The 109,272-nt window shown below is 66.4% G+C and carries 114 protein-coding genes, 1 tRNA gene and 3 riboswitches (2 of these 118 cut by a window edge); of the genes, 55 read left to right on the top strand and 60 right to left on the bottom strand.

All coding sequences use genetic code 11. The features are described 5' to 3' along the window. From ACYQML_RS14660 to ACYQML_RS14640, 5 genes are all read right to left on the bottom strand, one after another. Window positions 1-720 carry the 5' portion of an ABC transporter ATP-binding protein gene (locus ACYQML_RS14660; RefSeq protein WP_311275483.1) on the bottom strand. Its footprint begins 75 nt before the window's first position, so 720 of the gene's 795 nt are visible here — the first part of the coding sequence; it begins with the start codon at window positions 718-720; its stop codon lies off the left edge, out of view. Between the two features lie 76 nt (window positions 721-796). Further along, window positions 797-1,663 (bottom strand): nitrate ABC transporter permease, encoded by an 867-nt coding sequence (gene ntrB, locus ACYQML_RS14655; RefSeq protein WP_056427657.1) that lies wholly within the window; start codon window positions 1,661-1,663, stop codon window positions 797-799. Then, window positions 1,663-2,952 carry a CmpA/NrtA family ABC transporter substrate-binding protein gene (locus ACYQML_RS14650; protein WP_056427653.1) on the bottom strand — a complete coding sequence of 430 codons (1,290 nt, stop codon included), beginning with the start codon at window positions 2,950-2,952 and terminating at the stop codon, window positions 1,663-1,665. Before ACYQML_RS14650 ends, ntrB begins: the two co-directional genes overlap by 1 nt. A 321-nt stretch (window positions 2,953-3,273) precedes the next feature. After that, on the bottom strand, window positions 3,274-4,290 hold the full coding sequence (locus ACYQML_RS14645; protein WP_461233197.1) for a CmpA/NrtA family ABC transporter substrate-binding protein: 1,017 nt from the start codon (window positions 4,288-4,290) through the stop codon (window positions 3,274-3,276). Further along, window positions 4,287-4,874: an ANTAR domain-containing response regulator gene (locus tag ACYQML_RS14640; RefSeq protein ID WP_018044090.1), complete on the bottom strand. Its 588-nt coding sequence runs from the start codon at window positions 4,872-4,874 to the stop codon at window positions 4,287-4,289. The genes ACYQML_RS14645 and ACYQML_RS14640 overlap by 4 nt, the downstream gene beginning before the upstream one ends. Window positions 4,875-5,172: 298 nt before the next feature. Between ACYQML_RS14640 and ACYQML_RS14635 the strand changes: the two genes are divergently transcribed. From ACYQML_RS14635 to ACYQML_RS14600, 8 genes are all read left to right on the top strand, one after another. Beyond that, on the top strand, window positions 5,173-5,769 hold the full coding sequence (locus ACYQML_RS14635) for a hypothetical protein (protein ID WP_461233196.1): 597 nt from the start codon (window positions 5,173-5,175) through the stop codon (window positions 5,767-5,769). Window positions 5,770-5,929: 160 nt separating this feature from the next. After that, complete coding sequence (locus ACYQML_RS14630; RefSeq protein WP_461233195.1) at window positions 5,930-7,888, top strand: glycoside hydrolase family 15 protein; 1,959 nt, start codon at window positions 5,930-5,932, stop codon at window positions 7,886-7,888. Window positions 7,889-7,924: 36 nt separating this feature from the next. Continuing rightward, on the top strand, window positions 7,925-10,000 hold the full coding sequence (gene tkt / locus ACYQML_RS14625; RefSeq protein ID WP_461233194.1) for a transketolase: 2,076 nt from the start codon (window positions 7,925-7,927) through the stop codon (window positions 9,998-10,000). Window positions 10,001-10,229: 229 nt separating this feature from the next. After that, entirely contained in the window at window positions 10,230-13,082 is a 2,853-nt protein-coding gene (locus ACYQML_RS14620) for a bifunctional transaldolase/phosoglucose isomerase (RefSeq protein ID WP_461233193.1), read from the top strand. A gap of 142 nt (window positions 13,083-13,224) precedes the next feature. Continuing rightward, a complete protein-coding gene (gene gnd / locus ACYQML_RS14615; protein ID WP_461233192.1) occupies window positions 13,225-14,199 on the top strand; it encodes a phosphogluconate dehydrogenase (NAD(+)-dependent, decarboxylating) in 975 nt (324 codons plus the stop codon). Between the two features lie 69 nt (window positions 14,200-14,268). After that, complete coding sequence (gene pgl / locus ACYQML_RS14610) at window positions 14,269-15,000, top strand: 6-phosphogluconolactonase (RefSeq protein ID WP_461233191.1); 732 nt, start codon at window positions 14,269-14,271, stop codon at window positions 14,998-15,000. A gap of 94 nt (window positions 15,001-15,094) precedes the next feature. Then, window positions 15,095-15,319 carry an antitoxin MazE family protein gene (locus ACYQML_RS14605; protein WP_056427629.1) on the top strand — a complete coding sequence of 75 codons (225 nt, stop codon included), beginning with the start codon at window positions 15,095-15,097 and terminating at the stop codon, window positions 15,317-15,319. After that, window positions 15,316-15,639: a type II toxin-antitoxin system PemK/MazF family toxin gene (locus ACYQML_RS14600; RefSeq protein WP_461233190.1), complete on the top strand. Its 324-nt coding sequence runs from the start codon at window positions 15,316-15,318 to the stop codon at window positions 15,637-15,639. Before ACYQML_RS14605 ends, ACYQML_RS14600 begins: the two co-directional genes overlap by 4 nt. Window positions 15,640-15,699: 60 nt before the next feature. Here the strand turns inward: ACYQML_RS14600 and speG are convergent, their stop codons facing one another. From speG to apaG, 3 genes are all read right to left on the bottom strand, one after another. Then, on the bottom strand, window positions 15,700-16,284 hold the full coding sequence (gene speG / locus ACYQML_RS14595) for a spermidine N1-acetyltransferase (RefSeq protein ID WP_207413469.1): 585 nt from the start codon (window positions 16,282-16,284) through the stop codon (window positions 15,700-15,702). Next, complete coding sequence (gene argE / locus ACYQML_RS14590) at window positions 16,281-17,456, bottom strand: acetylornithine deacetylase (RefSeq protein WP_461233189.1); 1,176 nt, start codon at window positions 17,454-17,456, stop codon at window positions 16,281-16,283. Before argE ends, speG begins: the two co-directional genes overlap by 4 nt. A 108-nt stretch (window positions 17,457-17,564) precedes the next feature. Beyond that, complete coding sequence (apaG, locus tag ACYQML_RS14585) at window positions 17,565-17,957, bottom strand: Co2+/Mg2+ efflux protein ApaG (protein WP_018044100.1); 393 nt, start codon at window positions 17,955-17,957, stop codon at window positions 17,565-17,567. A 131-nt stretch (window positions 17,958-18,088) separates the two neighbouring features. Here apaG and ACYQML_RS14580 point away from each other — a divergent pair, with 131 nt between their 5' ends. Both ACYQML_RS14580 and ACYQML_RS14575 read left to right on the top strand, forming a co-directional pair. Next, the gene (locus ACYQML_RS14580) at window positions 18,089-18,502 is read left to right on the top strand and encodes a hypothetical protein (protein WP_461233188.1); all 414 of its coding nucleotides are present in this window, start codon (window positions 18,089-18,091) and stop codon (window positions 18,500-18,502) included. A 103-nt stretch (window positions 18,503-18,605) separates the two neighbouring features. Next, complete coding sequence (locus tag ACYQML_RS14575; protein WP_461233187.1) at window positions 18,606-19,751, top strand: 2'-deoxycytidine 5'-triphosphate deaminase; 1,146 nt, start codon at window positions 18,606-18,608, stop codon at window positions 19,749-19,751. Window positions 19,752-19,850: 99 nt separating this feature from the next. On the opposite strand, the gene ACYQML_RS14570 is transcribed toward ACYQML_RS14575, so the two are convergent. The 4 genes from ACYQML_RS14570 to ACYQML_RS14555 form a co-directional block, all read right to left on the bottom strand. Next, window positions 19,851-20,960 (bottom strand): hypothetical protein, encoded by a 1,110-nt coding sequence (locus ACYQML_RS14570; RefSeq protein WP_461233186.1) that lies wholly within the window; start codon window positions 20,958-20,960, stop codon window positions 19,851-19,853. Window positions 20,961-21,237: 277 nt separating this feature from the next. Then, a complete protein-coding gene (locus ACYQML_RS14565; RefSeq protein ID WP_207413463.1) occupies window positions 21,238-22,242 on the bottom strand; it encodes an Hsp33 family molecular chaperone in 1,005 nt (334 codons plus the stop codon). Window positions 22,243-22,571: 329 nt separating this feature from the next. Continuing rightward, on the bottom strand, window positions 22,572-23,516 hold the full coding sequence (gene argF / locus ACYQML_RS14560; protein ID WP_056427610.1) for an ornithine carbamoyltransferase: 945 nt from the start codon (window positions 23,514-23,516) through the stop codon (window positions 22,572-22,574). Between the two features lie 58 nt (window positions 23,517-23,574). Further along, window positions 23,575-24,768, bottom strand: coding sequence for an acetylornithine transaminase (locus tag ACYQML_RS14555; protein ID WP_207413459.1), 1,194 nt, complete (start codon window positions 24,766-24,768; stop codon window positions 23,575-23,577). A 408-nt stretch (window positions 24,769-25,176) separates the two neighbouring features. On the opposite strand from ACYQML_RS14555, the gene ACYQML_RS14550 reads away from it, so the two are divergent. From ACYQML_RS14550 to ACYQML_RS14530, 5 genes are all read left to right on the top strand, one after another. After that, window positions 25,177-25,650: a RidA family protein gene (locus tag ACYQML_RS14550; protein ID WP_056427607.1), complete on the top strand. Its 474-nt coding sequence runs from the start codon at window positions 25,177-25,179 to the stop codon at window positions 25,648-25,650. Next, a complete protein-coding gene (locus ACYQML_RS14545) occupies window positions 25,647-26,405 on the top strand; it encodes a glycerophosphodiester phosphodiesterase family protein (protein ID WP_461233185.1) in 759 nt (252 codons plus the stop codon). The genes ACYQML_RS14550 and ACYQML_RS14545 overlap by 4 nt, the downstream gene beginning before the upstream one ends. Window positions 26,406-26,515: 110 nt before the next feature. Then, on the top strand, window positions 26,516-27,775 hold the full coding sequence (locus ACYQML_RS14540; protein ID WP_461233184.1) for a GNAT family N-acetyltransferase: 1,260 nt from the start codon (window positions 26,516-26,518) through the stop codon (window positions 27,773-27,775). After that, on the top strand, window positions 27,772-28,932 hold the full coding sequence (locus ACYQML_RS14535) for a M20 aminoacylase family protein (protein WP_461233183.1): 1,161 nt from the start codon (window positions 27,772-27,774) through the stop codon (window positions 28,930-28,932). The genes ACYQML_RS14540 and ACYQML_RS14535 overlap by 4 nt, the downstream gene beginning before the upstream one ends. After that, window positions 28,929-29,417, top strand: a complete 489-nt coding sequence (locus tag ACYQML_RS14530) for a glutathione peroxidase (protein ID WP_461233182.1) — start codon at window positions 28,929-28,931, stop codon at window positions 29,415-29,417. The genes ACYQML_RS14535 and ACYQML_RS14530 overlap by 4 nt, the downstream gene beginning before the upstream one ends. 3 nt (window positions 29,418-29,420) lie before the next feature. Here ACYQML_RS14530 and ACYQML_RS14525 read toward each other — a convergent pair whose 3' ends face one another. Beyond that, a complete protein-coding gene (locus tag ACYQML_RS14525) occupies window positions 29,421-30,365 on the bottom strand; it encodes a cation diffusion facilitator family transporter (RefSeq protein WP_461233181.1) in 945 nt (314 codons plus the stop codon). Window positions 30,366-30,478: 113 nt separating this feature from the next. Between ACYQML_RS14525 and ACYQML_RS14520 the strand changes: the two genes are divergently transcribed. Beyond that, window positions 30,479-30,925: an HIT family protein gene (locus ACYQML_RS14520; protein ID WP_056427585.1), complete on the top strand. Its 447-nt coding sequence runs from the start codon at window positions 30,479-30,481 to the stop codon at window positions 30,923-30,925. 4 nt (window positions 30,926-30,929) lie between these two features. Here the strand turns inward: ACYQML_RS14520 and ACYQML_RS14515 are convergent, their stop codons facing one another. From ACYQML_RS14515 to ACYQML_RS14505, 3 genes are all read right to left on the bottom strand, one after another. Beyond that, window positions 30,930-31,325: a PilZ domain-containing protein gene (locus ACYQML_RS14515; RefSeq protein ID WP_461233180.1), complete on the bottom strand. Its 396-nt coding sequence runs from the start codon at window positions 31,323-31,325 to the stop codon at window positions 30,930-30,932. Window positions 31,326-31,417: 92 nt separating this feature from the next. Then, a complete protein-coding gene (locus ACYQML_RS14510; protein ID WP_207413444.1) occupies window positions 31,418-31,645 on the bottom strand; it encodes a hypothetical protein in 228 nt (75 codons plus the stop codon). Between the two features lie 66 nt (window positions 31,646-31,711). Beyond that, window positions 31,712-33,769 (bottom strand): NAD(+) synthase, encoded by a 2,058-nt coding sequence (locus ACYQML_RS14505; RefSeq protein ID WP_461233179.1) that lies wholly within the window; start codon window positions 33,767-33,769, stop codon window positions 31,712-31,714. A 286-nt stretch (window positions 33,770-34,055) separates the two neighbouring features. Between ACYQML_RS14505 and ACYQML_RS14500 the strand changes: the two genes are divergently transcribed. Beyond that, on the top strand, window positions 34,056-37,490 hold the full coding sequence (locus ACYQML_RS14500) for a DNA translocase FtsK (RefSeq protein ID WP_461233178.1): 3,435 nt from the start codon (window positions 34,056-34,058) through the stop codon (window positions 37,488-37,490). A gap of 243 nt (window positions 37,491-37,733) precedes the next feature. Beyond that, window positions 37,734-38,645 (top strand): LolA family protein, encoded by a 912-nt coding sequence (locus ACYQML_RS14495; RefSeq protein ID WP_461233177.1) that lies wholly within the window; start codon window positions 37,734-37,736, stop codon window positions 38,643-38,645. Window positions 38,646-38,792: 147 nt separating this feature from the next. Here the strand turns inward: ACYQML_RS14495 and ACYQML_RS14490 are convergent, their stop codons facing one another. Beyond that, the gene (locus ACYQML_RS14490) at window positions 38,793-39,530 is read right to left on the bottom strand and encodes a lysophospholipid acyltransferase family protein (protein WP_056427735.1); all 738 of its coding nucleotides are present in this window, start codon (window positions 39,528-39,530) and stop codon (window positions 38,793-38,795) included. A gap of 139 nt (window positions 39,531-39,669) precedes the next feature. Between ACYQML_RS14490 and ACYQML_RS14485 the strand changes: the two genes are divergently transcribed. Together ACYQML_RS14485 and ACYQML_RS14480 are read left to right on the top strand one after the other, a co-directional pair. After that, window positions 39,670-40,479, top strand: coding sequence for an exodeoxyribonuclease III (locus ACYQML_RS14485; RefSeq protein ID WP_461233176.1), 810 nt, complete (start codon window positions 39,670-39,672; stop codon window positions 40,477-40,479). Window positions 40,480-40,785: 306 nt separating this feature from the next. Further along, window positions 40,786-40,897: riboswitch (SAM-I-IV-variant riboswitch) on the top strand. 50 nt (window positions 40,898-40,947) lie between these two features. Then, the gene (locus tag ACYQML_RS14480; protein WP_461233175.1) at window positions 40,948-41,997 is read left to right on the top strand and encodes a threonine aldolase family protein; all 1,050 of its coding nucleotides are present in this window, start codon (window positions 40,948-40,950) and stop codon (window positions 41,995-41,997) included. Between the two features lie 48 nt (window positions 41,998-42,045). On the opposite strand, the gene ACYQML_RS14475 is transcribed toward ACYQML_RS14480, so the two are convergent. Further along, complete coding sequence (locus ACYQML_RS14475) at window positions 42,046-42,345, bottom strand: hypothetical protein (protein ID WP_207414199.1); 300 nt, start codon at window positions 42,343-42,345, stop codon at window positions 42,046-42,048. A gap of 437 nt (window positions 42,346-42,782) precedes the next feature. Here ACYQML_RS14475 and rpsO point away from each other — a divergent pair, with 437 nt between their 5' ends. The 3 genes from rpsO to ACYQML_RS14460 all read left to right on the top strand — a co-directional run bounded on the left by rpsO (window position 42,783) and on the right by ACYQML_RS14460 (window position 45,826). Further along, window positions 42,783-43,052, top strand: coding sequence for a 30S ribosomal protein S15 (gene rpsO, locus ACYQML_RS14470; RefSeq protein WP_018044126.1), 270 nt, complete (start codon window positions 42,783-42,785; stop codon window positions 43,050-43,052). Between the two features lie 214 nt (window positions 43,053-43,266). Continuing rightward, a complete protein-coding gene (pnp, locus tag ACYQML_RS14465; RefSeq protein ID WP_018044127.1) occupies window positions 43,267-45,438 on the top strand; it encodes a polyribonucleotide nucleotidyltransferase in 2,172 nt (723 codons plus the stop codon). Between the two features lie 166 nt (window positions 45,439-45,604). Continuing rightward, window positions 45,605-45,826: a YgaP family membrane protein gene (locus ACYQML_RS14460; RefSeq protein WP_207414197.1), complete on the top strand. Its 222-nt coding sequence runs from the start codon at window positions 45,605-45,607 to the stop codon at window positions 45,824-45,826. A gap of 99 nt (window positions 45,827-45,925) precedes the next feature. Here the strand turns inward: ACYQML_RS14460 and ACYQML_RS14455 are convergent, their stop codons facing one another. After that, window positions 45,926-46,189, bottom strand: coding sequence for a GlsB/YeaQ/YmgE family stress response membrane protein (locus ACYQML_RS14455; protein WP_018044131.1), 264 nt, complete (start codon window positions 46,187-46,189; stop codon window positions 45,926-45,928). Window positions 46,190-46,408: 219 nt separating this feature from the next. Here ACYQML_RS14455 and ACYQML_RS14450 point away from each other — a divergent pair, with 219 nt between their 5' ends. The 5 genes from ACYQML_RS14450 to ACYQML_RS14430 all read left to right on the top strand — a co-directional run bounded on the left by ACYQML_RS14450 (window position 46,409) and on the right by ACYQML_RS14430 (window position 50,989). Next, entirely contained in the window at window positions 46,409-46,771 is a 363-nt protein-coding gene (locus ACYQML_RS14450; protein ID WP_207414194.1) for a RidA family protein, read from the top strand. Between the two features lie 34 nt (window positions 46,772-46,805). Next, window positions 46,806-47,939, top strand: a complete 1,134-nt coding sequence (locus tag ACYQML_RS14445; RefSeq protein ID WP_461233174.1) for a polyamine ABC transporter substrate-binding protein — start codon at window positions 46,806-46,808, stop codon at window positions 47,937-47,939. 228 nt (window positions 47,940-48,167) lie between these two features. Beyond that, complete coding sequence (locus ACYQML_RS14440) at window positions 48,168-48,437, top strand: dsDNA nuclease domain-containing protein (RefSeq protein ID WP_461233173.1); 270 nt, start codon at window positions 48,168-48,170, stop codon at window positions 48,435-48,437. A gap of 42 nt (window positions 48,438-48,479) precedes the next feature. Next, window positions 48,480-49,229 carry a hypothetical protein gene (locus ACYQML_RS14435; RefSeq protein WP_461233172.1) on the top strand — a complete coding sequence of 250 codons (750 nt, stop codon included), beginning with the start codon at window positions 48,480-48,482 and terminating at the stop codon, window positions 49,227-49,229. Window positions 49,230-49,279: 50 nt separating this feature from the next. Then, window positions 49,280-50,989 (top strand): hypothetical protein, encoded by a 1,710-nt coding sequence (locus ACYQML_RS14430; RefSeq protein ID WP_461233171.1) that lies wholly within the window; start codon window positions 49,280-49,282, stop codon window positions 50,987-50,989. Between the two features lie 812 nt (window positions 50,990-51,801). On the opposite strand, the gene ACYQML_RS14425 is transcribed toward ACYQML_RS14430, so the two are convergent. Further along, window positions 51,802-52,206 carry a DUF3597 domain-containing protein gene (locus tag ACYQML_RS14425; RefSeq protein ID WP_461233170.1) on the bottom strand — a complete coding sequence of 135 codons (405 nt, stop codon included), beginning with the start codon at window positions 52,204-52,206 and terminating at the stop codon, window positions 51,802-51,804. A gap of 285 nt (window positions 52,207-52,491) precedes the next feature. Here ACYQML_RS14425 and ACYQML_RS14420 point away from each other — a divergent pair, with 285 nt between their 5' ends. The 5 genes from ACYQML_RS14420 (at window position 52,492) to ACYQML_RS14400 (ending at window position 55,626) form a co-directional block, all read left to right on the top strand. Further along, window positions 52,492-53,520 (top strand): ABC transporter substrate-binding protein, encoded by a 1,029-nt coding sequence (locus ACYQML_RS14420; protein ID WP_419952865.1) that lies wholly within the window; start codon window positions 52,492-52,494, stop codon window positions 53,518-53,520. A gap of 4 nt (window positions 53,521-53,524) precedes the next feature. Beyond that, window positions 53,525-54,277 carry an ABC transporter permease gene (locus ACYQML_RS14415; RefSeq protein WP_056427537.1) on the top strand — a complete coding sequence of 251 codons (753 nt, stop codon included), beginning with the start codon at window positions 53,525-53,527 and terminating at the stop codon, window positions 54,275-54,277. Then, complete coding sequence (locus tag ACYQML_RS14410) at window positions 54,274-55,032, top strand: ABC transporter ATP-binding protein (RefSeq protein ID WP_461235732.1); 759 nt, start codon at window positions 54,274-54,276, stop codon at window positions 55,030-55,032. Before ACYQML_RS14415 ends, ACYQML_RS14410 begins: the two co-directional genes overlap by 4 nt. Window positions 55,033-55,197: 165 nt before the next feature. Beyond that, complete coding sequence (locus tag ACYQML_RS14405) at window positions 55,198-55,407, top strand: hypothetical protein (protein ID WP_056427534.1); 210 nt, start codon at window positions 55,198-55,200, stop codon at window positions 55,405-55,407. A 3-nt stretch (window positions 55,408-55,410) separates the two neighbouring features. After that, a complete protein-coding gene (locus ACYQML_RS14400; RefSeq protein WP_461233169.1) occupies window positions 55,411-55,626 on the top strand; it encodes an alkylphosphonate utilization protein in 216 nt (71 codons plus the stop codon). Between the two features lie 3 nt (window positions 55,627-55,629). Here ACYQML_RS14400 and ACYQML_RS14395 read toward each other — a convergent pair whose 3' ends face one another. Then, complete coding sequence (locus ACYQML_RS14395) at window positions 55,630-55,887, bottom strand: hypothetical protein (protein ID WP_056427528.1); 258 nt, start codon at window positions 55,885-55,887, stop codon at window positions 55,630-55,632. Between the two features lie 292 nt (window positions 55,888-56,179). Between ACYQML_RS14395 and ACYQML_RS14390 the strand changes: the two genes are divergently transcribed. The 3 genes from ACYQML_RS14390 (at window position 56,180) to ACYQML_RS14380 (ending at window position 59,022) form a co-directional block, all read left to right on the top strand. Beyond that, window positions 56,180-57,994, top strand: coding sequence for an adenine deaminase (locus ACYQML_RS14390; RefSeq protein WP_461233168.1), 1,815 nt, complete (start codon window positions 56,180-56,182; stop codon window positions 57,992-57,994). Between the two features lie 208 nt (window positions 57,995-58,202). Continuing rightward, window positions 58,203-58,385 carry a hypothetical protein gene (locus ACYQML_RS14385; protein ID WP_461233167.1) on the top strand — a complete coding sequence of 61 codons (183 nt, stop codon included), beginning with the start codon at window positions 58,203-58,205 and terminating at the stop codon, window positions 58,383-58,385. 343 nt (window positions 58,386-58,728) lie between these two features. Beyond that, a complete protein-coding gene (locus ACYQML_RS14380; RefSeq protein ID WP_461233166.1) occupies window positions 58,729-59,022 on the top strand; it encodes a hypothetical protein in 294 nt (97 codons plus the stop codon). 104 nt (window positions 59,023-59,126) lie between these two features. Here ACYQML_RS14380 and ACYQML_RS14375 read toward each other — a convergent pair whose 3' ends face one another. The 4 genes from ACYQML_RS14375 to ACYQML_RS14360 form a co-directional block, all read right to left on the bottom strand. Continuing rightward, window positions 59,127-59,261 (bottom strand): hypothetical protein, encoded by a 135-nt coding sequence (locus ACYQML_RS14375; protein WP_280136553.1) that lies wholly within the window; start codon window positions 59,259-59,261, stop codon window positions 59,127-59,129. Window positions 59,262-59,468: 207 nt separating this feature from the next. Continuing rightward, window positions 59,469-59,543: transfer RNA gene (locus tag ACYQML_RS14370), tRNA-Gly, on the bottom strand. A 129-nt stretch (window positions 59,544-59,672) separates the two neighbouring features. Continuing rightward, on the bottom strand, window positions 59,673-60,152 hold the full coding sequence (locus ACYQML_RS14365) for an NUDIX domain-containing protein (protein WP_056427519.1): 480 nt from the start codon (window positions 60,150-60,152) through the stop codon (window positions 59,673-59,675). Then, window positions 60,149-60,847, bottom strand: coding sequence for a fumarylacetoacetate hydrolase family protein (locus tag ACYQML_RS14360; protein ID WP_056427516.1), 699 nt, complete (start codon window positions 60,845-60,847; stop codon window positions 60,149-60,151). The genes ACYQML_RS14365 and ACYQML_RS14360 overlap by 4 nt, the downstream gene beginning before the upstream one ends. A 167-nt stretch (window positions 60,848-61,014) precedes the next feature. Here ACYQML_RS14360 and ACYQML_RS14355 point away from each other — a divergent pair, with 167 nt between their 5' ends. The 3 genes from ACYQML_RS14355 (at window position 61,015) to ACYQML_RS14345 (ending at window position 64,436) form a co-directional block, all read left to right on the top strand. After that, the gene (locus ACYQML_RS14355; protein ID WP_461233165.1) at window positions 61,015-62,460 is read left to right on the top strand and encodes an FAD-binding oxidoreductase; all 1,446 of its coding nucleotides are present in this window, start codon (window positions 61,015-61,017) and stop codon (window positions 62,458-62,460) included. 314 nt (window positions 62,461-62,774) lie between these two features. Then, window positions 62,775-63,068: a DUF2218 domain-containing protein gene (locus ACYQML_RS14350; protein ID WP_419952872.1), complete on the top strand. Its 294-nt coding sequence runs from the start codon at window positions 62,775-62,777 to the stop codon at window positions 63,066-63,068. Window positions 63,069-63,170: 102 nt separating this feature from the next. After that, window positions 63,171-64,436, top strand: a complete 1,266-nt coding sequence (locus ACYQML_RS14345) for an aminopeptidase (protein WP_056427507.1) — start codon at window positions 63,171-63,173, stop codon at window positions 64,434-64,436. A 29-nt stretch (window positions 64,437-64,465) separates the two neighbouring features. On the opposite strand, the gene ACYQML_RS14340 is transcribed toward ACYQML_RS14345, so the two are convergent. The 9 genes from ACYQML_RS14340 to ACYQML_RS14300 form a co-directional block, all read right to left on the bottom strand. After that, a complete protein-coding gene (locus tag ACYQML_RS14340; protein WP_461233164.1) occupies window positions 64,466-65,053 on the bottom strand; it encodes a DUF1223 domain-containing protein in 588 nt (195 codons plus the stop codon). A gap of 180 nt (window positions 65,054-65,233) precedes the next feature. After that, on the bottom strand, window positions 65,234-66,238 hold the full coding sequence (locus ACYQML_RS14335; RefSeq protein ID WP_461233163.1) for a lipid A biosynthesis lauroyl acyltransferase: 1,005 nt from the start codon (window positions 66,236-66,238) through the stop codon (window positions 65,234-65,236). A gap of 96 nt (window positions 66,239-66,334) precedes the next feature. Next, complete coding sequence (locus ACYQML_RS14330; protein WP_461233162.1) at window positions 66,335-67,360, bottom strand: zinc-binding dehydrogenase; 1,026 nt, start codon at window positions 67,358-67,360, stop codon at window positions 66,335-66,337. 208 nt (window positions 67,361-67,568) lie between these two features. Beyond that, window positions 67,569-67,844, bottom strand: coding sequence for an SH3 domain-containing protein (locus ACYQML_RS14325; protein WP_056427723.1), 276 nt, complete (start codon window positions 67,842-67,844; stop codon window positions 67,569-67,571). A 13-nt stretch (window positions 67,845-67,857) separates the two neighbouring features. Next, complete coding sequence (locus ACYQML_RS14320; protein WP_056427500.1) at window positions 67,858-68,622, bottom strand: SDR family NAD(P)-dependent oxidoreductase; 765 nt, start codon at window positions 68,620-68,622, stop codon at window positions 67,858-67,860. After that, on the bottom strand, window positions 68,619-69,920 hold the full coding sequence (locus tag ACYQML_RS14315; protein ID WP_056453401.1) for a beta-ketoacyl-ACP synthase: 1,302 nt from the start codon (window positions 69,918-69,920) through the stop codon (window positions 68,619-68,621). Before ACYQML_RS14315 ends, ACYQML_RS14320 begins: the two co-directional genes overlap by 4 nt. Before the next feature lie 129 nt (window positions 69,921-70,049). Continuing rightward, window positions 70,050-71,201 carry a beta-ketoacyl-ACP synthase gene (locus tag ACYQML_RS14310; RefSeq protein ID WP_461233161.1) on the bottom strand — a complete coding sequence of 384 codons (1,152 nt, stop codon included), beginning with the start codon at window positions 71,199-71,201 and terminating at the stop codon, window positions 70,050-70,052. Continuing rightward, complete coding sequence (locus ACYQML_RS14305; RefSeq protein ID WP_056427490.1) at window positions 71,198-71,695, bottom strand: 3-hydroxyacyl-ACP dehydratase FabZ family protein; 498 nt, start codon at window positions 71,693-71,695, stop codon at window positions 71,198-71,200. The genes ACYQML_RS14310 and ACYQML_RS14305 overlap by 4 nt, the downstream gene beginning before the upstream one ends. A 73-nt stretch (window positions 71,696-71,768) precedes the next feature. Further along, on the bottom strand, window positions 71,769-72,071 hold the full coding sequence (locus tag ACYQML_RS14300; protein ID WP_018044158.1) for an acyl carrier protein: 303 nt from the start codon (window positions 72,069-72,071) through the stop codon (window positions 71,769-71,771). A gap of 373 nt (window positions 72,072-72,444) precedes the next feature. On the opposite strand from ACYQML_RS14300, the gene ACYQML_RS14295 reads away from it, so the two are divergent. After that, window positions 72,445-73,566, top strand: coding sequence for an AI-2E family transporter (locus ACYQML_RS14295; protein WP_461233160.1), 1,122 nt, complete (start codon window positions 72,445-72,447; stop codon window positions 73,564-73,566). A gap of 150 nt (window positions 73,567-73,716) precedes the next feature. Here the strand turns inward: ACYQML_RS14295 and acnA are convergent, their stop codons facing one another. Then, the gene (acnA, locus tag ACYQML_RS14290) at window positions 73,717-76,416 is read right to left on the bottom strand and encodes an aconitate hydratase AcnA (protein WP_311275443.1); all 2,700 of its coding nucleotides are present in this window, start codon (window positions 76,414-76,416) and stop codon (window positions 73,717-73,719) included. A gap of 284 nt (window positions 76,417-76,700) precedes the next feature. Between acnA and relB the strand changes: the two genes are divergently transcribed. From relB to ccmB, 3 genes are all read left to right on the top strand, one after another. Further along, the gene (gene relB / locus ACYQML_RS14285; RefSeq protein WP_461233158.1) at window positions 76,701-76,934 is read left to right on the top strand and encodes a type II toxin-antitoxin system RelB family antitoxin; all 234 of its coding nucleotides are present in this window, start codon (window positions 76,701-76,703) and stop codon (window positions 76,932-76,934) included. 424 nt (window positions 76,935-77,358) lie between these two features. Then, window positions 77,359-78,015, top strand: coding sequence for a heme ABC exporter ATP-binding protein CcmA (gene ccmA / locus ACYQML_RS14280; RefSeq protein WP_026175999.1), 657 nt, complete (start codon window positions 77,359-77,361; stop codon window positions 78,013-78,015). 8 nt (window positions 78,016-78,023) lie between these two features. Beyond that, window positions 78,024-78,680, top strand: a complete 657-nt coding sequence (gene ccmB / locus ACYQML_RS14275; RefSeq protein ID WP_043764704.1) for a heme exporter protein CcmB — start codon at window positions 78,024-78,026, stop codon at window positions 78,678-78,680. On the opposite strand, the gene ACYQML_RS14270 is transcribed toward ccmB, so the two are convergent. Continuing rightward, the gene (locus ACYQML_RS14270; protein WP_461233157.1) at window positions 78,681-79,292 is read right to left on the bottom strand and encodes an SOUL family heme-binding protein; all 612 of its coding nucleotides are present in this window, start codon (window positions 79,290-79,292) and stop codon (window positions 78,681-78,683) included. A gap of 9 nt (window positions 79,293-79,301) precedes the next feature. Then, entirely contained in the window at window positions 79,302-79,526 is a 225-nt protein-coding gene (locus tag ACYQML_RS14265) for an AraC family transcriptional regulator (RefSeq protein ID WP_461233156.1), read from the bottom strand. On the opposite strand from ACYQML_RS14265, the gene ACYQML_RS14260 reads away from it, so the two are divergent. Genes ACYQML_RS14260 through ACYQML_RS14250 form a run of 3 tightly spaced genes read left to right on the top strand, consistent with a single transcriptional unit; the run spans window position 79,517 to window position 81,051 of the window. Next, window positions 79,517-80,293 (top strand): heme ABC transporter permease, encoded by a 777-nt coding sequence (locus ACYQML_RS14260; protein WP_056427478.1) that lies wholly within the window; start codon window positions 79,517-79,519, stop codon window positions 80,291-80,293. The genes ACYQML_RS14265 and ACYQML_RS14260 overlap by 10 nt on opposite strands. Window positions 80,294-80,296: 3 nt before the next feature. Further along, the gene (gene ccmD / locus ACYQML_RS14255; RefSeq protein WP_461233155.1) at window positions 80,297-80,452 is read left to right on the top strand and encodes a heme exporter protein CcmD; all 156 of its coding nucleotides are present in this window, start codon (window positions 80,297-80,299) and stop codon (window positions 80,450-80,452) included. Continuing rightward, window positions 80,449-81,051, top strand: coding sequence for a DsbE family thiol:disulfide interchange protein (locus tag ACYQML_RS14250; RefSeq protein ID WP_461233154.1), 603 nt, complete (start codon window positions 80,449-80,451; stop codon window positions 81,049-81,051). Before ccmD ends, ACYQML_RS14250 begins: the two co-directional genes overlap by 4 nt. A gap of 18 nt (window positions 81,052-81,069) precedes the next feature. Here ACYQML_RS14250 and ACYQML_RS14245 read toward each other — a convergent pair whose 3' ends face one another. From ACYQML_RS14245 to ftsY, 3 genes are all read right to left on the bottom strand, one after another. Further along, entirely contained in the window at window positions 81,070-81,687 is a 618-nt protein-coding gene (locus ACYQML_RS14245; RefSeq protein ID WP_461235731.1) for a septation protein A, read from the bottom strand. A 154-nt stretch (window positions 81,688-81,841) separates the two neighbouring features. Next, entirely contained in the window at window positions 81,842-82,159 is a 318-nt protein-coding gene (locus ACYQML_RS14240; protein ID WP_461233153.1) for a helix-turn-helix domain-containing transcriptional regulator, read from the bottom strand. 151 nt (window positions 82,160-82,310) lie between these two features. Next, complete coding sequence (gene ftsY, locus ACYQML_RS14235; RefSeq protein ID WP_419953886.1) at window positions 82,311-83,702, bottom strand: signal recognition particle-docking protein FtsY; 1,392 nt, start codon at window positions 83,700-83,702, stop codon at window positions 82,311-82,313. Between the two features lie 41 nt (window positions 83,703-83,743). Here ftsY and ACYQML_RS14230 point away from each other — a divergent pair, with 41 nt between their 5' ends. Both ACYQML_RS14230 and ACYQML_RS14225 read left to right on the top strand, forming a co-directional pair. Next, the gene (locus ACYQML_RS14230; RefSeq protein WP_461233152.1) at window positions 83,744-84,469 is read left to right on the top strand and encodes an RluA family pseudouridine synthase; all 726 of its coding nucleotides are present in this window, start codon (window positions 83,744-83,746) and stop codon (window positions 84,467-84,469) included. Window positions 84,470-84,911: 442 nt separating this feature from the next. Next, complete coding sequence (locus ACYQML_RS14225; RefSeq protein ID WP_461233151.1) at window positions 84,912-85,115, top strand: hypothetical protein; 204 nt, start codon at window positions 84,912-84,914, stop codon at window positions 85,113-85,115. Between the two features lie 180 nt (window positions 85,116-85,295). Here the strand turns inward: ACYQML_RS14225 and mtaB are convergent, their stop codons facing one another. After that, window positions 85,296-86,543 carry a tRNA (N(6)-L-threonylcarbamoyladenosine(37)-C(2))-methylthiotransferase MtaB gene (mtaB, locus tag ACYQML_RS14220; RefSeq protein WP_461233150.1) on the bottom strand — a complete coding sequence of 416 codons (1,248 nt, stop codon included), beginning with the start codon at window positions 86,541-86,543 and terminating at the stop codon, window positions 85,296-85,298. Continuing rightward, the gene (gene dapF, locus ACYQML_RS14215; RefSeq protein ID WP_461233149.1) at window positions 86,544-87,431 is read right to left on the bottom strand and encodes a diaminopimelate epimerase; all 888 of its coding nucleotides are present in this window, start codon (window positions 87,429-87,431) and stop codon (window positions 86,544-86,546) included. A gap of 243 nt (window positions 87,432-87,674) precedes the next feature. Here dapF and ACYQML_RS14210 point away from each other — a divergent pair, with 243 nt between their 5' ends. Next, the gene (locus ACYQML_RS14210; protein WP_461233148.1) at window positions 87,675-88,379 is read left to right on the top strand and encodes a GyrI-like domain-containing protein; all 705 of its coding nucleotides are present in this window, start codon (window positions 87,675-87,677) and stop codon (window positions 88,377-88,379) included. 12 nt (window positions 88,380-88,391) lie between these two features. Here the strand turns inward: ACYQML_RS14210 and ACYQML_RS14205 are convergent, their stop codons facing one another. The 6 genes from ACYQML_RS14205 to gcvT all read right to left on the bottom strand — a co-directional run bounded on the left by ACYQML_RS14205 (window position 88,392) and on the right by gcvT (window position 96,488). Further along, window positions 88,392-90,056: a cyclic peptide export ABC transporter gene (locus tag ACYQML_RS14205; RefSeq protein ID WP_461233147.1), complete on the bottom strand. Its 1,665-nt coding sequence runs from the start codon at window positions 90,054-90,056 to the stop codon at window positions 88,392-88,394. 172 nt (window positions 90,057-90,228) lie between these two features. Next, on the bottom strand, window positions 90,229-90,741 hold the full coding sequence (locus tag ACYQML_RS14200; protein ID WP_461233146.1) for a methylated-DNA--[protein]-cysteine S-methyltransferase: 513 nt from the start codon (window positions 90,739-90,741) through the stop codon (window positions 90,229-90,231). Between the two features lie 100 nt (window positions 90,742-90,841). After that, complete coding sequence (bla, locus tag ACYQML_RS14195) at window positions 90,842-91,729, bottom strand: class A beta-lactamase (RefSeq protein ID WP_461233145.1); 888 nt, start codon at window positions 91,727-91,729, stop codon at window positions 90,842-90,844. A 188-nt stretch (window positions 91,730-91,917) separates the two neighbouring features. Then, the gene (gene gcvP, locus ACYQML_RS14190; protein WP_461233144.1) at window positions 91,918-94,764 is read right to left on the bottom strand and encodes an aminomethyl-transferring glycine dehydrogenase; all 2,847 of its coding nucleotides are present in this window, start codon (window positions 94,762-94,764) and stop codon (window positions 91,918-91,920) included. Between the two features lie 179 nt (window positions 94,765-94,943). Next, window positions 94,944-95,306: a glycine cleavage system protein GcvH gene (gene gcvH / locus ACYQML_RS14185; protein WP_056159241.1), complete on the bottom strand. Its 363-nt coding sequence runs from the start codon at window positions 95,304-95,306 to the stop codon at window positions 94,944-94,946. Window positions 95,307-95,357: 51 nt separating this feature from the next. After that, window positions 95,358-96,488 (bottom strand): glycine cleavage system aminomethyltransferase GcvT, encoded by a 1,131-nt coding sequence (gcvT, locus tag ACYQML_RS14180; protein WP_461233143.1) that lies wholly within the window; start codon window positions 96,486-96,488, stop codon window positions 95,358-95,360. A gap of 50 nt (window positions 96,489-96,538) precedes the next feature. After that, window positions 96,539-96,640: riboswitch (glycine riboswitch) on the bottom strand. Next, a riboswitch (glycine riboswitch) is annotated at window positions 96,641-96,740 on the bottom strand. It lies immediately after the preceding riboswitch. Window positions 96,741-96,897: 157 nt separating this feature from the next. Here gcvT and ACYQML_RS14175 point away from each other — a divergent pair. Then, the gene (locus tag ACYQML_RS14175; RefSeq protein ID WP_461233142.1) at window positions 96,898-97,659 is read left to right on the top strand and encodes an endonuclease III domain-containing protein; all 762 of its coding nucleotides are present in this window, start codon (window positions 96,898-96,900) and stop codon (window positions 97,657-97,659) included. Window positions 97,660-97,674: 15 nt separating this feature from the next. Here ACYQML_RS14175 and ACYQML_RS14170 read toward each other — a convergent pair whose 3' ends face one another. Further along, a complete protein-coding gene (locus ACYQML_RS14170) occupies window positions 97,675-97,959 on the bottom strand; it encodes a type II toxin-antitoxin system RelE family toxin (protein ID WP_461233141.1) in 285 nt (94 codons plus the stop codon). After that, the gene (locus ACYQML_RS14165) at window positions 97,949-98,206 is read right to left on the bottom strand and encodes a type II toxin-antitoxin system Phd/YefM family antitoxin (RefSeq protein WP_244478043.1); all 258 of its coding nucleotides are present in this window, start codon (window positions 98,204-98,206) and stop codon (window positions 97,949-97,951) included. The genes ACYQML_RS14170 and ACYQML_RS14165 overlap by 11 nt, the downstream gene beginning before the upstream one ends. Window positions 98,207-98,427: 221 nt before the next feature. On the opposite strand from ACYQML_RS14165, the gene trpS reads away from it, so the two are divergent. The 3 genes from trpS to tam are packed head-to-tail and all read left to right on the top strand — an operon-like array spanning window position 98,428 to window position 101,006. Continuing rightward, complete coding sequence (gene trpS, locus ACYQML_RS14160) at window positions 98,428-99,498, top strand: tryptophan--tRNA ligase (RefSeq protein ID WP_461233140.1); 1,071 nt, start codon at window positions 98,428-98,430, stop codon at window positions 99,496-99,498. Then, the gene (locus tag ACYQML_RS14155) at window positions 99,498-100,196 is read left to right on the top strand and encodes a haloacid dehalogenase type II (protein ID WP_461233139.1); all 699 of its coding nucleotides are present in this window, start codon (window positions 99,498-99,500) and stop codon (window positions 100,194-100,196) included. The genes trpS and ACYQML_RS14155 overlap by 1 nt, the downstream gene beginning before the upstream one ends. Window positions 100,197-100,223: 27 nt before the next feature. Then, on the top strand, window positions 100,224-101,006 hold the full coding sequence (gene tam, locus ACYQML_RS14150) for a trans-aconitate 2-methyltransferase (protein ID WP_461233138.1): 783 nt from the start codon (window positions 100,224-100,226) through the stop codon (window positions 101,004-101,006). 149 nt (window positions 101,007-101,155) lie between these two features. On the opposite strand, the gene ACYQML_RS14145 is transcribed toward tam, so the two are convergent. Beyond that, window positions 101,156-101,809 carry a pyridoxamine 5'-phosphate oxidase family protein gene (locus ACYQML_RS14145; protein ID WP_018044186.1) on the bottom strand — a complete coding sequence of 218 codons (654 nt, stop codon included), beginning with the start codon at window positions 101,807-101,809 and terminating at the stop codon, window positions 101,156-101,158. A gap of 201 nt (window positions 101,810-102,010) precedes the next feature. Between ACYQML_RS14145 and ACYQML_RS14140 the strand changes: the two genes are divergently transcribed. After that, window positions 102,011-102,367 (top strand): type II toxin-antitoxin system RelE/ParE family toxin, encoded by a 357-nt coding sequence (locus ACYQML_RS14140; protein ID WP_461224344.1) that lies wholly within the window; start codon window positions 102,011-102,013, stop codon window positions 102,365-102,367. A 54-nt stretch (window positions 102,368-102,421) separates the two neighbouring features. Then, window positions 102,422-102,721 carry a helix-turn-helix domain-containing protein gene (locus ACYQML_RS14135; RefSeq protein ID WP_056427426.1) on the top strand — a complete coding sequence of 100 codons (300 nt, stop codon included), beginning with the start codon at window positions 102,422-102,424 and terminating at the stop codon, window positions 102,719-102,721. Between the two features lie 201 nt (window positions 102,722-102,922). Here the strand turns inward: ACYQML_RS14135 and ilvC are convergent, their stop codons facing one another. The 9 genes from ilvC to ACYQML_RS14090 all read right to left on the bottom strand — a co-directional run. Next, window positions 102,923-103,942 carry a ketol-acid reductoisomerase gene (gene ilvC, locus ACYQML_RS14130; RefSeq protein WP_019904456.1) on the bottom strand — a complete coding sequence of 340 codons (1,020 nt, stop codon included), beginning with the start codon at window positions 103,940-103,942 and terminating at the stop codon, window positions 102,923-102,925. 27 nt (window positions 103,943-103,969) lie between these two features. Continuing rightward, window positions 103,970-104,614, bottom strand: a complete 645-nt coding sequence (locus ACYQML_RS14125) for a TetR/AcrR family transcriptional regulator (RefSeq protein WP_461233137.1) — start codon at window positions 104,612-104,614, stop codon at window positions 103,970-103,972. 93 nt (window positions 104,615-104,707) lie between these two features. Next, window positions 104,708-105,346, bottom strand: coding sequence for a glutathione S-transferase family protein (locus tag ACYQML_RS14120; RefSeq protein WP_056427420.1), 639 nt, complete (start codon window positions 105,344-105,346; stop codon window positions 104,708-104,710). A 7-nt stretch (window positions 105,347-105,353) separates the two neighbouring features. Then, window positions 105,354-105,728, bottom strand: a complete 375-nt coding sequence (locus ACYQML_RS14115; RefSeq protein ID WP_419953904.1) for a type II toxin-antitoxin system PemK/MazF family toxin — start codon at window positions 105,726-105,728, stop codon at window positions 105,354-105,356. Continuing rightward, complete coding sequence (locus ACYQML_RS14110) at window positions 105,709-105,990, bottom strand: AbrB/MazE/SpoVT family DNA-binding domain-containing protein (protein ID WP_207412087.1); 282 nt, start codon at window positions 105,988-105,990, stop codon at window positions 105,709-105,711. Before ACYQML_RS14110 ends, ACYQML_RS14115 begins: the two co-directional genes overlap by 20 nt. Window positions 105,991-106,044: 54 nt before the next feature. Next, complete coding sequence (ilvN, locus tag ACYQML_RS14105) at window positions 106,045-106,587, bottom strand: acetolactate synthase small subunit (RefSeq protein WP_018044192.1); 543 nt, start codon at window positions 106,585-106,587, stop codon at window positions 106,045-106,047. 24 nt (window positions 106,588-106,611) lie between these two features. After that, window positions 106,612-108,387 carry an acetolactate synthase 3 large subunit gene (locus tag ACYQML_RS14100; RefSeq protein WP_461233136.1) on the bottom strand — a complete coding sequence of 592 codons (1,776 nt, stop codon included), beginning with the start codon at window positions 108,385-108,387 and terminating at the stop codon, window positions 106,612-106,614. Between the two features lie 271 nt (window positions 108,388-108,658). Then, on the bottom strand, window positions 108,659-109,066 hold the full coding sequence (locus tag ACYQML_RS14095; protein WP_461233135.1) for a carboxymuconolactone decarboxylase family protein: 408 nt from the start codon (window positions 109,064-109,066) through the stop codon (window positions 108,659-108,661). Next, window positions 109,029-109,272: the 3' portion of a MerR family transcriptional regulator gene (locus ACYQML_RS14090; RefSeq protein ID WP_311276724.1), read on the bottom strand. It continues 215 nt past the right edge of the window; the window shows 244 of its 459 coding nt (coding positions 216-459); the start codon falls outside the window, past its right edge; it ends in the stop codon at window positions 109,029-109,031. The genes ACYQML_RS14095 and ACYQML_RS14090 overlap by 38 nt, the downstream gene beginning before the upstream one ends.

The following is a 109,272-nucleotide window of genomic DNA, read 5'->3' as shown; positions in this document are numbered from 1 at the left end:
CGCGTCCTCCACCAGATCGAGGCGCCGGCGGGGACGCTCGAGATCGACCTTCAGGATCTCGCCGACCGTGGCCGAGGGGCCGTTGGTCATCATCACGATCCGGTCCGAGAGCAGCACCGCCTCGTCGACATCGTGGGTGATCATGATGACGGCGTTCTTGAGCCGCGCATGGATGTCCATGAGCGAGTCCTGGAGGTGGGCGCGGGTGAGCGCGTCCAGCGCCCCGAACGGCTCGTCGAGGAGGAGCACCTTCGGCTCCATGGCCAGCGCCCGGGCGATGCCGACGCGCTGCTTCATGCCGCCCGAGATCTCGTTGGGGCGACGGTCTGCGGCATGGGTCATGTTCACGAGGGCGAGGTTGTGGTCGATCCATTCGGACCGCTCGGCCCGGGTCTTCTTACCCTTCAGCACCTTCTCGACGGCCAAAGCCACGTTCTCGCGCACGGTGAGCCAGGGCAGCAGGGAATGGTTCTGGAACACCACGGCGCGGTCCGGGCCGGGGCTGTTCACCTCCTTCTCTTCCAGGAGGACGCCGCCGGTGGAGGCCTTGAGCAGCCCGGCGACGATGTTGAGCACCGTCGACTTGCCGCAGCCGGAATGGCCGATCAGCGAGACGAACTCGCCCTTGTCGATCTTTACGCTCACGTCGCGCAGCACTTCGTTGGTGCGCCCGGAGCGGGTGAAGCTGATGCCGACATTCTCGATGCTGAGATAGCTCATGGGTCTCGTGTCCCTCTGCGAGAGGCGGTCGGGGCACGGCGCGACGGGAAGACCCCGGCGCGCCGCGCGGAGGCGTTCAGGCGGTGGCGCCGCGGGTGACGAGGGTGCCGATGAAAGCCACGAACCGGTCGAGGAAGAACCCGATCACCCCGACATAGACGAGGGCGACGATGATCTCGGAGATGTGCGACGAGTTCCAGGCGTCCCAGATGAAGAAGCCGATGCCGACGCCGCCGATGAGCATCTCGGCCGCCACGATGGCGAGCCAGGACAGGCCGACGCCGATGCGAAGCCCCGTGAAGATGTAGGGAGCCGCCGAGGGCAGCATGATCTTCACGAAGAATTCGAGCGGGTTGAGGCGCAGCACCGCCGCCACGTTGCGGTAATCCTGCGGGATGTTGCGGATGCCCACCGCCGTATTGATGATGATCGGCCAGATCGAGGTGATGAAGATCACGAAGATGGCCGAGGGCTGGCCGTCGCGGAACGCCGCGAGGGAGAGCGGCAGCCAGGCCAGCGGCGGGATCGTGCGCAGCACCTGGAAGATCGGGTCGAGGCCGCGCATGGCCCAATCCGACTGGCCGATCAGGGTGCCGACCATGATGCCCACGACGGTGGCCAGGGCGAAGCCGAAGGCGACGCGCTGGATGCTGGCATAGATGTGCCAGAACAGGCCCTTGTCGGTGCCGCCATTGTCGTAGAACGGGTGGGCGATGATGTCCCACGCCTCGGTGACGACGCGCGAGGGCGGCGGCAGGCCGGCGGTGGGCCGCGAGCACAGCAGCTCCCAGATCACCAGGAAGGCGATCAGCACCACGATCGGCGGGATCAGGTTGACGGCGATCTGGCGGAACGTCGCCAGGGTCACGAAGGGCTTGCGCGGGGCCTTGGCCGCCGGCTTCGCGGCGGTCCCCGTCACGGCGATGGTGGAGGTGTTGGCCATCACGCGATCCTCTTGATGCCGAGGCTGGACAGGTAGGCGGCGGGATCGGCGGGATCGAAGACCTTGCCGTCGAAGAAGGTCTCCTTGCCGCGCGACGTGGAGCTCGGGATCGCGGTGACGCCCAGCGCCTTCGCGGCGTCGCGCCAGATATCCTCGCGGTTCACCTTGGCGATGAGCGCCTTGGTGTCCGTCTGCGCGTCGAACTTGCCCCAGCGGATGTCCTCGGTGAGGAACCAGAGGTCGTGGCTCTGGTAGGGGTAGGAGGCGTTGTCGGCGAAGAACTTCATGACGTAGGGGCTGTTCTCGACCACGCGGCCGTCGCCGTAATCGATGGTGCCCTTCATGCGGCCGGCGACATCGCCGACGGGGATGTTGATCCACTGGCGCTTGGCGACGATGGCGGCGAACTCATCCCGGTTCTCGGGCTTGTCGCACCACATCTGCGCTTCCAGCACGGCCATGGTCAGAGCCTTGGCGGCGATGGGGTTCTTCTCGACCCAGGAGGCGCGCATGGCGAACGCTTTCTCCGGGTGGTCCTTCCACAATTCGCCGGTGGTCAGCGCGGTATAGCCGAGGCCCTGCTGCACGAGCTGCGCGTTCCACGGCTCGCCGACGCAGAAGCAATCCATCGTGCCGACCTTCATGTTCGCCACCATCTGGGGCGGCGGCACGACGATGGTCTCGATGTCCTTGTCGGGGTCGATCCCGCCAGCGGCGAGCCAGTAGCGGATCCAGAGGTCGTGGGTGCCGCCGGGGAAGGTCATGGCCGCCTTCACCGACTTGCCGGCGGCCTTCTTCTTGTCGATCGCGGCCTTGAACACCTTGGAATCGAGCGCGACCTTGGCGTCCAGATATTCCTTGGCCACCGAGACGCACTGGCCGTTGGTGTTGAGCCGGGCCAGGATCTGCATCGGCACGGGGACGTTGTTCTGCGTCACGCGGCCGGCGCTGATGAGGTAGGGCATCGGCGTCAGGATGTGCGCGCCGTCGATGCCGTTGCCCTCGGAGCCGAGCACGAGGTTGTCGCGGGTGGTGCCCCAGCTCGCCTGTTTCAGCACCTCCACGTCGGGCATGCCGTGCTTGGCGAAGAAGCCCTTTTCCTTGGCGACGAAGAGCGGGCCGGCATCGGTGAGCGCGATGAAGCCGAGCTTGGCGCCCTTCACCTCGGGGCCCGCCCCCTGCGCGAAAGCACCGCCGGGCAGCGCAGTGCGCGCCAGGGCTGCCAGCGACAAGGTCGCGGCGGCGCCCTTCAAGAGGCTGCGGCGGCTGTTCTGAAACCCGTCAGTCATGGAAAACTCGATCCCTCGAAGCTTAAGCAGTCGACCCGAAGACGAAAAAAAACCGCCGCCCAAACGCAACCGAAGGCAGCCGCGAAAGCGCGCCAACGGGTTACTTGGGTCAGCGGCTCTGCCGACATTCGTGCCCGTCGCCGTTGACGAGCGGGATAGGCACAGCAGGTTCCGTGCCAAACGCCGCTCAGCTTGTAACGGCTCTAAGGCCGAAAGCGGTTCGGAGGGCGCGAGGGGGCATACGGCCCGGCTGGGATCGCGGGGCGTGCATTGCACAATCGTGAGGCTTGTCGTGCCGCCAAAAGCGGCGTCCGGCCCCGATCAGCCGCTCAGAGCGGCATCGAACAGGTCCGGGCGGTAGATCGCGCGGGCGGCGGAGCGAAGCTCGCCGGAGGCGACAAGCTGTCCGGCGCGCTCCGCCTCACCGATGAACCAATCCGCATGGGCGGGGTCGGGCCGGTGCGCCCGCTCGCCGAACAGGCTGAAATGCGGGTCCCGCCGCCGGTGCCCGTCGGTATCGACCACCACGTCCCCCGTGAGCGCCCGTTCGAGAATCGGCGCCGGTACATTCAGGTAGCCATCGCGCGAAAGGAGGGAGGCGAGTTCGGCGCTGTTGCCGGGATCGGCGCACCAGCGCCCGGCGCGGTCGAGGGCCCGCACCAGGGGGGCGCAGCGCGACGCCTCGGATTCCGGCATGGCCAGAACCTTTTCCGGGCAATCGGGCAGGAGTTCACTGCCGAGGACCGCGATGCGGCCATACCCCTCCGCCACGGCGACGCTGTTCCAGGGGCTGCCGACGCAGAACCCGTCAATCAGTTCGCGCCGCAGCGCCTCGGCGATCTGCGGCGGCGGGATCACGACGAGGCGCGTCTGCGTGTCGAGGTCGAGGCCGCCGCGCTCGGCGAAGATCCGGAGCTGGTAGGTGTGGCTGGAGAACGGATGTACCGTGCCCAGCGTCAGGGGCCGTCCCTCCCGCTCCCGCCGCATGGCGATGCGCGCGAAAGCGGCGGCCACTGTGTCCACCTCGTCGTCCGCCGCCTCCATGGCCTCCCACAGGGGGCGGGACACCGTGATCGCGTTGCCGTTGAGGTTGAGCGCCATCGGCACGCAAAGCCGGGTCTGCGGCCCGCTCAGCCCGAGCGCGCTGGCGATGGCGAGGGGCGCCAGCATATGCGCGCCATCGAGATGGCCCACCGCCAGCTTGTCGCGCAGGGTCGCCCAGGAGGGCTCGCGCACGAGGTCGAGGGTGAGCCCCTCGGCCCGTGCGAATCCGAGCTCCGCCGCCGCGATCAGGCTCGCGGCATCCACGAGGGGGACGTATCCGAGCGCGAGCCTCATCCGAACAGGTCCGCCGTGGTGACGATGGCGCGGGCGATGTCGGCGATCTTGCTCTTCTCGTTCATGGCCTTGCGCCGCATCAGCTTGTAGGCCTCCTCCTCGCTCAGGGAGCGGGCGGCCATAAGGATGCCCTTGGCGCGCTCCACGATCTTCCGGTCGGCGAGTTCGCCCCGCGCCTCCACCAATTCCCGCTGCAGCCGGGCGAAGGCCTGGAACCGCAGGATGGCGATGTCGAGGATCGACCGGATGCGCTGGGGGTGCAGCCCGTCCACCACATAGGCCGAGATGCCGGCATCCACCGCCGCCTGCATCATCGGGGCGTCCGAGCGGTCGACGAACATCGCCACCGGCCGCTCCACATGGCGGGACAGGCCCGACATCTGTTCGAGGATGTCCCGGCTGGGGCTCTCCAGGTGGATCACCACCACGTCAGGATTGAGGGCGGCCACCTGCGCCGGCAGGTCGGCGGTATCGGGGATGATGACCACATCCGCGATTCCGGCGGCGCGCAGGCCCTCTTCGAGGATCGCGGCGCGGGCCCGGCTCGGATCGATCACGGCGACGGTGAAGGAAGGTTCTGTCATCGGAGCCCAATGGGGGGCGGGACGGCCGGTTCGTGCCGGCGGGAACGGGCAAGAGGCGTACCTAACACAGCGCGCGACCGCACGGATCTACCCGAAAATCGGCATCGCCGAAAAAGTCCGTGGCCAAATCGTCGGCTCAGGTACCTTTCGATACGTTCGGGAAAGGAAATGGCCCAGCTTCCGCCGCAAACGCGGGCGCTTATGGCGATGTCGAAGGTCGGGGTGAGGTGTTCGGATGGTGGAGTGCCGCATATCGCAGCCTGTCGAGAACGCCCTCGCCTCCGAGGCGAGGACCGGTATGGCGCTTCCCCTGCTGCCGACGATCGTCGTCGCGGTGATCGTCTCCGCCGCCTCCTTCCTCTGCCAGACGCCCTCCGCGCCCATTCCCGAGACGCCCGCCAGCACGCGGATCGTCGAGATGGAGAGCCGGACGGCGCAGGCGAGGCCGATCGAGACCGCCGATCTCGGTACGGCCTTCGTCCCGGCCGCTTTCGCCTTCCGTGATCAGTTTCCGCTGCGCGACCTCGTGACCACGACCGCCAGCATCGCGCCGCGTCGCGCGACGTCCCGCACCGCCGCCGTAAAGCCGTCTCAGCGCCGGTCCGATTCCGCGCGGTCCGAAATGGCGAAGACCGAAGCGACGAGACCGGACGCCAATCGGGTCCCGTCGGTCGTCGCCGCGAAGGCCGCCATCTCGCCCGAGCCGTTCCGAGTGGAGGCCAAGGCGGACGAGGAACTCATTCCCCATCTCGCCCTGCCCTTCGCGCCGGCCATCTCCGCGATCACCCGTGCCGGCAGCTTCGTCGGCACCCAGAGCGCGGCGGTGGGCGCCGAGGCCATGGCCCTCGGCAGTGTTGTGACCGGGCTCGTCGACCGCCTGCCGTTGCAGCCCTGATCGCACCGCGCTGCGGGGCACGCGCGGTTTCGGGCCGGTCCGGCCAGTCTTTCAGAGCTTTGCCGCTGGATTCTCCCCCTGTCGGGGACTAGGTGAGCCTTCGTCGACGAGACGGGCGCGACGACCGCATTGCCGCGGGGGCCCGGCGGCAAGGATGGGCATGGCGGGACGGATCGAGGATTACGCGCTGGTCGGCGATGGCCGCACCGCTGCGCTCATCGGGCGCGACGGCAGCATCGACTGGCTCTGCTGGCCCCGTTTCGATTCCGCCGCCTGTTTCGCCTCCCTCCTCGGCACCGAGGAACACGGGTTCTGGAAACTGTCCCCGGTGGATGGCGAGGCCACGGTCACGCGCCGCTACCGCGAAGGCAGCCTCGTCCTCGAGACGCGCTATGTGACCTCCGCGGGCGAGGCCAGGGTGATCGACTACATGCCGGCCAATGACGGGTCGCACATGGTGCGCATCGTCGAAGGCCTCTCCGGCTCGGTCGACATGCGCATGGTCCTGGCGGTGCGCTTCGATTATGGGCTCGCGGTGCCGTGGGTCTCCCATAACGAGCTCGGCGACCTGCGGGCGATTTCCGGCCCCCATAAGGTGGTCCTCCGCACCCGCGCGCCCCTCGACGGCGTCGGCCAGACCACGGTCTCGGACTTCACCGTGGCGAAGGGCGAGAGCCAGTCGTTCTGCCTCAGCTACGGCCTTTCGCACGAGGACGATCCGCCGCCGATCGAGCCGCGCAAGGTGCTGTTCCAGACCGACCGCTACTGGCGCGACTGGTCGAGCCGCTGCGCGTCCGGCACGCCCTGGGACGCGATCCTCAAGCGCTCGCTGCTCACGCTCAAGGCTCTGATCTACACGCCGACGGGCGGGATCGTGGCCGCGCCCACCACCTCCCTGCCCGAGGAGCTCGGCGGCGTACGCAACTGGGATTACCGGTTCTGCTGGCTGCGGGATTCGACCTTCACCCTCATCGCGCTGATGGATGGCGGCTTTCTCGACGAGGCAAGGGCCTGGCGCGACTGGCTGATCCGCGCCGTCGCCGGCAATCCGGAACAGGCCCACATCCTCTACGGCATCGCCGGGGAGCGTCTCCTGCCCGAAATCGAGCTCGACTGGCTTCCCGGCTACGAGGGGTCGAAGCCGGTGCGGATCGGCAATGCCGCGGTCAACCAGTTCCAGCTCGACGTCTACGGCGAGATCTTCGACGCGCTCTACCAGGCCCGCCAGCGTGGCCTGCTCGGCGATGCCGATGGCTGGCGCGTGGGCCTCGCCCTGCTGGAGCATCTGGAGAAGGTTTGGAGCGAGCCCGACGAAGGCATCTGGGAGGTGCGCGGCGGGCGCCGGCACTTCGTCCATTCGAAGGTCATGGCCTGGGTCGCCTTCGACCGGGCCATCCGCTCCTTCGAGATGGGCGACGGGCCGCCCGCCCCCGTGGATCGTTGGCGCGCGATCCGCGACCATATCCACGAGGAGGTCTGCGAGAAGGGGTTCGACAAGGAGCTGAACAGCTTCGTCCAGTATTACGGGGCCAAGACCCTCGATGCGAGCCTGCTCCTCATCGCCCATATGGGCTTCCTGCCCCAGGACGACCCCCGCGTCGTCGGCACGGTGGAGGCCATCGGCAAACACCTGATGCGCGACGGGTTCGTGCTGCGCTACGACACCGAGGATGACAATACCGATGGTCTGCCCGGCGGCGAGGGGGCTTTCCTGCCCTGCAGCTTCTGGTACGCCGACAATCTGATCGGTCTCGACCGCTGCCACGAGGCGCGGGAGTTGATCGAACGCCTCATCGGCGTTTGCAACGATGTCGGGCTCGTGGCCGAGGAATACGACGTGGGAGCCAAGCGCCTTGTCGGCAATTTCCCCCAGGCGTTCAGTCACGTCACGTTGGTGAACACGATTTTGAACTATAGCCGTGCCAGCGGGCCGGCGCGGGAGCGCAGCGAGAAATCTGCCCTCGCCCGGGCCACATCGCCGAACCGGGCGAGTTCTCCCAGCCAGCCGAACTCTCCCAGCCAGGCGAGCTCTCCCAGCCAGGCGAGCTCTCCCAGCCAGGCGAGCTCTCCCAGCCAGGGTGGCGCAAATCTAGAAGGCGCCGCAGCCCAGCACAGCTGATCGCCGCAGCCCCGTAAAGAGTAGGAAGACGAGACCATGAGCGGAGCCGAGACCAAGCCGAAGGGTGAACTGAGCGAGATCGACAAGCTCTCCATCGACACCCTGCGTACCCTGGCGATCGACGCGGTGCAGAAGGCGAATTCCGGCCATGCCGGCGCGCCGATGGCCCTGGCGCCCGTCGCCTACACCCTGTGGAACCGCTACCTGCGCTACGACCCGGCGCATCCGCACTGGCCCAACCGCGACCGGTTCGTGCTCTCGGCGGGCCACGCCTCGATGCTGCTCTATGGGTTGCTGCACCTCGCCGGTGTCGCCCAGACCGATGGCGGCAACGAGCCGGCCATCACCATCGAGGACATCAAGAACTTCCGCCAGCTCGACAGCAAGACGCCGGGGCACCCGGAATACCATTTCACTACCGGCGTCGAGACCACGACCGGGCCGCTCGGCCAGGGTGTGGCGAATTCCGTCGGCATGGCGATGGGCGGCCGCTTCCTTGGCGAGACCCTGAACCGCCCCGACCTGCCGCTGTTCGACTTCAATGTCTACGCGATCTGCTCGGATGGCGACCTGATGGAGGGCGTGGCCGCCGAGGCCGCCTCCATCGCTGGGCATCTGCGCCTGTCGAACCTGTGCTGGATCTACGACAACAACACGATCACCATCGAGGGGCACACCGAACTCGCCTTCTCCGAAGAGGTGGCGACGCGCTTCCTCAGCTATGGCTGGCAGGTCCTGCGGGTGGCCGACGCCAACGACGTCCATGCCATTTCCGCCGCCCTGGAGACCTTCCTCCAATCCAGCGACCGGCCGACGCTCATCGTCGTCAACTCGATCATCGGCTTCGGCGCGCCCAAGAAGCAGAACACCTCGAAAGCCCATTCCGACGCCCTCGGCGAGGAGGAGGTGAAGGGCGCCAAGCGGGCCTATGGCTGGCCCGAGGATTCCCAGTTCCTGGTGCCGGACGGCGTCATCGAGAACTTCCGTAGCGGCATCGGCCAGCGCGGCGCCGAGCTGTTCGCCACTTGGGAGGGCTTCATGGCCGAGGCCAAGGCCTCCGATCCGGCCCTGGCCGAAGAGATCGACGCCCTCCTCACGGGCCGCCTGCCAGAAGGCTGGGACAAGGACATCCCGGTCTTCCCGGCCGACGCCAAGGGCATGGCCACCCGCGAATCCTCCGGCAAGGTGCTCAACGCCATCGCCAAGAACGTGCCCCACCTGCTCGGCGGCTCGGCGGATCTGGCCCCCTCCAACAAGACCAAGCTCGAATTCGAGGGGGCCGGTACGCTCTCGCCCTTCGAGCCGGGTGGACGCAACATCCATTTCGGCGTGCGCGAACACGCCATGGGGTCGATCGTCAACGGCCTCGGCCTCGTCGGCCTCCGGGCCTACGGCGCGACCTTCCTGGTCTTCGCCGATTACATGCGCCCGCCGATCCGCCTCGCTTCGCTGATGGAGCTACCGGTCTTCCACGTCTTCACGCACGATTCGATCGGCGTCGGCGAGGACGGCCCCACCCACCAGCCGGTGGAGCAGCTCCTGACGCTCCGCGCCATCCCCGGCCTCGTCACCCTGCGTCCGGCGGATGCCAACGAGGTGGCGGAAGCCTACCGGGTCATCATGGGGTTGAAGGATCAGCCGGCGGTGCTGGCCTTGAGCCGCCAGCCGCTGCCGACCTTCGACCGGACCAAGTACGGCAGCGCCGCCGGTGTCGCGAAGGGCGGCTACGTGCTGGCCGATTGCGACGGTACGCCGGAGGTCATCCTCATCGGCACGGGCAGCGAGGTGCAGCTCTGCGTCTCGGCCTACGAGGCGCTGACGGCGGAGGGCATCAAGGCCCGCGTGGTCTCGATGCCGTCCTGGGACCTGTTCGAGCGTCAGGACGAAGCCTACCGCAACGCGGTGCTGACGCTGGAGGTGCTGGCCCGCGTCGCCGTCGAGCAGGGCTCGGTGATCGGCTGGGACCGCTATGCGGGCTCCGCCGGCGCGATCGTCGGCATGCATACGTTCGGGTCCTCGGCCCCGATCAAGGATCTGCAGACCAAGTTCGGCTTCACGCCGGAGAAGGTGCTGCAGGCCGCCCGCGACCAGATCGCGCGGCACAAGAAGTAGGTCTCGCGGGTTCCCTGAAGGACGGAACGCACGTCCCCCTCCCCCTTGTGGGGAGAGGTCAGGGGTGGGGATGATTGGGTGACCCGCGGGCCGCGGAGGCCAGCGGAGCCACCCCCACCTCCGGCTCCTCCCCACAAGGGGGAGGAGAGGCGCGCATCCTGACAACGAGTGTTGAACGACGCCGCCTTTCGCGCGCTACTCACGACGACCGACGACGAGGAGTTTTTGCATGAACCCGCTCAAGGCTCTCCTCCCTGAACAGGGCCAGGCCGTGTGGCTGGATTTCGTGGCCCGCGGTTTCATCGCCGATGGACGCCTCAAGAAGCTGGTGGACGAGGACGGCCTGCGGGGCGTGACCTCGAACCCCTCGATCTTCGAGAAGGCGATCGGCGATTCCACGGAATATGACGGCGCGCTGAAGGAGGTCATGGATGCGGGCGATGCCCGCGTCATCGATCTCTACGAGGGCTGTGCCATCGCCGACATCCAGGCGGCGGCCGATGTGCTGCGCCCGGTCTACGAGGAGAGCGACGGCGCCGACGGCTATGTCAGCCTCGAAGTCTCGCCTTATCTCGCCCTCGACACCGAGGAGACCCTCGACGAGGCCCGCCGTCTGCACAAGACCGTGGCCCGCGACAACCTGATGGTGAAGGTGCCCGCCACCCCGGCCGGCATCCCGGCGATCCGGGCCCTCACCGCCGACGGGATCAGCATCAACGTCACGCTGCTGTTCGGCCAGGATTCCTACGAAGAGGTGGCGCGCGCCTTCATCGCCGGCCTGGAAGAGTTCGGCGCCAAGGGCGGCGACGTCTCGAAGGTCGCCAGCGTGGCGAGCTTCTTCATCAGCCGTATCGACGTCACCGTGGACAAGGCCCTCGACGCCAAGATCGCGGAAGCCAACGATCCCGACGAGAAGGCGGAGCTGGAAGCCCTCAAGGGCAAGGTGGCCATCGCCAACGCCAAGCTCGCCTACCAGCGCTACAAGCGCATCTTCGCCGAGCCGAAATGGCAGGCTCTGGCGGCGAAGGGTGCCAAGGCCCAGCGCCTGCTCTGGGCCTCCACCGGCGTCAAGAACAAGGCCTATTCGGACGTGCTCTATGTCGAGGAGCTGATCGGGCCTGACACCGTCAACACCATGCCGCCGGCCACGATGGATGCGTTCCGCGACCACGGCACGGTCAAGCCCGCCATCGAGGAGAATGTCGGTGACGCCGAGGCCGTGATGGCCCGTCTGGCCAAGGCCGGCATCGATATCGGGGCGGTGGCCAAGCAGCTCGTGGAGGAAGGCGTCCAGCTCTTCATCGACGCCGCCGACAAGCTCCTGGGCGCGGTGGCGGGCAAGCGCGCCGATTTCCTCGGCGCCAAGCTCGACGGCCAGACCCTGATCCTCGGCGATGCCATCGGCGCCGAGGCGAAGAAGGCGGTGGAATCCTGGCGCGCCTCGGGCTCGATCCGCCGGCTCTGGGCGCATGACAAGACGGTCTGGTCGAATGCCGACGAGGACCAGTGGCTCGGCTGGCTTCGCATCGTCGAGGACGAACTCGCCCGAGTCTCCGAATACCAGGCCTTCGCCGAGGATGTCCGCCAGACCGGCTTCTCCGACGTCGTCGTCCTCGGCATGGGCGGGTCGAGCCTCGGCCCGGAAGTGCTGGCCGAGACCTATGGCAGCCGTGACGGTTTCCCGACGCTGCGCATCCTCGATTCCACCGATCCCGATCAGGTCCGCGCCGTGGAAAGCGCGGTCAACCTCGAGACGACGCTGTTCATCGTCGCCTCGAAATCCGGCTCCACCCTCGAGCCCAACGTGTTCCGCGATTACTTCCTCGGCCGGATGAAGGCTCTGGTCGGTGAGCGGGCCGGGGCGCATTTCGTGGCCGTCACCGATCCCGGCTCGGCCATGGAGGCGGCGGCCAAGGCCGACAATTTCCGCCGGATCTTCTATGGGGTGAAGCAGATCGGCGGGCGCTATTCGGTGCTCTCCGCCTTCGGACTGGTGCCTGCTGCGGCGTCCGGCATCGACGTGAAGGACTTCCTCGACACGGCGCGGACCATGGTCCGCTCCTGCGGCCCGGCCGTGCCGCCGGCCCAGAACCCCGGTGTCCTTCTGGGCACCGCCATGGCGGCGGCTGCCCTACACGATGGCCGCGACAAGGTGACGTTCATCGCCTCGCCGGGCATCGACACGTTCGGGGCCTGGGCCGAGCAGCTCATCGCCGAATCCACCGGCAAGGACGGCAAGGGCCTCATCCCCGTCGACGGCGAGCCGGTCGGCGTGCCGGCGGTTTATGGCCGCGACCGCTTCTTCGTCTATCTGCGTCTCGACAACCGGGCGGATGCCCAGCAGGACGAGGCCGTGCGCAGCCTGGAGCGCGAGGGCCACCCCGTCGCCCACATCACCATGGTGAACGAGGAGCAGCTGCCGCAGGAATTCTTCCGCTTCGAGATGGCGACCGCCGTCGCGGGCGCATTGCTCGGCATCAACCCGTTCGACCAGCCGGACGTGGAAGCGAGCAAGATCGAGACGAAGAAGCTGTTCGACGCCGCCGAGAAAAGCGGTTCGCTGCCCTCCGAGACGCCGCTCTTCGAAGACGAGACCATCGCCCTCTACGCGGACCCGGCCAATGCCGGAGCGCTGCCGCAGACTGGAGAGGGGTTCGAGGCGGCACTGAAGGCCCATCTCGCGCGGATCAAGGACGGCGACTACGCCGCGCTGCTGGCTTACGTCGCCCGTAACGAGGCGCACCACGCCATCCTGCAGGAGGCGCGCATCGCTCTGCGCGACAAGCGCAAGGTCGCGACCTGCCTCGAATTCGGGCCGCGCTTCCTCCATTCCACGGGACAGGCCTACAAGGGCGGGCCGGATACCGGCGTGTTCCTGCAGATCACCGCCGACCCGTCGGAGGATCTCGCGATCCCCGGCCGGGCGCTGGGCTTCGGCACCGTGGTGGCGGCCCAGGCGCGGGGCGATTTCGCGGTCCTGGCCGAGCGCGGCCGCCGGGCCCTGCGCGTCCACATCAAGGGCGGCGATGTGGACGCCGGGTTGAAGCGCATCGCGGCGGCGATCAAGGCGGCTTTGGCGTGATCTGAGGCCCTCTCCTCCCCCTTGTGGGGAGGAGCCGGAGGTGGGGGTGTTTGGGTGACCCTCTTTCTCCCGAGGCAAGCGGCACGACCCCCACCCCTGACCCCTCCCCACAAGGGGGAGGGGAAAGCAACGGAGATCCCCAATGCAACTCGGCATGATCGGCCTCGGCCGGATGGGCGGCAACATCGTTCGCCGTCTCCTGCGGGACGGGCACACGGCCGTGGTCTTCGATCAGAACCCGGAGGCCGTGGCGGCCCTGGTCGCCGAGGGCGCCACCGGGGCAGCGAGCCTGGAGGAGTTCGTCTCCAAACTCGACGTGCCGCGCGCGGCCTGGGTGATGCTACCGGCGGGCGCGATCACCGAGGCCACGGTGGCGCAGCTCGGCGACCTGATGCAGCCGGACGACGTCATCATCGACGGCGGCAATTCCTTCTACAAGGACGACATCCGGCGGGCGGCCACCCTGAAGCCGAAGGGCATCCACTACGTCGATGTCGGCACGTCGGGCGGCGTCTGGGGCCTGGAGCGCGGCTATTGCATGATGATCGGGGGGAGCAACGACGCCCTCGACAGGCTCGACCCGATCTTCAAGACCCTGGCACCGGGCGTCGGCACCATCCCGAAGACGCCGGGTCGCGAGGGCCGCGACGCCCGCGCCGAGGAAGGCTACATCCATGCCGGGCCGAGCGGCGCCGGGCATTTCGTCAAGATGGTCCATAACGGCATCGAGTACGGGCTGATGCAGGCCTATGCCGAGGGATTCGACATCCTGAAACACGCCAATTCGAAGGATCTGGCCGAGGACCAGCGCTTCGACCTCAATATCGGCGACATCGCCGAAGTGTGGCGGCGCGGCAGCGTGGTCTCGTCCTGGCTCCTCGACCTCACGGCGGGGGCGCTGGCGGGCAACGAGGCCCTGGACGACTTCTCCGGCTTCGTCGCCGATTCCGGCGAGGGGCGCTGGACCCTGAACGCGGCCATCGAGGAATCGGTGCCGGCCAATGTGCTCTCCGCCGCCCTCTATGCCCGCTTCCGCTCCCGCGAGGACGCCTCCTACGCGGACAAGCTGCTGTCGGCCATGCGCAAGGGCTTCGGTGGCCACGTCGAACCGAAATAGCCTGTCGTGCAGGCGATATAGCCTGCCGGACGGGCGATAAAGGACCAGACCAGGAGGACGCGTCGCCGCATGATCCCGCTACCGAACAACGCGGAAATCTTTCCCGATGGCGAGAGCGTCGCCCGCGCGGCGGCGGACCGCCTCGTGACCCTCTGCACCGAGAGCAAGCAGGAGCGCATCGCCATCTGCCTCTCCGGCGGGTCCACGCCGAAGCGGCTCTACACCCTGCTGGGCGGACCCGACTATGTCGGTGCCCTCCCCTGGGACCGGTTGCACTGGTTCTTCGGCGACGACCGGTTCGTGCCCTGGACCGATGAGGCCAGCAACATGCACATGGCCCGCGCGGCGTTCGGGGACGCCCCGATCCCCGAGGGCCATCTCCACGGTATTCCCACCGACGGGACGCTGGACTCGGCGGCCTCCGCCTATGCCGAGACCCTGAAGGGCTTCTACGGCGCCAACGAACTCGACCCGGCGCGCCCGCTCTTCGATCTCGTTCTCCTTGGGATCGGCGAGGACGGGCACACCGCGTCGCTCTTCCCGGGCAAGCCCGCGCTCGCTGAGCGTCAGGCCTGGGTGGCGCCGGTCCCGGAGGCCGGTCTCGCGCCGTTCGTGCCGCGCATCACCCTCACCTTCCCGGCGTTAGCCTCCTCGCGTCAGCTTCTCGTCCTGGTGACGGGGGCCGGCAAGCGCGATCCCCTCGCGCGCATCGCCAAGGGAGAGGATCTGCCCGCGCGCCACATCTCGAGCGTCGGCTCTCTGACCTGGCTGCTCGACCGCGCTGCCGCTGATTTTGGCTGAGACCGACGACCGGCGGTCCGTCACTGTCCTGGCCCCTTGGCATGGTCGCATGCGGAGCCTACGTTACATGTAACGACTCGGGAAAGGACTCGTCATGTCGGCAACTGTCGGTCAGCGTGTCAGCAAGCGTCGTGATGCGCTCCGGGCGGCTGGCCTCCGGCCCATTCAAATCTGGGTGCCCGACACCCGAAGGGCGGGCTTTGCCGAAGAATGCGCGCGACAGGCTCGGGTCGTCGCGGCGACAGATGCGGCCGATCGGGAACTGGATGCCTTCATGGAGGCCGCGCTCGTCGATATGCTCCCTGAGCGCGAGGCATGAAGCGGGGCGATCTCGTCACCATCGCCATGCCCGGCGATTTCGGCAAACCTCGTCCAGCCCTCATCATCCAATCGGACGCGTTCGCTGAGACCGGCACGGTCACGGTCCTGCTGATATCCGGCACGCTGGCCGAGGCTCCCCTGATCCGCACGACCGTCGAGCCGACTGAGGCCAATGGCTTGAAGAAGCGCTCACAGGTCATGGTGGACAAGGCCATGTCGGTGAAGCGTGAGAAGATCGGCACACGGATCGGCTATCTCGATGCCGAGACGATGCTGGCGGTGACGCGGGCGCTGGCCGTGTTTTTCGCCATTGCCTGAGCGCGGATCGCAGCCGAGGCGATCGCACGAGGCCGATAAGAGACCTTCCGGGATCGACGGCTACGACTTCAGCACCGGCTCCGAAATATCGCCGCTGCCGCGTCGGGCGAGGTAGGCGGGCTGGAACAGGCACATCCGTACCGCGTCGCGATACTTGCCGTTGACGAAGAACTCGTCCTTCAGGATGCCTTCGGGCACGAAGCCGCAACGCTCGTAGATGCGGACGGCGCGGGCATTGTCCTTGTCCACGTGCAGGTAGAGCTTGTGGATGTTGAGGACGCTGAAGGCGTAATCCATGGCGATGCGGGTGGCGCGCGGGGCGTAGCCCTGGCCCTGGAAGGCCGGGTGGATCGCGATCTGGAATTCGCAGCGCCGGTGCAGGTGGTTGATCTCCACGAGCTCCACGAGGCCTGCCGGCGCGCCCTCCGAATTGGCGATGATGAAGCGCCGCTCGGTCTGGTTATGGATGTTGCGTTCGTAGAGCTGCGCCAGTTCGGCGAAGGACTCGTAGGCCTCCTCGAACCAGTAGCGCATGATGCTGTCGTTGTTGTTGAGCTGATGCACGAACATCAGGTCTTCGCGCTCCAGCGGGCGGAGCTTCACCGGGCCGTCGGCCGCGATGGTACGGGGAGCGAACTTGCTCATGGAGTTACGACGCATTCCGAGATGAGACGGCGCATGAACGCCTCGCCGGCCTCGAGGGCGGCAAGGGTGATGTACTCGTCCGGCTGGTGGGCCTGGTCGATGGAGCCGGGGCCGCAGACGACGGTGGGTATGCCCGCCTTCTGGAAGCGTCCCGCCTCGGTGGCGTAGGAGACGGAGATGGTGTGGTTGCGACCCGCCACCCGCAAGGCCAACCGCTCGGCCTCCGAGCCCGGCTCGGGGGCGAGGCCCGGCACCGCCACCTCCTCGATGGTCTCGATCCGCCCGTAATCGCCGTAGCGGTTGAGCCGGTCCTTCAGCACCGTCTCGACCTTGGCCGCGAACAGGGCCGGGATCTCGGCCATGTCGAGATCGGGCAGGCCGCGGAACTCCCAGTGGAAGGTGCAGACCTTGGGCAGGATGTTGCGCGCCGTGCCGCCGGAGATCGTGCCCACATGCACGGTGGTGGAGGGCGGGTCGAAGCGTCCCGATACGTCGCCGCGCTCGATCATCGCGTCGGCGATGCGGTTCAATTCGGAGACGAGCTCGGCCGCCGCCATCACCGCATTGGCGCCGAGCATGGGCTTGGCGGAATGCGCCTCGTGGCCGTGGACGGTGGTGAAATAGGTGACGATGCTCTTATGGGCGTCGGCTACGTCGAGATCGGTGGGCTCGCCCACGATCACCGCCCCCGGCCGGGGGAGATCCTTGCCGAACCGGGCGATGGTGTCGGCGACGCCGAGACACGTGGTCTCCTCGTCGTAGGAAAGTAGGATGTGGATCGGCCGCTTGAGGTCGGCGGCGAGCATGTCCGGTACGGCGGAGAGCGCCAGGGCGCAGAAGCCCTTCATGTCCACGGAGCCGCGCCCGTAGGCCCGCCCATCTGCGACCCGCAGGGTGAAAGGATCGGTGGTCCAGGCCTGTCCCGTCACCGGCACCACGTCGGTATGGCCGGACAGGACGATGCCGCCATCCATCTTCGGGCCGATCGTGGCGAAGATCGCCGCCTTGTCACCCGCTTCATTGGGGATGCGCACATGGCTCACGCCCCAGCCGTCGAGATAGGCGCAGACGCTGTCGATGAGCGCGAGATTGGAGCGCGAACTCTCCGTGTCGAAGGCGACGAGGCGCGCCAGCAGGTCGAGCGTGCTCAACCGTTCTCCGCCACCCGACATCGGCCTAAGCAGGTTTCGCAAAAGTTGGCCCCCGGTTTTGTGGCAAAAACCTGCGTCAGGGCAAAAACCGAAGCAGGGTGAAGCGTTGGCCTGCCAACGTGAACCTGCTTAGTGGACGCTGCGGCGGACGTGCGGCGAATCGAGGGAGAAGGCGGGGATCTCGGCCTCGAAGCTCTCACCAGCGGTGGTGGACATGGTGTAGCTGCCGGCCATCAGGCCGTCGGGCGTGGTGAGCGGGCAACCGCTGGTATAGCTGAACGACTCGCCGGGGCCGAGAACGGGCTGCTTGCCGACGACGCCGGCGCCGCGCACCTCCTGGGTCTCGCCGCGCCCATCGACGATGCGCCAGTGGCGCGAACGCAGCTGGACCTGCTCGGAGCCGTTATTCACGATCTCGACGGTGTAGGCGAAGAAATACCGGCTTTCGTCGGGGGAGGATTCCTCCTCGACGAAGCGGGGCTGGACGGTCACGCTGATGCCGCGCGTCTGGGCCTTGTACATCGCCTTCAAAGCCTCCCGTACCGTCGCCCACCCGAAGCGACATAGCCTTTTCGCCGTGGTACGTCCCGGGCGAAATTGCGTCAATCGTGCTGAATGCGGGATAGCCCGCTCCAATCGGAAGGTCGTGTCCCGTGGTCGAGGAGACCCTCTCGCACCGGCCGGCGCCGTCTCCAGGCCGTGCGGTTCTCGCTAGCCTCGCGATCGCGGGTCTCGCCGGTGCCTTCGCCTTCACCATGCCGGAGCGGAACGGCTGGCCGGCCCTGGCCCTGGGCGGCGCGCTCCTGCTCGACGGTCTCGCCCTGCTGGCGGGCGCACTCCTGGCCCGACGCGGCCCCGCGCCCCGAATCGCCGGCTTGCCGTCCGTGGTTCTCGCCTTCGGCCCGGCGGCAGGCCTCGGGGCCGTGCTCTTCGCCGTCGCGCTCCTACTGTGGCCCGCAGGCTTTCCGCCGTTGGCCAGCGCGCTGGCGGGCCTGATCGCCATGGGGGGCATCGCCCGTCTCGTGGTCGCCTGGATAGTGTTACGGATGGATCGCGAGGAGGGTTAACGGCGCCTTCAGCGATTCGTAGGATGATGCGCCGGATTTTAGGCGGCTCTCCCGATCCCCGGCCGGGGATGGAGGCCGCGTGCGGAACGGGCGACGCGAGACCATGCCGGATACGAAGCAGGACACGGCACGACCGGGCCCCTCTCCTTCTGCAAGCCCGCCTTCTATAAGCCCGCGTTCCGGCGGCATCCTGGCCGCGCAGGGCATCCAGGCTTTGCATGCGGCCGGTGCCATTCTCCCCGAAACCCCTTTCGCGGCGGATCAGGTCCAGCCGGCCAGCCTCGACCTGCGCCTGGGGTCTCGCGCTTTCCGGGTCCGCACGAGTTTCCTGCCCGGTAGCCGGCCGGTCTCCGCCTGTATCGAGGCCTTCGCTCTTCACGAGATCGACCTGACGCGGGGTGCGGTGCTGGAGACCGGGTGCGTCTACATCGCCGAATTGCAGGAGACGCTGGCGCTTCCGGCCGATGTGGCGGCCAGCGCCAATCCGAAGAGCTCCACCGGCCGCATCGACGTATTCACCCGCGTCATCACAGACCGGGGCCAGGCTTTCGATCAGGTCGAGGCGGGCTACCGGGGCCGGCTCTATGCCGAAATCTCGCCCCGCACCTTCCCGGTCCGCCTGCGCACCGGCTCACGCCTGTCGCAGATCCGCTTCCGTCGCGGTGAGCCGCGCCTGACCGATGCCGAACTCGCTGCGCTGCATACGGCGACCCCTCTGGTCGCTTCGGCCAACCCGTCCTTCCAGGGTGGCATCGCCGTCTCGGTGGACCTCGCCGGATTCGAAGGGCTGATCGGCTATCGCGCCAAGCGCCATACCGGCCTCGTCGATGTGGATGCGCCGGGCCGGCACGCTATCGCGGAATTCTGGGAGCCTCTTCCCGCCGACGGCTCGGGCGCGCTGATCCTCGATCCCGGCCAATTCTACATCCTTGCCTCGAAGGAGGCCGTGCAGGTGCCGCCGGATTTCGCCGCCGAAATGGTGCCGTTCGATCCGCTGGTGGGTGAATTCCGGGTCCATTACGCCGGCTTCTTCGACCCCGGCTTCGGCTTTGCCGCCGCGGGCGGCGCCGGGGCGCGGGCCGTGCTCGAAGTGCGCTCGCGCGATGTGCCCTTCCTGCTGGAAGACGGCCAGATCGTCGGCCGCCTCGTCTACGAGCGCATGGCCGAGCGGCCCGCCACTCTCTACGGCACGGATGCCGGGTCGAACTATCAGGCCCAGGGACTGAAACTGTCGAAGCACTTCGTCTGAGACGGCCACCGGCCCGAAAGCCGGTCACGAGGAAAGGGGAGGCGTCACGATGTGACCCCTCCCCCTCGCCGTCGTCCTATCGTCGGGGGCGCGTGCGGATCAGTTGCGTCCGCCCGGCATGCCCCCCTCGCTTCTGCCGCCCTCGCCTCTGCCGCGCTCCGCGCCACCGCTCCGGCCGTTCATGCCGGCCGGCTTCATGGCACCGTTGTCGCCGCGCTCGGCCGCGTTGCGGATGCCGCCCTCCTGGCCGCCCGCCTGGCCACCTTCGCGGCCGGCATTGCGCATGCCGCCGCGCTCGGTCTCGTTCCGCTGCATGCCGACCGTACGATCGGCCTCGCCGCCACGATTGCCGTCGCGACGCATGCCGCCTTCGCTACGCACCGTCGCGCGGCCGGACACCCGCTCTTCGCCGCCGCGGTAGCGCTCGGTGGTGCGGCCGCTCACCGAAACGCTGTCACGACCGCTCCGCGCGGTGGTGACGGTGAGACGCCGGTACTCGGGTGAGCCGTAGACGACGCGCTGGCCGCGGATGACCACGTAGCGCCCGCCGGATCGACGCGAACCCGTCTGGTGAATCGTGACGAGGCGCCGATATTCCGGCGAGCCGTAGACGACGCGCTGACCCCGGATCGTCACGAAGCGCCGGCGGCCGTTCTGGACATAACGATCGCCGCCCCGGCGCTCGACGACCACGAGCCGGCGGTATTGCGGCGATCCGTAGACGACCCTCTGCCCGCGAATCGTCACGTATCGCCCGGAACGCTGGCCCCCGTCGAAGCGGCCGCTGACGCGGGTCGTGTTCCGCTCGATGCTGCGGCCCTCACGCATGTCGGCACGATCGCGGCTCATGCGTCCCTCGGACCCGGTCCGCATCGACCGGCCCTCGTCGCGCATGCCCTGACGGTCTCCGCCATCTCGCCCGCCCTGGCGGGTCATGTCCTGGTTCCGTGATTCGCGCCCGGCCGAATCGCGGCTGGAGGATTCCTGTCGCGCCGAGCTCGCGTCGCGGCTTTCCGTTGCGCGCTGCGCCCCGCCCCGTTCGGCATTCGCGGCCCCGCCGCGACCGCCCTGCCCGCTCTCGACGCTTTCGCGCGCGCCGGCGCCTGCCGATCCCGCGCCTGTACCGGTCGATCCCCCGACTGCCGCGCCTTGCGCGAAGACAGATGTCGAGAAGAGTAATGCTGCAAGACCCAGTCCGAATTTCGTCATGGACGTTTCTCCCATAGCTTTCGAGCCATCGAAACGTCGAACGTGGCAAAACCGTTCACTCGGTTTAGCGAGTGATCGAGCGCCTTACGTGGTTTACCCCCTCTGCAACCGATGATTTCACGAGCGCATGATTGAGATCGGCCGGCGAATATTGATGATCCCCGGAATGCGCCCAAGCTTTGCTGTGGCGAAGGTTCGTCCCCGGCTGCCGGGCTGCGCACAGTCCCGGCTTGCCGTCCATGGATGAGATGGGGAGCCACCCCCGTCGGCGGGTGCTTCAGGCGGGATCGTCGATCCCGGCCTCGACCTCGGCCGGGTCGATGTCGTAGCGCCGCGAGCAGAACTCGCAGGTGATGCCGATGCGGCCATCTTCCGCGACCATGTCGCGGCGTTCCTGCGGGGCGAAGGAGCGGATCATGCCGAGGACGCGCTCCGGTGAGCACCGGCAGCGCTCGTGGATGCCCTGCGCCTCGAACACCCGGACGCCGCGCTCGTGGAAGAGCCGGTAAAGCAGCCGCTCGGAGGAAACCTCCGGATCGACCAGCTCGTGGTCCTCCACCGTGTTGACGAGGCTGCGCGCCTCCACCCAGGCATCGTCCTCCCGGACCTCGCCCTCGCCGAGATGGGCATGGCCCTCGGGAATGTCGCCCGGGGGGAGGTCGGCCAACCGCGCGCGGTCGATGGATTGGGGCAGGAACTGAACCAGCAGTCCGCCGGCGCGGTAGCTGTTGGTGCCGTTGGCGAATTGCTCGGCCACGGCGAGGCGAACCTGGGTCGGGATCTGCTCGGATTGCCGGAAATACTGGTGCGCCGCCTCTTCGAGACTCTGCCCTTCGAGCGCGACGACGCCCTGGTAACGGCTGAAATCGTTGCCCTGGTCGATGGTCATCGCGAGATGCCCCTGCCCGATCAGGTCCGCGCTCTTGAGCGGGGTGGTCCCCAGCGCCTTCACCCGCTCCGCGTCGAACCGCGCCGTGGCGCGCAGACGGTCGGGCGCCTCGAAATCGACCACGATCATTTCGACCGGGCCGTCGCTCTTGGTCTGGAACTGGAACCGGCCCTCGAATTTCAGGGACGAGCCCAGAAGTACGGTGAGCGCCGCTGCCTCACCCAGGAGCCGCGCCACAGGGTCGGGATAGCCATGGCGGCGCAGGATGGTGTCGACGCTGGGCCCGAGCCGCACGACGCGGCCGCGCACGTCCAGTGCCTCCACCGAGAACGGCAGGGCGACGTCGTCCGCGCCCTCGATGACGGTCGGGGAAATCTCGTGTCCGGAGGTCATGGCCTCTCCATGTCTCTTGTCCATCCGGTTCGCGGACCGAACGGAATGGCTCGATTCTCGATCCCGCACTCATGCCGAGGCGCCGTAGCAAAGCGAAGGCCTCGAAGGAGGCTTCCGGTTCGCGCAACGAACACGGAAAGCCTCCTTCGAGGCCGCTTAGCGGCACCCCAGGGTGAGGTCGCGCGGGTAATGATGTCGGATATAGGGATGAGCCCACCGTTTCACACGGCTTTCCGCCCTGGGCGGATGCCAGATCCGCCCCCTCACAACCTGGAATGCTCGACCGGGATCGTCGTCCGCGGCTCAGGGCACCGCGTCCGAACCGGGCCTCACGCCCCCAGGCACCACGCCAGGATGCCCTTCTGCGCATGCAGGCGGTTCTCGGCTTCGTCGAACACCACCGAGCGGGGACCGTCCATGATCTCGGCCGTCACTTCCTCGCCGCGATGGGCGGGGAGGCAATGCATGAAGATCGCGTCGTCCTTGGCTGCCGCCATCAGCTTGGCATTCACCTGATAGGGCGAGAGCAGGTTGTGGCGGTAATGCTCGTCGTCGTCGCCCATCGAGACCCAGCAATCGGTGACGACGGCATCGGCGCCGTCCACCGCCTCGAAGGCGTCGGTGGTGACGTTGATGCGCGCGCCCTCCTGCTTCGCCCAGGCGAGCAGGGCGGGAGGCGTCGAGAGTTCGAGGGGAGCGGCGATGTTGAGGGTGAAGTCGAACCGCGCCGCCGCGTGGACCCAGGAGGCCAGCACGTTGTTGGCGTCGCCCGACCAGGCGATGGTGCGCCCCTGGATCGGCCCGCGATGCTCCTCGAAGGTGAGCACGTCGGCCATGATCTGGCAGGGATGCGAGACCTTGGTGAGGGCGTTGATCACCGGGACCTCGGCATATTCGGCCAGTTCCAGCATCAGGTCGTGGTCGAGGATGCGGATCATGATCGCGTCGATGTAGCGCGACAGCACACGGGCGGTATCGCCCACGGTCTCGCCCCGGCCGAGCTGCATCTCGCTGCCCGTCAGCATCAGCGTCTCGCCGCCGAGTTCACGCATGGCGACGTCGAACGAGACCCGGGTGCGGGTCGAGGGCCGGTCGAACACCATCGCCAGCATCTTGCCCGTCAGCGGACGATCGGCCGCGACCTCTCCCTTGCGGCGGCGTGCCTTCATCGCAGCCGCGGAATCCAGCACGGAGCGCAGGGCCTCGCCGGAGAAATCCTTGAGGTCGAGGAAGTGGCGGGGCCCGGTTGCGGCCCCGTTGGTGTGGGAATTCATAGGTCCGTTCTTCGTATCGTGCGTCGGGACATCTCGTGCGGGATGGACGGCCTGTCGGTTACTCGGCGGCGCCGCGCATCTGGACTTGGAGACGACCCGCCGTGGCGTCGATTCGCTTCACCGCCTCGGCCACATCCGCCTCGGAGATGATGAGCGGCGGCAAGAGCCGGACCACATTGTCGCCGGCGGGGATCACCAGCAGGTGTTCGTCGCGCGCGGCCGCCGTGAAGGCGGTGTTGGGCACGTCGAGCTTGAGGCCGAGGATCAGCGCGGTTCCGCGAATCTCGGTGATAACCCCGGGATGGCGGTCCATGACCGAGGCGAGCTGCTGCTTCAGCAGCAGGCCCATGCGCTGGACATGGTCGAGGAAGCCCTCCGCCAGGACCACGTCGAGCACGGCGTTGCCCACGGCCATGGCGAGGGGGTTGCCGCCGAAGGTGGTGCCGTGGCTGCCCGCCGTCATGCCGCGCGCGGCCTCCGACGTGGCGAGGCAGACGCCGAGCGGGAAGCCGCCGCCGATGCCCTTGGCCGCGCTCATGATGTCGGGGGTCACCCCCGACCATTCATGGGCGAACAGCCGGCCGGTGCGGCCGACGCCGGTCTGAACCTCGTCCATGATCAGGAGCAGGCCGTGCTCGTCGCAGAGCGCCCGAAGGTCGCGCAGCATCTCCGGTGGCACCGTGCGGATGCCGCCCTCCCCCTGGATCGGCTCGATCATCAGGGCTGCGGTCTCGGGGCCGATGGCGGCGAGCAGGGCCTCGCGGTCGCCGAAGGGCACCTGGTCGAACCCGTCCACCTTCGGGCCGAACCCGTCGATGTATTTCTGCTGGCCGCCGGCCGCGATGGTCGCCAGCGTCCGTCCGTGGAACGCGCCCTCGAAGGTGACGATGCGGAACCGCTCGGGATGGCCGCCGGCCGCATGGTACTTGCGCGCCATCTTGATGGCGGCCTCGTTGGCCTCGGCACCGGAATTGGCGAAGAAGGCCACGTCGGCGAAGGTCGCGTCCACCAGCCGCCGGCCGAGGCGTTCGCCCCCGGGAATCTCGAACAGGTTCGAGGTGTGCCACAGCTTCTGCGCCTGGGTGGTCAGCGCCTCCACGAGATGCGGATGGGCATGGCCGAGGGCGTTGACCGCGATGCCGGCGCCGAAATCGAGATATCGCTTGCCGTCATGCGCTACGAGCCAAGCACCCTCTCCACGCTCGAAAGCGATCGGAGCCCGGGCATAGGTCGGCAGAAGAGCGGATGTCACGATCCCGACTTCCCGTTCGTCAAAGCGGGCACGCGAGGAGCGCCACCGCACCAAATGAAAGTGCCGCCTCGAATCCGGGCGGCACGGCTGCGATTACTAGAGAATTGCCCCGTTATGTCAATGATGTGGGGTGTTCACAGGACCGACACGCCTTGTGGTTAGGCTGTAGCGACGGGCGCCGGTAACGGCGCGTTCGATCAGGTCCGGTCCATGTTCGGGGCGCTTGGCCCGGTGCTCGAGCTTGGCACTTGCGAGCTTGGCACTTGGCTGCCCCTTTGGTCGACCACTCGGCCGGACGCCGGCGGGTTGCGCGAGATGGCGCGATCATGCTCAGTCCCGCCGCATGCATTCGGGAACGCCCGTCGCCTTCACGGCGATATCCCGGCCAGCTTTGAGGAAAGACGACGGATGAGCACGGTCAAGGAACGCCTGGAAACCCTCGGTCTGGTCCTGCCCAAGGCGGCCTCCCCCGTTGCGAACTACGTGCCGTTCATCCGCACCGGCAACCTCGTCATCATTTCCGGCCAGATCTGCTTCGGCGCAGACGGAAAGCTCGCCGATGCCCACAAGGGCAAGCTCGGCGGCGAGGTCTCGCCCGAACAGGGCATCGCAGCGGCCCGGCTTTGCGGCCTGAACGTGCTGGCGCAGCTGCAAGCCGCCATCGGCGATCTCGACCACGGCGTCGTTCAGTGCCTCAGGCTCGGCGGCTTCATCAACGCCGTTCCGACCTTCGCGGGCCTTGCCGGCATCATGAACGGAGCCTCCGACCTGATGGTGGAGATCCTCGGTGATCGCGGCCGGCACACCCGCGCGACCGTGGGCGTCGCCGAACTCCCCCTCGACGCCGCCGTCGAGGTCGAGGCGATGTTCGAGGTGAAATGACGGTGGGGTCGAACGCCCCTGCCTGGCTCACGGCCAGGCCGATTGCCCATCGGGGGTTGCACGACCGCGCGGCGGGCATCCCCGAGAACACCCTGGCGGCGGCGCGGGCCGCCATCGCCGGCGGCTACGCGATCGAGTGCGACGTGCAGATCAGCGCCGATGGCGAGGCCATGGTGTTCCACGACGAGGCGCTCGGGCGCCTCACCGGCGCCGTCGCCCTCGTGGCCGAGACGCGGGCGGACGCCCTCCAGTCCTTGGCGGTTGCCGGCTCCTCCGAGACGATCCCTACCCTGCCCGACACCCTCGCGGCCATCGCCGGCCGGGTGCCCCTCGTGGTCGAGGTGAAGTCGCGCTTTACCGGCGACCTTCGCCTGGTCGAGCGCGTGGCGTCCATCGTCGTGGAGTATGACGGGCCGGTGGCGGTGAAGTCCTTCGATCCCGCCCTAATTGAAGCCTTCGCCGGCCTCGCGCCTCGGATCCCCCGCGGGATCGTGGGCGAGACCAGCCAGGACGACCCGGCCTATGCGCTGATGACGGAGAGCCTGCGGCATTCGCTCGCCAATCTGCTCCATCTCGAGGCGAGCCGCCCCGATTTCCTGTCCTGGCGGGTGGACGACCTGCCCTGCGCCGCCACCTTCCTGAGCCGCCATCTCGGCCGGATGCCAGTGATGACCTGGACGGTGCGCAACCCCGACCAGCGCCAGCGCGCGCACGAGCATGCCGACCAGATGGTGTTCGAGGGGTTCAGGCCGTAATCATCCGGGACGGCGAGGGATCGTCGTCGGCCCGCTGAAACCGCGGGCCTGCGACGGCCGTGCTCGTCACTCGCGCTTGTCCCCTCGCCCGGCAGGGTTAGATTGCGGTGATGGAAAAGACCGGACCGGCATCAGAGGATGCGCTGGACCCTGCGCCGATGCTGCAGGTCCGCGCCATCACGGGCCTCGCCCAGATCCCCGCTGCGCAATGGGATGCCTGCGCCACGTCGCCCGAGACCCTGTCGGCGGGCGACGAGACCCACAATCCGTTCGTCTCCCATGCCTTCCTGTCGGCACTGGAAGATTCCGGCTGCGTCTCGCGCAAGACCGGCTGGCTGCCGCTCCATGTGGCGGTGGAGCGTGAGGGGGAACTCGTCGGGGTCGCACCGTGCTATCTGAAATCCCACAGCCAGGGCGAGTACGTGTTCGACCATGGCTGGGCCGATGCCTATGAACGGGCCGGTGGCGCCTATTATCCCAAGCTCCAGGTCAGCGTACCGTTCACACCCGTCACCGGCCCGCGCTTCCTGATCGCCCCGGGTCAGGACGTGGACGAGGCCGCCTCCGCCCTCATCGCCGGATTGCGCGCCCTCCGGGCGGAGACCAAGGCCTCCTCGATCCATGTCACCTTCATGCGCGAGCGCGAGTGGGAGCAGGCCGGGGAGGTCGGGATGCTCCAGCGGGTCGACCAGCAGTTTCACTGGTCCAACGAGGGCTATGCCGGGTTCGAGGATTTCCTCGGTGCCCTGGCCTCGCGCAAGCGCAAGGCGATCCGGCGCGAGCGGCGCGACGCCCTGAGCCAGGGCATCACCATCGAGCACGTCACCGGGGCCGACCTGACCCCGGCGCATTGGGATGCGTTCTACGAGTTCTACTCGGATACCGGCGCGCGGAAATGGGGCCGGCCCTATCTCAACCGCACGTTCTTCGGCCTGCTCGGCGAGCGCATGCCGGAGCGCGTCCTGCTGGTGATGGCCAAGCGCGAGGGACGCTACATCGCCGGTGCGATCAACCTCATCGGCGACGTCGCGCTCTATGGCCGGAACTGGGGCTGCAACGAGGACCACCCGTTCCTGCATTTCGAGGTCTGCTACTATCAGGCCATCGATTTCGCGATCCGGCGCTGCCTCAAGCGCGTCGAGGCCGGCGCGCAGGGAGAGCACAAGCTCGCCCGCGGCTACGCCCCGGTGCTGATGCATTCGGCGCACGACATCGCCGATCCCGCCCTGCGCCGGGCCATCGCCGACTATCTCCGCCGCGAGCGCGAGCATGTCGTCGAGGCGGCCTCGGTGCTCGGCGAGATGACCCCTTTCCGCCGGGACGGCACGAATCCCGCTCCCGAGCCGTCCGATCACGAGGAGACCCGATGAGCCCGATCGACCGTATCCGATCCTTCGCCGACGACCTCACGGCGATCCGCCGGGACATCCACGCCCATCCCGAGATCGGCTTCGAGGAGGTGCGGACCTCGAACCTCGTGGCCGAGCAGCTGCAGCGCTACGGCATCGAGGTCCATCGCGGGCTCGGCGGAACCGGCGTCGTCGGCGTTCTGCAGGGGCGCTCGGCCGCTGGCCGCCGCATCGGGTTGCGGGCGGAGATGGACGCCCTGCCGATCGAGGAGGAGACCAACCTCCCCCATCGCTCCACCATTCCGGGCAAGATGCACGCCTGTGGCCATGACGGTCACACCACCATGCTGCTCGGCGCGGCCCGCTACCTCGCCGAGACGCGCGATTTCGACGGCACCGCCCTGTTCGTGTTCCAGCCGGCGGAGGAAGGGCTCGGCGGCGCCCGCGCCATGCTGGCCGACGGGTTGTTCGAGCGCTTCCCCTGCGACGAGATCTACGGGCTCCACAACACCCCCAGCGGCCCGCACGGCAAGCTCAAGATCCGCCCCGGGCCGATGATGGCGGCGGCGGACTTCTTCGATATCCGCATCACCGGGCGCGGCGCCCACGCGGCGGAACCGCATCGCGGTCTCGATTCCATCGTGGCGGCCTCTGCCCTGGTCCAGGCGCTGCAATCCATCGTCTCGCGCAATGCCGACCCGCTGAAGAGCGCGGTGCTCTCGGTGACCCAGATCCATGCGGGCGCGGCCTACAACGTCATTCCCGAGGGCGCCCATCTCGCCGGCACGGTGCGGACCTTCGATGCCGGCGTGCGCGCGCTCGTCTCGCGCCGCATCCGCGAGGTCGCCCAGGGCATCGCCCTCGCCCATGGAGTCGAGATCGCGGTGGAAATCCGCGACACGTTCTCGGTGCTGGAAAACAGCGCCGCCCATGCCGCCGCGGCGGCCGAGATCGCCCGCGAGATCTTCGGAGCCGCGAGCGTCGACGACGACGCAGTGCCGCGCATGGGCAGCGAGGATTTCGCCGACATGCTGATGGTGGTGCCGGGAGCCTATGCCTGGATCGGCGGGACGCCGGGGCCCGGCCTGCACAACGCGGCCTTCGATTTCGACGACAGCATCATTCCCCTGGGCAGCTCCTACCTCGCCCGCCTCGTCGAGAAGCGCACCGCCGCATGACCAGCCTGTTCGATTTCGCCCCCAAGGCCGCCGACGGCACGCCCTATCCCCTCGACCAGCATCGGGGGCAGGTCGTGCTCGTGGTCAACACCGCCTCGAAATGCGGCTTCACCCCTCAATACGAGGGGCTGGAGGCGCTCTGGCGCAAGCACCGCGAGAAGGGGCTTGTGGTGCTCGGCTTCCCCTGCAACCAGTTTGGCGCCCAGGAGCCGGGCGATGCCGGGGAGATCGCGCAGTTCTGCAGCCTAACCTACGATGTCAGTTTCCCCGTCCTCGCCAAGGTGGAGGTGAACGGGGCCGGCACCGACCCGGTCTTCGCCCATCTGAAACAGGAGAAGCCCGGCCTCCTCGGCACCAAGGGCATCAAATGGAACTTCACCAAGTTCCTCGTCGGCCGCGACGGTAAGGTCATCGGCCGCTACCCGCCCACCGCCAAGCCCGCGGATCTCGAAGGCGACATCGCGAAGGCCCTGGCCGGGCACTGAGCCTTAGGCGGCGGAGTCCTTCGCCTGGATCTCGATGAAGACCCGCTTCACCGCCGGGTTGCGCGCCTTCAGCCGGGCATCGAGGCGGCCGACCATCGCCTCGACTTCGCCGGCCTTGAGGTCGTCCTCCATGTCGAGGCTGACATTCACCAGGATGTCGGAGGGGCCGAGATGCTGGGTCAGTACCGCGTTGACGTGGCGGACGCCCGGCTCCGTCCGCACCGTTTCTTCGATCGCCGCCACGGTCTCGGGGGCGGCCGCCTCGCCGACGAGGAGGCCGTGCGTCTCGATCATCAGGAACAGCGCCATCCCAATCAGGATCGCGCCGATGCCGATGGAGGACCAGCCGTCGAGGCTGGGCATCTGCAGCCATTCGGCGAGGATCACGCCGGCCAGCGCGACCGTCAGACCGAGAAGAGCGGCGACATCTTCGATCAGGACCGTGAACAGGGCCGGATCCTTGCTCCGGCGGATCGCGGTGATCGCCTCCCGATCGCCCTTCTCGGCCCAGAACGCCTTGAGGGCGACGGCGCAGGAATAGCCCTCGGCCAGAACCGCGAAGCCGAGGATCGAGAGGTTGACCCAGAAGCCCGGAATGGTGCGGCCGAAGATCACCGCGTCGGCGGAGGCCTCCGGGTAGTGGATCTTGTGGATGCCCTCGTAGACCGCGAAGGCGCCGCCGCCGAGGAAGATGAACAGCGCCACGATGAAGGCGTAGAAATAGACCTCGCGCCCATAGCCGAACGGAAAGCGCGCATCGGCCGGTTTCTTGGCCCGCGACAGGCCGACGAGGAGGAGGATCTGGTTGGCGGTGTCCACCAGCGAATGGACGCCCTCCGCCAGCATGGCCGAGGAACCGGTGAAGAAGGCGCCCACGAACTTCGCCGCCGCGATGGCGAGGTTGGCCCCTGCGGCGGTGTAGATCGCGCCGTTGCTCTCATGCGCCATGCCGGCGAAACTCTCATCGAAGGGACGATCCCCGCGCCGTGGACGCCGGGGGCCAGTCTGTGCAAGGTCCGGCCGGAAAACCGCAGACGCACATCCGCGATGGAGACCGGCCCATGCCCTCAAACGTCGAAGCTGCGCAGTATGATCCCGACAACGTCTTCGCGAAGATCCTGCGGGGCGAGATTCCCGCCCACAAGGTCTACGAGGACGAGCACACCCTCGCCTTCATGGATGTGATGCCCCAGGGGCCGGGCCATACCCTGGTCATCCCCAAGGCCCCGGCGCGCGGACTGCTCGATGCGGATCCCGCATCGCTGGCCGCGACCATTGCTACCGTGCAGCGCGTCGCCCGCGCGGTGAAGACGGCCTTCGCGGCCGACGGCCTGACGGTCTTCCAGTACAACGAGCCCGCCGGCGGACAGACGGTGTTCCACCTCCACATCCACATCGTGCCGCGCTTCGACGGCGTGGCGCTGGGCCGGCATACGGGGGGGATGGCCGACAGCGATCTTCTCGGCATCCACGCGGCGCAGATCCGGGCGGCCCTCGACGCGGCGTGAACGATCAGGCGACGCTGGCAGGCGCCGGCGTCGCGGCGATCAGCCGGCGCAAGGCGGCGTTCTCGGCTTCGAGTTCGGCGATGCGACGGATCAGGGCCAGCATCGCGGCCGGATCGGCCTGGGGCGGCGGAACGGGAGTGGCGGCTGTGGTCTCGTCCGCGAAGGCGACGCCGATGCCGTCGACGCGGCGCCAGCGCAGATTCGCCTTATAGGTCCGCTCCTTCTGGGGGATGAAGAGGTCGAACATCTCCGGAAGGGTCGCGGTCTCCGTCAGCGCGAGGCGTGCACCGGTCGCGGACATGTCGCGGACCAGGCAATCCATGCTCGACGCGCCGTTGTTGAAGATGATGCGGCCCTTGAGGAACGTCCTCTGCCGCGCTTCCTTGCGATTGTCCGACATGACGGCCGGTCTCCGGCTCCGCTTGGTGCGACCGGCGGGACCCTCGCATGGGGCCCCTTAAGGAATGATCGCCGCGGTGAGGGCGCGCCCGCTCAGTTGAAGCGCCGGTCCATGGTCTCGAACAGGTAGAAGCCGTTGAAGCGCACCGCCGTGGTCGCGGCCCGCTCGTCGAAATCGGCCGGCGCCTCGGCTTCGTCGCTCAGCCGTCCGCTGAACGCCCAGTTCCGTGCGCTCAGAAAGCTCGGAACGGCACGGCACTCCGGTACCGCGCAGCACAGGCCGCTGACGGACTTCAGGCAGAACACGTTGTAGCTTTGCATCGGTCGGTCTCCGACTGGCCACCCCGACTCAGCCGATAGTGCCATAATCGGACCGGACTATGTCGATCAGTTTTCGGGGACGTTGCGGGCGAGCTCGTCGAGCCAGATCCGGGCATTGCCGTCGGAGGGTGCGCGCCAGTCGCCGCGCGGAGAGAGCGAGCCCCCGGCCGCGACTTTCGGGCCGTTGGGCATGGCCGAGCGCTTGAACTGGCTGAAGCCGAAGAAGCGCTGCAGGAACACGCCGAGCCAGGCGCGGATCTCCGGCAGCCCATAGGCCTGACGCTTGCCCTCGGGAAAGTCCGGTGGCCATGCGCCACGCTCCGCATCCCCCCAGGCATGGAGGGAGAGGAAGGCGATCTTCGACGGTTTGAAGCCGTAGCGCAGGGTGTAGAACAGGTTGAAATCCTGCAGCGCGTAGGGGCCGATCTTGGCCTCCGTGCTCTGGGGCGAGCCGCCCTCCTCCGTGGGTACGAGTTCGGGCGAGATCTCGGTGGCGAGGATCGCCTGCAGGGTGACGTTGGCGCCCTCGCCGATCTGGCCACTAGCGATGACCCAGCGGATCAGGTGCTGGATCAGCGTCTTGGGCACCCCGGAATTCACCCCGTAATGGCTCATCTGGTCGCCGACGCCGTAGGTGCACCAGCCGAGCGCCAGTTCCGACAGGTCGCCCGTGCCGATGACGATGCCGCCGTTCTGGTTTGCGAGCCGGAACAGGTAATCCGTCCGCAGCCCCGCCTGCACGTTCTCGAAGGTAACGTCGTAGACCGGCTCCCCCTGCCCGAACGGGTGGCCCATATCGGCGAGCATCTGCCGCGCCGCCGGCCGGATATCGATCTCCCCCGCCGTGGTGCCGAGGGCTGCCATCAGCGCGTGGGCATTGGCCTTGGTGGCGTCCGAGGTGGCGAAGCCCGGCAGGGTGTAGGCGAGGATGTTCGTCCGTGGGAGGCCGAGCCTGTCGAAGGCCTTGGCCACGACGATGAGGGCATGAGTCGAATCGAGGCCGCCCGAAATACCGATGACTGCTTTCTTCGTGCCGGTGGCGGCGAGCCGCTGGGCGAGGCCCGCCACCTGAATGTTGTAGGCCTCGTAGCAATCCTGGGCGAGGCGGCCGATATCGGCCGGTACGAAGGGGAAGCGCTCCACCCGGCGCCTCAGGCCGAGATCGCCCGAGGGCGGATCGAGCCGGAGGCGGATCGTGCGGTAGGACAGCCCACGCCCGCGTGCATTGTCGTCGAAGCTTCCGGTCTGGAGCCGTTCCTGGGCCAGGAGATCGAGGTCGATATCGGCCAGCGTCGCCACCGGACCGGCGGCGAAGCGCTCGCCCTCGGCGAGGCGGATGCCGACCTCGTCGATGCTGGTCTGGCCGTCCCAGGACAGGTCGGTGGTGGATTCGCCGAGGCCCGCCGCCGCGTAGACATAGGCGCAGGAGCAGCGCATCGAGGCCGACCGGGTGAGCATGGCCCGTGATTCCGCGCGCCCCACGGTGATCGGGCTACCCGACAGGTTGGCGAGCACGGTGGCGCCGGCCAGGGCCGCATCCGTGCCGGGGGAGGCGGGCACCCAGAGGTCCTCGCAGACCTCGATGCCGAGGGTGAAGCCGGGCAGGTCCTCGGCCGAAAAGAGCAGGTCCGGTCCGAAGGGGACGACAGTGCCGCTGAGGGTGATCGACTCGCCGAGGAGACCGGCGCCGGAGGCGAAATGGCGCTTCTCGTAGAATTCCCGGTAATTCGGCAGGTAGCTCTTGGGCACCACGCCGAGCACCCGGCCCCGGTGGATGGCGACCGCGCAATTGTAGATCCGTTGGCGCCAGCGCAGAGGCGCGCCGACCACGAGAATGGGGGTCAGCTCGGTCGAGGCCGCGACGATGCGGGTGATCGCCGTCTCCACCGCGTCGAGCAGGGTCGCCTGAAGCAGCAGGTCCTCGATGGAATAGGCCGAGACGCAGAGTTCCGGGAACACGGCGAGGACCGCTCCCGCTCGATGGCATTCCTCGGCGAGCGACAGAATTCCATCGGCATTGCTCTCCGGGTCGGCCGGATGGCTACGCCCGGCACAGGCCGCCACACGGGCGAAACCGTGACGATAGAGGGACTTGAAGGCGGTTCTTCGTGTCGTTTCGGCCAAGGGGCAGGGGGCCTCTAGCGAGTGTGACGCACTATCTGCATGGCGCGGGGACGGACCGGCAGGGTCGCCGAGGGAAACCCGTGTGATCCGAAGCGCTTCATTGGGTTCCCTAACCTAACCGGTTACGCGCCGGGGCTCCAGGGGGAGGCGGCGTCGCGTTCCCTCGGCAATCCGACACTTCGCGGGATACGGGCAAGCGTCTGTTAACGACGTTGGCCCTAGCTTGGGGAAGAACCGCTCCTGTCGAGGACGCGGACCGGTACCCTACGAGTCAATTCAGAGCATCATGCGCGCATCGGGACGGCCTCCCTATTCTCATCGTGATCCCTCTCGGCCCGGACGCGGTGGTGACCGCCCCGGCCTGACCTTGGGCGCCCTCGCGCACAGGCTGATCAGCCTGCGCGCAAGCCTGACCCGGCGCCTCGCCGGACCGCCCCAGCGCCCGAGCCTGGTCTCGCCGCGCCCGGCGCAATCCTGGCTCACGGCCCCCCGGGACATGGTGCACGACGCCCCCGCTCCCCACGCCCAGCCTTGGTTGGAGCAGGGCAAATGGGCCGAGGCGCAGGCCTGGCCGGACCACGTCTTCGACGACCGCGCCACAACCGATCTCGCCCGTTCCTCGGGCATCGCGGCCATGGACTCGACCGGCGAGAGCCGGATCGACCACGGCGCATCGAGCCCGCGCGTGCTGATCCGTTCGCCGCGTCGTCCCGCCTCCATCACCCCGGAGGGCTACGACGCGCCGGCCCATTCCGCGCCCGAGCAGGATGCCCCGGCGGTACGCTACACCCGCACTCCGGATCCGGTGCTGCAGGAGCGTCGCCAGCGGGCGCTCGATGCCGAGCGCCTGGCGCAGGAGGAGCAAGTCCGCGCCGCGCGGCAGGCCGAGGACGAAGCACGGCAGGCCGCCGAACGCGCCGCCCTCGCCGCCGCGGAAGCGGAACGTGCCGCCCAGGAGGCGGCCGAGGCCGCGCTTCTCGCCGCGATCCCCCCTGAGCCGCCGCAGCCCCTGTGGCGCCAGCCCTATACCCCGCCGCCCGGCGTGCGCTTCTTCCGCACGCCCGATCGTCGCCCGCAGGCCGTCCTCGCCGCCATCGTCGATGAGCCCCTTCCGATCCCCGTATCGGTGAGCGAGCCGGTGGCCGCCGCCGAGCCGGCGCCGCTGCCCGTCGACCGCGATTGGACCGAGGTTCCGGATTGGGCCGCCATGCGCGCCTGGTTCGATGGCGAGGATTCGACCGCCGTCGAGACATGGTCGGCGATCCAGGCCGATTCCGACGAGGCTGTGGCTCAGGCCGTGCCGGAAGTTTCTCCCGTGCCGGAGATGTCTCCGGTGCCGGATCTCGCTCCGGTCAGCGCGCAGGAGGACGAGACCTCACCCTTCATGGTCTCGCCGCCCGTGGACATCTCGCTCCTGCGCCCGCTGCCGCCCAGCCCCGTCTACGTCCTCGACCGGCTGATGCGGTTCGACCGCGGCGGCGCGCCCCTGCCCGCCAATGGCCAGGATAACGGCCAAGACTATGGCCAGTCCGCGCCCGTCAGGGACGAGCCGAGCCACGAGGACCGCGTCGCCGAGGTCGCCGAGGCGGCCACCCTGGCTCTCGTCATCGAGCAGACCGGGCCGGCTCCCCAGCGTTCGGTTGCCGTCTCCGCCATGGCCGCCCGCGCGGCGATCCGCCCGGCCCGCATGCCCGCCGCCCCGGTGGCGCAGGCTCCCGTCATGCAAGCTCCGGTGATGCAGCCCCCCGTCGCGGAAGCTCCCGTCATGGACGCCTCCGTCGCGCAAGCCACTCCGATGCAGGCCCCCTCCCCTGCCAGGGCCGCTCCGGTCTTCACGCCGCTGCCGCCGCGCCCGGTCCTGCTGCGCAACCCTAAGGCCGCCGCCCCGGCTCCGGAGCCCGAGCCTCAGGTGGCGGAAGCGCCGGCCGTCCCCGAAGCCGCCGCACCGGTCGAGATGGAGGAAGCCCCGGCTCCCGTCCTCGCCCTGCCGGCCCCGCCGCCTGCCCCGTCCCCGTCCCGCGCAATCTTCCCCGAGCCCCGCGCCACGCTGATCCCGGCCGGCCGGCACACGCCGATGTCGCTGGTGGAGAACGAGGACTACGAGCACCCCTCGCTGGAATTGCTGGCCGAGCCGCCGGTGACCGGCACCGAGGAGGTCGATGCCGACGTGCTGGAGCAGAACGCGCTGAACCTCCAGCAAACGGTGCAGGATTTCGGCGTGCGCGGCGACATCCTCGCCGTGCGCCCCGGCCCTGTCGTGACGCTGTACGAACTGGAGCCGGCCCCCGGCACCAAGTCGAGCCGCGTCATCGGCCTCTCGGACGACATCGCCCGCTCCATGTCGGCTGTCTCGGCCCGCGTGGCGGTGGTGCCCGGCCGTAACGTCATCGGCATCGAACTGCCCAACGAGACCCGCGAGACCGTCTACCTGCGCGAGCTGTTGTCCTCGGCCGATTTCTGCATCAGCAAGCACAAGCTCGCTTTGTGCCTCGGCAAGAATATCGGCGGCGAACCGATCATCGCCGATCTCGCCAAGATGCCCCACCTGCTGGTGGCCGGCACCACCGGCTCGGGCAAGTCGGTGGCGATCAACACCATGATCCTGTCGCTCCTCTACCGGATGAAGCCGGAAGAGTGCCGCCTGATCATGGTCGACCCCAAGATGCTGGAACTCTCCGTCTATGACGGCATCCCGCACCTGCTCTCCCCCGTCGTCACCGACCCGAAGAAGGCGGTCATCGCCCTCAAATGGGCCGTGCGCGAGATGGAGGAGCGCTACAAGAAGATGTCCAAGATCGCGGTCCGCAACATCGACGGCTACAATGCCCGGATGGCGGAAGCGCGGGCCAAGGGCGAGATCATCACCCGCGAGATCCATACCGGCTTCAACCGCGAGACTGGCCAGGCCGTGTTCGAGACGGAGGAGATGGACCTCTCGGCCCTGCCCTACATCGTCATCGTGGTCGACGAGATGGCCGACCTGATGATGGTGGCGGGCAAGGACATCGAAGGCGCGATCCAGCGTCTCGCGCAGATGGCGCGTGCCGCCGGCATCCACCTCATCATGGCGACGCAGCGTCCCTCGGTGGACGTCATCACCGGCACGATCAAGGCGAACTTCCCGACCCGGATCTCCTTCCAGGTCACGTCCAAGATCGACAGCCGGACGATCCTCGGCGAGATGGGCGCCGAGCAGCTGCTGGGCCAGGGCGACATGCTGTTCATGGCGGGTGGTGGCCGCACCACCCGTGTCCACGGCCCGTTCTGCTCGGATTCGGAAGTCGAGAGCGTGGTCGCCCACCTCAAGCGCCAGGGCCGGCCGTCCTATCTCGAAGCCGTCACCGTGGACGAGAACCCGCCCGAGGAGAAGCCGGCCAAAGCCTCCAAGGCCGACAAGGCGGCGGCTGCCGAGGCCGAGGAGATCGATGCGCCGATCTTCGATGCCGGGGCCTATGCGGGCGGCGGGATCGATGCGGGGGCCGACCTCTACGACCAGGCGGTGCAGGTGGTGATGCGGGACCGCAAGGCCTCCACCAGCTACATCCAGCGCCGCCTGCAGATCGGCTACAACCGCGCCGCCTCGATCATGGAGCGGATGGAGGTCGAGGGCATCGTGGGCCAAGCCAACCACGCCGGCAAACGCGAGATCCTGATGGAAACCGCGCCGTCCAGCATGGGGTCGATCTCCATGTCCTCGTCGATGATGGACGATGACGAGTGAGACGTGATCCGCTGGACCGATTCCGTCGAACCGGCTGATCATCGAAGAACGAGATGTACCGCGGGTACCCTCTCCCACACGGGAGAGGGAGCCCCGCGGCGACCGCTCGATCCGAGGCGATCGAGCGGAGAACGGTGTGAGTACCGTCCGTCTCCCTTTTGGGGCGAGGGAGGTCCCGTCCCATATTCGCCACAGGGTCGAGTTCTAAGCCGAACCCCACCCGACTTCGGAGAACGCCCCAGGATGACCGGCCGACGCCACCTTCTCGCCGCCGGCTCGCTCCTCGTGCTGGCGGCCAGCCTCCAACCCGCGCCGGCCACGGCGCAGGTCTCGTCCTTCCTCGACGGCCTGTTCGGCCGCAAGGAGCAGCCCGCGCCGGCCCCCGCTCCCGAGCCGGAAGCGCCCCCGGCCGCTCCCACCGCGCCGAAGAAGCCGGCGGCCCAGGCGCCCAAACCCGCCAAGGACGCCAAGGCGGGGGCGGACAAGGCCGCCTCCGGCGCGAAACCCGCCGCGAAGGCTGCGCCCTCGGACGCGCCCGCCAAGGTCGCCGCCGTCGGCGCCCCCACCGCCGCGTCGTCCATGCTGGATGCCGAGCCCGCCGCCGTGCTCGCCCAGGCCAATGCCTATTTCAACGGAATGACCACGCTCAGCGGCAACTTCGTCCAGATCGCCGCCGATGGGCGCCGCATCGGGGGCAAGCTGACGCTGGCCAAGCCCGGCCGCTTGCGTTTCGACTACGACCAGCCCTCCCCCATGGAGGTGGTGGCCGACGGCACGTCGGTGGCGGTGAAGGACCGCAAGCTGAAGACCCAGGACCTCTACTTCATCTCGCAGACGCCGCTGAAATTCCTGCTGCGCGACAAGATCGACCTCGCCCGCGACCTCACCGTGTCGGACATCGCCAACGATCCGGGCGGCATCCGCATCTCGCTGGAGGACCGGGCGACACTGGGCGGTACCTCGAAGATCCAGCTGTTTTTCGACGCCGAGGTGAAGACGCTCAGCCAGTGGCGGATCACCGATCCGCAAGGCTACCAGACCACGGTCCAGCTCTCGAACCTGCAGAAGGGCAAGGCCATCGACGGCAGCCAGTTCTTCATCAATTACGGGCGCAGCGAGGACAAGGCGATGGAGAAGCAGATCAAGGCGCAGTGATCGCGAGCGCCTCCCTTCTCCCCTCTGCGGGAGGAGGTGGCTCGCGTCAGCGGGTCGGATGAGAGGCGTGAGCCATTCGGAGAGGTCGCGCCCTCTCCCGCCTGCTCCGCAGGCACCCTCCCCCGCTGAGGGGGGGAGGGCTTTCGATCAGGACGCCTGAAGCTCCATTGTTGTTCCGCTCCGCCAACGGTTCAGCTCGGCATCGATCGCGTCCTGCGTGCCCCGCATGAACTCTCCGCCCGAGAGGCCCGGCTTCAGGGTTTCCAAGTAGCTCACCACCACTGTCCCGGGGATGTGGCGCGAGCCGCCATGCGGCCAGTACAGGCCCGAATTCACCGCCACCGGCAGGACGGGCAGACCGAGCTTGGCATAGAGCAGCTCGACCCCGCGCTTGAACTGCACCGGCGCGTCGATGGTGCTCCGGGTGCCTTCCGGGAACATCAGGATGGAGCGGCCTTCCGCGATGGCGAGGCGGCTCTCGTCGATCATCGTGCGCAGGGCCTGGGTGCCGTTGGCCCTGTCGATGATGATCATCGGCGAGCGGCGCAGGAACCAGCCGACGATGGGAATCGCCACGAGTTCGCGCTTGGCCACGATGGCGACGTTCGGGATCAGGATGAGAAAGGCCAGGGTCTCCCAGGCCGATTGGTGGTTGGCCACGATCAGGCACGGCTCGGAGGGGATGCGCGCGCGCCCCTCCTCCACATAGGTCAGGCCGACGATGTGACGCAGGCCGAACAGGATGCCGCGCGACCACAGCCGCGTCGCCGCACGGATCGGCCGTGTCGGGCAACCGAGGATCGCGAGCACCACGAGGGGCAGCGCGAAACAAGCGGTCCAGGCGGCCCAGTAAATATTGAAAAGCGCAGAGCGGGTGCGCGACACGACGGGCGATCCTTCCAGTATCTGCGACGGCGCATCCCTCTCGACGATGGAACGCGGCAATTGTGCGGCGACGGGCGGGCCGATCCGGTCTATCGAAGCGGCCGGTCCCGATCCTTATGACATATGTGAGCTAGACCCGTTGCGCCTCTCCGTCACCACCTGGAACATCAATTCGGTGCGGCTGCGCATCGATCTCGTCCTTCGGTTTCTCGCCGAGGTGAAGCCCGACGTGCTCTGCCTGCAGGAGACGAAGTGCCCGGACGATGCCTTTCCCCTCAAGGCCTTGCGCGGCTCGGGCTACGAGAACGTCGTGTTCGCCGGCCAGAAGGGCTATAACGGCGTCGCCATCCTATCGCGCTTTCCCCTGCTCACCCGCGACGTCATGGCCTTCTGCGGGAAGCCGGATGCCCGCCACATCTCGGCCGTGCTCGGGCCGGAGGCTGGCGCTGCCGCCGGCTTCGTGATTCATGACTTCTACGTTCCGGCCGGCGGCGACATTCCGGATGCCGGCCTCAACCCGAAATTCGCCCACAAGCTCGATTTCCTCCGCGACCTGCGTGAATGGGGCGAGCGGCGCATGGCCGGCCCGGCGATCCTGGTGGGCGACCTCAACGTGGCGCCGCTCGAGCACGACGTCTGGTCGCACAAGCAGCTTCTCTCCGTCGTCAGCCACACGCCGGTAGAAACGGAAGCGCTGGAGCTCCTGCGTGGTGAGGCCGGCTGGATCGATACCGCCCGCGTCCTGACGCCTGAGCCGGAGAAGATCTACACGTGGTGGAGCTACCGCTCGCCCGACTGGTCCGCCGCCAACAAGGGGCGTCGCCTCGACCATGTCTGGGTCTCGCCGGATCTCGACGGCACCGCCCGCGCGGTGGACGTCTTCCGCGAGGCGCGCGGCTGGGAGCGTCCCTCCGACCATGTCCCGGTCACGCTGACGCTGGAGCTTTGACGGGCCGTCGCATCCCATCTGTGCGGCCGGCCAAGGAACGCAACGCCGGGCCGATCATTGCTCTCCAGACAGGCGGCTCCGGATGGAGCCGTATCTTCTTCCCTTTCCGGAGTATCGCGCATGCGCAAGCTGATCCTCGCCTTCCTTCTCCCCAAAGTCGTCTCCTACCTCCGTCGCCGCTATTCCGGTCGCTCGGGTCGCCCGACGGCCTGAAGGTAGCTCCCCGCCCGTCCTCGAGTGTCGGAGGACGGGCGGTACGCATCGCTCTCGTCGCGTTGCGGCTGGCCCCGCCCGCTGTTAAGCTTCCCTTTGCATCAAGAGTCGCGGCGACGCCCGACGCCAACCTGCTGATCCGAGCAAGGTGGAGCCCTCATCGACTGGAGGGGATGTGGCCGAACCGGCAACGAAACGGGTTTCGCCACGCGTCGCTTCGGCTTTCCTGCGGGACCGACGGAAGGCGAAGCGACGATGAAGACCGAACCCCAGCAATTCGCCAGCGACAATTACGCCGGCATCTGCCCCGAGGCCTGGGCCGCCACCGAAGCGGCCAATGGCGGTTCGGTGCCCGCCTATGGCGAGGATGCCTGGACGAAGCGGGCATCGGACGCGTTCCGCGATCTGTTCGACAAGCCGGATGCGGAGGTGTTCTTCGCCTTCAACGGTACCGCCGCGAACTCCCTGGCGCTGGCCTCCCTGTGCCAATCCTACCATAGCGTCATCTGCTCGGCCTCGGCCCATGTGGAGACCGACGAGTGCGGCGCGCCGGAGTTCTTTTCCAACGGCTCGAAACTGCTGGTGGCGGCGAGCGCCGACGGCAAGCTTACCCCCGCCCTCATCCGCGGGCTCGCCTCCGGCCGCTCGGACATCCACTTCCCCAAGCCCCGGGTCGTGACGATCACACAGCCAACCGAGACGGGGCAGGTGTATTCGCTCGACGAGATTCGGGCGATCTCCGCTGCCTGCCGTGAGCTTGGTCTGCGCCTCCATATGGACGGCGCACGCTTCGCCAATGCTTGCGCCAGCCTCGGCTGCGAGCCCGCGGAGATGACCTGGAGGGCCGGCGTCGATCTGCTCTGCTTCGGTGGCACCAAGAACGGAATGGCGGCAGGCGAGGCGATCCTGTTCTTCGATCCTGCCCTCGCCGAGGATTTCGGCTATCGCTGCAAGCAGGCGGGTCAACTCGCCTCGAAGATGCGCTTCCTCACCGCCCCCTGGGTCGGAATGCTGGAAGGCGGCGCCTGGCTCCGCAACGCGGCCCATGCCAATGCCTGCGCGCAACGCCTCGCCGCTTCGGTGGCGGAATGCCCCGGCTTCACCGCCATGTTCCCGGTGGAGGCCAATGCGGTGTTCCTGAAGGCCTCCCCCGAGCGGCTGGAGGCTTTGCGGGAGAGGGGGTGGCGTTTCTACACGTTTATCGGCGGAGGCGCCCGGTTCATGTTCGCCTGGGATTCCGATCCGGATCGGATCGACGCCTTGGTTCGGGACATCCGCGGCGTGAGCGAGGCGCTGACGGCCTGATTCGTCAAGCGCTTCCATCGAGCTACCCGATGAAGCAGTTGGAAAGTCTCAGTCGGGCTTTTTTGGCGTAGGCATCGTCGTCGAGAATTCCTTGACTGCAGCCTCGGTCTGTAGCGCCACCAGATTCTTCATATCCACCGGAACGACGGACCAGACGACGGCGGCGATGAATAAAGCTGCTGCGATCGTGTACGAAAACGTTTCAAGCACACCCAGCCATCCGAGTAATAGGGGGACGAGGCTGAGAATCAGGGAGACGAATGCTGAATTGAACAAGTAATAGCTTGCGCCGAATGTTAGTGCCGCGAAGGCTATTGGCTTCAGGATTTTTACCGCGATTCTATCCATTGTGTTTCCGGCGACATGGTAAATTGTTAGGCGACAGGGGATCGCCGACTAGCCCCAACCATATGAATGTTCTGGTGGTCCATGACAACGATTGAATTAAGCGCCGACTGTAACGCTGCGATGAAAGAGATGTCGGCAGATCGGCCGACACTGTGCTGAATCAAGGCGTTGGCGCGGGTGCCGGGCCGGCATAACAGTTTGGGGAATTCTGTTCCCCGGCCCGGCAACGGCCCGCCGGGGTGCCGCGGGGGGTGGCACGCGACCCGGATTCGTGTATGTGTCTCGGTGCCTCGACCCGGAAACGGGCACGGGGCCAAACCTGCTTGTGAACGCGACCGTGCTGGACGACATCCCGGCACAGGCCCCGTCCCAGGCTGAGGCGGTCCCTCCCGAGGAGGACCGTCTCGACCCGAAAACCCGTATCGAAAGGGAATGCGATGTCGATTTCTGCCGAGCGCAAGACTGCGCTCATCAAGGAATACGCGACCGGCGGCAAGGACACCGGTTCTCCGGAGGTCCAGGTGGCGATCCTCACCGAGCGGATCACCAACCTCACCGGCCACTTCAAGACCCACGGCAAGGACAACCATTCCCGCCGCGGCCTCCTGAAGATGGTCTCGCAGCGCCGCTCGCTGCTCGACTATGTCAAGCGCAAGGACGAGGCTCGCTACCGCAGCCTCATCGAGCGTCTCGGCATCCGCCGCTAAGGCGATTTTCGCGGTCCCGAGCCTGGCTCAGGGCCGCGTTTCATTGACGTCCCGCGCTGCCGGAATGGGTCTGGCCGCGCGACCATCGGGCCGCTTCGAGGCGCACTCGTCGGGGACAGGATCGCCAGGAGTTCTTCGCCGGTCCGGCGCGGAACTCCTTGCCGTCTTGCCCCTGGCGGCGCCGGGCACGCCCGACCGCAGGAAGGCATGACATATGTTCGACGTACAACGTGAAGAGCTGATCTGGGGCGACCGCAAGCTCGTCCTCGAGACGGGCAAGGTCGCCCGCCAGGCCGACGGCGCCGTGATGGCGACGTATGGCGAGACCTCGGTGCTGGCCACCGTCGTGTCGGGCAAGGAGCCCAAGGCCGGAATCGACTTCCTGCCGCTCACCGTGAACTACCAGGAGCGCGCCTACGCCGCCGGCCGCATCCCCGGCGGATACTTCAAGCGCGAAGGCCGTCCCTCCGAGAAGGAGACCCTGGTCTCCCGCCTCATCGACCGCCCGATCCGTCCGCTCTTCGTCGAAGGCTGGCGCAACGACACCCAGGTCGTCGTCACCGTCCTGACCCACGACCTCGAGAACGATCCCGACATCCTCGCCATGGTGGCGGCCTCCGCAGCCCTCACCCTGTCGGGCGTGCCCTTCACCGGCCCGATCGGCGCGGCCCGCGTCGGCTACGTGAACGGCCAGTACATCCTGAACCCGCCGGTTCCCGAGCTCGAGAACTCGACCCTGGATCTCGTCGTCGCCGGCACGCAGGACGCCGTGCTGATGGTGGAATCCGAGGCCAAGGAGCTCGATGAAGAGACCATGCTCGGCGCCGTGATGTTCGGCCACAAGCATTTCCAGCCGGTCATCGACGCAATCATCCGCCTCGCCGAGAAGGCCGCCAAGGAGCCCCGCAACTTCTCCGCGCCCGAGAACGGCGACGTGGAGAAGGCCGTGCTCGACGTCTGCGAAGCGGAACTCCGCGACGCCTACAAGAACACCGTGAAGCAGGAGCGCTACGCCGCCGTCGACGCCGTCAAGGCGAAGGTGATGGCCGCGCTCTGCCCCGCCGAGGGCGAGGCCAAGTTCCCGGCCGAGAAGGTCAAGGCCGCGTTCAAGGAAGCGCAGTCCAAGGTCGTACGCTGGAACATCCTCGACACGGGCTCGCGCATCGACGGACGCGACGTCCGCACCGTGCGCCCGATCGTGTCGCAGGTCGGCGTGCTGCCGCGCGCCCACGGTTCGTCGCTCTTCACCCGCGGCGAGACCCAGGCCCTCGTGGTCGCCACCCTCGGCACCGGCGAGGACGAGCAGTTCATCGACGCGCTGGAAGGCACCTACAAGGAGACCTTCCTGCTGCACTACAACTTCCCTCCCTACTCGGTGGGTGAGACCGGCCGTATGGGCTCCCCGGGCCGTCGCGAGATCGGCCACGGCAAGCTCGCCTGGCGCGCCGTGCACCCCGTCCTGCCGCCGGCCCACGAGTTCCCGTACACGATCCGCGTCGTGTCCGAGATCACCGAGTCCAACGGCTCCTCCTCGATGGCTTCCGTCTGCGGCGCCTCGCTGTCGCTGATGGATGCCGGCGTGCCCCTGCGCCGTCCGGTGGCCGGCATCGCCATGGGCCTCATCCTCGAGGGTGAGCGCTACGCCGTGCTGTCCGACATCCTCGGCGACGAGGATCACCTCGGCGACATGGACTTCAAGGTGGCGGGCACGGAAGCCGGCATCACCTCGCTGCAGATGGACATCAAGATCGCCGGCATCACCGAGGAGATCATGAAGGTCGCCCTGCATCAGGCGCAGGAAGGCCGCGTCCACATCCTCGGCGAGATGGCCAAGGCCCTCACCGATGCCCGTCCCGAGCTCGGCGAATACGCGCCCCGCATCGAGACCATGCAGATCCCCACCGACAAGATTCGGGAAGTGATCGGCACCGGTGGCAAGGTGATCCGCGAGATCGTCGAGAAGACCGGCGCCAAGATCAACATCGACGACACCGGCACGGTGAAGATCGCCTCCAGCGACGGCAAGGCCATCAAGGCCGCCTATAACTGGATCCGGTCGATCGTGGCGGAAGCCGAAGTCGGCATGATCTACGACGGCACCGTCGTGAAGTGCATGGAGTTCGGCGCCTTCGTGAACTTCTTCGGCGCCAAGGACGGCCTCGTCCACATCTCGGAACTCGCTGCCCAGCGGGTCGCCAAGGTGACGGACGTCGTGAAGGACGGCCAGAAGGTCAAGGTGAAGTTCCTCGGCGCGGACGATCGCGGCAAGATCCGCCTCTCCATGAAGGTCGTCGACCAGGAGACCGGCGAGGACCTCACCGAGAAGCTCAAGGCTGAGCGCAACGCCGAGCAGGACCGCGCCCGCGGACCCCGCCAGGACGCGTAAGCCGTCTCAGCCCTGAGGGTTGATCGAGAATGAGAAGCGCGGCTCCGCAAGGGGCCGCGCTTTTCGTTTGGGGCGAGGATGCGTCAACTGCCCGGTCCGATCGTGAGGAACACCCATCCTCCCGCCGCGTTCGCCCCGCGACGCAACACGAGGAGTATGTGCGACCATGGCCGATCCGATGATTCCGAGCATCTTCGAAGGCGAGACCAACCTGTCGACCACCGAGCGGGCCGTGTCCGTCGTTCTGGGTCTCGGCATCGCCGCCGCCGCCGCCCAGCCCCGCCCGAACAAGTGGCTCAGCTTGGCGGCCCTGGTGGTCGGCGCCGGCCTCGCTATCCGGGGTGCCACCGGTCATTGCCCGGCCAAGTCCGCCGGCTACCTCTCCTGATCCGGGACACGAAAAAGGGGCGCTCCGATGGGGCGCCCCTTGTGTCTGTCCGATGAAACGCGAAAGGCGCGGACCCGAGGCCCGCGCCGCGACGGCCCTTCAGAGGGTGGTGGTGCGGCGGCTGGCGATGAAGCCGTAGATGGCGAGCACGACGATGGCGCCGACCACGGCTCCGATGAAGCCCGCGCCCTGGTTCGGACCGTACCAGCCGAGCGCCTGACCGAGGAAGGTGGCGACGAAGGCGCCGACGATGCCGAGGATGGTGGTGAGGATGAACCCTGCAGGCTCCTTGTCGCCCGGCATGATGAACTTGGCGACGACACCGGCCAGGAAGCCGATGATGATGGTCCAGATGATACCCATGAGCTGATCCTCGAAACGCGGTGGCCGGGATTGTCCCGCCCGGACTTGACCGTTTGTGCTCATGCAACGCCGCATCGCGGGATGGGTTGCGCCGCGGGACGGCGATTGTGTCGCATTCTCGACCTTGGCCGCCGCCCTCCCCTTTACGCGGATGCGTGGCGCGCGGCACAACGCTTGCCCCGACGACGCGCCTGCGCGGCGCCCCATGAAGAGCGATCCATGACCACCATCACCCGTTTCGAATCCGGCGCCCGCATGAGCCAGGCCGTCACCTATGGCGAGATGGTCTACCTCGCGGGCCAAGTGGCGGGGACGACGGTGGGGGCCGGCGTGACCGCGCAGACGCAGGAAGTGCTCTCCGAGATCGACCGGCTGCTGGCGCTCGCCGGCAGCGACAAGACCCGGCTCATCTCCGCCACGATCTATCTGGCCGACATGGCGACCTTCGCCGAGATGAACGCGGCCTGGGATGCCTGGGTCTCGAAGGAGAACCCGCCCACCCGCGCCACCGTGGAAGCCAAGCTCGCGGGGCCGGAATACCTCGTGGAGATCGTCGTCGTCGCGGCCAAGCTCCCCGCCTGATCCCGACCCGGTCCCGAGACAAGAGAGCCCGCCGATGCGTCGTATCGTGTTCGCCGTCCTGATGATCGCGCTGGCGCTCAGCCTTCTCGGGTCCCTGTTCCTCGCCTTCGCCCTCCTCAATTCGGCGGGGGCGAAGGCGCAGGAGCGCGTGGTCAACATCTACAACTGGTCGGATTACATCGATCCGAAATCCCTGGAGGCCTTCACCAAGGAGACCGGGATCAAGGTCGTCTATGACACCTACGACAACAACGAGATCCTGGAGACGAAGCTGCTCGCCGGCCAGTCCGGCTACGATCTCGTGGTGCCCACCGGCCCGTTCCTGCAGCGGCTCATCAAGGCCGGCGTGTTCCGGCCCCTCGACAAGGCCAAGATCCCGAACCTGAAACACGCCTGGCCCGAGATCGCGCAGCGCCTCGCGGTCTACGACCCCGGCAACACCTACGCCGTCGATTACATGTGGGGAACCACCGGCATCGGTGTGAATCTCGGCCCCGTGCGCGAGCGCCTCGGCCCGAACCAGGCGCTCAACACCTGGACCCTGGTGCTCAACCCCACCCTGATGGCCAAGCTCAAGGATTGCGGGGTGATGATGCTCGACAGCCCCGAGGACCTGATCCCCAGCATGCTGCCGGCCTATGGCCTCAAGCCCGACACCAAGCGCTGGGACGACATCTCCCAGGTCACCGATGCCCTGTTCAAGGTGCGCGGCTCGGTGCGGAAATTCCACTCCTCGGAATACATCAACGGCCTCGCCAACGGCGACCTCTGTCTCGCGGTCGGCTATTCCGGCGACGTGATGCAGGCCAAGAAACGCGCCGAGGAATCGAAGAACGGCGTCGAGATCGCCTATTTCATCCCGAAGGAAGGCGCGCTGATGTGGTTCGACGCCCTCGCCATCCCCAAGGACGCGCCCCACCCCGAGGAGGCCCACATCTTCATCGACTACATGATGCGCCCCGAGGTGGCGGCGGCCAACACCAACTTCGTCTCCTACGCCAGCGGCAACCTCGCCGCGAAACCGCTGGTGAAGCCGGAGATCCTCACCAACCCCGGCATCTACCCGGACGACGCGACGATGCAGCGGCTCTTCACCAACCAAGCCTGGGATGACCGGACGCAGCGGTTCGTGACGCGGAATTGGACGCGGGTGCGGACGGGGCGGTGACACGCCTTTATTGATAAATAGGCCGTCTACTCAACGAACAACAGGTGTTAGGAATCGGCCGTACAATTGAGGAACTATATGCCGCTGGGCGGAGGGCATATCTAAATAAACAGGCATCGACTCCGAGAAACACGCTAGACATCCTCCTAAAATCAACGCAAACTTAGGATGCAGGGCTGATCTGTTTCAATCGCTGCGTTGGTCCTGCTCTTAAGGAAGTATAAGATCGTGTCGCTTGCGGCAAACCTGATTGCAATCCCAGCAAGAGCGAGAGCAGCAACCGGTGATCGTTACGATTACCAAACTATGTGGGGGTTAGCCCTTCTTTTTGAGCAGCATAGTGGCACAAAAGACTATGCAATTGTCTTTGAGTTTCACGACGACATTGCGCTTTTGGATAGTTCAACGAATCCCGAGAAAATTAGGTTCTATCAGGTTAAAACAAAACTAACCTACGGGGGTTGGACACTTGCCTCGCTACTAAGTAGACCAAAATAGGGTACAGACAGTACCAAGGAAAAGCCCTCATTCATCGATAAAATGTTTGATAACGTCAATAAATTTGGCGGTGACGTGCTTTCTGTTGATTTTGTTTCCAATCAGCAATGCTCATTACCCGGAATAAGCGGAAAATTCCGCTTTTCAGACCTCGATTCGGAAAATTTTAAGAAAGTTCTTGACTCGCTTCGTGGTCCGTTTCCGAAAGTTACTATAGAGCAAGTGGAAATTCTCGGATTTTTACATACAAATCTTAGTTTAGAAGACGTATCTGCTCATATTCGAGGAAAGTTGCAAGCGTTCATCACAGAAAATCTCGGTAAGGTCCGATTTAGTCCAGAGACTGTATATCGAGCCATAGTCGAAGAATGCCGCCGAAGGGCAAATAGCAGGGCATTACATACGAGCCTCCAAGACGTTCTTAAAGAAAAAGGTATCACCCGGAGAAACGTGCAAGAATGGCTCGATGCAATCGAATGCGATCAGAGAGCTCCGGATTGGTCTCAAATCGCGGGGGACTATGATGTCCCATTTGCACATGCACGTTATATAAGCCGAGAATATAATCTCTATCGAGCGAGTGCCCTTAGTTCCGCGAATGAGGCTGCCCACCGCGTTCGGTTGTCCGTCAGGAGCGTCATTCCTGACGTCGTAAGCAACTCAGAGATTTCGTTGGCCGAGATGGTCGATTATACATACTCAAAGACTGAAATGGTCGCAAAAAAGTATCTTGCGCCATTTAGTTCTTACAAGCTTAAGGCAATAGTTATCTATGAAATATATACAAACTAAAAAACGCGAGCAGTTCAAGCGTCTTGTCAGGAGTATCAGAAAGAAAACGCATGAAAAAATTGAAATTCACAAAATTATATCTGCTCTCAAGGAAAGAGAGAAAGGCGAGGAAGGAAGTAATTGATCCTAATATTACAGTCATTTTTGGTGAAAACGATACTGGAAAATCCCACTTTGTAAAATCGATGTACACTGCGTTCGGAGCAGAACCGCAGGTTATAAATGAAAAATGGGTTCAAGCCTCTGTCACGATAATGATGGATTTTCTAATAAACGAAAAATCGTACTCAATACTCAAGTTTAACAACCAATACGGCCTTTTTGATGGCGACGGAAAGCTATTGTGGGGGGCGGTTTCAATTGTATCCGATCTTGGTCCGAAAATTGCTCAATTGTTAGATTTTACTATTGAACTCTCGACAAGAGATGACAGACTTATAGTGCCGCCGCCACAGTTCATTTTTCTGCCGTTCTTCCAAGATCAAGACCGAGGGTGGAACGATGGTTGGTCTTCGTTCAAAAATGTTCAAATGATTTCCGGATATAAACGAAGTATCCTAGAGTATCATACTGGCATCCGTCCACGAGAATTCTACATCGCGAAAGCTGCAAAATCGGAAGCACAGCATGCGCAAAATGACTTGCGCGCAGAAAGGCGAGCTTTAGATAAGGCGACTGAACGTCTGCGGGCGGGACGTGCAGGGATAGCGGTTACATTCCAGCCGGAGCTTTTTGCCGATCAGATTAAACAGTTGTTGCGCGATCTCAGCGGCTTACAAGAAAATTACTTTTACATAAAGCAGAAGATTGCCGACCTCCAATCTCGCCGCGCAGTTTTAATTGAAGAGATTGAAATTTCCCGGGCGTCGCTTTACGAGTTAGATAAAGATTATAGATTTGTTCAAGAAAAATTTGATTACAATATTATATGTTCTACATGTAATACAGTGCATGACAATAATTTTGCGAATCGGTTCGGCTTAATTTCTGATGTTGATGCGTGCAGAGACTTGCTGTCGAAAGCTCGTCAGCATTTGGGCGGAGTTGAGTCCGACATAGCACGCCAGTTCCATGAACTACAGTTTCAAGACGAGCGCATCGATCGGATAAAGAACATTTTAGAGGCGACTCACGGGGAAACTAAACTCAATGACATGTTAACTGATGAAAGTGAGCGTATTTTAGATGCCACAATTGACGCGGAGCGTTCGTCCCTAGAGCGCGGAATCGTCGAATGGCTGATGAAAGAAAACGTTGCAGATGGGGAAATGAGCGATCACAGTAACCCAAAGAAAAAGAAGGAAATAATTTCACTCTATTTTGGCAAGCTTGTATTGTTTGCGGAAGAGCTTGGGATAAATTTTTCGAGTTCCGCATTCTCCAGTGTTGCGCCTAAATTGAATGAGACTGGAAGTTATGGTCAGAGAGCATTTCTTGCTTATCAATATGCTCTTCTCCATACAATTCAAGAATTTACTACGTCTGTTCTTTGTCCGATAATTATTGATACAGTTCTAAAAGAAGATCCGGATAAAGAAAATATTGAAAGAATCCTCGCATTTGCTATAAATAATAGACCGAAGAGGATGCAGCTTATATTGGGAACTGTGTCGTTGCATAATGTGAAATACTCCGGTTATACGATTAATCCTACAATAAAAGAGTCCTTTCTTTCCGCGAGCCAGTTCGAAGAGATAGATTTGCACCTTCGGCCGTTTGTTAGGCAGATGTTGAGCTTGGATCAAGGGGAGCTATTTTAGCTTGATTTATTTGCTTGGTTCCGATTTGTTTGTTGGAACATGCCTCGCAATATCTCAATGTGGTGCGTATGAAATTTCTTGATAAAATTCCTATTTCATGCCTATATCCCCACACCTGCCGCCCAGCGAAGGGGGCCTGTCCGGTGACCGACCGGGTGGGCCGAAAGGGGCGGCGGGGCGGTGCCTGCGTCGGTGGTGTCGGTCACCATCGCCCCGGGCGGCGGCTCGATAGTCTGGGGGCTCGGATGGGGGCGCGGTAGGTCGGGAGTTAAATGCCCCGGCACTGACCCCGCTCTGGGCTGCCATGATGAGGTTTGCGGCCCCTCCAATACGAGAGGGCGTGCGGGGCAAAGTCCGTTCGAACAGCCGGGCTGGGATGCAACACGACCACCTCAGGCGCGACGCAACGCGAGGACCGCTGGAGACACCGCGACGCAAAACAGGCCCCGGCGGGAACGCCGGAGCCTGACGGGACGCCGGGGGACCGGCAAACTTATTATAGCGCTCAATGGGTTCCGCGGCGTCCCGCGTCCCCCTTTTGGGGCTTCTTCTGGACCATGCCCCCGGCGCTGTCGCGCGCGGGGGTGAAGGTGTTTGGATCCCCTCGCCCCGCTCGCGGGGAGAGGGACGCGACGACCTCGTCGTCGGCGCGTCGAGGCGGCAGCCGAGGGTGAGGGGGCGATGACGGACGAGTCTCTTTCGGAATCGCCCCCTCACCCCCGCTTCGGCTTCGCCTCTCGCTCATCGCGGACACGACGAGGTGTCCGCGATCCTCTCCCCGCGCGCGGGGAGAGGGGGACGCTCGCCTGCGATCAATCCTTCAGGTCGGCCGGCACCTTTCCGCCGTTCTCTTCGAGCTTCTTGATGACCTGCTTGTGCAGCCAGACGTTCATCGTGGCCGAGTCTTCCTTGTCGCCGGTGTAGTGCAGCTCGTCGGCGAGCGACTTGCGGGCGCTGAGGCTCGAATCGATGTCGAGGAGCTTCATCAGGTCGACGATGGAGGTCCGCCAGTTCAGCTGCTGCGAGTTCTTCGCGGCCATGCCGTTCAGCACGGCTTCCACGTCCACCGGCTCGCCGGGCTTCGGAGCGGCCGCCGATTCCGTGGGGGCGGTAGTGGTGGAGCCGGCCGGGGCGTTTGCCGGTGCGGCATCCGCCGAGGTGCTTCCGCCGCCGAACGGATGGAGGATCTTGCTGACGATGCTGCCGAGAAAGCTCATGGCGTCTGTCCTTGTCGTTGGTCGGCCGTCTCGATGGACGGCCGAGGCCTTGCTCTTCACGAGGTCCTGCCTCTCAACTGAATACAGCCAAGGCCGTTCCGGCCGGACGCCCGGGGCTGGGGAATAAAGCCTCTCCCCTCAAGCTTGGCCGTGGAAGGGCGTCCTTAGATTCGCAAAGCAGGCCGTTCTTTCGCGCAACGGTGTTTGAAGAACGCGGCTCCTGTGGCATGGCCGGGCCACGGCTCGCCGCGAGCCGACCTGTTTCCCCGGAATCCGGACCTTTCGATGCGCCCTGCCCTTCCCGTCATCGCGACGATCCTGGCCTCCCTGGCCGGTTGGCTGATCGCGGCCCCCGCCTCCGCCCAGACGGCCCCGATCCCCATGCGGATCGGCGTCATCCCGGTCATCGGTGCCTCGCCGATCTTCGTCGCCGACGGCGAGGGCTGGCTCAAGGAGGCGGGCCTCGCCCCCTCCTTCACCACCTTCGAATCCGGCCCGAACATGATCCAGGCCCTCGCCTCGGGCACGATCGACGTCTACGTGGCCGGCGTCGCGCCGCTGGCCGTGGCGCGGACCAAGAACATCGACGTCCGCGTCGTCGCCTCCACGGCCGTGGAGGAAATGGTGTTCGTGGCCGGGCCGAAGCTCGCCCCGTTCTTCGCCAACGGCGCGAGCAAGGCCGAGGCCTTCGCGCAGTTCAAGGCCAAGGAGGGTCGCTCCGCGCGGCTCGCCACCCAGCCCCTCGGCTCGGTGCCCAACACTACCCTGCAGCATTGGCTGTGGCAGGTGGCGAAGACCGACAAGGCCAATGCCGAGGTGGTGCCCATGGGCATCGACGCCACGCAGCAGGCAATCCTCGCCGGCGCCGTCGACGGCGCCTCGATCCGCGAGCCGGCCCTCACCATCGTCCAGGGCCGCAATCCGGGCGTGAAGCTGATCGCCAACGGAGCCGAGATGTTCCCCGACCAGCCGGGCACGGTGGTGGGCGTCTACGGCGCCTATGCCGACCGGAACCCCGGCGCCGTGGAATCCCTGGTGCGCTCCCTCATCCGCGCCGACACCCTGCTGAAATCCGACTCGGCCAAGGCCGCGCCCCACGTGCTCGCCGCCCTCGGCAAGGGCATCGTCGACCTCGCCACGATCCAGAAGGCTCTGACCTCGCCGGCGGCGAAGTTCACCGTCGATCCGCGCGCGATCATCGTCGCCACCAAGGCGATGCAGGCCTATCAGGTCTCCATCGGCGCCCTCGAGAAGGACGTGCCCCTCGATGGGCTGTTCGACTCCCGCTACTACGAGAAGGCGATCGCGCGCTGATCGGATGAAGGCCCTTCGCGCACCCGCCCTCGCGGCTCTCGGACTCGTCGCCTTCCTCCTGTTCTGGGAGGCGATGCCTCGGCTCGGGCTGATCAACCCGGCCTTCCTGCCGCCGCCGAGCACGATCCCCGCCGCCTTCCTCAACGAGATCCGTCTCGGGGTGTGGGGCGAGGCGGTGTTGTCGAGCCTGAGCCACTACCTCGTCGGCCTCGCCGTCGGCGCAGGGGCGGGCATCGCACTCGGCATCCTGGTGGGCATGTTCCGGGGCTTCGAGGCACTCACCGCCTGGGTCGTGCGCCTGCTGCGGCCCATTCCCGGCCTCGCCTGGGTGCCCTTCGCCATCATCTGGTTCGGGGTCCAACCCTCGGCCGCCGTGTTCATCATCGCCATCGGCGTGTTCTGGATCGTGTTTTTCGCGACTCAAGGGGCGGTGCGTGGGGTCGACCGGGACCTCGTGGAGGTCGCCCAGGCCTTCGGCTTCCGCTCGCCCCTGGCGCGGCTCACCAAGATCCTGCTGCCGGCCGCGACCCCCGGCATCCTCGTCGGCCTGCGCACGGCCCTCGGCCAGGCCTGGATGGCGGTGGTGGCCGCCGAGATCTTCGGCGTGCCGGGTGTCGGCGCGCGCATGATGCAGGCCTCCAGCCTCCTCTCCACCGACATCGTGGTCGTCTACATGCTCACCATGGCCGGCCTCTACGGGCTGTTCGACACCGGCTTCGTCGCCCTCCAGAGCTGGCTCCTGCGGTGGCGCGCCTGATGGACCCGATCATCGCCATAAGCGGCCTCAGCCTCGCCTACGAGCGCGACGGAATCCGCAACGTCATCCTGTCGGAGCTGGACCTCTCCATCGCGCGCGGGGAGTTCGTGGTCATCGTCGGCGAATCCGGCGTCGGCAAATCCACCGTCCTGCGCGTTCTCATCGGCCTCGCCGCCCCCAGCGGGGGAACGGTGCGCCTCGCCACGCGCGAGGGCTGCCGCACGCCAATGGCGCTGGTGTTCCAGGACGCCCGCCTGCTCCCCTGGCGCCGGGTCGTCGCCAACGTGGCATTCGGCCTGGAAGGCAGCGGCCTGTCGAAGCCTCAGCGCCTCGCCAAGGCGCAGGAGATGCTCGACCTCGTCGGACTTGGCGAATATGGCCAGCGCTGGCCGCACCAGCTTTCGGGCGGGCAACGCCAGCGCGTCGCCATTGCGCGCGCGCTCGCAGTGGACCCGGACGTGCTCCTGATGGACGAGCCGTTCTCCGCGCTCGACAGTTTCACCCGCGAGGGCCTGCAGGACGAGTTGCAGCGCATCCAGGCCGCCACCGGCAAGACCATCCTGTTCGTCACCCACGACATCGACGAGGCCGTCACCCTGGCCGACCGCGTCGTGGTCCTCGCCGGCAGTCCGGGCCGGGTGGCGGCCGATATGACGATCGACGTGCCGCGTCCGCGCCGCCGCCGCGACGAGGCGCTGACCCAGGCCGCCCGGAACCTGCGGGCCGAGCTTTCGGGGCGGTCCGCGGAGCTGTGACCGCCCCGTAAGGCCGCTTCGCGAGACGGCCGGGGCCGTCTGTATCGAATCCGTCGCCCCATCCGCGGCGATGCCGCCGCATGCGCCATTGCATCCTGCGGCCAAAGATTGCATCGCTCCGCACCCGAGACCGCCTGGACGGTCGATCGGCAGAGAGACCCTACCATGACGCCCGACGAGATTGCCGACCTCAACCGCGCCCGCGCCAGCCTCTCGCGACAGCGTAACGCCTTGGCCAAGCGGATCGGTTCGAGCGAACTCGCAGCCGCCTCCGCCGCCGAGGATTTCATGCGCATCCTCCTCGCCATCGAGGCGGTGGACCGGGCGCTGACCAATGCCGGGCAGCCCTACATGCCGCCCGATGCCGGGGCCTGAACCATGGCCGATACGAAGGATGCCAACGGCACAAAGCTGGCCGACGGGGATTCCGTCACGCTGGTCAAGGATCTCAAGGTGAAGGGCACCTCCACCACCCTGAAGCGCGGGACGCTCCTCAAGAACATCCGCCTCACGGAAGATCCTGAAGAGATCGAGTGCAACGCCGAGAAGGTGAAGGGCCTCGTTCTGAAGACACAGTTCCTCAAGAAAGCCTGAGGATCAATCGCCGGACTCGCTGCTGATCGCGCGGGCCGGCGACCGGCTCAGGCTTCGAATGGCGCGGGACGGGCGGCCCGACTTCTCGGCGATGGCGCGGTCCTGCTCCTCGATCAGTTGCCGGGCGGGCTCGTCACCGTCGAGCCCTCCGAGGATTTCCATGGGAACCCGACGGTTCGAGGCACGGGACTCGTCTTCATAGACCACGTCGAACAGGACTGAGCCCCGCTCCTGCGGTTTCGACTTTGTACGCTTGGCCATGACAAATGCTCGATGATGCGATCGGGGAATGTGATGTCGAGGGTTCGGTAGGCGGAATGTTCGACGTTCGACCGTCTGGTCCCGCCGACATTCCTGCGCCGTGACCGTCACCGTTGGGAGACGCCACGACCGAACTCGCAGCGCTACATGGTCCCGGCGAAACAGGTTGGCAACCCGCCTTTCTGGACGCGCAGGCGCGGTAGACCCGCCTGTGGCATGATGCGTGCGCGCCGCCGGGCAAGACCGGCCTGCCGTGGCGGCCGGTCCGATGATGCCAGGAGCCAAGCCGACGATGACCGATCCGACGCCGCTGACACGTTTTTCCGTCGCACCCTTGGCCCGGATGACCCGGCATCTCGCCGGCGTCGCCGCGGGGCGGGCGGAGCCCGATCTCGTCATCACCGGCGCACGTATCCTCTCCACCTATTCTGAGCGGATCCGGCCGGACAGTGAAGTCTGGATCGCCGGAGGACGTATCGCCGCCGTAAAGCCTGCCGGTGCCTATCACGGGAGTGCCCCCCGTTACGATGCGGGCGGCGGTATTCTGGCGCCCGGCCTGGTGGATCCACATCTGCATATCGAGAGCAGCATGGTGACCGCCTGCGCCTATGCCGAGGCGGCGCTCCTCAACGGCACCACGACCATCGTCTGCGACAGCCACGAGATCGGAAATGTCCTCGATGCGGACGGCATCGCCTGGATGCTGGAGGATGCCCGCGAGGCGCCGCTCAACATCTACCTCACGGTGCCGAGCACGGTCCCGGCCACGTCGCCAGCCTTGGAAACCGCCGGTGGCGACCTGACGGCCGAGAAGATCGGAGCTTTGTTCGATGCGTGGCCGGAGGCGATCGGCCTTGGCGAGAAGATGGATTTCGTCGCCGTCGCCGAGGGCGATGAAAGGGCGCATGCCATCATCGCGGCGGCTCTGCAACGGGGGCGGCCGGTCTCCGGCCATATCTACGGCCGCGGCTTCGTTGCGGCCTACGCGGCCAGCGGGGTCACTGATACCCACGAAGCCATCGACAGGGACATTGCCGACGACCTGCTCGAGGCGGGTTTGTGGATCTACCTGCGCGGCGGCCCGCCGACCACGCCCTGGCACAGTTTGCCCAAGGCTATCGGCACGATCATCGAACTTGGAGCCTCGGCCAAGCGGGTCTGCGTCTGCACCGACGACCGGGATGCGCAGGATCTCCTCGCTTACGGCCTGGATTGGGTGGTGCGCGAGGCAATCCGCATGGGCATCCCCCGCGAACAGGCATGGTCAATGGGCTCGCTCCATCCGGCGACCCGGTATGGGCTCGATGGCGAGATTGGTGGGTTCGGCGGGGGACGTCGGGCCGATCTGGTCCTCCTCGATGATGACTTGATCCCGCAGACCACATGGTATGGCGGACGGTGCGTGGTCGAGAACCGTGCGGTCACTCCCCTCCTCGATGCGGCACTCTCGCGACCCTATCGATACCCTGCTCCAGCCTATGCAACGATGCATCTGCCACAGCCGCTTCCTGCCCTCGTCCCGCCGTTTCCCGAAGGCCGCTGTGTCGTCAACGCCATTCGCACCACGCTTCCCGGCATCGAGTTGACCCACGAGCGCTACGATCTGACTCCCGGCCTCGATTGGGTAACGACATTGCGGGACAACGACCTGTGCTTCGTCACCGTGATCGAGCGCCATGGCAGGGCCGGGAACGTCGCGCACGGATTGCTGCGCGCCTTTGGTCTGAAACAGGGCGCTGTCGCGAGCAGTGTCGGCCACGATTCGCACAACGTAATCGTGGCCGGGCTGAATGAAGAGGACATGCGCGTCGCTCTAGATGCGCTGTCGACGATCCAGGGGGGCGTCTGCGTGGTCGAGGATGGGAAGGTCACCGCGATGGTTCCGTTGCCTGTGGCAGGACTTCTCTCCGACAAGCGCGTCGGCCTCGTCGCCGAAGAAGTCCGTTTGCTGAAGATGGCCTGGGAGCGGGCCGGCTGCACGATTCCCTATATGGGGTTCAACCTAATTCCGCTGTCTGTCATTCCAGAGATTCGGATCACCGACAAAGGCCTCGTGCTGGTGCCGGCCATGAAGATCGTACCGCTTTTTGAACCTGCAGAGAGATAAGATCTACAACTGGGAACCAGGACGCTGCCAACAACGTTGAAACATCAGGTCTCAACAGCCTTTCCCGTGTCGGCTTTCACAAGCCGTGCTATTACCGAATCGGCCAGCTGAATTGTCCGTTGAGGCGATTGGCTGGCCGTTTTACGTTGTCTCCTATGGGCTTGTGCCCTGTCTCCAGGAGAGGACGCTCTTTTTTTGGAGTGAGTTGATGCGGAATCTTCTGACGCTTGTCGTCCTCGGCTTCGTCGGCTTCGTCCTTGTGGCGATGTTCGTCGCACCAACCCAGCCGGATATGAAGGCTTGGTATCTCAAGAATGCATGCGAACATCTCGATAAGGTGTCTGCGAAAATCTGTGATCCCATGCGTCAGAATGGCGGACAGGCGCTGTGACGGTATCACCGTTCAGCGCTATTAAGTGGCGGTGACAAACCGGTTTCTCGTGCGCGCGAAGGAGCAGATTTATTGAATTGGGCGGTCCCGACGCTATTTGTCCCAGCCAAGGTGGGGGCGGGTGGAAACGTCACCAGCTGGCCGTTCTTCGCCGGTACAAGTGCAGTGCGGGTTGCAGCCCAACACAATACCGATCCTGCCGAATACCGGTATGACCCGGCACGGTCGGGTCGGAAATACCGGATCTGCTATCGCCTCGATATAGAACGTTATTCGCGACTAATACCGTACTAATAGCTGATGCTAGATAGTTCTTGAAACAAAAATAGCCCAGTGCCAAATGATGGCGCTGGGCTATCCCCATTTAGCTCAATTAAAAACTAACGCCGGTGTGATATTCAGTAACCGCAGCACAGAGCCCAAAGACGGGTATCTTAAAGGGATGCTCACGACGAATTTCCTGGCGAATGGTATCTCGGCGCAGATAACAGGCGCTGCTATCGGAACCGTACTCAACGTGTTCAACGGTGCTCCACGGAGCGGACCGCACCTCGTCGAGCTGCATGGGCGCAGCCTGGGTTGTCGAAGCAAAGATAGTGCAGCTTTTGAATGCCGTCAGACAGGCAACCCGCAATGATCTCAGCGCTTCGTATGCCGCCGGGTCCTAAGTTGGCGAGTCAGAACCCGACGGAGGTAGAAAATAACTACCGCTACTGAATCTCTATTACGCCCGCCTGGCCCTCAGACCAGATACAGGGTTGCCGTAGCACGGAACACCTTGGGGCAATGGGCCTCGTTCACGATGCGGAGCGCCTCATCCACCGTGATCTGGCGGTTGAGGGCGAGTTCCTCGAGGGTCATCCAAGTCGATGTCATACGTTTTATCCCTTGCTGTCGGTGACTCAACATGCAGAGGGCGTATTGGTTCATCGAGAAGGTCCGCTGGCAGCCATCGGATGACCAGCAATGTGTATGCTTGAGAACTCGTCATGACCGTCCATCGAAAGACGGAATGCGAGCCCCAGATACGACGAAGGCCGCCCGAAGGCGGCCTATCGCGTATGTTCTGAAGGTTGGATGAATTGGAGCGGGCGAAGGGATTCGAACCCTCGACCCCAACCTTGGCAAGGTTGTGCTCTACCCCTGAGCTACACCCGCTCACTATGCCGTGCCGCTTGAGGAGAAGACCCGCCGGCGGCCCCGGACGGCGTCTCTAAACAACATTCCGGCGGGCGTGGCAAGAGCTGTTTTTCGGTTCTTTTGCCGGCGGGCAACTTTCTCGCGTTCTCACCACGTGGCCGTTGGGGAGAGTCCATGGACGATCTCGTCGAGGCGGCTGTGGGTGGCCCGCGTCGTGTCTTTGGGCAAGGCGTCGAGCGCGAAGAAGTCGCTCTGCGCGATTTCCCGGTCTGGCGCCTTCGGTCCGAGGAGTGTGAAGGTGGGGGCGACGTAGACAGCGATGTGGTCGCGGCCCGTTGCGGCGGTGCTGCGGAAGAAGCCATGCAGGCGCAAGGTGTCTGCCGCCTCCACGACGATCTCGGCCTCCTCCCGAAACTCTCGAACCATGGCGTCGACGGCATTCTCGCCAATCTCGATGCCACCCCCGGGCAGGTGCCATCCCTCCACATAAGTATGGCGCACGAGGCAGACGCGGCCCTGAGCGTCGAAGGCGACGCCCCGCACGCCGAGGGTCATTCCACGGGACACGAGGGCGCCGAACTGGAATAACCGTTGGATCAGCGGCCGGTTGAGGAGGGAGCCAATCATACGACGTTGAGGCGGATGGCACCGAAGCCTTCGATGGCCGCCTGCATCACTTGTCCGCGCTCGACCGCACCGACGCCTGAAGGCGTACCGGTGAAGATCAGGTCACCGGGATGGAGCTCGAAATAGGTGGAAAGGAGCGCGATCTGGTCGGCTACGGACCAAATCATCTCCGATAGGTCGCCGGCTTGGCGGGGATTGTCGTCCACCGAGAGTGTGATGGCGCCGCGCATCGGATGCCTGCGACCTTCGACCGGGTGGAGTGGTCCGATGGGTGCCGAGGCATCGGCCGATTTGGCGAGGTCCCACGGGCGGGAAAGGCGCTTGGCTTCGTCCTGAACGTCGCGTCGGGTCATGTCGAGCCCGACGGCGTAGGCGTAGACATGATCGAGGGCATCGGCCGTGGGGATGTCCTGCCCGCCGCGTCCGAGGGCTGCTACGAGTTCCACCTCAAAATGGTAATTGGCGGTGCGGGGCGGATAGGGATGGTCTACTGCATCCGCGCCCGGGACGATCTGAAGCGCGTCCGCCGGTTTCATGAAGAAGAACGGCGGCTCGCGCTCGGGATCCTTCCCCATTTCGCGGGCATGGGCGGCGTAGTTGCGTCCCACGCAATAGACGCGGCGCACAGGGAAAAAGTCCTCGCTGCCAACAATGGGCAGGGCGGTACGGGGTGGGTTCGGGATCACGGACAGCATCGGTTGGGCGCCTCCTCCGGGTTTGCGCTGATCGGTTGCGGCACGGCTCCGTGCCCTGCAAAGACGGGTCACGAACCTTATCATAGGAGGTGAGTTCGCAGCCGCCATCGTGACGGTCCGGCCTCCCCACTTCGTGTTACCCCTCGATCTCCCGCCCAGAGCTGCCCGTGACTGCTCCCGCCGATCTTCTCTTCCGTCTCACTGAGCGCTTGGGGGAGAAGCACGTCCTCACGGCCCCCGCAGAGATTGCACCCCATCTCCGGGAATGGCGCGGCCTCTTTCACGGCAACGCGCTCGCCGTCGTTCGGCCGGCCGATACCGGCGACGTCGCGTTCGTTGTTGCGGCCTGCGCTGACGCTGGAATCGCCATCGTTGCTCAGGGTGGTAATACCGGGTTGGTGGGAGGCGGAGTGCCGCATGGCGGGATCGTCCTGTCGCTTGGTCGCCTCTCGCACATCCGCGCCATCGACCCGTTGAGCGCCAGTATCACCGTCGAGGCGGGCGTCCTGCTCGCCGAGGCTCAGGCGGCGGCCGACCAGGAGGGGATGCTGTTCCCCCTGTCACTGCCCTCGGAGGGCTCGTGCACGATCGGCGGCAACCTCGCCACCAATGCCGGCGGAACCGGCGTCCTTGCCTATGGCAACATGCGCGATCTCGTGCTCGGCCTCGAAGTGGTGCTGGCAGACGGCCGGGTCTGGAACGGGTTGAGCGCGCTGCGCAAAGACAATGCGGGCTACGACCTGAAACACCTGTTCGTTGGATCAGAAGGGACCCTTGGAATCATCACCGCGGCTGTGCTGAAGCTCTATCCCAAGCCTTCGTCGCGGGCAGTCGGCTTTGCGGGTCTTTCGTCGCCGCATTCTGCTCTGGCCTTGTTCGACACGCTTAAACGGACCGCTGGCCATAACCTTACGGCATTCGAGTACATTCCGCGCTTCGGACTCGAAATCGTACTGAAACACAGACCCGCTTTTCCACGTCCCCTTCCCGGGGATCATGCGGGCTACGCGCTCATCGAAATGTCTACGACGCACGCTGGGGCAGAGGCCTCGGATGCCATCGAGACGGCGCTTGCCGCAGCTATCGATCGTGGTCTCGTGGAAAACGCGGTCATCGGGTCGAGTGAGACGCAGAACGCGAGCCTATGGGCGCTCCGAGAAAACTTGTCTGACGTTCAGTCGCTCGAAGGCGGCTCGATCAAGCACGACGTCTCGGTGCCGCTATCGCGTCTCGCCGATTTCCTAGATACGGCGATCGCGGCATGCGAGGCTGAAATGCCTGGCCTGCGTGTCTGCGCCTTCGGGCATTTCGGCGACGGCAACATCCACTTCAACCTTAGCCAGCCTCTCGGCATGGACAAGGCTACGTTCCTCAAGGAATGGGGACGCTTCAACAGGATCGTTCACGACATCGTGCATCGGATGGGCGGGTCCATCGCCGCCGAACATGGCATCGGCCTAATCAAGCGAGACGAACTGGGCCTCTACGCCGATCCGGTCGGCCTGGACTTGATGCGCCGGCTCAAGTGCGCCCTCGATCCGCGAGATTTGCTGAACCCCGGGAAGGTGATCGCGTTGTCAGCGAACACGCCCCCGGCGCTTCCGAAGGAGTAAGCGCCGGGGGCGTGTGACTTCGCCGCATAAGCCATCCAGACACTCACGGCGTTGTTCACATGCCCCATTGTGCGTCGCACAAGAAAAGATCACAATCGATCTCGCGATGCGCCATGAAACGGCTTCAAGTCCTGATCTAAAGCGTTATTGCGATGAGAGTGCTTCATGGGTGCGCTGCAGCGTCTTATGGGGACGTTAACGGTCCTGACCCCTTCAGTAAGAGGCGGATCGCACCCTCAATGAAGGTCTGCAGCCCAGCGACAACGATGCACCAGCTGCGTCCATGGATTTCAGGGACCGAAGGAGACAAGACGATGCCGATCTCGCAGGCGAGAGTTCCAACTGCCGAGGCAAGCCGCTACCTGAAGCAGCTCTGCCGCCATTGGAGCCATAAATTCCCCGTGGAAGCGACGGACGCGGCCGGTACGGTCCCGTTCGGCGAAGATCGCGTTTGCACGTTCCAGGCAGAGGCCGATGCTTTGTTGATGCGTGTCGCGACTCCTGATCCAGCTGGTCTGACGCGGCTGGAAAACGTGGTGGCCGACCATCTCATGCGTTTCGCCTTCCGCGAGAATCTCGGCGAAATCACTTGGTCGCGCGCTACTTGACCATCTCGCTGCGAGTCCCGCGCTTGAATCAGCATCACGAATCCCGATCTTGCTGAACGCCCGCCCCGTGGCATATGCGGGATGGAGCTGAGGAGATTGGTGATGACGACGAGCACTGGGGCTGACACGACCGCCCTCTCCTTCGACGAGCGGATCAGCCGCCTCGCCGAGGTGGCGGTCCGCATTGGGCTCGGACTCCAGAACGGCCAGGAATTGGTGATGACGGCGCCGCTCGAAGCCGCGCCTCTCGCCCGTGCGATCACCACCGAGGCTTACAAGGCCGGCGCGTCCCTGGTGACTACTTTCTATTCCGACGACGCTGCGACCTTGGCGCGCTTCGCCCACGCACCTGAGGACGCGTTCGATACGGCGGCGGGCTGGCTCTACAGCGGTATGGCCGACGCGTTCCGGAACGGAGCCGCAAGGCTTGCGATCGCCGGGGATGATCCGTCGTTGCTGGCTGGACAGGACGCCCAGAAAGTCGCCCGCGCCAATCGCTCGCGCTCGAAGGCCTATGTGCCGGCTCTCGAACTCATCGCGAATTTCGCCACGAATTGGACGATCGTTTCAGCGGCGACCCGCCCTTGGGCACGGACTGTTTTCCCGGATTGCGCCGAGGACGAAGCCCTCTCACGCCTGTGGAACGCGATCTTTGCGGCGTCTCGCGTTGACGGTACCGACCCGGTGGGCGAGTGGAAGGCGCATAACGACGCTCTCCACGCCCGCACTAAGATTCTCAACGAGCATCGCTTCGCTGCCTTGCGGTTTCAGGGACCGGACACCGACCTCACCGTCGGCCTTGCCGACGATCACGAGTGGTGCGGTGGGGCCTCCGTTTCGCGCAGCGGGATCCTGTGCAACGCCAATATTCCCACCGAGGAGGTGTTCACCACGCCTCACAAGTCGCGGGTGGACGGCCACGTGGCAAGCACCAAGCCCTTATCCTACCAGGGTACGCTGATCGACGGCATCCGGGTAAGGTTCGAAGATGGGCGCATCGTCGAGGCGACGGCTCGCACAGGGGGCGATGTCCTCGCGCGCGTCCTCGACACGGATGAGGGGGCTCGCCGTCTAGGTGAGGTCGCCCTGGTGCCGGCTTCGTCTGCTATCTCCGCTTCTGGACTGCTGTTTTACAATACCCTGTACGACGAGAATGCGGCGAGCCACATCGCCTTGGGGCAGGCGTACAGCAAATGCTTCCGCGACGGCGGTGAAGGCTTCAGTGAGGACGATCTCACGGCACGGGGTGCGAACCGCAGCCTGATCCATATCGACTGGATGATTGGCTCGGCCGAGATCGACGTCGATGGCCTCACCGCCGAAGGGCGCGCCGTGCCGGTTATGCGCGCTGGGGAATGGGTGGGCTGAAGCGTCGAAGGCAGTAAGCGGGCCAAGGCTCAGAAACTTGGCCCCTTCGTCGCGCCGAGAATGCGGGCGGGATGGGCAAGCGTCCCACTCTGGAGCATGACCACGTAGTTGTCGGCATGACCTGAACGAGCGAGGCTACGCGGGAGCTCGAAATGCGCGGCCTGGCCCATCCAGGCTCCGACCTTGTGCATCCCGCGCACCATGTTCACGTAATCGACCACCTGTCCCTTGTTCTCACCGTGCCCGACTGCCGTCCTGTGCCTGCGCAGGATCGGGAGTAGCCAGACCTCGCCGCTTCCCCGTCCGGCGCCGATATCGATGGTGATACGGTCCCCCTGGTCCGTCGCTTTTACCAGCACGATAAGGCCCCACGACTGCCGCGCCGTGCGGAGGCTACGGTCGAGGAAGGCTTGGTCTGACCTGACCGGGGATGGCTCGCCGTTGACGATGGCCTGCGGTGTGAAAAGCTGGCGCTCGCCATGGCTCAGAGCATAGGCGCGCTGGCGTTCGGTGAAGGCCGGGATCGCGAGTTCGTCCTTCCAGCCAAGATAGTCCCAGTAGGTGACCGGAAGGGTCAGGGCGATGATGTCGGCCTGCTGGGCGTAATCCCCCATCATCCGCGAGGCCTTCTGGCAGGCGCCGCAACCTTGGCTAGTGAAGAGCTCGATACCGCGCGAGGCGGCTCGGCGTGTGCCGGGCCTGTCATGTACGGAAGGAGAAGTGTAAGTGCGAGAGGGTTCAGCGCGGAGCTGAGTAGCCGTAAAGCGGATCGGACCATATCCCTATGTGACAGCGCCTCAACCGGAAACGGAAGTCACGTTGCCTCGATGGGCCGTGGATGGATTAGACTGTTTAACTGGAGCAACCTTGGGCTTGGGCAGCATGTTCGGCCGCCACCGCCTGTGCATCCACAACCACTGACCCGGATTTTCCCGAACCCATTCCTCAACCACGCGTGTCATCGCCTGCATTGCGCCCTGCACATCAATTTCGCCCTTGGCATCGCGGGGTAGGTCGAGGGGAGGCGTGAGTTCGAGATGGAAGCGGGCATTGTCCTTGCGCACCACGCGGACTCCGTGAACGGGGCATTCGTAATGCTTGGCGAGCTTGGCGAGCAGCGGATTCACCAGAACGGGTCGATCAAAGAACTCCACGACTACGCCACGGGTGAAATGCTGATCGATGAGCTGGCCGAGATGGCCGCCGCGTTCCACGACGCCCTGCATGGAAAATACGGCGCCCTGCCCCGCCGCTGCCAGGCCACCCATGGTCTCTCGGCGCACCTCGGCGACGAGGCGAGCCGAGGCTATATCGTTGGGCGGCCGGAAAATCGCCGTGGCCTCGAGGCCGTAGCGAGCGGCGCAGATCGCCGGCAATTCCCAGTTGGCGAGGTGTGCGGCGAAGATCAGCCCCGGCTTGCCGTCGTCGCGCAAAGCCTCGAAATGCTCCGCGCCGGCAACGGACATGCGCTGACTTGCTGGATCGGTGGGGTCGATATCGAATAGGGTTGCAAGATGTGCGTATTCCGCTCCCGTCCGGCCTAGATTGTCCCAGGCTTGGCGCGCGAGCGCCCTGATCGCGGCCTCATCTTTCTCGGGATAGGCGGCACGCAGGTTCGCCAATGCGATGCGGTTCGCGGGTAGGAACGGACCTACTCTCCGTGCAATCGCCCCGCCGGTCCGGCTCGCCCGCTCGGTCCCCAGCAATCGCGCTAGCCAGAAGAGGCCGCGGACCAACGGAATCATGGCGATCCCCGCCATCCGGGGCAGATGGCGGTTCAGGACGAGGGCAAGACGCAGCACGAGACTATCCGGGAGTGGCTATCGCGCTCGTGTAGAACATTTTCCGGGTAAGGGGCAGCCTGAGGTGAATGCGAGTCTCGCCGCCCAGGCGACATATCAGTCGATCGCCACGAGGATTTTCCCGAACACCTTGCGCGATTCCAGGCGTTCCAGCCCCTGTGAAAAGTCCGCGAGTGGCAGCACGGTATCCACTACTGGCGTGATCCCCTCGGCCATTTTCGCCAGGGATTGGCGGATGTTGGCCATAGAGCAGCCGAAGGACCCGGTAATGCGGTACTGTTGCTGGAACAGCTGCATGAGGTTCATGGTCGTAGAGACACCGGAGGTGGAACCACAGGTGACGAGGCGGCCGCCGCGCTTGAGGCATAGGAGCGAGCCGTTCCAGGTATCCGGGCCGACATGCTCGAACACTACGTCTACACCCTTTCGCTTGGTCAGGCGGCGGACCTCGCCTTCGAAGCGCTCGTCGCGGTAGTTGATGACGTGATCGGCGCCCAGCGCCTTGGCCATCTCGCCCTTCTTGTCGTCCCCCACCGTCGTGAACACAGTGCAGCCAATGTCTTTGGCCATCTTGATCGCGGCGGTACCGATCCCCGAGCCACCGGCATGAACGAGGATGCTCTCGCCAGGCTCCAGCTTGGCATTGTCGAACAGCATGTGCTGGACAGTGCCGAAGGCGATTGGAGCACAGGCTGCATCGGTGAAGCTCACCCCATCGGGTACCTTCACTACGAGACGTGCTGGCATGGTGACACGCTCGCGCGCGAACCCGTCGATATGGAAGCCCATAACGCCGGAGACGTCCTCGCACAGGTTGTCTCGACCCTCCCGGCAGGCCTTGCAGCGACCACACGTCTGCGCGCCGTACATCACCACGCGGTCGCCCTCACGCAGATCCGTGACGCCCTCGCCAACGCAGACGATCTCGCCCGAGGCTTCGGCCCCTACCGTGAGCGGCATCTTGCGCTTGGCGAAGGCCATGCCGCGAAAGCCCCAGACGTCGATGAAGTTCAAGCCCACCGCGCGCACGCGGATCTGAACCTCGCCCCCGCCGGGAGCTGCCGGCGGATCGACCTCGCTGAGGCGCAGGTCGCGGTCACCGAAGAGTTGGAGGGCTTGCATCGGGCTTGTCTCTCGTCGGGCGCTTCGGGCTCCGAACCTCCTTCGTACCACCTCATCCTGAGGTGCCCGCGTGGGCGGGTGTAGAGGGAGGGCTACGGGGCCCGCGTGCCGTCTGGAGTCCTCCTTCGAGGCCTCCACAATGCTCCGGCACCTCAGGATGAGGGAACGGAATGGGTAGGGCGCCTTATCGACTGAAAGTCGGCTCGGCTCAATCCGGCGCGAGGTAGCGTCGCCGCGCCCAGCCGAGGATTGGGCCGGCCTTGACCCGACACCAGGTGAGACCGCTCGGCGTCTCGTTGGTGCAGCCGAAGCCGCGCAGGCGCGCGCCTTCTGGTGCCTGGCCCAGTACGGGCGCGGAAGCATCCGGGGTCTCGCGGATACTCAACGCGTCGCCGCGCGGAAGACCATCGACGCGGAAAGCGCCGGTTTCGGCGATTGCCGGAGCTGCTGTCAGAACCAGCGCGTAGATGAGGCGAAGGCGCAATGGATCGTCCACCTCAAGTCCGATGGATGCCCATCATCGCTGTCAGCCCACCGTCTACCGGCAGAACGGCGCCGGTGATGTAGGCGGCGCCATCTCCCATGAGGAAGGCCACCAGCGCCGCCACTTCCTCCGGCTTGGCGAAGCGTCCGGACGGAATCTGCTTCTCCATGCCGGTGCGGTGCGCGGCATAAGGAGCCATCATGTCAGTGTCGATGAAGCCCGGCGCGATGACGTTGACGGTTACCCCACGCTTGGCAGATTCGATCGCCAGCGTCCGGCAATAGGAGATCAGCGCACCCTTCGTCGCCGCATAAGCGGCATTACCCGGATTGGCCTGGAGGGCCGCCACCGAACCGATGGCGACGATGCGGCCGGAGCGTCCGCGGATCATGCCGCGCACCAGCGCTTTCGCCATGCGGGTCAGCGACCAGAAGTTCACCTGCATCGCCGCCTCGGCTTTGTCCTGCGCCATCATCGCGGCCAGCACGTCGTAAGATTGGCCTGCATTGTGGACCAGCCCGTAGAACGCTTCCCCCTCCTGGGCCTCGCAGAAAGCCTCTAGGGCATCGCGATCGGCGAGGTCGAGAGGGTGGGCGGTGATCGCCCGTTCGGGGTGAGTCTGAACGAGTTCGGCGACAAGTCGCTCCGCCGCCTCGCCCGATGACCGATAGGTGAAAGCGACGTCGTAGCCGGAGGTGACCAGCGCGCGTACGATGGCCGATCCGAGGCCGGAGGCGCCGCCCGTGACGAGGACGCGGCGGGACACTTCGTTCGTCATGCCGGCTCGTCCCCGAGGACGAGGCAGGTATTCTGCCCGCCGAATCCGAAGGAATTGGACAGAACCCGGCTGACCCGTGCGTCGCGTGCGCTCGTTACCACGTCGAGGGAGAGAGCTGGGTCCGGCACAGCGTAATTGATCGTCGGTGGGATGCGGCCATGGGTGACGGTAAGGAGCGAGATCACCGCCTCGATAGCCCCCGCGGCTGTCAGCGTATGACCGATCATCGACTTGTTCGATGAGATCGGCAGGGAGCGGATCCGCTCACCGAATACGGCAGCGCAGCCCAACGCCTCCATCTTATCATTTTCCGGCGTCGACGTGCCGTGGGCGTTGATCGTGTCGATCGAATCCGGCTCGGTGCCAGCATCGTGCAGGGCTGCGCGGATGGCGGCGATGCCGGGCGCCCCGTCCGGGCTCGACCGGGTACGGTGAAAGCCGTCACCCTTCTCGCCGCAACCGAGAACGTAGCCGAGGATCGTCGCGCCGCGTGCACGCGCTGCCTCGGCATTCTCGAGGACCAGGGCGGCGGCCCCCTCCCCCATGACGAAGCCGTCGCGGTTCTTGGAGAACGGCTTCGAGGCCCCCTCCGGCGGATCATTCTGGGTCGAAAGTGCGGAGAGCAGCGAGAATCGGATCAGTGATTCCGGGTTCACCGAACCGTCGGTGCCGATACACAGGGCCGCCTGCATCTCGCCCCGCCGGATCGCCTCGACGCCGAGTTGGATCGCGGTGGCGCCGGATGAGCAGGCGGTGGACAGCGAGATCGGCGATCCTTTGGTGCCGAACCGATCGGCGATGTTGTCGGCCACGGTAGCGAAGATGAAGAGATCGTGCCAGGCGTCGAACCGTCCGCTCGATGCCGCTCGCTGGAGGTCGGAATAGGTGATGTCGCCGTTCTGGCCGGACGCCTGTGCCAGCGACTGGCGCTGCGGCCATTCCATTTCCACCGGCGGTACGGCGATGAACAGCGCGCCGGGGAAATTGCCCTTCGTCCCGATGCCGGATTGGGTGATCGCCTCCTCGGCCGCCTCTTCGGCGAAGCGCTGCGACAGGGCGGGCGCCACGAGCGGGTCGGTATCGAGGAAATCTACCGTGCCGGCGATGCGGGTGCGCAGGCCGTCTGTAGAAAAACGGGCGATGCTGTGGATGCCGGACCGGCCGGCGGTGAGCGCGGTCCAATTGTCGACCTGTCCCTGCCCCAGGGACGTGACGATGCCGAGGCCTGTCACGGCGACCAGCGGCCTGCCATGGCTATCCCGGAAGTTCCGTGAATCGGGGGGAGAGGAATTCGTCATCGCGCCGTCTTGCTATCGTTCCGACCGAACGGCCTTGAAGATGCCCCGCCCCGAACATTCGGGCCGATCGATCACGGTTGCACCGGTCTTAGCGGAATTTCCGTTCGCTGACAGCCACATCCCTGCCGGTCACGACAGCGCGCTTAACCGGATCACGCCCTCACCACGGCGATGGCCGACGGTGGTGATCGTGATCTCGCGCGCCGTTCCTTCCGAAATGAGTGCGGCGGCGAGTGCCGCCCCCAGCGGCGCCGTAACTTCGAGCGAATGGCCGGTAAGGTCCCCGAGGGCTGTGATGGGGGTTCCGGGCGTCAGTACGTCCAGGGCAGCACGCTCCTCGGCAGTGATCTCTTTGACGCCGGTGGCACCCGAGATCACCAGATCCGGCTTGGAAGCGGCCTCGCCCCACAAGGTGGAGAGGCTACGCCCTACGCTGCCGGCCTCGCGCCGGGGGCGATCGCTTTCCACTGGGAGAAGGCGGGCGAAGATCGTCGCCTCGCGCGCCGCTGCGGTCTCGGCGGCTTCCAGCATGAGGAAAGCGGCGGTACTTCCCAAAATGACGCCGGCCTCGCCTTCACCCTCGCGCTCGAAAACCGGTCGGTAATCGCCCTTCCGCAGGTATCCGCCCATCTCGTGGACGACGAGAACGTCGGGGCGTTCCGCGCTGTAGGAGCCGCCCACCAGCATCGTATCGATCTGGCCCGAAGCGATGCGGCTCTGGGCGTTGCGCAAGGCGTCGACGCCCGAAGCCTCCTCGCCCATGAACGTGCGTGAGGCGCCCGTGACACCATGGACGATGGCGATGTTGCCGGCGAGCAGGTTCGAGAGTTGGGCCAGGAAGAGGGTCGGGCGTAGGTCGTTCTGCAGGTGCTCGTTGAGATAGGCGCCCGGGTCGGCCGCGTCGCGCAGGCCGGTCAGGATCGCACCGTCCACCGCCGTATCACGCTCGCCGCCGCCGCAGGCGACGACGAGATGCATCGCTGCCTTGAAGGCGGCGTCCTGTTTCACTCCAGCCGAGTCGAGGGCAAGCCCGGCCGCGTAGACGCCCAGGCGCTGCCACGCCTCCATCTGCCGCTGGTCGGATTTCTTGGGGATCTGTCCATCGAGCGAGAGCGGCGGGGCCGGATGGACGGGATAGGGCGCAAAGCGCTCCGTATCCGTAGCCTTCGGCCTGCCCGCTGCGAAGGCTTCGAGGTGAGCGGCGATTCCCTCTCCGGCACAGGATACGAGGCCGATGCCGGTGACGACCACGTCGCGCCGGTCCATGCTAGTCTTGCTCATGCCGGAACCGCTCCCCCGGGGGGAGCTCCTGCCGCAACCGCGCGATCCATCAGGCCGATCCGCTGCGCGCGTTCGCGCATGGGAGCATCGAGCCCTGCGGGAAACGGCATGGTTCGGAAGCGCAACTCTGCATCGGCCAGAGGTTTGCCCTCGTGGCTGATGGAAGCCTTGGTCACCGCGTAGCCAGAGCCGTCATGCTCCAGACTCGCCTGCACGACGAGCGTCGCCCCAGGGCCGACGAAGGAGCGGAACCGCGCCTTGTCGACCGCCATCAGGAACGGCATCTGCACGAAGTCGAGATGGGCGAGGAGCAGGTATCCCGAGGCCTGGGCCATGGTCTCCGTGAGGAGCACCCCGGGCACCAGGGGATGACCGGGAAAGTGACCCTCGAAGACCGGGCTCTCCATCGGCACGTGAGCTAGCGCCTCGATCCGGCCGGCGGCCTTGTCGAGACTCGTCACCGTGTCGATCATCTCGAAATATTCGAGGCGCATGGCGTCAAAGGCTCCGCTGGGGACTAGAGGCTCCGCTAGACTCTCAAGGGGTCAGCCCGGCCGGGCTCGCCCTTCAAGCCTTGGCGGCCTTCTCGGCCACCAGCGCGTCTATGCGGGCGCAAAGGTTCTTCAGCACGAAATACTCCTCGGCCGGCACCTTGCCCTCGTTGACCTCCTGGGTCCAGCGCTCCAGCGGCAGCTTGATGCCGAAGGCTTTGTCCACCGCGAAGGCGATGTCGAGGAAGGCGAGCGAATCGATGCCAAGATCCTCAATGGCGTGACTCTCGGGCGAGATGGTGTCGCGCGGGATGTCGGCGGTGTCGGCGATGATGTCCGCGACGCGGTCGAACGTAGCGGTGGTCGGCTGGTCAGACATGCGTTCTCGCCGTTTTCTTCTCTATGGCGCGCCGTAGCGGATCCGGTGTCGGATCCCATGGCGGGCGCGGCCGGTCCGAGGCTGGCGCGTGAACCCGGCGCCCCCCGGGTCGCGCAGCATGCCCCCGAAGCGGCGTCGCGCCGCTTCCGATCGAAGGCGGTCCCTTACACGAGGGGGTGGTGCCGGGCAACCTTGGCAGATACTCGGCTCGGGCTCGCGCCTTCGTGCGCCTGCGGGGCGCCCCGGACCATTCCGCCCGTCGATGCCTTGACCTACATGCGGAGGCGCGTCCGTTCGGCGTGGACCTGTGCTCTACTTCCTGCGCGAAACCATCGAGCGTGAGGCATGCCAGGAGGCGGCAGAGGTGACGAGAATGGAACGACCTACATCCGTCGATGCGGCGGAGCTGCCGACGGACCATCGCAGCCGCGCCCAAGGAGGCGCGCGCATCGCCCTGGTCCTGGCGCTGTCCGCCCTCGGCCTGTGGGTGCTCCACCCGTTCCTTCCGGCGCTGGCCTGGGCCGTGATCCTCGCCATCGCGCTCTGGCCGCTCTATGCGAAGGCGGAACGGCGCTGGCCGCCCGGTGGCCACAACATCCTGCTGCCGAGCCTGTTCACCCTGGCGGTAGCGCTGGTCTTCCTCGCGCCCCTGGTGGTCCTCGGGGTACAGGCGGCGCGGGAGGCCCATGACGCGATGGCCTGGGCCAAGTCGGCCGAGCGCAGCGGTATCCCCGTACCGGAATTCCTGTCCCACCTTCCCTACGGTGCGGCCAAAGCGAGCGCATGGTGGAGCGAGACTCTCAGCCACCCGTCCGCCGGGTCCGAGATCCTGCACAAGCTCGACAACTCGACCACGATCGGCCTGACCAAGAGCCTCGGGGCTCAAGTCGTTCGCCGGGTTGTGCTATTCGGCTTCACCCTGCTGACGTTGTTCTTCCTGTTCCGTGACGGGCGAACTGTCATCAGGCAGTCGCTGACGGCGAGCGCTCGCCTGTTTGGCCCGCGCGGCGAGCGGGTGGCCCGCCAGATGGTGGCTTCCGTCCATGGCACCGTCGATGGGCTGGTGCTGGTCGGCCTCGGCGAAGGCGTTCTCCTTGGAATCGTTTACTATTTTGCGGGCGTGCCGCATCCGGTCCTGCTCGGCGCGCTGACGGCGGTGGCGGCGATGATCCCTTTCGGAGCGCCGCTGGTCTTCGGCATTGCCGCACTGATCCTGCTCGCTGGTGGGGCGGTGATACCGGCGGTGGTGGTCGTGGCGGCGGGCTTCGTCGTCACCTTCGTCGCCGACCATTTCGTGAGGCCGGTCCTGATCGGCGGCACCACCCGCCTGCCCTTCCTCTGGGTGCTGCTCGGCATCCTCGGCGGGGTCGAGACGTTCGGTCTGCTCGGGCTTTTCCTCGGCCCGGCGGTGATGGCGGCCCTGGTGCTATTGTGGCGGGAGTTCACAGATGGGGACACGGCGCAGGCCACATCCATAGGCCCGCGCGGACCGTAATTCGAGCCGCCCGCAACCGCCATAGGACGGCCGAAACGACCGCCATCGGACGGTGTTTCGAGGGATTGCAAAGGCGGCTCAGATTCCGGTGGAATTTCTGGGCCGAAAGGCCCTCCCCTGACCGGGGAGAGCCTTCCTCGCATCGTAGGCTTACGCCGCCAGCGAGCGCAGGACGTAGGGCAGGATTCCGCCGTTGCGGAAGTATTCCAGCTCGTCCAGCGTATCGATCCGGCAGGTGAGCGGCACCTCTGTCTTGGTGCCGTCGGCCGAGGTGATCTCGGCGATCATGGTCTGGCGCGGCTTGATGTCGCCCGAGAGGCCGAGAAGGCTGACGGTCTCGTCACCCTTGAGGCCGAGCGACGCCCAGGACGTCTCGCCTTGGAACACCAGCGGCACGATGCCCATGCCCACGAGGTTCGAGCGGTGGATACGCTCGAAGCTCTCCGCCACCACGGCGCGGACGCCGAGGAGCTTCGTGCCCTTGGCCGCCCAATCGCGCGACGAGCCGGTGCCGTATTCCTTGCCGGCGAAGACGACGAGCGGCGTGCCGGATTCGGCGTATTTCTGGGCGGCGTCGTAGATGTACATCCGCTCGCCGGACGGCTGGAACAGGGTCCAGCCGCCCTCGACCACATTGCCGTTCTCGTCCCGGACCATCTGGTTCTTGATGCGGATGTTGGCGAAGGTGCCCCGCATCATGACCTGGTGGTTGCCGCGCCGGGTGCCGTACTGGTTGAAGTCCTGCACCCGGACCTGATGCTCCTGCAGGTAGGCGCCGGCCGGCGAGGCCGCGCGGATGTTGCCTGCCGGAGAGATGTGGTCGGTGGTGATGGAATCCTGGAACAGGCCGAGGATGCGGGCATCGACGATGTCGGTGATCGGCGCCGGCGTCTTGGTCATGCCCTCGAAATAGGGTGGGTTCTGCACGTAGGTGGAGGTCGAGTCCCACTTGAAGGTCTCGGCCTCGGTGACCTCGACGGCCTTCCAGTAATGGTCGCCGCTGAACACGTCGGCGTAGCGCGACTTGAACAGGGTCGAGGTGATGTTGGCCTCGATGAACTCGGCGACCTCTGCCGTGGAGGGCCAGATGTCGGCGAGATAGACCGGCTGGCCATCGGAGCCGATGCCCAGCGGCTCGGTGGTGATGTCGATCTGCATCGAGCCGGCGAGCGCGTAGGCGACGACCAGCGGCGGCGAGGCCAGGTAGTTGGCGCGCACGTCGGGGTTCACGCGGCCTTCGAAGTTGCGGTTGCCGGAGAGCACGGCCGCCGCGACCACGTCGTTGTCATTGATCGCCTTCGAGATCGGCGCCGGCAGCGGGCCCGAATTGCCGATGCAGGTGGTGCAGCCGAAGCCGACGAGGTTGAAGCCGAGGGCGTCGAGGGGCGCCTGCAGGCCCGCGCTCTCCAGATACTCGGCGACCACCTGCGAGCCCGGCGCCAGGGAGGTCTTCACCCAGGGCTTGGAACGCAGGCCCTTGGCGACGGCGTTTCGGGCGAGGAGCCCCGCGCCGATCATCACGCTCGGGTTCGAGGTGTTGGTGCAGCTCGTGATCGCCGCGATCACCACGTCGCCATGGCCGATATCGTAATTCGCGCCGTCGACGGGGTAGCGCTTGGCGATGTCGGCGGCTCGTCTGAACTCCGTCTCCATGGACTGGGCGAAGCCCGGCTTGGCGCCGTCCAGCAGCACCCGGTCCTGCGGCCGCTTGGGGCCGGCCAGCGACGGACGCACGTCACCCATGTCGAGGGAGAGGGAATCGGTGAAGACGGGGTCCGGGGTCTGCGCGTCGCGCCACATGCCCTGGGCCTTGGCATAGGCCTCCACGAGGGCGATCCGGTCGTCGGCGCGGCCGGTCACCTTGAGGAAGTCGATGGTCTTCTGGTCGATGGGGAAGAAGCCGCAGGTGGCGCCGTATTCGGGGGCCATGTTGGAGATCGTGGCGCGGTCGGCCACCGCCATGTCGTCGAGGCCGGGGCCGTAGAATTCCACGAACTTGCCGACGACGCCCTTCTTGCGCAGCATCTGCGTCACGGTGAGCACGAGGTCGGTGGCGGTGGTGCCCTCGGGCAGCTTGCCCGACAGTTTGAAGCCGACGACTTCCGGGATCAGCATGGAGAGCGGCTGGCCGAGCATGGCGGCCTCGGCCTCGATGCCGCCCACACCCCAGCCGAGCACGGCGAGGCCGTTGACCATGGTGGTGTGCGAATCGGTGCCGACGAGGCTGTCGGGATAGGCGAGCTCGGTGCCGTCTTCGGTCTTGGTCCACACCGTCTGCGACAGGAACTCGAGGTTCACCTGGTGGCAGATGCCGGTGCCGGGGGGGACGACGGAGAAGTTGTCGAAGGCCGACTGGCCCCATTTCAGGAAGGTGTAGCGCTCGCCGTTGCGCTCGTATTCCAGCGCCACGTTGTCGGCCAGGGCCTTCGGGGTGCCGAACTCGTCGACGATGACCGAGTGGTCGATGACGAGATCGACCGGGACCAGCGGGTTGATCTTCTGGGGGTCGCCGCCGAGAGCGACCATGGCGTCGCGCATTGCGGCGAGATCTACCACGGCGGGCACGCCGGTGAAGTCCTGCATCAGCACGCGCGAGGGGCGGAAGGCGATCTCGGTCTCGACCTTGCCGAGGTTGCCGAGCCACGCGACGGTGGCGGAGATGTCGTCCTTCTTCACCGAGCGGTCGTCCTCGAACCGCAGCAGGTTCTCGAGTATGACCTTCATCGAGAAGGGCAAAGCCGTCGCATCGGCGAGGCCGGCCTGCTCGGCATGGGGGATCGAGTAGTAGGTGTAGGATTTGTCGCCGACGGTGAGGGTCTGGCGGGAGTGAAAGCTGTCGAGTGATGCCACGGCTTGTTTCTTCCTCACGAGCGGTTGTCGAACACGCGCAGGCATGACCTGCGCCACGAAGTCGTGTTCGGCTGGAGCGCTTCTAAAAAAAGCGCGCGCCGCTCCGGGGGTGCCCGGACAGGATGTTGCGCGACGAGCGATTTGGACGCTCGGGACTCGCGCGGCGCAGCCTGCGCCCCGTATAGAACACTTCGAAACTGGCCGCTACGCCCTGCTGTGACACGAGCGCAGGAGTGTCGGGGAGAACGTGGACGAGCCTCGGTGCGCGAGCTATGCAGGCGGCCATGCTGGAGCATTCCATGATCGCCTTTCGCCTGCCTCCGGAGATCGAAGCGCATATGGATGCGCATGGTCGGCGGACAGGCCAAGGCGCGCGTGAAGACGCCCGCGACGCGATCCTAGATTACCTTGAGGATCGTGCGGACGTTCAAATCGCCGAGCGGCGGCTTGCCGACCTGAAGGCGGGGAAAAGCGACTCCGTTCCCATCTCGGAACTCCTCGCTCGGTATGCATTGTGATCGCGGCCGTCGCGCACGATCCTCTTACCCTTGCGATGCAGCGGTTTGCCCCATCCACAAAACTGCCAACGAGTCAGAACCCTCACGTCGGTATGAGGCGTGACAGGCGCCCTCTTCCGGCTACGGCATTCACGCCTCTCGCGGGCGGCTCGGGTCCCCTCTCCTGGAAGGAGAGGGACAGGGTGAGGTGTGTGACCTCTCCGGGGATGGACCACACCTCACCCCAGCCCTCTCCTTCCAGGAGAGGGAGTTCCGCTGCGCCTCATGCCAACCCTCCTGGATCGAGGGAACGGCTGTCGAGCAGATGCGTAAATCCAGTAGCCTTCCAGGAGAGGAAGCCCGCGCCGCCCGCGCGAGACGTGAAAGCCGCAGTCCCCGTGAGCAGTTGGAGGCGTGCCGTCGCCGGCGGCCGACAGGGCGCCCCGTGCGGCTGACCGCTACGAACCTCGCCGCCCGCCGCTCCGGCCGCCGCATCTTCTCGGGTCTGTCCTTCGCGCTCGGCCCCGGCGAGGCCTTGATGGTGACGGGGCGCAACGGGGCGGGAAAATCCACCCTGCTCAGCCTTCTCGCAGGCCGGTTGAAGCCGGATGCCGGCACCATCGCGGTCGCCGACGTCGGTGAGGCGACGCTGGCCGAATGTCTCCACGTGGTCGGCCATCGCGACGGGCTGAAAAGCCCGCTGACGGCGGAGGAGAACCTCACCTTCGCCCGCGACCTTCTCGGCGCGCCCACCGCGAGCCCGGCCGAAGCGCTCAACGAACTCGGGCTCGGCCATGCCCTGCGGTTGCCGGTTGCCTACCTCTCCGCCGGCCAGCGCCGCCGCGTCGCCCTCGCCCGGCTTCTCGTCTGCCGGCGTCCGCTCTGGCTGCTCGACGAGCCGACCGCGGCCCTCGATACCGCCTCTCAGGCCGTGCTCGCCGGATTGATGGCGCGCCACCGGGCCGAGGGTGGCCTCATCGTGGCGGCCACCCACCAGTCCCTCGGCCTGGAGGATGCCCGCGAACTGCGCATCGACGAGGCGTTGAAACCCGCACCCGCCTCGGCCGGCGCGAATGCGGCCGATTCGGAGGTGTGGTGGTGATCGGCGTGATGCGCGCCCTCATCGCCCGCGACCTGCAGCTCGCCGCCCGCGTGGGCGGCTCGGGCGCCCTGTCGCTGGTGTTCTTCCTAATGATCGTCGCCCTCGTGCCGTTCGCGCTGGGGCCCGACCTCAACCTTCTCTCGCGGATCGGTCCGGCCATCCTCTGGCTCGCCGCCGTGCTCGCCACCCTGATCGGCCTCGACCGCCTGTTCCAGGCCGACGAGGAGGACGGCTCCCTCGACCTGATGACCGGCGCTCCGGCACCGATGGAGATGGTGGTGCTCGCCAAGGTGATTGCCCATTGGCTCACCACCGGCCTGCCGTTGGCTCTCGCTTCGCCGCTCTTCGGGCTGCTCGTCGCCCTCGACGGCACCGCCATGGGCGCCACCGCCCTCACTTTGCTGGTGGGGACGCCGGCCCTGACCTTCATCGGCGCCGTCGGCGCCGCGCTCACCGCGTCGATCCGCCGGGGCGGCCTGATCCTCGCCGTCCTGGTGTTGCCGCTGATGATCCCGACGCTGATCTTCGGCGTCTCCGCGACCGAGGCAGCATCCGGCGGCACGGTGCCCTTCACGACGCCCTTGCTGATCCTGTCGGCCCTCAGCCTGATCGCGGCGGTTATCGGGACCTTCGCGGCGGCCGCGGCCCTGCGCTGGTCGGAATGATCAGCGCCCCTCGGCGACCGGGATGACGATCTCGTTGCGCCGCAGGAAAGGGATCGCGAAGGGTGGATCGTAGCTCAGGACGCTCGACGGGCCCGTCGTCTCGCGGGCCATCTTCGCCAGGACCTGCCGGAGAACCGCCTCGCGTTTCTCACGGGCTCTCGCATCGAGTGTGCCGGAGAAGCGGAGCGCGGCGAAGGTCGCGGCAGGCAGCCGAGCGATGCGGACCGCCGGATCGGTCGGAACCGGCGGACCGGCCTTCACGATGGCGGCGGGCAGGAAGAAGCGCATGACGCGCAGATCGCCGCCCTGCTCTACCGGCACGGTCATGGCAATCAGGGTGCCCTGTTCCACCGGCACCGTCATCGCGATGCGGTCGTCCCCGCCATTGGCGCCGGTGATGTACCGGAACAGACTGCGAAACGCTTCGGCATCGCCCGGTCCCGCCATGTCGGTCTCGACCGCGACACGCGGTTCGTAGTGACGGATCTCGACGTTGCGGGGCAATTGCTCGACCACCTCGTAGCGCGGCTGCTCGTAGGTGGCACGGATGCCGACCACGGACAGGAGCGATTCCGCGAAGGTCAGGGCGTAGTAGAGGGCTTTGTCGAGCATGGCGCCGGCTCAACGCCCCATCGACGGCCGCGTTTCCCATCCCAACGCCAGACGGCGCCATTCCGTCGGCGGCAGGCTGGTCCAGCCACGGAACGCGCGGGTGAAATGCGCGGCGTCGGCATAGCCGAGATCGAGGGCGTGCGCGAAGAAATGATCGACGCGGCCGGACTGCGCGTAACGCCCGCATTGATGCTGCACCGCACCTTGGGCTAGGTCCACGGACCATGTGGACACGTCTTGCCCATCCCGGTCACTTCCTGCGCTGGACCGGCCCCGTGATGCCCTGGCTCGCGGGGCTCTCGGCCGTGCTGCTCGCAATCGGCCTGTACCTCACCTGGTTCGTGGTCCCGCCCGACTACCAGCAGGGCGAGACCGTGCGGATCATGTATATCCACGTGCCGGCGGCCTGGCTCGGCGTGTTCTTCTACGGGTCGATGGCGATCTCGGCGATCGGCACCCTGGTCTGGCGCCACCCCCTCGCGGATGTGGCGCAGCGCGCCGCGGCGCCGATCGGGGCGGCCTTCACCCTGATCTGCCTCGTCACCGGCTCGCTCTGGGGCAAGCCGATGTGGGGCACCTACTGGGTCTGGGACGCGCGCCTGACCTCGATGCTGATCCTGTTCCTGATCTATTGCGGCATCATCGCCCTGTGGCGCACGATCGAGGATCCGAACCGGGCCGCGCGCGCCATCGCGATCCTGACGCTGGTGGGCGCCGTGAACCTGCCGATCATCAAGTTCTCGGTGAACTGGTGGTCGACGCTGCATCAGCCGGCCTCGATCATGCGCATGGGCGGCTCCAGCATCGATCCCTCGATGCTCTACCCCCTGCTCGAGATGATCCTCGCCTTCACCCTGCTCGGGATCACGCTGCATCTCTACGCCATGCGCACGGAGATCCTGCGCCGCCGGGTCCGGGCGCTCACCATCCGCGAGGCCGAGCGACTGGATGCCGATCCGCGTCCGGCCCGGCCCCTCGGCCAGGCGATCCGGGGAGTCTGAGCGATGGCTTCCCTCGGGCCGCATGCCGGCTTCATCCTCGGCGCCTACGCCTTCACCGCCCTCGTCATCGGCGCCCTGATCTGGCGCTCGCTCGGCGATCACCGGGCGCAGAAACAGGCGCTCGCGGCCCTCCAGGGCGATGCGGGGGAGCGCCTGTGAGCGCCGCATCCTCGTCGGCGCCGGTGCGCCGGTCGCTCCTCGTCATCGCGCCGCTGGTGATCTTCGCGGCGCTGGCCCTGGTGTTCTTCATCCGCCTGCGCTCCGGGACCGACCCGGCCGCGATTCCCTCGGCGCTGATCGGACGGCCTGTGCCGGCCTTCGCGTTGCCGGCATTGCCCAACCTCGTAGGCGGCGAAGGCCAGGCCGTTCCCGGTCTTTCCAGCGCCGACCTCAAGGGCCGCGTGACGGTGGTCAATTTCTGGGCGTCGTGGTGTGCCCCGTGCCAGATCGAGCATCCGCAACTGATGCGGCTGGCGCGTGAGCCGGGCGTGAACCTCGTCGGCATCGACTACAAGGACGCCCCCGAGAACGGCCGGCGATTCCTGTCGCGCAGCGGCGTCCCGTTCCAGGCCGTGGGCATGGATTCCACCGGCCGCACCGGTATCGATTTCGGCGTCTACGGCGTGCCGGAAACTTTCATCATCGGCCCCGACGGCCTGATCCGCGACAAGCTCGTGGGGATCGTCACGGCAGAGAACTATGCGTCGGTGCTGCAGAAGATCCGGGCGGCGGAGACGATGGCCGCCGCGAAACCCTGATCCGGCGACGGGCTTTCCCTACACGTCGGGCTTCGCCTCGGCCTTGCGGTCGTAGCGCATGAGAAGCGGGGTCTGTGACAGGGCGAACAGGATGGTCAGGGGCATGATGCCGACCACCTTGAAATTGGCCCAGAAGGCGTAAGTCTGCGTCCGCCAGACCACCTCGTTGATGGCGGCCAGGGCGAAGAAGAACAATCCCCAGCGGAAGGTGAGCTTGCGCCAGCCCTCCTCGGTCAGGTCGAAGACCGAGTCGAGCACCACCGACAGCAGGGATTTCCCGAACAGCAGGCCGCCGAGGAGGATGGCGCCGAACAGGGCGTTCACGATCGTCGGCTTGATTACGAAGAACGTCTTGTCGTGCAACGCCAGCGCCATGCCGCCGAAGACCAGCACGACGATGCCGGAGACCAGCGGCATGATCGGCAGCCGTCGCAGCAGCGCGAAGTGGATGGCCAGAGCCACCACCGTCGCCACCACGAACACCCCGATGGCCATGAAGGTGCTGCTGTCCTCGCTCAGGCCGAACCGCGTGCCGAACGAGTTCAGCATGAAGAACAGCACCAGCGGCCCCATTTCCAGGGCGAGCTTGGGCACCGGTTCGAGATGGCGGCGCAGCGGCACGGATTCGATGGGCAGGGTCATGATCGCGAGCGGCTCGTGGTTCGGCACGCCCGGACGCAAAGCGGCGCCGGGCGGGACGCCGGATGTAGGACAGTCGCCCCGGCTTTCATAGCGCGTCAGGCAGCGCCAAAGATCGACCGGGGGCTCTGCAGGAGGATCGCCCGTAGCGTCAGCGGCCCGCCGCCACGGCGAGTTTCAGGCCGGCTGCCTTCTGAACCGTCGTGAGCATGGCGAACAGGTTGCTCGCCGTCGGGTTGCCGGTCGGGCTCAGCATGCGCATCAGGCTCTTCGACGAAGAACCGGTTTCCATGGCCAGCCGTTCGAAACCGATCGTCGCGTTGATGTAATCGCGCAGTGCTGCCTTCCCCGTATCGAGTTCTCCGGCCAGGAACTGATCCACCGCTTCTGTCAGAAGTGCCTCTCGGAATGCCGGGTCGCTCTCGGCACGCGCTTTCACCGTCTCTCTGAAGCTGCGCGTCAGGGTCATGATGTCTCCTCCGCACGATCGAACCAGTCGGCAAAAGGACTGCGGCCTTTCGCATCCAGAAATTCAACGATCCGCATCCGTCATGGTACCATTTGCGGTACCATGACGACAACCGCTGGCGCATGGCCGACCATGCTGGTCTCCCTTGCGATCAGTCCTTGTCCAACCCCGCGATGGCCCGCGCGAAGTCCCGCGCGGCGAAGGGTTCGAGATCCTCGACGCCTTCGCCGACGCCGATGAAATGCACCGGCAGGCCGAACTTCGCGGCCAGCGCCACGAGGATGCCGCCCCGCGCGGTGCCGTCGAGCTTGGTCATGACGAGGCCGGTGACGTTGGCCGCCTTCGAGAACAGCTCGACCTGGCTCAGCGCGTTCTGGCCCACGGTGGCATCGAGGACGAGGAGCACGGCATGGGGCGCCTCGGCGTCGATCTTGCGGATGACGCGCAGGATCTTCTCCAACTCCGCCATCAGCCCGGCCTTGTTCTGGAGCCGGCCGGCCGTATCGATCAGGAGCACGTCGGTGCCCTCGGTTCTGGCCCGCTGGAAGGCCTCGAAGGCGAGGCCGGCGGCATCCGCTCCCTGCACGCCCGCCACCACCGGAACCCCGGTGCGCGTGCCCCAGACCTTGAGCTGCTCGATAGCCGCGGCGCGGAACGTGTCGCCCGCCGCGAGCATCAGGCTGTGCCCCTCCCCCTTCAGCTTCAGGGCGAGCTTGCCGATGGTGGTGGTCTTTCCCGCGCCGTTGACGCCGATCATCAGGATCACGAACGGCTTCTTCGTCGTGTCGATGGTGAGGGGAATGGCGACGGGTGTCAGCGCCCGCTCCACCTCGGCGGCGAGGATGGCCCGGACCTCATCCGGGGAGATGCCCTTCTCGTAGCGGCCCTTACCCACGGCCTCCGAGATCCGCATGGCGGTGTCGATGCCGAAATCGGCCTGGATCAGGGCGTCTTCCAGCTCCTCCAGCGTGTCCGCGTCGAGCTTGCGCTTGGTGAAGAGGCCGGTCACCCGCTCGGACAAAGCCGACGAGGTGCGCTTCATGCCCCCGGTGAGGCGGCTCCACCAGCCGCGCTTCTCGGAGGCCGGCTCTGGGTCGGTGACAGGCTCGGGCGTGGGGGCCGGGACCGGGGCGGGCTCCGGTGCGAAGGCGACCGTCGTGGTGTCGGCCTTCTCCGCTCCGCGCGCGGGATCGTCTCCCGCCGTACCGGCCGGCGGGCGCTCATCCGCGCCCGCGATGGGCTGCAGGTCCGCCCCCTCGATCTCGTCGGGGATGGTATTCTTTTCAGGGTCGGCGGGCGCGGGCTCGCTGGGGGGCAGCGGGATCGCCGAGATGTCGTCCGCACCCGTGGCGAAGTCGGGCTGGCCTTCCGATGCCGAGGCGGGAGACGCGATGGGAGGCGATGCCGGCTCGATGGCCGTTTCGGGTTTCCGCTCCGGCTTGGGATCGGGCGGCTGAACCGGGACCGGCTCGGGCGGCCACGCTTCCTCCTTCTTCCCGAACATCCGCCGCAGCAACCAGCCCGGCCTCTTGTCTTCGCTCATTCCCACTTGCTCCCTCGACCCCGCATGAGTAGCGCAGGGCGATGCCGTCAGCCGATGCCCCAGTGGAACACCGCATAACAGACATAGGCGCGCGTCTCCTCTACCGCGATGCCCTTGTCCTCGTCATCGACAAGCCGGCGGGACTGCCTGTCCATCCCGGCCCGAAGGGCGGCGAGACCCTGACCGACCATCTCGATGCCTTGCGCTTCGGTCTGCCACGTCGTCCCGAGGCGGCCCATCGGCTCGACCGCGACACGTCGGGCTGCCTCGCCCTGGGCCGTCATGCCAAAGCTTTGGCCCGTCTCAACAAGCTGTTCGCCGCGAGCGGCACGGTGGGGAAGACCTACTGGGCCATCGTCGAGGGCGATCCCGCCGAGGACGAGGGCCGCATCGACTTCCCCCTCGCCCGCCGCTCGGACGACCCGCGCTCGTGGTGGATGAAAACGGACCCGGCCGGTGACCCGTCGCTGACCACATGGCGCGTTCTCGGCCGCTCGGCGGACAGGAGCCTCGCCTGGCTGGCCCTCAGCCCGGTCACCGGCCGCACGCATCAGCTGCGCGTCCATTGCGCCGCCAAGGGCTGGCCCATCCTCGGCGACACGATCTACGGCACCGCCCCCCGCTCGGGCGGACCTGGGCTGCAGCTCCACGCCCGCGCGCTCACGCTGCCGCTCTACCCCAAGAAGCCGCCGATCTTGGTCGAGGCCCCTGCGCCGGGGCATATGCGGGAGCGGATGGAGATGTGTGGGTATCGGGCCGGCGCATGACGCGTGCGATGGATTGGCTGAGCGAGAGGTGCACATCCCCTCTCCCCGCACGCGGGGAGAGGGCCGCGACGACCTCGTCGTCGTTGCGGCGAGGCGGCAGCCGAGGGTGAGGAGGCGCGTCCGGGTGAGCCCCTATCGGATGCGCCCCCTCACCCTCGCTTCGGCTTCGCCTCTCGCTCATCGCGGACACGACAAGGTGTCCCCGATCCTCTCCCCGCGCGCGGGGAGAGGCGGCGCTGCCTGACACTGCCGCTCTACTTCAGAAGGCCGGCCATTACGGTCGAGGCGCTGGCGCCGTGACATGACCCGCGAAATGGACTGGCTGGACGGCGGGCGCACATCCCCTCTCCCCGCGCGCGGGGAGAGGGCCGCGACGACCTCGTCGTCGGCGCGGCGAGGCGGCAGCCGAGGGTGAGGGGGCGATTCCGGGGAGCAATTTCGGATGCGCCCCCTCACCCTCGCTTCGGCTTCGCCTCTCGCTCATCGCGGACACGACAAGGTGTCCGCGACCCTCTCCCCGCGCGCGGCGAGAGGCGGGCGCTGCCGGACCCTGCCGCTCTACTTCAGAAGGCCGGCCATCACTGGCGAGGCGCCGGGGCATATTCGGGAGCGGATGGAGATGTGTGGGTACGAGGCCGACGAGTAAGGCGCGAGTCCCTCCTCCCCCTTGTGGGGAGGAGTTGGAGGTGGGGGTGGTTGGGTGACCCTCAGCTTGCGGAGGCAAGCGGAACCACCCCCACTCCTAACCTCTCCCCACAAGGGGGAGAGGGACGCGCTCTGCCGACAAGTGCGGATGTGTGAAGCCGGTAGAGCCGTTGCGCTCGGATCACTCCGCCCCGATCAGCACCCGGCCGTCATGCCCTGCGATCGTCACGTCGCGAATCTCGCCCGGAGGCGTGTCGGCTGCCAGCCGGACCGGCGTGAACCCTTCCGTGCGTCCCATTCCGCCGCGCTCGGTGAGCACGCGGTGGGTCCGGCCGACCTCTCCCGCCAGATGTGCCGTCAGTGCCGTGGCTCCCGCGTCACGAAGGCGGGCGGCGCGCTCGCGGATCACGTCTCCGGCGACGGGGGGCATGCGCGCGGCCGGCGTGCCGGGGCGGGGCGAATAGGGGAAGACGTGGAGATGCGTGAGGCCGCATTCCGCCACGAGATCGAGGGAGCGGGTGAACTGCTCCTCGGTCTCGGTGGGAAAGCCGGCGATGAGGTCGGCCCCGAAGACGGCATTCGGGCGAAGACGCCGCACGGCCTCACAGAACCGGATCGCATCGTCGCGGCCGTGCCGGCGCTTCATGCGCTTGAGGATCAGGTCGTCGCCGGCCTGCAGCGAAAGGTGGAAATGCGGCATCAGCCGGTTCTCGCCGGCAATCGCCTCCCAGAGAGCCGCGTCGGCCTCGATGGAATCGATGGAGGACAGGCGCAGGCGCGCGAGATCCGGCACGTGGCGGAGGATCGCCTGGACCAGCCGTCCCAGGCTGGATGACGGCGACAAATCCCGGCCGTAGGCGGTGAGGTCGACCCCGGTGAGCACGACTTCGCGCCCGCCATGGTCGACGATGCGGCGGACCTGATCGACCGCGTCGTCCAGCGTGACGGAGCGGGAATTTCCCCGGCCGAAGGGGATGATGCAGAAGGTGCAGCGATGGTCGCAGCCGTTCTGCACCGGCACGAAGGCGCGGGTATGGCCGGCGACCGAGGCGATCCGCGTCGGTGCGGCTTCCCGCGCGGCCATGATGTCGTCGATCTCGAGACGCGGTCTGACATGCGTGGCGGGCAGCCAGGTCTCGGCCCTGGTCTTGGCGTCGTTGCCGACGATGCGCGCCACTTCCGGCATCGCCGAATAGGCGTCCGTCTCCACCTGAGCGCCGCAGCCGGTGACGACGATCTCGGCCCCCGGCCGCTCGCGGGCGAGCTTGCGGATCGCCTTGCGGGCCTGGCGTCCGGCCTCCGTCGTGACGGCGCAGGTATTGACGAGGACGAGGTCCGCGCCCGTCCCGGCCGCCTCGGCATGGCGGCGCATCACCTCGGATTCCACCGTGTTGAGGCGGCAGCCGAAGGTCAGGGTCTCCACCGCCACTCAGTCCACCCGCACGAAGAGTTCGGGGGACAGGAAATCCTCCCATTCGAGGGCCACGGGGCCGGTCATCAGCACGTGGCCGTCGGCCCGCCATTCGATGACGAGGTCGCCGCCGGGCAGGCTCACCGTGGCGTGGCGCCCGAGCATGCGCAGGCGCGAGGCCGCCACCAGGGTGGCGCAGGCGGCGGTGCCGCAGGCGAGCGTCAACCCCGCGCCGCGCTCCCAGACCCGGAGCTTGATCGTGTCGGGCCCCGTCACCTGCGCCACGGAGATGTTGGCGCGCTCGGGAAAGATCGGGTGGTTCTCGAGCATCGGGCCGATGCGGCCGAGATCGTAATCGTCGGGATCGCGCTCGACGAAGAACACCGCGTGGGGGTTGCCCATGTTCACCACGCCCGGCGAATGCAGCACGGGCGCGTCGATCGGGCCGATCTGGAGCTCGATCCGCCGCGTGTCGGGGAACGGCTCGGCCAGCGGAATCTCGTCCCACTTCAAGCGGGGGCGGCCCATATCGACCGTGAACGAGGTCTGCGCCACGCGCTTCACCTCGACGAGCCCCGCCTTGGTCTCCAGGGTGAGGCGGCCGTTCTCAGCCGGGCGCGCCATGGCCGGGTCGTCCAGCATGGCGTAGGCGACGCAGCGGGTGCCGTTGCCGCAGGCGCCGGATTCCGACCCGTCGGTATTGTAGATCCGCATGAAGCCGTCCGTGCCGGGGCTGCACGGATCGTGGATGACCATGAGCTGGTCGAAGCCCGAGCGCGGGTGGCCGGCGATGGCGCGGGCCTCCTCGGCGCGCACGACCAGCTCCGTGCCGCGCAGGTCCAGCACCACGATGGCGTTGCCCGCCCCGTGCATCTTCAGGAACCGACGGTTCTCGAGCCTCGTCATGATCGTCTTCGGTTTCGTTGTCTGAACGGGGCATCCCGCGTGCGAGGCCCCCGCATATAGGACAAAGCGCCGGGCCGCGCACGCGGGGTCCGCTCGGGGGAGCGTTGCACAAGGGACGCGCCCGTCACGTTCCTGCGTTCGGGGCGGGTTGGCGTCTCGCAGGCGGGCGGCTTCCTCCCTAATTTAAGGCTTCGCGATTCAGCCGTACGATTCGTCGCGGCGTGCGATCTCCGGAGCGTTGCCTTGACCCGTCATCGTCTATTGCCGCTCGTCAGCCTCGCCGCCGCTTTGGCCGTCTCCTCCGCGCTCGCGCAGCAGCCGTCCTCGCCCGCGACCTCCTCTCCCCTGCCGACCACGACGGCGCCCGATCCGGTCAATCCCGACGCGCCGGCCCGTCCGGTGCCGACCCAGGCGCTTCCCGCCGCGCCGGCGCTTCCGGCCGGCCCGGCACGCCAGACCCTGGTGGAGACCCCCGGCGACGCCAACGACGTGGACGAGGTCTCGCTGCCGCCCAAGCCCGCCGCGATCCTGGCGGGGCGGGCGAGCTGGGAGGAGGCGGTGCCGGCCCTGAAGGCCGCCTTCGTGAAGATCGAGGAGGCGCTGGCCAAGAACGGGATCACCCCCACCGGGCGGCCGATCGCGGTCTTCGCCAAGACCGACGATGACGGATTCCAGTTCGAGGCGATGATCCCGATCGCCTCCATGCCGGACCCGAAGCCCGCCGAGACCGGCGGCCTGCGCTTCGGCACGACCCCCAGCGGCAAGGCCCTGCGCTTCCCGCACAAGGGCTCCTACGACGAGATCGACGGCACCTACGAGACGCTCACCGCCTATCTCGACGCCAAGGACGTGGTGGTCCAGGACCGCTTCATCGAGGAATACGTCACCGACCTGAACGACAAGGCGGACGAGAAGCTCGACGTGAATATCTACGCCCTGCCGAAATAGGCGACGTCTCGCTCACGCGGTCGCTTCCGTTCGGGGAGCTTCCAGGATCGCGCCGTTGTTCAGGTGGATCACCCGGTCGGCCGTATCGAAGTAGCGGTCGTCATGGCTGATGACGATCAGGGTCCGGCCCTCACGCTTCAGGTCCGGCAGGAGCCGCGTGTAGAACAGGCGGCGGAAGGTGGGGTCCTGCTCCGCCGCCCACTCGTCGAGGACGAGGACCGGCCGTCCTTCGAGATAGGCCTGGACCAGGGCGAGGCGCTTGCGCTGCCCGGCCGAGAGATCAACGGTGGAGAAGGCCCCGTCCCGGATCGTCACCTTGTGGGCGAGGTCCAGGGTCTCGAGATAGGCATCCGCCGCCGCCGGATCCGCCCCGGGGGGCAGGACGAGATCGTCGAACAGGTAATAATCGAAGAACACCGCCGAGAAATGCTGGCGGTAGGCGTCCCGCGTCTCGTCCGTCACCGGCGCCCCGTCGAGGAACAGGGTGCCGGTCTGTGGCGGATACAGGCCGAGGATCAGCTTGATGAGGGTGGTCTTGCCCGAGCCGTTCTCGCCGACGATGAGCAGGATCTCCCCCCGCCGCACGGTGAGGTCGATGGGCCCGAGGGTGAAGCCCGGCTTGCCCTCGACGGCCGGGAAAGCGTGGCTGACGCCGCGAAGCTCGATTTCCTCAATGGTCCGGGGCGTCCGCGTGTCCTCCGGCGCGAGCAGGTTCGGCTCCGAGACGGTGCGTCCGGCCGAGAATTCGGCGATGCGCTGGTAGGCGATCCGCGCCCGGCCGATCTCGGGCAGGATGGCGAGGATGTAGGTGACCGGCAGCTCGATATAGAGCAGCACGAGGACGAAGCCGGAGAGGACCGCGTTGTCGATCCCCAGAGTCGCCTTGTAGGTCACGATGGCCGCGATCGTGGCGAACAGGGCCAGCTTCTTCGTCAGGTAGGAGAATTCGAGGAGCGTATGGGTCCTGAATTCGTTGCGGCGGAGCTCTTCGATGGACGAGGTCAGGGCCCCGTCCCTCAACCGCATCCGGCGCTGCCGGTTGAGCCGCAATTCCCGGCTGCCTTCGGTCAGGCTCTGGAAATGCTTCTGCATCGTGTCGGCGAGGGAGCGGCGCGTGCGGTAGCCGACCATGGCGCGGCGGCGCAGGATGTTCTCGACATAGCTGCCGAGGCCGAAGACCAGCAGGGTGATGGCGAGGAGCGGGGCTGACAAGGTGAGCATGTAGACGAGGCATCCGGCGGTGACGCCGCTCTGGATGATGAGCCCCGACAGCATCGCCACCGTTGTCGACAGCGTGCCGGCATCCGTGTTGAGCGAAGCGAGGACCTTGTGGCGGCCGATCTGCTCGATGCGGTCGATCGGCGCCGTGAGGATCATGTCGGCGAGATCGCGGCTGAGGCCGGCGCTGATGCGTCCGCTCGCCAGGGCGCTGCCGAGCCCGGAGAGAAGGGACCCGCCCACGCCGAGAAGGACGAGGCCGAAGAAGACGGGAATGAAAGTCTCGGACAGACCGCCCTCCGCATGGATGGCCGTGTTGACCTTGGCCAGAACCGTCGCCGTGGCGAGGCCGCTCAGCGCCCCGATCGCCGAGGACACGGCCACGAGCGGCCAGATCGGACGCAGCAGGCGCATCGCGTCCTTGCCGAGCCCGCTCAGACGATTGTCCGGTCCCGCCATTCATTCCTCCGGCTCGGCCCTGTCGTTGGGCCGCTGGAGAGGCGGATACGTCAGGAACGGGATGCGCCAAAATTCGAAACACGCAGGGCGTGTCTGCGGACGGGCCTGCTTGTCGTCGCGGTGGGGATGTGGAGAATAACGACATCCCCAGATCGAAAGCATCGCGCCGGGTTCAGAGCAGGCTGAGCTGCGCCGAGACACGAGAGGTCGCCCCGCGCTCAAGCGCGAGCAGCCATCGTTTCGTATCGAGGCCGCCGGCGAACCCCGTGAGGCTGCCCGCCGCGCCGATGACCCGGTGGCAGGGAACGACGATGGGGAGCGGGTTGGCGCCATTGGCGGCACCCACGGCCCGGCTGGCGCTCGGACGGCCGATTCGCCTGGCCAACTCGCCGTAGCTGATCGTCTCGCCCAGCGGGATGTCCATGAGCGCGGTCCAGACTTGCCTCTGGAACGGCGTGCCGCGCGGGTCGAGTTCGAGATCGAACCTGGTGAGCCGGCCTTCGAAATAGGCACTCAATTGCCGCCGGGCTTCGGCGAAGGCCGCGTCGTCCCGGAGCCAGTCCGGTTTCGGGGCAACGGCGCCCTTGCCGGTTGGGAAACCGATGCAATGCAGGCGCTCGTCCGTACCGGCCAGAACAAGCGGACCGATCGGGCTGGGCAGGACCGTGTAGCTGGTTTGCGGCATAGCACGTTCGTTCGTTGAAACATGAGGGTTGGTGTCGACCTCGAAGACCGGATCGGTGGTCTGCGGAGCATCACATCGCGACACGCCTCCCGCCGCCAATTCATGACGTCGCCCAGGTCACCACAGCGGAACCAGCTTCGCGCAGCACTGCCTCGCGCACGTCCATCGCAAGTCCCGGCGCATCGTAATAAGCTGCAATCATGAGTGCGGGACGCCCCGGGGGGCGGACGATAGCGTAGTCGTTGGTGTGTCGGTCGACGCTGGTGCCTGGCCTGTTTCCTACTTGCCATCGGGCCGGCAAGGTCGCGCGCAAGCGTTGCGAGCCCGGCTTGCAGTTGACCATCCAGGTTTCGAGCTTTTCTCGGCTCCCGGCTATCAGCACATCGCCGAGAAGGATCGAGCGGGCTGAAGCAACGATGGCCCGGGGCGTCGTTGTGTCCAGATTTCCCTTGGGGGTATTCGCAGCAAGCTCGAAGCGATCGACGCGTGTGACCTCATCGCCGATGCTGCGAAGAAAGCGGGTGAGACCGTCAGGCCCGCCGCTGGACTTCATTAGCAAATTCGCGGCGGTATTATCGCTCGTTTCAACCATCGCTTGGCAGAGCGTCTCGACCGACAGCGCGCCGCGCGAGACGTGCAACTCTGTCACAGGTGAGGGTGACACAAGATCAACGCGCGAAAAAGCGACTTCACGCCCCAAGCTTTCCGCTCCCGCATCGACATGGGCCAAGACGTGCGCGGCCAGCAAACCCTTGAAGGTGCTGCACATCAGGAAACGTTCGTCGGCCCGGTGCTCGAGGGTTCGACCGGAGCCGGTGTCGAGCGCGAGTAGCCCCAGGCGCCCACCGTATCGACTTTCGAGGGCGGCGAAGGGGGCGCTGTCGGCGGAATGTGAAGCACCTATGCCACCGACCACACCGATTGCTGCGCCAATCATCAACTTACGGCGTGTCGGCGAAACATCAGCAGCCGCGTCGGTGTGTTTCAAGGAGACCAGTCCTGCCCAAGGGGAAGCCATGGCCAAGCTTGCTCTCGGATTGTGTTTCCGAAGGGGCGGGCGAGGATCCCCCCCGCGGTTTGCAAGCCGAGCCTTCACAGTGCGATCAGGCGCTTAGCCACATCCACCCCACCGGCCGCTCCCGTCCCGAGCGAGAGGAGAGCGGCCGACGTGGTACCCTATTCGGCCGCCTCGCTATAGGCGTCCACCGGTGGGCAGGAGCAGACGAGGTTGCGGTCGCCGTAAGCGTTGTCGACGCGGTTGATCGGCGGCCAGTACTTGTCCATGCCGAGACTTCCCGAGGGAAAACACGCCGCCTCGCGGGAATAGGGCCGCTCCCACGGGCCGATGAGATCCCGCACCGTGTGCGGCGCGTGTTTCAGCGGATTGTCGACCTTGTCCATCCGGCCGTCCTCGATGGCGCGGATCTCCTCGCGGATCGCCAACATCGCATCGCAGAACCGGTCGATCTCGCCCTTGGTCTCGGATTCCGTGGGTTCGATCATCAGGGTGCCGGCCACCGGCCAGCTCATGGTCGGCGGATGGAAGCCGCAATCGATCAGACGCTTGGCGATGTCCTCGACGCCGATCCCGGCCGATTTCTGGAACGGCCGCACGTCGATGATGCATTCATGCGCCACCCGGCCCTGGGCCCCGGCATAGAGCACCGGATAGGCGCCCTTCAGGCGGCTCGCGATGTAATTGGCGTTGAGGATCGCCACGCGGGTGGCCTGGGTGAGGCCGCGCCCGCCCATGAGCAGGCAGTAGCTCCACGAGATCGGCAGGATCGAGGCCGAGCCGTAGGGCGCCGCCGAGACGGCCCCTTCCTCACCGCTGCGCGGGTCGGAGGGCAGGAACGGGATGAGATGCGCCTTGACGCCGATGGGACCCATGCCGGGGCCGCCGCCGCCATGGGGGATGCAGAAGGTCTTGTGCAGGTTGAGGTGGCTGACATCGGCGCCGATATCGCCGGGGCGCGCAAGGCCCACCATGGCATTGAGGTTGGCCCCGTCGAGATAGACCTGGCCGCCATGGGCATGGACGATGTCGCAGATCTCGCGGACCCGCACCTCGAACACCCCATGCGTCGATGGGTAGGTGATCATGCAGGCTGCGAGGTTTTCGCCGTGCAACTCGGCCTTCCGCGAAAAGTCCTCCACGTCAATGTTGCCGTGCTGGTCGGCGCCGACCACGACCACGCTCATGCCGCACATCTGCGCGGAGGCCGGGTTGGTGCCATGCGCCGAGGACGGGATGAGGCAGACCTTGCGGTGCCCCTCCCCGCGCGAGAGGTGGTAGGCCCGGATGGCGAGCAAGCCGGCATATTCGCCCTGCGCGCCGGAATTCGGCTGCATCGAGATCGCGTCGTAGCCGGTGATCGCGCAGAGCTTGTCGGAGAAGTCGCGCAGGAGTTCCTGGTAGCCCTCCGCCTGATCCGCCGGCACGAAGGGGTGGATCTCCGAGAATTCCGGCCAGGAGATCGGCAGCATCTCGGCGGTGGCGTTGAGCTTCATCGTGCATGAGCCGAGCGGGATCATCGCGCGGTCCAGCGCCAGGTCGCGGTCGGCGAGGCGACGCATGTAACGCGTCATCTCGCTCTCGGCCCGGTTCATGTGGAAGATCGGGTGGGTGAGATAGGCGGAGGTGCGGAGATTCGCCTCGGGGAGACGCTGCGCCGGCCAGGCCTCGTCATAGGTCAAGCCTTCGCCGCCGAAGGCGCGCCACACCGCCTGGACGATATCGGGCCGGGTGCGCTCGTCGACGGTGATGCCGATGCGGTCCGAGCCCACTTTCCGCAGGTTGATGCCGTTCTTCACCGCGTTCTGCAGGATCAACCCCTGGAAGGCGCCGACCTCGACGGTGATCGTGTCGAAGAAGCCCTTCGGCTCCACGGTGAATCCGAGGGCCTCCAGCCCTTCGGCGAGGCGCACCGCGTCGCGGTGGACCCGAGCGGCGATGGCCTTCAATCCGCGCGGCCCGTGGAACACCGCGTACATGCCGGCGATGACCGCCAGCAGCACCTGTGCGGTGCAGATGTTCGACGTCGCCTTCTCACGGCGGATATGCTGCTCGCGGGTCTGCAGGGCGAGGCGATAGGCCCGGTTCCCCCGCGCATCGACGGAGACGCCCACGAGCCGGCCCGGCAAGGTGCGCTTATGCGCCTCGCGGGTGGAGAGATAGGCGGCATGCGGGCCGCCATAGCCCATGGGCACGCCGTAGCGCTGCATCGAGCCGATGGCGATGTCGGCCCCCATCTCGCCGGGGGGCTTCAGCAGGGTGAGGGCCAGGGGGTCGGCGGCCATCACCGCGACCGCGCCGGCCTCGTGCAGGCGGGCGATGATCTCCGAAAAATCGTGGATGGCGCCGCAGACGCCGGGATATTGGAAGACCGCGCCGAAGACCTCCGCCGGGTCGAGATCGGTCGACGGGTCGCCGACGACGATGGTCCAGCCCAGCGGCGCCGCACGGGTCTTCAGGACGGCGATGGTCTGGGGCAGGCATTCGCCGTCGACGAAGAAGGCGGTCTTGCCGTTGCGGGCGATGCGCGAGGCCATGCCCATGGCTTCCGCCGCCGCCGTGGCCTCGTCGAGGAGCGAGGCATTGGCGATGTCGAGGCCGGTGAGGTCGCAGACCAGGGTCTGGAAGTTCAGCAGCGCCTCGAGCCGGCCCTGGCTGATCTCGGGCTGGTAGGGTGAATAGGCGGTGTACCAGGCCGGGTTCTCGAAGATGTTGCGCTGGATCACCGGCGGCATCGTTGTGCCGTGGTAGCCCTGGCCGATGAGCGAGACGAGAAGCCGGTTCTTGTCGGCGATGCCGCGCATGTGTTCGAGCACCCGGCGCTCGGTGAGCGACGTGCCGAAATCGATGCGCTCTACCTGGCGGATGTCGGCCGGCAAGGTCTCGTCCACGAGGCCGTGAAGGCTCTCGGAGCCGATCACGGCCAGCATCGCCGCGATCTCAGCGGTGGTCGGACCGATATGGCGGCGATTGGCGAAATCGTAGGGATCGTAGCGATCGTTTGGCATGATGGGCCTCGCGTGCCGAAGTCTGAAGAATGTCGCAACGCTCCTCCCTCCCCCTTGTGGGGAGGGATCGAGGGTGGGGGTGGTTCCGCCGGACTCCGCAGCGGGTCGCCCAGCCACCCCCACCTCCAACTCCTCCCCACAAGGGGGAGGAGAGCGCGTTCTGGGTCGTGCGCGTTGCGCTACTTCGCGAACTCGGCGTAGGCGGCCTCGTCCATCAATCCGTCGAGGGAGGCGACGTCGTCGAGGCGGAGGCGATAGAGCCAGCCCGCGCCCTGCGGGTCGGTGCCGATGCTGGCCGGGTCCGACACGGCGGCCTCGTTGATTTCGGTCACCTCGCCAGAGACCGGGGCGAACACGTCGGACGCGGCCTTCACCGATTCCACCACCGCCGCGGCCTCGCCCTTGACGAGCTTGGCGCCGACCTTGGGGAGTTCGACGAAGACGAGGTCTCCGAGCTGCTCAGCCGCATGGGTGGTGATGCCGATGGTGGCGACATCGCCCTCGATGGCCAGCCACTCGTGCTCGTCCGTGAATTTCAGCATGATGCGCTCCGTGAAGAGGTGGTGTGGGGGAAGTCGGCCGGGGGCCGGGATTCAGCTGCGCTTGAAGCGCGCCGGCATGAAGGGAAGCGCCACGACCGAGACCGGCAGGCGCCGGCCGCGCACTTCCGCGAAGAGGCGGGTGCCGGGCGTCGACAGGGCGGCGGGGACGTAGCCCATGGCGATGGGCGCCTTGAGGCTGGGGCTGAACCCGCCGGAGGTGACCCGGCCGATGGCTTCGCCGGCCTCCTCTGCGACGAGCGCGGCCCCTCCCCGCACCGGGGTCGGGCCCTCCGGCAGCAGGCCGACGCGTCGCGACGCGGGACCGTCACCGATCTCGCGGAGGATGCGCTCAGCGCCCGGAAAGCCACCCGCGCGCGCGCCGCCCTTGCGGCGGACCGGCTGGATCGCCCAGGTCAGACCGGCCTCGACTGGGCTCGTGCCGGCATCGATATCGGCTCCGTGCAGGCACAGGCCGGCTTCCAGCCGCAGGGAATCGCGTGCGCCGAGGCCGACGGGCTCCACGTCCCTGTCCTGCAACAACGCCTCGGCGACCGCATCCGCGGCATCCTCCGGAAGGGAGATCTCGAACCCGTCCTCCCCGGTATAGCCGGAGCGGCTGACGAGGGCGGACGCGCCGAGGAGCTCCACCCACTTCACATCGAGGAAGCGCATGCCGGCGGTCTCCGGGGCGAGCCGCGCCAGGGCGCTCTCGGCCAGCGGCCCCTGGAGGGCGAGGAGCGCCCGGGGCAGCACCGTGATCTCGCACAGGCCGGTCAGATGAGCGCGAAGATGGGCCTCGTCCGCCACCTTGTTGGCTGCGTTGACCACCACGATCAGGCTGTCGTCGAGGCGCGCGACCATGAGGTCGTCGAGGATGCCGCCGGTGTCACCGGTGAGGAAACCGTAGCGCTGCCGGCCCGGCGCCAGCCCCAGCACGTCGATGGGCAGGAGGGTTTCGAGGGCGCGGGCGAGATCCGCCATGCCACCCGGACCCGGCTCCAGCCGGATCTGGCCCATATGCGACACGTCGAACAGACCAGCCGCCTTGCGGGTGTGCAGGTGTTCGGCGATCAGGCCGGCCGGATAATGGAGCGGCAGCGCATAACCCGCGAAGGGCACCATGCGGGCGCCGTGGCGCAGGTGGAGCGCATGAAGCGGTGTGCTGGAAGCGTCGAGCGGCATCTGGTCATCCCATGACAGAACGGCTCCGGATGCTCGATCGAGCGATCCGGCTACCCCCATCTGTCACGGTTACCTGAGAGCTTCTCCCGCCCCGGTAAGGGTGGGATTTCTCCTTCGGTGGACGCCCGCGAAGGCGCCTCTCTCCAGATTGTCAAAACGAAACGGTGATTGTGCCTGAGAGTTTCCGGGGGTGGTTGCTCCGTCGGCGCCATGACCGGTTCGTACCGGCCTGGGCTCTCCCGCTTCGTCATTCGCTGACGGACAGAGCCTCGCATGACCTTCGCCGGGGCGCAAGCTTCGGCATTTCACCTTGGCGCAACTGTCAGTCTATTGCACGATACTGCTGCCCTGCGGCACTTCCTCTCGCGCCGGATCGGAACCCGCGGGACTCGGTGCGGATTCCATTGTCATGGCCATCGCATCCGGGCACGACCTCGCCGGCCCCCGCCCCCGGCAGACCAGACGCTCCGCTGACCTCGCCGACGCGAGCCTGACGGACAAGGCGCTGGAGATCCATCGCCGGCTCTGCCCCGTCTACGGCTGCCCGATTCCCTATTTCCACAGCCTCGATCCCTTGACCGAACTCGTCTCCTCGCTCTTGTCGCACCGTACCCGGAACGCCGATTCCGGTCGCGCCTTCAAGGCGTTGCGGGCACGCTACCCGGATTGGGCCGACCTCGTGGGCGCGCCCGTGGAGGAGATCGAGGCCACCATCTCCGGCGTGACATGGCCGGAACTGAAGGCTCCCCGCATCCGTGCCATCCTGGCGGCGGTGGCCGAGCGCCACGGCTCCCTCTCGCTCGATTTCCTGAAGGAGATGGAGGTCGATGCGGCGCGCTCGTGGCTCGAAGCGATTCCGGGCGTCGGCCCGAAAACCAGCGCGGCGGTCCTGTCGTTCAGCCTGTTGCGGATGCCGGCCCTGCCGGTGGACAGCCACCACCACCGGGTGGCGCAACGCACCGGCCTCATCGGCGCGAAGGTCGATGTCGGCCCGTCTCATCCGATCCTGCGGGCGCAGCTTCCGGCTGAATGGAGCGCGCAGGATCTCTACGACAACCATGAGATCCTGATGCTGCACGGCCAGGCCGTGTGCCATCACCGCAATCCGGCGTGCGGGAGATGCGTGCTGCTGGACATCTGCCCGACCGGGCAGGCGCGGCAGCGGGGTTAGGCGGTAGCGGCGGCGCTACCGCTTGGCGGCTCCGTATACGGCACTTCGCTCCCGCTTGCCGACCGCCACCACCGTCACGGTGACCGTCGTGTCATCGACACGGTAGACCAGGCGATAGCCTGCGGACCTCAGCTTGATCTTGTAGCAATCCTTCAGGTCGGCATCGCAAAGCTTGTCCGCTTCGACCCTCGGGTTCAGCAGACGCTCCACCAGCTTCTTCTTGAACTGCCCCCGGAGCGTCTCGCCGAGCTTGTGCCACTCCTTGAGCGCGGAAGGCAGAAACTGGAGTTCAAAGGGCATCCAGGGTGACCCGCACGGGCACTTCCCCGGAGCGGGCTTTCACGATCGACGCCAGCACGTCGTCGTCGATGGCGTCCATCATGGCCTCGAAGGTCTCCGGCGGGACCATGTAGCCCATGACGCGGTTGTGGTTCAGGATCGCCACCGGTGCTCCGTCGGCGCGGTTCATCACCGATGTTGGGCTCTTCTTCAGCTCCGACACACTCACCGCCACATCGGCCATGACACTCTGCAGCTGAGCTTCCATTCGCGACTCCACCGCCTGCCGCCTCCCTGGAACGGCAGAGGCGATCTCGTCTCGGTACCAAATTGCGTACGAAAATTCGATCTTTTTCGGGTTCGATGCGGCGTATGCCGTCAAGCTGTGCACCTTGACCACCCATGGTGAGCCGTTCAGAACGCAAACGTCGGTGCCCTGACCCGAGCGTCGGCTTCTCCCTCGCCATCACGCCATAGGAACCACGCGCGATGACCGCGTTCACAGAGCTCGTGTTCTCGGGCGTTCAGCCCACGGGCAACCTGCATCTCGGCAATTACCTCGGCGCCATCAAGCGCTTCGTGGAGATGCAGGAGCGCGACGCGCAGTGCCTCTACTGCGTCGTCGACATGCACGCGATCACCCTGTGGCAGGACCCGGCCGCCCTGAAGGGCCAGATCCGCGAGGTCACCGCGGCCTTCCTCGCCGCCGGCATTGATCCGAAGCGCAGCATCGTCTTCAACCAGAGCCAGGTGCCGGCCCATGCCGAGCTCGCCTGGATCTTCAACTGCGTCGCCCGCCTCGGCTGGCTGAACCGCATGACCCAGTTCAAGGACAAGGCCGGCAAGGACCGGGAGAACGCGAGCGTCGGCCTCTACGCCTATCCGGTGCTGATGGCGGCCGACATCCTGGCCTACCGCGCCACCCACGTGCCGGTGGGCGAGGACCAGAAGCAGCATCTCGAACTGACCCGCGACATCGCCCAGAAGTTCAACAACGACTTTTCGGAGTCGATCTCCGCCCATGGGCACGATGCGGGCGCGGGCTTCTTCCCGATCACCGAGCCGCTGATCGGCGGCCCGGCCGCCCGCGTCATGTCCCTGCGGGACGGCACCAAGAAGATGTCGAAATCGGACCCGTCCGACAATTCGCGCATCAACCTCACCGACGAGGCGGATACCATCGCCACCAAGGTGCGCAAGGCCAAGACCGATCCTGAGCCCCTCCCCTCCGAGACGGCCGGTCTGGCCGCGCGGCCCGAAGCCGACAACCTCGTGGGCATCTTCGCGGCGCTGAAGGGCGTCACCCGCGACGAGGTGCTGGCCGATTACGGCGGTGCCCAGTTCTCGGCCTTCAAGGGGGCGCTGGTGGAGTTCGCGGTGGAGACCCTCGCGCCGATCGCCTCCGAGATGAAGCGTCTCGTGGCCGATACCGACTATATCGACTCCGTCCTCGCCGATGGCTCCGAGCGCGCCGAGGCCATCGCGGCCCCGACGCTGGACGCGGTGAAGGACATCGTCGGTTTCGTCCGCCGCGGGCCACGGTTGCGGACCGTCCGGTAATGATCCGGGCGCTCGTCTTCGACGTCTTCTGGACGCTCGTCGACTGGCGCTCGGGAGTGGCCCGCGAGGCCGCACGCCTCCTCGGCGCGGAGGCGCCCTCCCTCGATGCCGACGCTTTCGCGGATGCGTGGCGCCGGCACTACGGGCCTTCGATGGAGACCGTGCGTTCTGGGGCCCGGCCCTTCGTTGACCTTGATACCCTCCATGCGGAGTCCCTGCCCCTCGTTCTGGCGGAGTTCGGCATCGTCGGCGTGCCGGATGCCACACGGCGGGAACTCGTCCAGGCCTGGCACCGGCTCGACGCCTGGCCCGACGTACCGTACGCTCTGCGGCGCCTTCGGACGCGCCATCTCCTGGCGCCAAACTCGAACGGTCATATCCGGCTGATGGCCGACCTCGCCCGCCGCAATGGGCTGACCTTCGACGCGATCCTGGGTGCCGGCCATTCCCGCGATTACAAGCCGAAACCGGCCCTCTATCACGATGCGGTGGCGGCCTTCGGCTTCGCTCCGGCGGAGACCTTGATGGTCGCCGCCCATTCGGGCGACCTCGCGGCAGCGGCGAGCCACGGCCTGTCCACCGCCCATATCGCCCGCCCGCGCGAGCACGGGCCGGGCGGTGGCGAAACGGCGCCCAATGTTCCGGTCACCTATGCGGCCCGTGAGCTCACGGATCTGGCCGACCAGCTCGGCTGCTGACGACGACGGAGCGGAAGGGTGAGCACGATGGCCGATTGGAACCCAGCCCTCTATACCCGCTTCGAGGACGAGCGTACCCGTCCGGCGGCCGAGCTCCTGGCCCGTGTGCCTCTCGAAGCCCCGCGCCTCGTCTACGATCTCGGATGCGGCCCCGGCAATTCCACCGCGCTCATCACTGCACGCTTTCCCGAGGCGGAGGTGATCGGCCTCGACACCTCGCCGGCGATGCTGGAGCGTGCGAGGAGCCGCCTGCCCGGCCTCGCCTTCGCGAGGGCCGATGCGGCGACCTGGATCCCCGAGCAGGCGCCGGACCTGATCTACGCCAACGCCGTGCTGCAATGGCTGCCCGACCACCCGGTGCTCCTGCCCCGGCTCCTCGGCCTCCTGGCACCCGGCGGGGTGCTCGCCGTGCAGATGCCCGACAATCTTGCCGAGCCCTCGCACCGGTTGATGCGCGAGGTGGCGGGTGCCGGTCCCTGGGCCGGGGCCATCGGCGATCCGGCCGTGGCCGGGCGGCTCGGGCGGATGCTGGAGCCGGCCGGCTATTACGACCTCCTGGCGCCCCTCGCGGCCGAGGTCGATGTCTGGCGTACCGCCTATCATCACCCGATGACGGATGCCGCCGCCATCGTCGAATGGGTCAGGGCGACCGGGCTCCGGCCCTTCCTCGACCCGCTGGACCCCGAGGACATGGCCGGGTTCCTCGCCGCCTACGCGACCGCAATCGATGCGGCTTATCCGCCGCGCAGCAACGGGGGACGCCTGCTCGCGTTCCCGCGGGTCTTCATCGTCGCCCGCCGGGCGGACTAAGCAGGCTCGCAAAAGTGGTCACCGGTTCTGCGTCCTAAAAACCTGCGATACTTCAAGGGCCTAAGCGAGGTGAAGCGTTGGCTCGCCGACGCGAACCTGCTGAGCGCACCGACCCGGATGCGATGGCCGGGACGGTGCGCGGCCGGGTTTCAGCTCTCGCCGCGCGCCACGCGTGCCTCGTATTCCGGCAGGGCGAGCTGGCCTTCCTTCTCGACCCGCGCCTTGTCCTCGTCCGAGATCACGTCACCGACCATGTCGAGACGCTTCCACAGGGCGAGCGGCGTCTCCTTGTCGGGGCGCGGCACGTATTTGTTCTGCGACACCTTCTGGTACTTGTGGATGTAGCGCGGGCAATTGACCCAGGCCTTCGTCACCTCGATCTTCACGAGGTACTTGGCCTCGGTGTATTCGGCCATCAGCGGATCGTCGCGCAGCATCCGGGCGTGTCCCTGGACGCGGACACGGTGCGGGGTCTCGAAATCGATGAACAGCAGCCCGACCTTGGACTGACCCTCGATGTTGCCCATCGAGTACCACATGCCGTTCCCGTCGAGGCCGGGGAAGACCAGCGTGTTGGCGTCGAGCACCTTCACGAAGCCGGTGCTACCGCCCTTGTAGGAGACGGTGGGCATGCCGTCGGGATCGACCGTGGACAGGAAGAACATGTCGCGGCTGCCGATGAAGGCGGCCTCGTCGGGGCCGATCTCGTCATGCACCCAGCCGGTGTCGAGACGCTCGGCGAGCTTGACGGTGTTGTACTCTTCCTGAAGCGCGCGATGCTCGTCGTAATAGAGCGAAGCCATGGGTGTCCTCCAACCTTCGGCCGCTCTCAGATGGGCAGCCGTTACGGAGCATGATCGCCGGATTTGCTTAAGAGTACAACGGGGGGCGTCCGTCTCTCCCCCCCCTTCCCTTCAGAGCCGCCGACTGCCGGGCCGGATCGCTCATGGAGGTCAGTGGCGTACGTCGTTGACGTATGGGCGGTGTTGGCTTAGACGATCGGAATGCCCTCGCCCCTGCATACGGTCGCGGAAACCTCCGAGTTCGTCAGGGATGCGGATGCCGAGCGCATGCCGGCCGCAACTCGGACGGCCCTCAAGGACATGCTCGCCGCGAACCCGGAGGCGGGTGATCTCATCGTCGGCTCGGGTGGTATCCGTAAGGTGCGCGTCGCCGGGCGGGGCAAGGGCAAGAGCGGCGGCTATCGCGTTCTCGCTGCTTATGTCGGGCCCGATGCACCGGTCTACCTCCTGGCGGTTCTGAGCAAGGCGGACCGGGAGAACTTCTCGCCGGCGGAAGTCCAGCAACTGGCTCGGCTAACGCTTTCCATCAAGGCGCATTGGCAGAAGCGTGGAAGGTGACGCGCATCCATACGGCAACCAGGGCATCGCCCTCTCACAGGAGCAAGGTCGACCATGGGCAGGGATATTTTCGAACGAACCCTTTCCGCTCTGCGGGAAGCCGAGGAACACGCGCTGGGAGGGATGCCGGCCGGTCTCGTCGTCCATGTTCCCGAGACCGTCGATGTCGCCGGGATCCGCAGGCGGACCGGCAAGGCACAGCCAGCCTTCGCCGCGAGCATAGGCGTGCCCGTCGCAACTCTCAGGCAATGGGAGCATCAACGTCGCCAGCCTCAGGGGCCGGCGCGCGTACTCCTGGCTCTCCTCGACAAGAACCCTCGCCTCGTCGAGGAGACGCTCGGTCAGGTGCCATGACGGCAGAGAGATCGCCGCTCTTCCGCACTGGTTCGGGAGACGGCGGCCTTCGCAAGATCGAGGGGCGGGCAATGGGAGCGTCATCTCCCGAGATAAACTTCCTTGCCCGGTCGCGCACGAAAAAGCCGGCCCCGCTCGCACGAGGCCGGCTTTCTCCGCGAGGGGGCAGCCGAACGAAGCCCGGCCGCCCATCACAAAAAATCAGTTCTTGGACTTGTCGACCAGGGCCTTCTCGGAGATCCACGGCATCATGCCACGGAGCTTCGAGCCGACTTCCTCGATCGGATGACGGGCGAGCTTGGCGCGGGTGGCCTTGAACGAGGTCTGGCCGACCTTGTTCTCCAGCATCCAGTCGCGGGTGAACTTGCCCGACTGGATATCGTCCAGCACGCGCTTCATCTCGGCCTTCGTCTCGGCGGTGACGATGCGCGGGCCGGTGACGTATTCACCGTACTCGGCGGTGTTGGAGATCGAGTAGTTCATGTTGGCGATGCCGCCCTCGTAGATGAGGTCGACGATGAGCTTCACCTCGTGGAGGCACTCGAAATAGGCCATCTCGGGAGCGTAGCCGCCCTCGACCAGGGTCTCGAAGCCGGCCTTGATGAGCTCGACGAGGCCGCCGCACAGCACGGCCTGCTCGCCGAACAGGTCGGTCTCGCACTCTTCCTTGAAGGTCGTCTCGATGATGCCGGCGCGGCCGCCGCCGTTCGCCGAAGCGTAGGACAGGCCGAGATCGTGCGCGTTGCCGGAGGCGTCCTGCGCGATGGCGATCAGGGTCGGCACGCCGCCGCCCTTGAGGTACTCGCCGCGCACGGTGTGGCCGGGGCCCTTCGGGGCGACCATGAGCACGTCGAGGTCCTTGCGGGGCTCGATGAGGTTGAAGTGGACGTTGAGGCCGTGGGCGAACAGGAGAGCGGCGCCCTGCTTCATGTTCGGCTCGAGCGACTCCTTGTAGATGTCGCCCTGGAGTTCGTCCGGGGTGAGCATCATGACGACGTCGGCCTGTTTGGCGGCGTCGGCGACGTTCATCACCGTGAAGCCCTCGTGCTCCGCCTTCTTGGCGGTGGCCGAGCCCTCGCGGAGGGCGATGACGATGCCCTTCACGCCGGAATCACGCAGGTTGAGGGCGTGGGCATGGCCCTGGCTGCCGTAGCCGACGATGACGACCTTCTTGCCCTTGATCAGGTTGAGGTCGGCGTCACGATCGTAATAGACCCGCATGATGGAATGTCCTTTTCGCGTGGGGTGTCAGGGTCGGGCCTGGCCGTAGAGGGCCAGGAACTGGTCGACGGCGCGGGCCGCGTCGCGTCGGATCTCGGCGGCGTCGAGGTCGAGCGCGTCGCCGAGGAGAAGTCGGATCTGGACGTCGCGCCCGACCAGACCGAAGAAGGTCCGGAAGGCGGTCTCGCTGTCCTCGAAGGCGAGGAGCCCGGCCGCACGGCCCGCTTCGAGCACGGGCTTGACCCGCCCGCCGATGGCGAGGCGCCCGTTCGCCAGCACGATGGCGCCGAGGTTGCCCTTGCGCGAGCCGGCATGCGCGATGGCGATGCGGTTCAGCACCACCGAGGTGCGGCCCGCGATCACATCGAGCCAGGTCACGGCGAAATCGAGCAGGCGCTCCCGCAGGGTCGCCGCATCGAGCGCGCCCACCGCGTCGCGCCCCGCATGGACGCGCGAGGCTTGCCAGCGCACCGTGGCGGTGAGGAGGCCGTCCCGGTCCCCGAACCACTTGTACAGGGTTTCCTTCGAGCAACTCGCTCGGCGCGCGACCGCATCCATGGTGAGCTGGTCGCCCTCCTCGACGAGGAGAGCGAGCACGGCATCGAGCACCGCCTGTTGGCGGGCCGAGGGCGCCTCATGCACCGTCTCGTCGCGTGCGACCGTCGCGCTCATGCTTCCAGAAATCCAGTACCGTACCGTACGGTACGCGGCGGCATAGGCCGATTCGGTTTCCCGGACAAGAGGCGGTGTACCCCCGGTCGAACCTTATTCAGGCAGTTTGAGGCCTTCGCGGGCGAACACGGCCTGCACGGCGGGCCGCGCCGCCATGGCGCGGGCATGTGCGGTCCAATGGGGAAAGCGTTCCGCCATGTCGAAACCGAGCGCGGGTCCCCGGCCCCAGGTCCAGAACAGCAGCAGGTAGGGATCGGCGACGCTGTAGGCTTCGCCGACGGCCCAGCCGCCGTTGGAGAGCTTGACCTCTGTCATCGTGAAGAGGTCGCCGCAGGTCTCGACTCCCTTGGCCTGGATGCCCGGGAAGGCCGTCTCATCGCTCGCGTAGCGCTCGGCCCGGCGGATATGCGCGTAGGCGATATGATGGCCGGTGGAGAGCCAGCCCAGCCATTCGTCGACCCGCGCCTGATCGCGGGGCGCTTGCGGCCACAGGCCGGCCTGCGGATGACTGCGCGCGATGTGGCGCAGGATGGCGGTGTTCTCGGTGAGCACCCAATCCTCCTCCACCAGCGCCGGCACGCGGCCGCGCTCGTTGATAGCGAGGTATTCGGCCGCCCGCTGGTCGCCCTTGGCGAGGTCGAGCCGCACGGTCTCGTAGGGTGCTCCCGTCTCCTCGAGGGCGATGTGGGAGGCGAGCGAGCAGGCGCCGGGGGCGTAGTAGAGGGTGGTCATGGGGAACTCATGTGTTGGCAACCGCTGCGGGCAAGCCGATCAGTTCTGCGATGCCCAGGCGAATCCTCAAGAGAATATCCGGCGGTAGTGCGCCGACGCGTCGGAATCCGCGGGACGCGCGATCCACGCAGCGGATATGGTCGAGGAGAACGGCGCCGGAGACAACCAGACCATCCGGAAGGAGAATTTTCGTCGGCCAGGGCGTGACGTTGCTCGTGATCGGACAGATGATCGCTGTCGCGTTTCGCAGGTGGAAGGTCACATCGGACAAGACGACAGCCGGACGGATGCCACTCTGTTCTCGACCGAGTGTCGGTCTCAGATCGACCCAGACGACATCCCCAGCCTCTGGGACCGGGTGGTCAGCGGTCGTAATCGTCACGAATGATCTCCGCACCCACGTCCGGTCCCCAATCGAGGGGGGCGGGGCGATGAGACGGACCCAATCGGTCCATCTCGGCGATCATTTCAGCGAGCGTCGGGACCGCGACGCCGTTCACGGTGCGTCGTGCTCCCGACGCCGGAATTTGCCGCTTCGACAGCACTTCCACCGTCTCACCCTCGTTGACGCCGAGCTGCGTTACGGCTTGCGGCGACAATCTCACGACGAGATCATCACCCCAGCGAATGATTTTGGCTTCCATCGCCTCACCCTCCGAGTTGCAGGCAGGACCTTATCACCGCTCGCGGCGTCGTACCTACATCGCTTCCGAACCACGCCCCATGGCCGCGATGCCCGTGCGGGAGATCTCCACGAGGCCGATCACCGTCATCAGGCCGATGAAGCGGTCGATCTCCTCGGTGGTGCCGGTGACCTCGAACACGAAGGAGTTCAGGGTCGCGTCCAGGGTCTTGGCGCCGAAGGCGGCGGCGAGGGTCAGCGATTCGGTGCGGTGCTCACCGGTACCTGCCACCTTGACGAGGCAGAGCTCACGCTCGAGGGCCTTGCCCTGGAGCGTGAGGTCGACGACCCGGTGCACGGGCACGAGCCGGTCGAGCTGGGCCTTGATCTGCTGGATCACCGCATCGGTGCCGGCGGTGACGATGGTGATGCGCGAAATGTGGCGCGCCACCTCGGTCTCCGACACCGTCAGGCTCTCGATGTTGTAGCCGCGTCCCGAGAACATCCCCGCGATCCGCGCGAGGACGCCCGGCTCGTTGTCCACGATGACGGCGAGCGTGTGCCGGTTGATCGGCTCGACCCGACCGGCATCGGGGTAGTGTGTGTTCATGGCGTTCATGACGTCTCTCCTCCGCGCCGCCGGTCAGACCAGCATCTTGCCTTCCTCGGAGATCACGTCGCCGAGGTCCATACCGGTCTCGCCGAGGTAGTCGGAGAGCAGCATCTCATTGTGCGCCTTGCCCGACGGGATCATCGGGAAGCAGTTCTCTTTCTTGTCGACGATGCAATCGAAGATGACCGGGCCGTCATGGGCCAGCATCTCGGCGATCGCCCCGTCGAGCTCGCCCGGCTTGTCGCAGCGCATGCCCTTGGCGCCATAGGCTTCCGCCAGCTTGACGAAGTCCGGCAGGCTTTCCGAATAGCTCTGGGAATAGCGCGATCCGTGCAGCAACTCCTGCCACTGGCGCACCATGCCCATATACTCGTTGTTCAGGATGAAGATCTTGACCGGCAGGCGATACTGCACGGCGGTCGACATCTCCTGGATGTTCATCAGGATCGAGGCTTCGCCGGCGATGTCGATGACGAGACCGTCTGGATTGGCGAGCTGGGTGCCGATGGCCGCGGGCAGGCCGTAGCCCATGGTGCCGAGGCCGCCGGAGGTCATCCAGCGGTTCGGCTCGTCGAACTTGAAGTACTGCGCCGCCCACATCTGGTGCTGGCCGACCTCCGTGGTGACGAAGGTCTTCCGGTCCTTGCAGGCCTCGTAGAGGCGCTGCACCGCGTATTGCGGCTTGATGATCGTGCCCGACGGCCAATAGGCGAGGCAGTCCCGCGCCTTCCAGGTGCGGATCTTGGCCATCCACTCGTCGAAGCGGCCCTGGTCGGGACGCTTGGGCAGGGCCTTCCAGGCCGCCAGCATGTCTTCGAGCACCGAGCCGCAATCGCCGACGATGCCGACATCGACCTTGACCACCTTGTTGATCGAGGAGGCGTCGACGTCGATGTGGATCTTCTTGGAGAAGGGCGAGAACGCGTCGAGACGGCCGGTGATGCGGTCGTCGAACCGGGCGCCTATACAGACCATCACGTCGCATTCGTGCATGGCGAGGTTGGCCTCGTAGGTCCCGTGCATGCCCAGCATGCCCAGGAACTGCGGGTTCGAGGCCGGGAAGGCACCCAGACCCATCAGGGTCGAGGTGACGGGAAAGCCGGTGACCTCGGCCAGCTGGCGCAGGAGCGCCGAGGCGTGCGGGCCGGAATTGATGACGCCGCCGCCGGTATAGAGAACCGGCCGGCGCGCGCCCGCCATCAGCTCGACGGCCGACTGGATCGCCTGCGCGTCGCCCTTGAAGGCGGGGCGGTAGGTCTTGTGGCCGTTATGGGTGGGGCGCTCGTAGATCCCGCTGGCGAACTGGATGTCTTTCGGCAGATCGACCACGACGGGGCCCGGCCGGCCGTTCGAGGCGACGAAGAAGGCCTCGTGGAGGATGCGCGGCAGGTCGTCGATCGATTTGACCAGGTAATTGTGCTTCGTGCAGTGGCGGGTGATGCCGACCGTGTCGCATTCCTGGAACGCATCGGTGCCGATCAGGTGCGTCGGGACCTGGCCGGTGATGCAGACGAGGGGGATCGAATCCAGCATCGCGTCGGTGAGGCCCGTGACGATGTTGGTGGCGCCGGGGCCGGAGGTGACGAGGACGCAGCCGACCTTGCCCGAGGAGCGGGCATAGCCTTCCGCGGCATGGACCGCGCCCTGCTCGTGGCGCACGAGGACGTGCTTCAGTTCTTCCTGGTGGAAGAGGGCATCGTAGATCGGCAGCACCGCACCGCCCGGATACCCGAACAGCGTATCGACACCCTGATCCCGGAACGCCCGGATGACCATTTCGGCCCCGGTCATGACCTCGCCGCTCATCGTCTCAACTCCCTGAAACCCGGTTGCTCGTTCCGTGTCACGTCTTGGCTCAGGCAACAAAAAAGGGCCCCGAAGGACCCTGCATGCGCCACCATCCGGATCGCGATCCTGCTGTCAGGACCGCCCCGTCGGTGGCGCTTTCGTTACGATAAGGATGACACGCATCGACTTGAAAACTTTGCTCTGTGACCCGCCGAATGGCGAATCGACATTTCGAGGGGTCTGAATATAGAAGCAATCCATCACGGTCAACGGCCAATCAGAGGTCGGCTCACCGATGGTCGGTGGCGAAAACGTCGCGTGCGATCGCCACGGCGTTGAGCGCCGCAGGGAACCCCGCATAGGGAATCATCTGCATGATCGTCTCGATCAAGGCCGCCGGCGTCACGCCGACGCGGAGGGCGGCCTGCATGTGGACCTTGAGTTGGGGCGCGGCCGTTCCCATCGCCGTGAGGGCGGCGACTGTGGCGATCTCCCGCGTCTTCACATCGAGCCCGTCGCGGGAAAACACGTCGCCGTAAGCGAACTCGACGATGTATCGGCCGAGATCGGGCGCGATGTCGTCGAGACTTCTGACGACCGCCGCGCCGTGCGGGCCGCTGATGGCCTCCAGCTGAGCCAGTCCGCGTTGATAGCGGGTTTCAGTCGGTGCCTCCTGTGCCTCGGCATGTTGGGCCACCAGCGGGAGGGCCGTTGCTGAGGTCAGCACGGTACGTCGGGTCATCGTCATTGTCCTTGCTCTCGCGCGTTGCTTCCAGGGCCCGGTAGTGGGTGATCTTGTCATCCAGTCCCGCGATGAGGTCCGACAGTTCCGACCTGCGCGCGATCAGCGCGATGCGATGCGCCTCGAGGAGACTGCGGCGGGCTTCGAGGGTCGCATCGCCC

It is taken from the genome of Methylobacterium sp. CM6244 (assembly GCF_054817885.1).
This window is presented reverse-complemented; position numbering and strand designations above follow the sequence as displayed.

What these genes read in the sequence shown, in the direction of transcription:
- ntrB (WP_056427657.1), bottom strand. Translation starts at nt 1,663, where the DNA reads ATGGCCAACACCTCCACCATCGCCGTGACGGGGACCGCCGCGAAGCCG.
- ACYQML_RS14650 (WP_056427653.1), bottom strand. Translation starts at nt 2,952, where the DNA reads ATGACTGACGGGTTTCAGAACAGCCGCCGCAGCCTCTTGAAGGGCGCC.
- ACYQML_RS14645 (WP_461233197.1), bottom strand. Translation starts at nt 4,290, where the DNA reads ATGAGGCTCGCGCTCGGATACGTCCCCCTCGTGGATGCCGCGAGCCTG.
- ACYQML_RS14640 (WP_018044090.1), bottom strand. Translation starts at nt 4,874, where the DNA reads ATGACAGAACCTTCCTTCACCGTCGCCGTGATCGATCCGAGCCGGGCC.
- ACYQML_RS14635 (WP_461233196.1), top strand. Translation starts at nt 5,173, where the DNA reads ATGGCGCTTCCCCTGCTGCCGACGATCGTCGTCGCGGTGATCGTCTCC.
- ACYQML_RS14630 (WP_461233195.1), top strand. Translation starts at nt 5,930, where the DNA reads ATGGCGGGACGGATCGAGGATTACGCGCTGGTCGGCGATGGCCGCACC.
- tkt (WP_461233194.1), top strand. Translation starts at nt 7,925, where the DNA reads ATGAGCGGAGCCGAGACCAAGCCGAAGGGTGAACTGAGCGAGATCGAC.
- ACYQML_RS14620 (WP_461233193.1), top strand. Translation starts at nt 10,230, where the DNA reads ATGAACCCGCTCAAGGCTCTCCTCCCTGAACAGGGCCAGGCCGTGTGG.
- gnd (WP_461233192.1), top strand. Translation starts at nt 13,225, where the DNA reads ATGCAACTCGGCATGATCGGCCTCGGCCGGATGGGCGGCAACATCGTT.
- pgl (WP_461233191.1), top strand. Translation starts at nt 14,269, where the DNA reads ATGATCCCGCTACCGAACAACGCGGAAATCTTTCCCGATGGCGAGAGC.
- ACYQML_RS14605 (WP_056427629.1), top strand. Translation starts at nt 15,095, where the DNA reads ATGTCGGCAACTGTCGGTCAGCGTGTCAGCAAGCGTCGTGATGCGCTC.
- ACYQML_RS14600 (WP_461233190.1), top strand. Translation starts at nt 15,316, where the DNA reads ATGAAGCGGGGCGATCTCGTCACCATCGCCATGCCCGGCGATTTCGGC.
- speG (WP_207413469.1), bottom strand. Translation starts at nt 16,284, where the DNA reads ATGAGCAAGTTCGCTCCCCGTACCATCGCGGCCGACGGCCCGGTGAAG.
- argE (WP_461233189.1), bottom strand. Translation starts at nt 17,456, where the DNA reads ATGTCGGGTGGCGGAGAACGGTTGAGCACGCTCGACCTGCTGGCGCGC.
- apaG (WP_018044100.1), bottom strand. Translation starts at nt 17,957, where the DNA reads ATGTACAAGGCCCAGACGCGCGGCATCAGCGTGACCGTCCAGCCCCGC.
- ACYQML_RS14575 (WP_461233187.1), top strand. Translation starts at nt 18,606, where the DNA reads ATGCCGGATACGAAGCAGGACACGGCACGACCGGGCCCCTCTCCTTCT.
- ACYQML_RS14570 (WP_461233186.1), bottom strand. Translation starts at nt 20,960, where the DNA reads ATGACGAAATTCGGACTGGGTCTTGCAGCATTACTCTTCTCGACATCT.
- ACYQML_RS14565 (WP_207413463.1), bottom strand. Translation starts at nt 22,242, where the DNA reads ATGACCTCCGGACACGAGATTTCCCCGACCGTCATCGAGGGCGCGGAC.
- argF (WP_056427610.1), bottom strand. Translation starts at nt 23,516, where the DNA reads ATGAATTCCCACACCAACGGGGCCGCAACCGGGCCCCGCCACTTCCTC.
- ACYQML_RS14550 (WP_056427607.1), top strand. Translation starts at nt 25,177, where the DNA reads ATGAGCACGGTCAAGGAACGCCTGGAAACCCTCGGTCTGGTCCTGCCC.
- ACYQML_RS14545 (WP_461233185.1), top strand. Translation starts at nt 25,647, where the DNA reads ATGACGGTGGGGTCGAACGCCCCTGCCTGGCTCACGGCCAGGCCGATT.
- ACYQML_RS14540 (WP_461233184.1), top strand. Translation starts at nt 26,516, where the DNA reads ATGGAAAAGACCGGACCGGCATCAGAGGATGCGCTGGACCCTGCGCCG.
- ACYQML_RS14535 (WP_461233183.1), top strand. Translation starts at nt 27,772, where the DNA reads ATGAGCCCGATCGACCGTATCCGATCCTTCGCCGACGACCTCACGGCG.
- ACYQML_RS14530 (WP_461233182.1), top strand. Translation starts at nt 28,929, where the DNA reads ATGACCAGCCTGTTCGATTTCGCCCCCAAGGCCGCCGACGGCACGCCC.
- ACYQML_RS14525 (WP_461233181.1), bottom strand. Translation starts at nt 30,365, where the DNA reads ATGGCGCATGAGAGCAACGGCGCGATCTACACCGCCGCAGGGGCCAAC.
- ACYQML_RS14520 (WP_056427585.1), top strand. Translation starts at nt 30,479, where the DNA reads ATGCCCTCAAACGTCGAAGCTGCGCAGTATGATCCCGACAACGTCTTC.
- ACYQML_RS14515 (WP_461233180.1), bottom strand. Translation starts at nt 31,325, where the DNA reads ATGTCGGACAATCGCAAGGAAGCGCGGCAGAGGACGTTCCTCAAGGGC.
- ACYQML_RS14510 (WP_207413444.1), bottom strand. Translation starts at nt 31,645, where the DNA reads ATGCAAAGCTACAACGTGTTCTGCCTGAAGTCCGTCAGCGGCCTGTGC.
- ACYQML_RS14500 (WP_461233178.1), top strand. Translation starts at nt 34,056, where the DNA reads ATGCGCGCATCGGGACGGCCTCCCTATTCTCATCGTGATCCCTCTCGG.
- ACYQML_RS14495 (WP_461233177.1), top strand. Translation starts at nt 37,734, where the DNA reads ATGACCGGCCGACGCCACCTTCTCGCCGCCGGCTCGCTCCTCGTGCTG.
- ACYQML_RS14480 (WP_461233175.1), top strand. Translation starts at nt 40,948, where the DNA reads ATGAAGACCGAACCCCAGCAATTCGCCAGCGACAATTACGCCGGCATC.
- ACYQML_RS14475 (WP_207414199.1), bottom strand. Translation starts at nt 42,345, where the DNA reads ATGGATAGAATCGCGGTAAAAATCCTGAAGCCAATAGCCTTCGCGGCA.
- rpsO (WP_018044126.1), top strand. Translation starts at nt 42,783, where the DNA reads ATGTCGATTTCTGCCGAGCGCAAGACTGCGCTCATCAAGGAATACGCG.
- pnp (WP_018044127.1), top strand. Translation starts at nt 43,267, where the DNA reads ATGTTCGACGTACAACGTGAAGAGCTGATCTGGGGCGACCGCAAGCTC.
- ACYQML_RS14460 (WP_207414197.1), top strand. Translation starts at nt 45,605, where the DNA reads ATGGCCGATCCGATGATTCCGAGCATCTTCGAAGGCGAGACCAACCTG.
- ACYQML_RS14455 (WP_018044131.1), bottom strand. Translation starts at nt 46,189, where the DNA reads ATGGGTATCATCTGGACCATCATCATCGGCTTCCTGGCCGGTGTCGTC.
- ACYQML_RS14450 (WP_207414194.1), top strand. Translation starts at nt 46,409, where the DNA reads ATGACCACCATCACCCGTTTCGAATCCGGCGCCCGCATGAGCCAGGCC.
- ACYQML_RS14445 (WP_461233174.1), top strand. Translation starts at nt 46,806, where the DNA reads ATGCGTCGTATCGTGTTCGCCGTCCTGATGATCGCGCTGGCGCTCAGC.
- ACYQML_RS14435 (WP_461233172.1), top strand. Translation starts at nt 48,480, where the DNA reads ATGTTTGATAACGTCAATAAATTTGGCGGTGACGTGCTTTCTGTTGAT.
- ACYQML_RS14430 (WP_461233171.1), top strand. Translation starts at nt 49,280, where the DNA reads ATGAAAAAATTGAAATTCACAAAATTATATCTGCTCTCAAGGAAAGAG.
- ACYQML_RS14425 (WP_461233170.1), bottom strand. Translation starts at nt 52,206, where the DNA reads ATGAGCTTTCTCGGCAGCATCGTCAGCAAGATCCTCCATCCGTTCGGC.
- ACYQML_RS14420 (WP_419952865.1), top strand. Translation starts at nt 52,492, where the DNA reads ATGCGCCCTGCCCTTCCCGTCATCGCGACGATCCTGGCCTCCCTGGCC.
- ACYQML_RS14415 (WP_056427537.1), top strand. Translation starts at nt 53,525, where the DNA reads ATGAAGGCCCTTCGCGCACCCGCCCTCGCGGCTCTCGGACTCGTCGCC.
- ACYQML_RS14405 (WP_056427534.1), top strand. Translation starts at nt 55,198, where the DNA reads ATGACGCCCGACGAGATTGCCGACCTCAACCGCGCCCGCGCCAGCCTC.
- ACYQML_RS14400 (WP_461233169.1), top strand. Translation starts at nt 55,411, where the DNA reads ATGGCCGATACGAAGGATGCCAACGGCACAAAGCTGGCCGACGGGGAT.
- ACYQML_RS14395 (WP_056427528.1), bottom strand. Translation starts at nt 55,887, where the DNA reads ATGGCCAAGCGTACAAAGTCGAAACCGCAGGAGCGGGGCTCAGTCCTG.
- ACYQML_RS14390 (WP_461233168.1), top strand. Translation starts at nt 56,180, where the DNA reads ATGACCGATCCGACGCCGCTGACACGTTTTTCCGTCGCACCCTTGGCC.
- ACYQML_RS14385 (WP_461233167.1), top strand. Translation starts at nt 58,203, where the DNA reads ATGCGGAATCTTCTGACGCTTGTCGTCCTCGGCTTCGTCGGCTTCGTC.
- ACYQML_RS14380 (WP_461233166.1), top strand. Translation starts at nt 58,729, where the DNA reads ATGGCGCTGGGCTATCCCCATTTAGCTCAATTAAAAACTAACGCCGGT.
- ACYQML_RS14375 (WP_280136553.1), bottom strand. Translation starts at nt 59,261, where the DNA reads ATGACATCGACTTGGATGACCCTCGAGGAACTCGCCCTCAACCGCCAG.
- ACYQML_RS14365 (WP_056427519.1), bottom strand. Translation starts at nt 60,152, where the DNA reads ATGATTGGCTCCCTCCTCAACCGGCCGCTGATCCAACGGTTATTCCAG.
- ACYQML_RS14360 (WP_056427516.1), bottom strand. Translation starts at nt 60,847, where the DNA reads ATGCTGTCCGTGATCCCGAACCCACCCCGTACCGCCCTGCCCATTGTT.
- ACYQML_RS14350 (WP_419952872.1), top strand. Translation starts at nt 62,775, where the DNA reads ATGCCGATCTCGCAGGCGAGAGTTCCAACTGCCGAGGCAAGCCGCTAC.
- ACYQML_RS14345 (WP_056427507.1), top strand. Translation starts at nt 63,171, where the DNA reads ATGACGACGAGCACTGGGGCTGACACGACCGCCCTCTCCTTCGACGAG.
- ACYQML_RS14340 (WP_461233164.1), bottom strand. Translation starts at nt 65,053, where the DNA reads ATGATGGGGGATTACGCCCAGCAGGCCGACATCATCGCCCTGACCCTT.
- ACYQML_RS14330 (WP_461233162.1), bottom strand. Translation starts at nt 67,360, where the DNA reads ATGCAAGCCCTCCAACTCTTCGGTGACCGCGACCTGCGCCTCAGCGAG.
- ACYQML_RS14320 (WP_056427500.1), bottom strand. Translation starts at nt 68,622, where the DNA reads ATGACGAACGAAGTGTCCCGCCGCGTCCTCGTCACGGGCGGCGCCTCC.
- ACYQML_RS14315 (WP_056453401.1), bottom strand. Translation starts at nt 69,920, where the DNA reads ATGACGAATTCCTCTCCCCCCGATTCACGGAACTTCCGGGATAGCCAT.
- ACYQML_RS14310 (WP_461233161.1), bottom strand. Translation starts at nt 71,201, where the DNA reads ATGAGCAAGACTAGCATGGACCGGCGCGACGTGGTCGTCACCGGCATC.
- ACYQML_RS14305 (WP_056427490.1), bottom strand. Translation starts at nt 71,695, where the DNA reads ATGCGCCTCGAATATTTCGAGATGATCGACACGGTGACGAGTCTCGAC.
- ACYQML_RS14300 (WP_018044158.1), bottom strand. Translation starts at nt 72,071, where the DNA reads ATGTCTGACCAGCCGACCACCGCTACGTTCGACCGCGTCGCGGACATC.
- ACYQML_RS14295 (WP_461233160.1), top strand. Translation starts at nt 72,445, where the DNA reads ATGGAACGACCTACATCCGTCGATGCGGCGGAGCTGCCGACGGACCAT.
- relB (WP_461233158.1), top strand. Translation starts at nt 76,701, where the DNA reads ATGCTGGAGCATTCCATGATCGCCTTTCGCCTGCCTCCGGAGATCGAA.
- ccmB (WP_043764704.1), top strand. Translation starts at nt 78,024, where the DNA reads ATGCGCGCCCTCATCGCCCGCGACCTGCAGCTCGCCGCCCGCGTGGGC.
- ACYQML_RS14270 (WP_461233157.1), bottom strand. Translation starts at nt 79,292, where the DNA reads ATGCTCGACAAAGCCCTCTACTACGCCCTGACCTTCGCGGAATCGCTC.
- ACYQML_RS14260 (WP_056427478.1), top strand. Translation starts at nt 79,517, where the DNA reads ATGTGGACACGTCTTGCCCATCCCGGTCACTTCCTGCGCTGGACCGGC.
- ccmD (WP_461233155.1), top strand. Translation starts at nt 80,297, where the DNA reads ATGGCTTCCCTCGGGCCGCATGCCGGCTTCATCCTCGGCGCCTACGCC.
- ACYQML_RS14240 (WP_461233153.1), bottom strand. Translation starts at nt 82,159, where the DNA reads ATGACCCTGACGCGCAGCTTCAGAGAGACGGTGAAAGCGCGTGCCGAG.
- ftsY (WP_419953886.1), bottom strand. Translation starts at nt 83,702, where the DNA reads ATGAGCGAAGACAAGAGGCCGGGCTGGTTGCTGCGGCGGATGTTCGGG.
- ACYQML_RS14230 (WP_461233152.1), top strand. Translation starts at nt 83,744, where the DNA reads ATGCCGTCAGCCGATGCCCCAGTGGAACACCGCATAACAGACATAGGC.
- ACYQML_RS14225 (WP_461233151.1), top strand. Translation starts at nt 84,912, where the DNA reads ATGCGCCCCCTCACCCTCGCTTCGGCTTCGCCTCTCGCTCATCGCGGA.
- dapF (WP_461233149.1), bottom strand. Translation starts at nt 87,431, where the DNA reads ATGACGAGGCTCGAGAACCGTCGGTTCCTGAAGATGCACGGGGCGGGC.
- ACYQML_RS14205 (WP_461233147.1), bottom strand. Translation starts at nt 90,056, where the DNA reads ATGGCGGGACCGGACAATCGTCTGAGCGGGCTCGGCAAGGACGCGATG.
- ACYQML_RS14200 (WP_461233146.1), bottom strand. Translation starts at nt 90,741, where the DNA reads ATGCCGCAAACCAGCTACACGGTCCTGCCCAGCCCGATCGGTCCGCTT.
- gcvP (WP_461233144.1), bottom strand. Translation starts at nt 94,764, where the DNA reads ATGCCAAACGATCGCTACGATCCCTACGATTTCGCCAATCGCCGCCAT.
- gcvH (WP_056159241.1), bottom strand. Translation starts at nt 95,306, where the DNA reads ATGCTGAAATTCACGGACGAGCACGAGTGGCTGGCCATCGAGGGCGAT.
- gcvT (WP_461233143.1), bottom strand. Translation starts at nt 96,488, where the DNA reads ATGCCGCTCGACGCTTCCAGCACACCGCTTCATGCGCTCCACCTGCGC.
- ACYQML_RS14175 (WP_461233142.1), top strand. Translation starts at nt 96,898, where the DNA reads ATGGCCATCGCATCCGGGCACGACCTCGCCGGCCCCCGCCCCCGGCAG.
- ACYQML_RS14170 (WP_461233141.1), bottom strand. Translation starts at nt 97,959, where the DNA reads ATGCCCTTTGAACTCCAGTTTCTGCCTTCCGCGCTCAAGGAGTGGCAC.
- ACYQML_RS14165 (WP_244478043.1), bottom strand. Translation starts at nt 98,206, where the DNA reads ATGGAAGCTCAGCTGCAGAGTGTCATGGCCGATGTGGCGGTGAGTGTG.
- trpS (WP_461233140.1), top strand. Translation starts at nt 98,428, where the DNA reads ATGACCGCGTTCACAGAGCTCGTGTTCTCGGGCGTTCAGCCCACGGGC.
- ACYQML_RS14155 (WP_461233139.1), top strand. Translation starts at nt 99,498, where the DNA reads ATGATCCGGGCGCTCGTCTTCGACGTCTTCTGGACGCTCGTCGACTGG.
- tam (WP_461233138.1), top strand. Translation starts at nt 100,224, where the DNA reads ATGGCCGATTGGAACCCAGCCCTCTATACCCGCTTCGAGGACGAGCGT.
- ACYQML_RS14145 (WP_018044186.1), bottom strand. Translation starts at nt 101,809, where the DNA reads ATGGCTTCGCTCTATTACGACGAGCATCGCGCGCTTCAGGAAGAGTAC.
- ACYQML_RS14140 (WP_461224344.1), top strand. Translation starts at nt 102,011, where the DNA reads ATGCCCTCGCCCCTGCATACGGTCGCGGAAACCTCCGAGTTCGTCAGG.
- ACYQML_RS14135 (WP_056427426.1), top strand. Translation starts at nt 102,422, where the DNA reads ATGGGCAGGGATATTTTCGAACGAACCCTTTCCGCTCTGCGGGAAGCC.
- ilvC (WP_019904456.1), bottom strand. Translation starts at nt 103,942, where the DNA reads ATGCGGGTCTATTACGATCGTGACGCCGACCTCAACCTGATCAAGGGC.
- ACYQML_RS14125 (WP_461233137.1), bottom strand. Translation starts at nt 104,614, where the DNA reads ATGAGCGCGACGGTCGCACGCGACGAGACGGTGCATGAGGCGCCCTCG.
- ACYQML_RS14120 (WP_056427420.1), bottom strand. Translation starts at nt 105,346, where the DNA reads ATGACCACCCTCTACTACGCCCCCGGCGCCTGCTCGCTCGCCTCCCAC.
- ACYQML_RS14110 (WP_207412087.1), bottom strand. Translation starts at nt 105,990, where the DNA reads ATGGAAGCCAAAATCATTCGCTGGGGTGATGATCTCGTCGTGAGATTG.
- ilvN (WP_018044192.1), bottom strand. Translation starts at nt 106,587, where the DNA reads ATGAACGCCATGAACACACACTACCCCGATGCCGGTCGGGTCGAGCCG.
- ACYQML_RS14100 (WP_461233136.1), bottom strand. Translation starts at nt 108,387, where the DNA reads ATGAGCGGCGAGGTCATGACCGGGGCCGAAATGGTCATCCGGGCGTTC.